The sequence below is a fragment of the Kitasatospora sp. NBC_00039 genome (assembly GCF_045160625.1).
In the GTDB taxonomy this organism is placed as follows: Bacteria; Actinomycetota; Actinomycetes; order Streptomycetales; family Streptomycetaceae; genus Kitasatospora.
In genome coordinates this window covers 6,954,854-7,067,193 of the sequence record NZ_CP108289.1, presented here as the reverse complement: position 1 = coordinate 7,067,193, position 112,340 = coordinate 6,954,854, and the positions used below count along the sequence as shown (strand labels likewise).

Sequence of the window (112,340 nt, the reverse complement as noted above, 5' to 3'; positions counted from 1 at the left end):
GGGGCGGTCATCACGACGATCTGGCGGTGGTACGACGGGTCGGTGAGGGTCTCCTGGTAGCCGGACATGCCGGTGTTGAAGACCGCCTCGCCGAACGTCTCGCCGGTGGCGCCGTAGGCCTGGCCGCGGAAGGTCCGGCCGTCCTCCAGGACGAGCACGGCAGCCTCCCTGTTCGAAAACGGGCGCTCCCGCCGTTGGCGCTGCGTGGTGGGGGCAGGTGCGGTCATGGAGCGGCCTCTTCCGTCTTCGTCTTCGTACGTGTTGCGAGTTGAGCGATCGCCTCGACCCAGGCGGTGTGCTCGTCGGGGTGGTCGGCCCGGAAGCCGGAGTCCAGGGCGATGCCCGTGGGGGTCCCCCCGGCCGAAGGCTGGGGGAGCGTCCAGGTGACGACGAGCAGTCCGGACGGGACGACCTTTCCGGCGATCCCGGAGTCCGTCCGGGCACCGGTCAGGTGCTCGGCCGGGATCCAGAGGTCGACGTCACCGGGGCGCCGCACCAGCAGGCCGTTGTCGCCGAGGGTCAGATCGGCGCGGCTGCGGGTGCCCAGGCCGTGCGCGACGACCCGGTCCAGCCAGTTCCCGGCGGTGGTGGTGCCGTGGTACCGGCCGCTGGTCTCCAGGATGGTCCGCCCGGCACGCTCCGGCACGGCGGGAAGCGCCGGGATGCCGGACTGCAGGGTGCGGCGCCAGTTCCAGCCCTGGCGCATCAGCCAGTAGACCAGGCCGATGACGACCAGCAGGCCGACGGCCCAGCCGATGTATCCGGGCCAGTTGGTGACCCTGGCCTGCTCCTGGGCGAGCAGGGCGACCGAGCTCACGCGAGCCCGCCCTGCTCGACCAGCTCGCCGGCGAGCACGGTGGCGTTGCCGCGCAGGAAGGTGGCGTGCACCCGTCCGGGCAGGTCGAGGCCCCGGTAGGGGGTGTTGCGGGAGCGCGTGGCGAAGCTGTCGGGGTTCACGGCACCACGGTACGCGGGATCGAACAGCACCAGGTTGGCCGGCTCACCGACCGAGACGGGCCGTCCGTGGCCGCGGAGACGGCCGATCCGGGCCGGGCGGTGCGACATCCGGTCGGCGACGCCCTCCCAGTTCAGCAGGCCGGTGTCGACCATCGTCTGCTGGACCACCGAGAGCGCGGTCTCCAGGCCGACCATGCCCATCGCGGCGACGGCCCACTCGCAGTCCTTGTCCTCGGCCGGGTGCGGCGCGTGGTCGGTGGCGACGGCGTCGATGGTGCCGTCGGCGAGCGCCTTGCGCAGCGCCTGCACGTCGGCGGCGGTACGCAGCGGCGGGTTCACCTTGTAGACCGGGTCGTAGGAGCGGACCAGTTCGTCGGTCAGCAGCAGGTGGTGCGGGGTGACCTCGGCGGTGACGTCCCAGCCCTTGGCCTTGGCCCAGCGGATGATCTCGACCGAGCCGGCCGTGGAGACGTGGCAGACGTGCAGGCGGGAGCCGACGTGCGCGGCGAGCAGCACGTCGCGGGCGATGATCGCCTCCTCGGCGACGGCCGGCCAGCCGCCGAGCCCGAGCTCGCCGGAGACCTGGCCCTCGTTCATCTGGGCGCCCTCGGTGAGCCGCGGCTCCTGGGCGTGCTGGGCGACGACCCCGTCGAAGGCCTTCACGTACTCCAGCGCGCGGCGCATGATGACCGCGTCGTCCACGCACTTGCCGTCGTCGGAGAAGACCCGGACGCCGGCCGCGGACTCGTGCATCGCGCCGAGCTCGGCGAGCTTCTTGCCCTCCAGGCCGACGGTGACGGCACCGACCGGCTGCACGTCGCAGTAGCCGGACTCCTGGCCGAGCCGCCAGACCTGCTCGACCACGCCGGCGGTGTCGGCCACCGGGAAGGTGTTGGCCATCGCGTGGACGGCGGTGAAGCCGCCCTTGGCGGCGGCCTGGGTGCCGGTGAGCACCGTCTCGGCGTCCTCGCGGCCGGGCTCGCGCAGGTGGGTGTGCAGGTCGACCAGGCCGGGCAGGACGATCAGGCCGCTGGCGTCGATGTCGATGTCGGCCTCGACGGTGAGGCCGGTGCCGATCTCCTTGATGACGCCGTCGGCGAGGTGGAGGTCCTGCGGGGCGCCGCCGAGGAGCTGGGCGTTGCGGATCAGGTAGGTGGTCACTGAGCGGTCTCCACGGAGTCGGTGCGGGGGGCGGCTTCGGCGGGGCCGTCGGCGAAGACGGCACCGCCGAGCAGCAGGTAGAGGACGGCCATCCGGACGGAGACGCCGTTGGCGACCTGCTCGACCACGGTGCAGCGCGGCGAGTCGGCGACGTCGGCGGTGATCTCCATGCCGCGGACCATCGGGCCGGGGTGCATCACGATGGCGTGCTCGGGCAGCTGGGCCATCCGGCTGCCGTCCAGGCCGTAGCGGCGGCTGTACTCGCGCTCGGTCGGGAAGAAGGCGGCGTTCATCCGCTCGCGCTGGACCCTGAGCATCATCAGCGCGTCCGTCTTGGGGAGCACGCTCTCCAGGTCGTAGCTGATCTCGCAGGGCCAGTTCTCGATGCCGATCGGCAGCAGCGTCGGCGGGGCGACGAAGGTGACGTGGGCGCCGAGGGTGGTGAGCAGGTGCACGTTGGAGCGGGCGACCCGGCTGTGCAGGATGTCGCCGACGATGGTCACCCGGCGGCCCGCGAGATCGTGGCCGGCGCCGGGGTTGAGGTGGCGGCGCATGGTGAAGGCGTCGAGCAGCGCCTGGGTGGGGTGCTCGTGGGTGCCGTCACCGGCGTTGATGACGCTGCCGCGCAGCCAGTCGGACTGGGCGAGCCTGGCCGGCGCACCCGAGGCGTGGTGCCGGATGACGACCGCGTCGGCGCCCATGGCCTGCAGGGTGAGCGCGGTGTCCTTGAGGCTCTCGCCCTTGGAGACCGAGGAGCCCTTGGCCGAGAAGTTGATGACGTCGGCGGAGAGCCGCTTCTCGGCGACCTCGAAGGAGGTCTTGGTGCGGGTCGAGTCCTCGAAGAAGAGGTTGACGACGGTTCGGCCACGGAGCGTGGGCAGCTTCTTGACGGCCCGTCCGGAGAGCTGGGCCAGCTCCTCGGCGGTGTCCAGGATCAGCAGCGCGTCGTCGCGGGTGAGGTCGGCGGCGGAGACGAGGTGGCGCTTCACGCGGGTTACTCCGGGAGGTGCGGTTCGGACGGCCGGGAGGCCAGGGCCTGCGAGGAGCGGGCCGCGTAGTCGCGGTCGCCGACCAGCACGGCGTCCACGCCGTCGGTGTCGGCGAGTCGGACCTGCACGGCCTCGCGCAGCGAGGTGGGGAGGTTCTTGCCCACGTAGTCGGCCCGGATCGGCAGCTCGCGGTGGCCGCGGTCGACCAGGACGGCGAGCTGCACAGCGCGTGGGCGGCCGATGTCGCTGAGCGCGTCGAGCGCGGCGCGGATGGTGCGGCCGGAGAAGAGCACGTCGTCGACGAGGATCACCAGCCGGCCGTCGATGCCGTCACCCGGGATCTCGGTGTGCTCCAGCGCGCGGGCGGGCTTGAGCCGCAGGTCGTCCCGGTACATGGTGATGTCCAGGGTGCCGAGCGGGATGTCGCGGCCGGTGATCTGGGCCAGCCTGGCGTGCAGGCGGCGGGCCAGGTGGACGCCCCTGGTGTGGATGCCGAGCAGCACGACGTCCTCCGCGCCCTTGGCGCGCTCGACGATCTCGTGCGCTATCCGGGTGATCACCCGGGCGATGTCCGTGCCGTCCAGCACCTGGTGCGGCGGCCGCGGCGTGGTTTCGTGGTCTGCGGTCATGCCGAAGCGGACCTCCTTCCCCGCCTCACGGGACGGGCCTTAAAGGATGTCTGGGATGGCCCCCGCCGACGTGGCGCGGGCTCCGGCCATCGTACCAGCGCGGCCACCGGCAAACGGACCGACACCATTCCGCTTCATCGGGTTAACGCCCCGGACGTTCCGCCGATGCGGGCCATTCGCACGACTGCCCCATTCGGCTTGACGCAACTACCTCACTCTACGTAACCTCACAGTGAGTTACGAGACGGGCGTCGAACCCACCGGTAACGACGTCGGCGATCGCCCGTGACCCACCACTGAACGCGAAGCAATCTCGTCCGGGGAGACCAATGTCCAGCGACTACGCGAAGCAACTCGGAGGCAAGCTCCGAGCGATCCGCACTCAGCAGGGGCTCTCCCTGCACGGTGTCGAGGAGAAGTCCCAGGGGCGCTGGAAGGCAGTCGTCGTCGGCTCGTACGAGCGCGGCGACCGTGCGGTCACCGTGCAGCGGCTGGCCGAGCTGGCCGAGTTCTACGGCGTGCCGGTGCAGGAGCTGCTGCCCGGCGGTACGCCCGGTGGTGCGGCCGAGCCGCCGCCGCGCCTGGTGCTGGACCTCGAAAGACTGACCCAGGTCCCGTCCGAGAAGGCCGGCCCGCTGCAGCGCTACGCGGCCACCATCCAGAGCCAGCGCGGCGACTACAACGGCAAGGTGCTCTCGATCCGCCAGGACGACCTGCGCACGCTGGCCGTGATCTACGACCAGTCGCCGTCGATCCTCACCGAGCAGCTGATCTCCTGGGGTGTGCTCAACCCCGACGCGCGCCGTGCGGTGCGCGAGGAGGAGGCGAGCTGACCGCTCGCCACACCGGCTCCGCCCCGCCCTCACCTGCAGAAACGGGCGGAGCTCAGCAGAAACGTCACGGCGCGGCGCCCCGGACCGGGGCCCGCGCCGTCGCGCGTCCGTGCGCCACGGGCCCGCACCGCGGCACCGCCGTACGGCCACGGACCCCGGCACCGCCGTACGGCCACGGGCCCCCACCGGGCCCCGCCGACGGCTCAGCAGACCGTGCCGAGCGAGTAGCCCGGCTCCGCCGCCACCCCGTCCAGCCGCACCGCGCCCTCGGCCGGGGCCCAGTCCTGCCCACCGCTGACCCAGGCCCACGCCGTCTGCCGGTACTCCCCGCAGGAGGCCGCCGAGCCCTGCGCGCCGTGCAGCACCGCCAGGCCCGGAAGCTCCCGCGCCAGCCCGGCGCAGAGCACCGCGCAGAGCAGCTCCAGGTCCTCGTCGTTGATCCGCACGACGCCGTCCTCCCACTGCAGCACCCGGGCCGCCGCCGTGAGCCGCCCGCCGGGCGCGTCCACCGCGAGCCGCAGCTCGTACACCCCGGCACCGGCGCCCACCAGCATCCGGCGGAACACCTCGGCACCGCGCTGGTACGCCTCCCGCACCGCGCGGCCACGCCCCTCGTACAGCCCGCCGTCCAGCAGCAGGTCGGCGTGGCGCAGGGTCAGCCCGTTCTCCCGGGCCCGGACCAGCCGGGGCACGAAGTCGCCGGCCAGCTCCTCGCCCTGGTAGGCGAGCAGCTGGGTCTGCAGCGGCGGGTTGACGAGGTAGCGGTCGCGGGCGCCCGGCTCGGCCGGGTCGAGACCGTTCAGCAGGCAGAACTCCTCGAAGTCCTGGGGGTGGAACATCCGTGCCCGGACGGTGTCGAAGCCGCGCTGGGCCTCCGTCAGCAGCTCGGCGGTGTCCCGCAGGTAGGACGCGTAGTCGGGCGCGTCGGAGAGGCGCCAGGCGCGGGCGCGCTCGAAGTCGGCGGCGCTGGTCAGGACACCGATGACGAAGGCCTGGTCGCCGCCGGCCGGGCGCCGCTCGGCCCGCTCGTGCCGCGACCGCGCGCGGGGGCGCGGGCCGGCGGCGGTGCAGTCGGGGGTGCGGCGGGCGCGGCCGTTGCGACTCATCGTGGGCTCCTGGGGCGGACGGGCGGATCAAGGTCAGCGGCGGGTAGTACCGCTGACCGTTGTCCTCCCCAACCCCGCGTGTCGCACACGTACGGCGTGTCACAGGAATGTAACCGAACGTGAGGCGGGTGTTTCGGCCCGCCCCGGCCACACCGCCGCGCCCGTCACGCGTCACACCGGGCGCGGCACCCGGGCCAGCTGGCGGGACTGCGCGACCAGCCGGCCGGCCTCGTCCCAGACCTCGGCGTCCTCCTCGAAGTAGCCGCCGGCCACGTTGCGGGTGGCGTGGGTGACGCGCAGCCAGCCGGGCACCGGCCGGGCCCGCAGGTGGACGGTCAGCTCGATGGTGGGCGCCCAGCCGGGCAGGCCGAGGTCGAAGGTGACCGGCGGCAGCGCGTCGGCGACCAGCAGGAGCAGCAGCGGGTCGGGCTCGCGGCCGTCGGCGAGCCGGAACCAGCCCTGGATCCGCCCGTTGCCGGAGGGCTGCCCGAGCGCCCAGCCGATGGTGGCCGGGTCGAGCCGCAGGTCGAACCGCTCCAGCAGGGCGGCCTGCGCGATCAGCTCCTTGGGGGCGTGCTCGACGCCGATGCACTGGTCCGGCGGCGGCAGCTGCGGCGGCTGCGCGGTGGTACGCACCTCGCCGTCGGCGGCGGCGAGGTCGCCGTGGCTGGCGACTACCCGGAGCCGCTCGACACCGTCCTGGCTCAGCGAGGCGGTGCCGGTGGAGAGCGAGCGGCCGGCGCGGAGCACCTCGGTGCGGACGGTGGCCGGGCCGGGGGTGGAGGCGGAGAGGTAGTAGCCGCTGATCGAGACCGGGTCGGCGTGGCCGCCCGGCTCCTGCGCGCCGTGCTCCAGGGAGAGCGCGTGGCCGGCCATGGCGAGCAGCAGCCCGCCGTTGACTCCGCCGCCGATCTGCCAGCCGGAGCCCAGTTCGCCGTCGTAGCGGCCGGGTTCGTCCGGGTGGCGGGTCAGGGCGATGCCCTGGTCGAACTCGCTGCGGATCGCCGTGGTCATGGGGGTGGCCTGCCCTTCGCTGCGGGGTCGCCGGCGAGCGGGGCCGCCGGCGCACCAGGTTACTGGCGAGTAGGGTTCCACGTCAGGCCACCCGGGCGCAACGCACGACGGCCGCCGGATCCCTTCGATGGGGGATCCGGCGGCCGTACGTCGGGTGCTGCTACCGGCGGATGCTCGGCTTCAGCTCCAGGAAGCGGGCGAGCAGGCCGTTGACGAAGGCCGGGGAGTCGTCCGTGGAGAACTCCTTGGCGATCTCGACGGCCTCGTCCAGGACGACCGCGTCCGGGACGCCGTCCTCCCAGATCAGCTCGTACGCGCCGAGCCGCAGGACGTTGCGGTCCACGATCGGCATCCGGTCGAGCGTCCAGCCCACCGCGTACTCCGAGATCAGGTCGTCGATCCGGCGGGCGTGCTGGACATAACCCTCGACCAGCTCCATCGTGTACTCGCCGACCTGCGGGGTGCCCTCGTCCGGCTTGGGATCCCGGGCACGGGCCACCCAGTCCGCGAGGACGGTCAGCGGGTCGACGTTGCGGTGGTCGGCCTCGAAGAGGATCTGGAAGGCCCTGGTACGGGCCTTGCTGCGTGCGGCCGACACGGACTTACTTCACCCGGCCGAGGTAGCTGCCGTCGCGGGTGTCGACCTTGATCTTCTCGCCGGTCACGATGAACAGCGGGACGGCGATCTCGGCGCCGGTCTCCAGGGTGGCCGGCTTGGAGCCACCGGTGGAGCGGTCGCCCTGCACACCCGGCTCGGTGTGGGAGATGGTCAGCTCGACCGAGGCCGGGAGCTCGATGTACAGCGGGGCGCCCTCGTACATGGCGACCAGGGCCTCGAAGCCCTCCAGCAGGTACTTGGCGGCGTCGCCGACGACGGCCGGCTCGACCGTGGTCTGGTCGTAGGTGTCCGTGTCCATGAACACGAAGTTCTCGCCGTCCTTGTACGAGAACTGCATGCCGCGCTTGTCGACGTTGGCGGTCTCGACCTTGGTGCCGGCGTTGAAGGTCTTGTCGACGACCTTGCCCGTCAGGACCTCCTTGAGCTTGGTCCGCACGAAGGCCGGGCCCTTGCCGGGCTTGACGTGCTGGAACTCGACGACGGACCAGAGCTTGCCGCCCTCCAGCTTGAGGACCATGCCGTTCTTGAGATCGTTCGTGGAAGCCACGGGCGCACTTACTCCTGGATATAGCTGTCAAGGAACCAAGGGGTGCGTCCTGCCGCCTGCGGCAGCCTCCCGGGCAGCCGCGGGTCACAGGGCGAGGAGCTCCTTGGTGGTGATGGTGAGCAGCTCGGGTCCGCCCTCTTCGAGGGGGCGCACGACGAGCGTGTCCTCGATCCGGACCCCGCCCTTGCCAGGGAGGTGGACCCCCGGGCCGACGGTGACCGGTACGCGGCTGTCCAGTTTACCCATGTCCGACGGACCGAGGCGCGGCGCCTCCCGGATCTCCAGCCCGATACCGTGGCCGACCGGGTGCGGCGAGCTCTCGGTGTGCCCGGCCGCCTGGAGGATCTCCCGCGCCGCCTGGTCGGGTACGTACTGCTCGACCCCGGGCCCGAGCGCCTCCCGCCCGGCCCGCTGCGCCCGGAAGACCAGCCGGTGCAGCTCGACCTGCCAGGGCGCGGGGGCGGCACCGATCACGAAGGTCCGCGCCGTGGAGACCCCGTACCCCCGGTACTGCGCGCCGAGCACCACGGTGAGGAAGTCGCCCTCCTCCACCCGCCGGTCGGTCGGCTGGTGCGCCTGCTGGCCCGAGTGGCTGCCGGTGCCGACCGAGACCGGGAAGGCCGCCCGGTCCGCGCCGTGGTCGATCATCCGGCGCTCCAGCTCCATCGCCAGATGCCGCTCGGTCCGGCCGACCAGGATCGACTCCAGCAGCTCGCCGAGCGCCTGGTCGGCGATCTCGGCCGCGATCCGCAGGTCGGCGATCTCGTGCTCGTCCTTGACCACCCGCAGCCGCTCGACCGCCTGCGCGAGATCCGCCAGCCGGACCCCCTCGGCCAGGCCCGCCACCGCCCGGTGCCGGCTCACGGTCAGATCGTGCTCCTCCACCGCGAGGTCCGACACCCGCAGCCGCGCCGCAGCCGCGGCGGCCGCCAGCGCGGTGTCCGCCCCCGCCGCCACGGGCACCTGGGTCACGTCCTCCGCGATCAGGTGCTCCCCGGTGTCGTCCGGCGGCAGGTCGTCCGGCAGCGCCAGCAGCACCCGCTCCCGGGTCAGCAGCAGCGTCGCCCCGCACGGCGGGCACCCGGTCAGGTACCGCACGTTCGCCGCCCGGGTGATCAGCGCCGCATCGGCCCCGGTCGCACTGCAGTGCTCCCTCAGCCGCTCCCGCCGGCCCGCGTACGCATCAGACATGCGTCGAGCCTACGGAGCCCCACCCCGATCCGCCCGCCGAGCACCCCCACCCGAGCACATGTCGCCCCGGGGGTCGGCAACGGGCCGCGGCGGGGGCCGGGAATGGGCAGGGGGGAAGCCGTGTTGGACCACATGAAAATGACTCCCATTGCGGAGTGCGGTTCGGGCCGACGCGAACCGCCCGAGAACCCACCAGGAGGACAGTCATGGCCCGCAGCGAACTTCGCCCGATCATCAAGCTCAGGTCCACGGCGGGGACGGGCTACACGTACGTGAGCCGCAAGAACCGCCGCAACGATCCGGACCGCATGGTGCTGCGCAAGTACGACCCGGCCGCCCGACAGCACGTCGACTTCCGCGAAGAGCGCTGACCCCGGACCCCGCCCGCACTCCCGAGAGGAGCCCCGCCATGAAGCCCGGCATCCACCCCGCCTACCGCCCGGTCGTCTTCCGCGACAAGGCCGGCGGCCTGGTGTTCCTGACCCGCTCGACCCTGACCCGCACGACCCCGGCCGGCGACCGGACGGTCGAGTGGGAGGACGGCAACGCCTACCCGGTGGTCGACGTCGAGATCTCCTCGGCGAGCCACCCGTTCCACACCGGCCAGTCCCGCGTGATGGACACCGCCGGCCGCGTCGAGCGGTTCCGCCGGCGGTACGGCGACCGGCACAGCTGAGCCCGTCCGCGCGAAACGCCGAAGCGGCGCCCGACCGACCCCCCTGAGGGCCGGTCGGGCGCCGCTTCACGTCCACGCTTCACGTCCACGGGCGGCTCAGCGCGGCGGCGGGACGGAGACCACCATGGTCAGCCGTACGGCGGCGGTCCCCGCGTTGCGGTAGGCGTGGGCGTAGGAGGCGTCGAAGGAGGCGGTGCTGCCGGCCGGCACCAGGTGCTCGCGCTCGCCGTGGACGAGGGTCAGCTCGCCCTCCTCGACCCGGATGATCTCCACCGTGCCCGCCGGGTGCGGCTCCGAGCCGTAGCCCTCGCCCGGCTCCAGCCGCCAGGCCCACAGTTCCAGCGGTCCGGGCGCCTCGACACCGTTGAGCAGTGTGCCGGTGCCACCGGACGGCCCGGTCCAGAGCGGGACGGCCTGGTCACCCGGGACGATCCGGACGCCCGCGCCCTCGTCGTAGTCGAGCAACCGGGCGATCGAGACGCCGAGCGCGTCGGCGAGCCGGACCACGGTGGCCACGCTCGGGTTGGTGCGGTCCTGCTCGATCTGGACGATCATGCCCCGGCTGACGCCGGAGCGGGCGGCGAGCGCGTCGAGAGTGTGGCCGCGCTCGGCGCGTACACGCTTGAGGTTCCGGGCGAGGGCCTGGGAGACGAGGTCGGGGTCGGGCACGCGGTCAGTCCAGTTCAGTATATTGATTCGAATAGTTCAGTTGAGTGGACTAAGCTGCCCACTCGGCAACGAGTCCATTCGACTGTACTGCGGGGTACATTGTGCTGTCCTACGTTCTGCGGGCCCTCCGGGTCGTCTCATGAGCGCCCTGCTTGCCCTCTCCGCCAGCCTGCTCTGGGGCCTGGCCGACTTCGGCGGCGGCGCGCTGACCCGCCGGCTGCCGGCGCTGGCCGTGGTGGTCGCCTCCCAGCTGACCGCCACCGTGCTGCTGCTCGCCGCCGTCCTGGCCACCGGCGGCTGGACGGACGTCTCCCCCGCCCTCTGGTACGCCGTCGCCGCCGGGGTGATCGGCCCGTTCGCCATGCTCGCCTTCTACCGGGCGCTCGCGCTCGGCCCGATGGGCGTGGTCTCGCCGCTGGCCACCATAGGCGTGGCGGTACCGGTCGGCGTCGGTCTGGCGTTGGGCGAGCGCCCCGGGCTCGGCCAGGCCGCCGGGATCGCGGTCGCCGTGGTCGGCGTCGTGCTGGCCGGCGGGCCGGAGCGGGGCGGACCGGCCGCTGCCCGGCGGGTGCTGGCGCTCACCCTCGCCGCCGCCTTCGGCTTCGGCGCGGTGATGGCCCTGATCGCGCACGCCTCCGCCGGCGGTGGGCTGCTGCTGGTGCTCTGCGTCCAGCGGCTCTGCAACGTCGCCGTCGGCGGCGGTGCGCTGCTGCTCAGCCTGCGCGGCAGCAAGGGCGGGGGCCGCAGCGGAGGCGGGCGCGACAGCGAAGGCGGGCGCGGCGGCCGGCTCCTGCCCGGCCTGCGGGACAGGCTCCCCGCGCTCACCGCGGTCGGCGTGGCCGACGTCGCCGCCAACGGCACGTACGCGATGGCCTCGCACAGCGGCTCGGCCGCGGTGGCCGCCGTGCTGGCCTCGCTCTATCCGGTGGTCACCGCGCTGATGGCCCGCGGGGTGCTGAAGGAGCGGCTGCGTCCCGTCCAGGTGGTCGGCGCCGGGCTCGCCGTGGCCGGGACACTCCTGCTCGCGGCGGCCTGACGGCCGCCGGCTGGTTCACGGGCTACTTCGCCGCCTCCGAGGCGGCCGGCTCCGCGCCCGGCGTCACCACCTGGGGGCTCCAGCGCTGCTCGACCCCCGCGACCCGCCAGTAGGCGATCGCCGCCGCCCAGACCACCACGAACAGCCCGACGATCGCGTAGCCGACGTTGTCCAGCGAGATGTCCGCGATCCAGCCGCTGACCGGGTCGGTGAGGTCCAGCTTCTCGTGCAGGACCCCGACCAGCTCGATGGTGCCGATGATGAACGCCACCGCGATCGACAGCCCGGTGATGGTCAGGTTGTAGTACACCTTGCGCACCGGGTTGGAGAACGCCCACTGGTACGCGAAGTTCATGAACGTCCCGTCCAGCGTGTCGAACAGGCTCATCCCCGCCGCGAACAGCAGCGGCAGGCAGACGATCGCGTACCAGGGCAGCCCGGAGGCCGCGCCCGAGCCGGCCATCACCATCAGGGTCACCTCGGTCGCGGTGTCGAAGCCGAGGCCGAGCACCATGCCGACCGGGAACATCTGGCCCGGCCGGGTGATCGAGCGGGTCGCCCGGTTCAGCACCCGGGCCAGGAAGCCACGCGAGTTGAGGTGCTCCTCCAGCTCGGCTTCGTCGAACTGCCCGGCGCGCATCGAGCGGAACACCTTCAGGATGCCGAACAGGGCGGCCAGGTTGAGCGCGCCGATCAGGTAGAGGAAGGCGCCGGAGGCGGAGGTGCCGACCACGCCGAGCCACTGGTGGGTGGCCGACTCGTCGTCCATCAGCGTGTTGGCCAGCTGCGCGCCGCCCGCCACCAGGGCGGCCATGATGACCACCATCGAGGAGTGGCCGAGGGCGAACCAGAAACCCACCGAGACCGGGCGCTTGCCGTCCGCCATCAGCTTGCGGGTGGTGTTGTCGATCACCGCGATGTGGTCGGCGTCGAAGGCGTGCCGCATCCCGAGGGTGTACGCGGTGATGCCCAGGCCCACCCCGAAGACCTGGGTGCCGACCTCGTACTTCTCCGGGGCGACCAGGAATATGAGCGTCCCGAACGCCACCACGTGCATGGCCAGGATCACACCGATCAACCCGGCCGTGCGGACGGTGTCCTCCCGCCTCCAGCGGAAAGTGGGCAGGACGGACGGCGCCGCCGGAGCAGCGGCGGTTTCGGGCACGGTCATCTGCGGATCACGCTCCAGCACCTCGTGGAAAGTCGTTCGTGAGATGCCGTGGCCGGTCTCCTGGCTGACGGGGCTTCCGTACCCGCCTTCCCAGGCGCGCGAGGCGCCCAGTGGCGTCGTGGGTACGGACGACTCCCCCGATCACAGTGGCGAGGGCCGCTCCGGACTTGAACCCCTGAGGGTTCGTCACCGGTCTTCCCGAGCACCACGGCGGGCAACACGGTAGGGCTCCCCGCATCACCCTTGCAAGGCTGCGCACCTGCGCAGGTGTCCAGGATCACAGGCCGGGGCCTGCGAGAATGTCCGCATGCATCTCGTACCGGCCGACCGCGCGGGTCAGCGCACCATCGACGGGCACCGGGTCTGCGAGGCCATCGCCGCCATCGGCGACACCGCGCACGTCCGGTCCTGGGCCGAGCGGTTCTCACTGCTCGCCGACCCGGGGCGGCTCTCCCTGCTGCTCGCCCTGCACCGCGCCGGTCCGCTCGCCGTCACCGACCTCGCCGTCGCCACCGGTATGCGCGACCCCGCCGTCTCACAGGCGCTGCGACTGCTCCGCACGGCCGGCGTGGTCACCGGAGACAAGGACGGACGCGTGGTGCGCTACCGGCTCGTGGATGATGCCATGCGCCCCCTGCTGGACGAATGCGCCGCCGCCGAGCACCACGAGCCGGCGCCCGACACCCCCGACGGCTCCGCGACCGACCGGCACGGGCCCACCGCCGCGGCCGGCTGACCCACCCGTCGCGGCTGACCCACCTGTCGGCCGACCCGCCCGGAAACCACCCCGGGCGAGGCCACCGGCCGCTCCGGGTGTGTCCGGCCGGCGGGGGCTCCTGAGCCGGCATCAACCGTTCCGGGCGACCGGGGCCACCCCTCCCGCGACCGGGGTCACCCCTCCCGCACCAGCCGCTCGAAGCGGCGGAGCGAGCGCCGGGCCAGCGGGTCGGTGGCGGGCCGCAGGGCGCGGGTGACCAGGCCGGCGGCGGGGAGACGGAAGGCACCGAGGAAGGCGAACCGGGTGCCGTCCGGCTCGGGGCGGGCGGCCATGCCGCCGAGCAGGAAGCGGCTGCGCATCAGGCACCAGCCGGGCGTCAGCTCGACGTCGAAACGGGCCCGCAGCCGGCTGTGGCCCACCACCAGGGCCTCGGTGCGGCCGCCCGCCGGGCCCGCGGTGAGGCGGACGGAGCGGAGGTCCGGCAGCCAGCGCGGCAGCCCGTCCTCCAGGTCCGCCGCGACGGCCCAGACCTGGTCGAACGGCGCGTCGATCACCGTCTCGCGGACGTCGGCGCCAGGGGTGACGGCGGCGATGACGTGCAGTCGGCGCACCGGGTCGAAGGCCGCCACCGGCCAGGGGTTCTGCGCGCTCACTGCTGCCACGCCCTTCGGAAGCTGAGTCGGGCCCGGGAGAGCCGGGACTTCACGGTGCCGGCCGCCACGCCCAGCAGGTCGGCGGTGGACCCCTCGTCCAGGCCCTCCAGGTCTCGCAGTACCAGGACGGCACGGTGCTCGGGACTGAGCCGGGCGAGGACGTCCTCGATGTCGGTGGCCAGCTGCGGATCACCGGGGCGGGGCAGTTCGGAGAGGTCGGCCGGGACGCAGCGGGCGACCCGCTTCACATGCCGGACGGCCTCCCGGACGGCGATCGAGCGGACCCAGCCGAACAGCGCGGCCGGGTCCTGGAGCTGGCCCAGCTTGCGGAAGACGGCGATCAGCGCCTCCTGGGTCGCGTCGGGGCCGTCGTCCAGGGCGATCGGGCCGCAGAGCCGGCGGACATAGGGCGTGACCAGCTCCAGCAGTCCGCTCACCGCCAGCTGGTCGCCGCGCTGGGCGGCGCGGACCAGGGCGGCGAGGTCGCTCGCGGTTCGGGTGTCGGGACCATCCACATCCGCATCAGAGGCGGCGGGAGGCCCGGACGTTCCCTCGCCCGGGCGACTTCCCGGTGTGACGCTCGTCACGGGAACGTCCGGCGGGCGGGGCCGCTCCTGCGGGTGACACACCGTCGCATCCCCTGGGGGACCACCGTGAACCGCCGCCGTACCGCCGCCCTCGCCGTCGCCACCGTGCTTGCCACCGACGGCCTGCTGCACCTCTACTGGGCCACCGGCAGCACCTGGCCGGCGGCCGGGCGGGCGTCGCTCTCCCAGGCCGTGCTCAACGCCGACGTGCCGTTCACCCCACCGGTCGTCCTCCCGCTCGCCGCGGCGCTGTTCACGGGGGCGGCCCTGGTCCTCGCCCGGGGCGGGGTACTGGACGGCCTGGCCCGCCGGGTGCCCGCGGTGGCGCTGCGCTGGGGCCCTCACGCGGTGGCCGGCGGGATGCTCGCCCGCGGGCTGGCGGGGCTGGTCTGGGCGGCCGGGATCGGAGCCGACACCGGCTCGGTCTTCTACGTGCTCAACCTGGCGCTCTACACGCCGCTCTGCCTGGCCGGCGCAGCCGCCGCCTGGTCGGTCGCCCGCGAGAGGGCGGACGGCTGACACGGCTTTTGCGGCTGACGGCTGACGGCTCCTGCCCGGCTCGGCTCAGCCGACCCACCGACCCACCGACCCACCGACCCACCAAGCCTCAGGCCGGGTCGGTTCGGATCGCGTAGGTTCGGAGTGGCGCGGCCGGGGGACCGCCCGGACCTGGTCGGCCCGCCGACCGGGCGGTCCTCAGGCCTGCTGGCAGGCCGGGCACCAGAAGAGGTTCCGGGCGGCGTGCTCCTCGGTCCGGACGTCGGTGCCGCAGACCAGGCAGGGCATAGCCGCGCGGCGGTACACGTAGACCTCGCCGCCGTGGTCGTCCACCCGGGGCGGACGGCCCATCGCCTCGGGCGTGTGCTCGGGGCGGACGGTGTCGATCCGGCCCGCGCCGACGCCCTCGTGCATCAGGGCGACGAGGTCGACCCAGATCGCGTCCCACTCGGCGCGGGTGAGGTCGCGACCGGCCCGGTGCGGGTTGATGCCGTGCCGGAACAGCACCTCGGCACGGTAGACGTTGCCCACGCCGGCCAGCACCTTCTGGTCCATCAGCAGCGCGGCGACCGTCGTCCGGCTGCCGGATATCCGCCGCCAGGCCGGCTCCGGGTCGGCGTCCGCGCGCAGCGGGTCGGGCCCGAGCCGGTCCGCGACGGCGGCCTTCTCAGCGCCGGTGATCAGCGCGCAGGTGTTGGGGCCGCGCAGGTCCGCGTAGGAGTCGTCGTTCTCCAGGCGCAGCCGGACCAGGCCGACCGGCTCGGGCGCCGGGCCCTCGCCGAAGGTGAACCCGCCGTACAGGCCGAGGTGGATGTGCACCCAGGAGCCGCCCTCGAAGCCGAGGAAGAGGTGCTTGCCGGTGGCCTCGGCACCCGTCAGCACCTGGCCGTCGACCAGCTCGGCGCTGTCGGCGAACCGGCCCTGCGGGCTGCTGGCCCGGACGGGGCGGCCGCCGAAGGCCCTGGCGTTCTCGGCGGCGAGGCGGTGGATGATGTGGCCTTCCGGCACGGGCGTCAGCTCCCCCGGGTGGTTCGACAGGACGCGTCCATCATCGCAGCCGACACCGACAGACCGGCCTGGCGCGGGCCCGGGGCCAGGCGGCTCAGCGGACCGGGATGCCCATCAGCCGTGCCAGGATCACCCGGTCCAGCTCGGCGGCGGTGGCGGCGACGTCCAGGTGCGAGTTGTCGATGATCGGCAGCCCGGAGTTGTACCAGCCGGCCATCCGCCCGTGGATCCGGGCCACCTCCTCGTCGCTGAGCCGCCGGTTGCCGCTGCGCCGTGCGTTGCGGCTGAGCACCGAGTCCAGGCTGGGCAGCAGCACGACCGGGATCATGCCGGGCCCGATGTGGCGTTTCCAGCCGCCGAGGCCGATCGCCGGGCGGTCCGGGAAGACGGCGTCGTCGATGATGCACGAGATGCCGTTGGCGAGGTAGTTGCGGCAGGCGAAGCCGCAGGTGCGGCGGGCCAGCCGGTACTGCGCCTCGGAGGCGTTGTTCCAGCCGGACTGCGGGTTGGCGAAGCCGGACTGCACCCACTCGCGGACGTCGTCCAGGCTGATGTGCGCGGTCGGCGTGGGCCGGCGCTCGGCCCAGTGCCGGGCGACGGTCGTCTTGCCGGCCCCGGCGGGGCCGATCAGCAGCACGGCGAGCGGCCCGGTGGGCGCGTGCGGCTGCGGGTGCGCCGGGAGCTGGACGGGCGCGCCGGAGGGCAGCAGGAAGTGCCCGGTGGACCCGGCGGGCACGGGCGCCGGGGGCTGAGCGGCGGAATGAGCAGGGGCTGCGGGGACGACCGGTGCCGCGGGTGCCATCGGACCGGGCGGCGGCACGGGCGCGCCCGGCGGCACCGGCGCCGGACCGGTCGGCGGGACGGCCGGGTGCCCACCGTACGGGGGCCGGCCCGCGGCCTGCGGTGCGACCGGCACGGGCACCACCGGCTGCGGGGCCACCGGCGAAGACTGCACCGCGGCCGGCGAAGGGTGCGCAGCCACCGGCGGAGGCTGCGGAGCCACCGATGGTGCAGAGACGGCCTGGGGCGCGCCCTGCGCCACCGCGCCTGTCGGCTGCGGCGGGGCCGGCGACGCCGCGGCGGTCGCGGTGCCGGGGTACGGCGGGACCGGTGGGGCGACGGGACGTGGGGGGACGTGCCCACCCCCGGCGTACTGCGTCACGGCCACCTCCCGACTTCCTCCAGCGGGACACTACACGTCGGCCCGGCAGCGGGCACAGTCCGCCGCCGGGCCGCTGACGAGGGCGGCCGCCCCCGCCTCAACGTGTGGTGAGCTGCTCCGCGAGCGCGCGCAGCGCCAGTTCGTACGAGCCGAGGCCGAACCCGGCGATCGTCCCGGAGGCGACCGCGGCGATCACCGAGGTGTGCCGGAAGGTCTCCCGGGCGTACGGGTTGGAGATGTGCACCTCGATCAGCGGGGCGGTCCGCTGGGCGGCGGCGTCGCGCATCGCGTACGAGTAGTGGGTGAAGGCACCCGGGTTGATGACCACGGGCACCCGGCCGTCGGCCGCCTCGTGCAGCCACTCCACCATCTGCTGCTCGGAGTTGGTCTCGTGGACTTCGACCTCGAAGCCGAACTCCTTGCCGAGCACGGTGCAGCGCTCGACCAGCCCGGCGTACGAGGTGGCGCCGTAGACGTCCGGTTCGCGGCTGCCGAGCCGGCCGAGGTTGGGGCCGTTGAGCACCATCACCCGGGTCACGAGGAGACCTCCGCGTAGGCGGCGGCCAGCAGCGACGGGTCGGGGCCCTCCAGGACGGAGGTCTTGCCGAGACCGTCCAGGACGATGAAGCGGATCAGGTCGCCGCGCGACTTCTTGTCGATCTTCATGGCGTCCAGCAGCTTCGGCCAGGCGTCCGCGCGGTAGCTCAGCGGCAGGCCGACCGAGGCCAGCACGGTGCGGTGACGGTCGGCCGTCTCGTCGTCCAGTCGGCCGGCCAGGCGGCCGAGTTCGGCGGCGAAGACCATGCCGATGGAGATCGCGGCGCCGTGCCGCCACTTGTACCGCTCGTTGCGCTCGATGGCGTGGCCGAGGGTGTGGCCGTAGTTGAGGATCTCGCGCTTGCCGGCCTCCTTGAGGTCCCCGGAGACCACGTCGGCCTTGACCTGGATGGCGCGGCGGATCAGCTCGACGGTGTGCGGCCCGGCCGGGGTCTTGGCGCCCTCCGGGTCGGCCTCGATCAGGTCGAGGATGGCCGGGTCGGCGATGAAGCCGCACTTGACGACCTCGGCGAGGCCGGAGACGTAGTCGTGCTTCGGCACCGTCTCCAGGGTGTCGAGGTCGGCCAGCACGCCCACCGGCGGGTGGAAGGCGCCGACCATGTTCTTGCCCTCGGCGATGTTGATGCCGGTCTTGCCGCCGACGGCCGCGTCGACCATGCCGAGCAGCGTGGTGGGCATCGAGATCCAGCGGACCCCGCGCAGCCAGGTCGCGGCCACGAAGCCGGCCAGGTCGGTGGTGGCGCCGCCGCCGAGGCCGACGATCACGTCGCTGCGGGTGAACCCGGTCTGGCCCAGCACCGACCAGCAGTACGCGGCGACCTCGACGCTCTTCGCGTCCTCGGCGTTGGGCACCTGCAGGACGATCGCCTCGTAGCCCTCGCCGAGCAGGTCCTCGCGGATCGCGTCGGCAGTGGCGGCCAGCGCCTCCGGGTGGATGAGCGCGACCCGCTTGGCCCCCCTTGTCCCGATACCGGGGGGTCCGATCAGCGGCGCCAGCTCGCCCAGCAGCTGGTGCCCGACCAGCACGTCGTACGGGTCGTGGCCGGCGCTGCCGCCGACGTGGATCGTGACGGTGTCACTCATGAGGGGTCTTCAGCTCCAGTGCTTCCAGTACGGCGTCCGCGACCTGTCCGGGCGTACGGCCGGCGGTGTCGACGACGGCGGTGGCCACCTCCAGGTAGAGGGGGCGGCGGGCCTCCATCAGCTCGCGCCAGCGGGCCCGCGGGTTGACGGCCAGCAGCGGGCGGGGGGCGTCCAGGCCGACCCGCTTGACCGCGTCGGCCAGCGGGACCTCCAGGAAGACCACCGGCAGCTCGTGCAGGAGCGCGCGGGTGGCCTCGGCCATGACGGCGCCGCCGCCGAGCGCGAGCACACCGTCGTGGGTCCCGGTGGCGGCGCGCACGGCGCCCGCCTCCAGCTCGCGGAAGTGCGGCTCGCCCTCGTCGATGAAGATCTCCGGGATCGGCTTGCCGGCCAGCTGCTCGATGTCGGCGTCGGTGTCCCGGAACCCGACGCCCAGGCGCTCGGCGAGCGCCCGCCCGACCGTGGACTTGCCACTGCCGGGCGGGCCGACCAGCACCACCAGTGGCGTGGTCATCGGACGATCAGGTTGTCCAGGTACCCCTGGACGTTGCGGCGGGTCTCGGAGACGTGGTCGCCGCCGAACTTCTCGCTCACCGCGTCGGCCAGCACCAGGGCGACCATCGCCTCGGCGACGATGCCCGCGGCCGGCACGGCACAGACGTCGGAGCGCTGGTGGTGGGCCTTGGCCGGCTCGCCGGTGCGCACGTCCAGGGTCTGCAGGGCGCGCGGGACGGTCGCGATCGGCTTCATCGCGGCGCGCACGCGCAGCAGCTCGCCGGTGGTGAGGCCGCCCTCGGTGCCGCCCGAACGGCCGGAGGTGCGCTTGATGCCGTCGGCGGTCGGCACGATCTCGTCGTGGGCCTGGGAGCCCGGCACCCGGGCCAGGTCGAAGCCGTCGCCGACCTCGACGCCCTTGATCGCCTGGATGCCCATCAGCGCGGCGGCGAGGCGGGCGTCCAGCCGGCGGTCCCAGTGCACGTGCGAGCCGAGGCCGACCGGCACGCCGTAGGCCAGCACCTCGACCACACCGCCCAGGGTGTCGCCGTCCTTGTGGGCCTGGTCGATCTCGGCGACCATCGCCTTCGACGCGTCGGCGTCCAGGCAGCGCACCGGGTCCTCGTCGAGGCGCGCCTCGTCGGAGGGCAGCGGCAGCACGCCGGCCGGGGCCTTGGCGGCGGCCAGCTCGACCACGTGGCTGACGATCTCGATGCCGCAGGTCTCCTTGAGGTACGCACGGGCGACGGCGCCGAGCGCGACCCGGGCGGCCGTCTCACGGGCGCTGGCGCGCTCCAGGATCGGGCGGGCCTCGTCGATCGAGTACTTCTGCATGCCGGCGAGGTCGGCGTGACCGGGGCGCGGGCGGGTCAGCGCCTCGTTGCGGGCGAGGCCGGCCAGCACCTCGGGGTCGACCGGGTCGGCCGACATGACCTGCTCCCACTTCGGCCACTCGGTGTTGCCGACCATGATCGCCACCGGGCTGCCCATGGTCTCGCCGTGCCGGACACCGCCGAGGAAGGTGACCTCGTCCTGCTCGAACTTCATCCGTGCGCCGCGACCGTAGCCGAGCCGGCGGCGCGCCAGCGCGTCGGCCACCACGGCGGTGGTGACCGGTACACCGGCGGGCAGGCCCTCCAGCGTCGCGACGAGTGCGGGGCCGTGCGACTCCCCCGCCGTCAGCCAGCGCAACGTACCCAACGGAGCTCCTTCATCAGCGGACCGGCCACGGGTGCAGCCGTGACCCGCCCGGGCGTGCCTTTGTCCCTGAATCCTTTCATGCCCCGGGCGCACCCGGGAGCAGAGTCCGGGTGACGGACAGCAACCGGCCAACCGACGGACGCAACGACCCGCGACCGGTGGCAGGACCTGCCGCAGTGGCACAAAATGCCACACCTGCATCCCGCGCCACGGCACGTCGTGCCGGCGCGGCAGGGCGCGCCGCAGCAGCACCCGCCGGACCACCCCGCCCGCGTCAGCGCCCTCCCGGGACCACCCCGCCCCCAGCAGCACCCGCCGGACCACCCCGCCCGCGTCAGCGCGCGGCGAGCGCCGCCTCGCCCGCCGCCCGGACGGCGGCCAGCGGGCCCGGCGTCCGGCCGGTGAAGCGCTCGCTCTGCAACACCGCCTGGTGCACCAGCAGGTCCAGCCCGCCCAGCACGGTCGCACCGCGCTCGGCACAGGCGGCGGCCAGCGCCGTCGGCCATGGGTGGTACAGCACGTCGAACAGCGCACCGGGCGCGGCCGGCAGCCCGGCGGCGAAGGCGTCGGTCGCGCCGACCGGCGTGGTGGAGACGGTGAGCGGCTGTGCCAGCGCCTCGGCGCCGCGCTCCCAGCCGGCCGTCCGGACGGCGACGCCCAGCCGCTCGCCCAGCTCGGCCATCTCCCGCGCCCGCTCGGGGGTGCGCACGTAGACGGTCACCTCACCGGTGCAGATCTGGGCCAGTGCCGCCAGCGCCGAGGAGGCGGTCGCCCCGGCCCCGAGCACCGCCGCACCCGGCACCTCGGTGATGCCGCGCTCGCGCAGCGCGTTGACCAGCCCGGGAATGTCGGTGTTGTCCCCGGTGCGCCGCCCGTCGGCGGTGAACACCACCGTGTTCACCGCCTCGACCGAGCGGGCCGTCGCGCTCACCTCGTCGAGCAGCGGGATGACCGCCCGCTTCAGCGGCATGGTGAGCGACAGGCCCGTCCACTGCGCCTCGTCCAGCCCGGCGAGGAAGCCGGGCAGCCCGGCCTCGTCCACCTCGAACCGGTCGTAGCGCCAGCCGTCCAGCCCGAGCGCCGCGAAGGCGGCCCGGTGCAGGTCCGGCGAGAGCGAGTGGGCGATCGGCGAGCCGAGGACGGCCGCCCGGTGCTTGCTGGTCAACGCTGCTTCTCCGTAGGCGAGTTACCCGCGCGGGCTACTTGGCGGTGGTGCAGTGGACGCGCACCTTGTCGAAGCCCTGGCCGGCCGCCTTGCAGTACTGCTCGACGTTGGCCGCGTGCTCCTTGTCCGTCTCCGCGAAGAGGGTGTGCGTCGGGTCCATCGCGATGAAGTACAGCCACTTCCCGTCCGCCGGGTGGGTCACCGCGTTGATCGCGGCCTCGCCGGGGTTGGAGATCGGCCCGGGCGGCAGACCCGGGTTGATGTAGGTGTTGTACTTGTTGGACGCGTCGTCGATGTCCTTCTTGTCGAGCACCTTGCGGCCGAGCGAGTACTGGAGCGTGGTGTCCATGCCCAGGCGGTGCTTGATCTCGCCGTCGGCCGCGAGGCGGTTCTGGATGGTCCTGGCCATCTTCGCGAAGTCGGGCGCATTGTTGCCCTCGCGCTGCAGGATGCTCGCCTCGATGACCACCTCGTAGCCGTTCTTCAGCCCCGCGGCGGCGGCCTGGGCGTCCAGGCCCTGATACTTCTCGGTGGCGTTCTTCACCATCTGCTTGAGGAGGTCCTCGGGCTTCATGCCCTCGGCGATGTTGTACCGGGTCGGCCAGAGGAAGCCCTCGATGTTGCCGTTCGCGTACGCCGGCAGGCCGAGGCCGGCCACCTGCGCCTTGGCGACGTCCGCCGTGGTGCCCTTCGGCAGCTTCAGCTTGTCGTCGATCTTGGCGTAGACCTCGGTGGAGTTCAGGCCCTCGGGCAGCACCAGCGCGGCGCCGCCGTTCTGCTCGACCAGGGCCTTGAGGGCGGCCGAGGCCGACATCTCCTTCTTCAGGGCGTAGAAGCCGTACTGGATGTTCCCGCACTTGGGCTCTTTGTCGCAGGCCTGGGTGTACGCCTCGACGCTCTTGACCACGCCGGCGGCCTTCAGGGTCATGCCCATCTGACCACCGGTCGCGCCCTGCTTGATCTCGACCTGCACGCTGGTGGTGCCCTCGCCCTGGAAGTCCGGGGGCGGGCCGAAGTGGTCCTGGTAGAAGCCGTATCCCCACCAGCCGGCACCGCCGGCCACGCCGAGCAGCACCAGCGCGACCACCAGGCAGGCGCCGCCGTTGCGACGGCCGGACTTCTTGCCCTTCTCCTTGCGCTTCTTCTTGCCCTCGCGGGTGTTGTCCTCCTCGCCGAGGAAGCCGGCGTGTTCGTCCTCGCCGCCCTCGGCGTAGTCGTCCCGGTGGTCGTCCCACTCGTCCTCGGCGGGCTCGGGCTCGGCCTCCGCCGGGTGGCCGCCTGCCTCCAGCGCGGCGGCCTCCGCCTCCCAGTCGATGCCGTCGGCACCGGGGCCGGCCGGAGCCGCGGCCTGCTGCTGCCGCCGGGCCGCGCGCCCACCCGGCTGCGGCGCCGCACCGGGCTGATCCGCACCGGGCTGCCCCGCACCGGGCCCGCTGACACCGGGCCCGCCGACGCCGGGCTGACCGGGCTGACCGGCGCCGGGCTGACCGGGCATCTGCTGCTGGGGCATGCCCTGCTGGCCCGCCCCCGGCTGGGGCACCTGCTGCGGGTAGCCCTGCTGCTGGCCCTGGAACCCCTGGGGGTTCTGCTGCTGGCCCGGGAATCCCTGCTGACCCTGCTGCCCTGGGAATCCCTGCTGACCCTGCTGGCCCCCGTGGCCCGGGAATCCCTGCTGACCCTGGTACCCGTGCTGGTCCTGGTAACCCTGCTGGTCCTGGTAGCCCTGCGGCCCGGGGAAGCCCTGGCCACCGCCCGGCACCTGGCCGCCCTGCTGCGGGTAGCCCTGCTGGCCGCCGCCGTACTGCGGCTGCTGCTGCCCCTGCGGGAACTGCTGCCCGCCGTACTGCTGCGGCTGCTGCTGCGCGTACTCGGCCGGGTAGCCCTGCTGCGGGTACCCCTGCTGAGCCGGCTGCTGCATCTGCTGCGGGTAGCCCTGCTGGCCACCGCCGTACTGCTGGGGCTGCTGAGCCTGCGGCTGCTGCTGCCACTGGCCGTCCTGCTGGCCGGGGACCGGCTGCTGGCCTCCGTACGCGGGATCACCGGGGTGCCACGGCTCGGAGCCCTGGGGGCCGTAGCCCCGACCCAGATCGGTCATTGATCCCCTTACACCGACGGAGACGGCCGGAGGATCGGACCGGCCGTCCCGGGACGGCGTCCCGGTTGTTTCTCGAACCGGCGTGCTACTGCATCGCCTGGAGGGAGACGTTACCGTACCGCAGACCGGTCACCGGCAGGGTCGACGCCTCGGTCAGTGCCCGCCCGGCGCAGCCGGCGAGGCCTCCGCAGAACCACTCCCCGATGCCCCCGAAGCCTCCGCAGACGCGCTCCCCGGGGAAGCCGACGCAGACGCCGACCCGCTCGCCTTGGCCGCGTTGTTGGCATTGAACTCCGCCACGTTCCGCTGCTGCACCTCGAAGCTGTCGGTGAACCGGGTGTCCCCCGGCTTCACGGTGACGAAGTAGAGCCAGTCCCCCTGCGCCGGGTCGACGGCCGCCATGATCGCCTGCCGCCCCGGGTTGCCGATCGGCGTCGGCGGCAGGCCGGCGTGCAGGTAGGTGTTGTACGGCGAGTCCAGCTTGGTCTCGCCGACCGTGGTGTTCAGGGTCGAGCGGCCGAGCGCGTAGTTGATCGTGGAGTCCAGCTGCAGCGGCATGTTCTTGGCCAGCCGGTTGTAGATGACCCGGGCCACCTTGGCCATGTCCTCGGTGTTGTCGGCCTCGCCCTGGACCATGCTGGCGATGGTGACCAGCCCGTACAGGCTCTGCCCGAGGTTCTGCGCGACGACGTCCGCGTCGTCCCTGGCGAACTCCTTGCCGGCCCGCTCGACCATCTGTTTCAGCAGGTCCACCGCGGTGGTGCCGTCGGTCACGCTGTAGGTCGCGGGGAAGAGGTACCCCTCGGGGCTGCCCTTGACGAACTCCGGCAGGCCCAGCTCGCCGGCCTGCTCCTGGGCCGCCTTCTGGGCGGTGCCCGCGGGCAGGTCCAGCTTCTTGTCGATCGCCGCGTAGATCTGGTTGCCGCGCCACCCCTCGGGGATGGTCAGGCCGTTGGCGTTGGCGGGGTCGACCAGGATCGCCAGTGCCGCGGCCGCCGACATCTTCTGCTTCAGCGTGTACGTGCCCGGCTGGATCCGCCCAGCGGCGGCCGCGCTCCCCTTCGCCGCCCGGGTGAAGGCGAGCGAGCTGGCCACCACGCCGTTGCGCACCAGCGCGGAGGCGATCTGGGAGAGCCCGGCCCCCTCGGGCACCGAGACCTGGACCTGGCCGCTGCCCGCCCCCGCGAAGTCGGCGGCGGCCGGCGGCTTCTGCTGCCCCCGCAGCCAGGTGTAACCGGTCAGGCCGATCCCGCCGAAGACGGCGACGAGGGCGAGCGCGGTCAGCCCGCAGGCCAGGCCGTTGCGCCGGCGGTGTGGATCGGGTGCATCGGGGTGGGGCCGGGGCGTGCCCGGCGCGCGGCCCTCCGGTTCCATCACCGGCGCACCGAGGTGGCCGGGCGTGAGCCCCGGGGTGAAGTCCTGGTCGGTCATTGCGCCCCCTCGGCGGTCCCGGAAACGGAGTGAGGGGCCCGTGCGGACGCGTCCGCACGGGCCCCTCACCGGGACGTTAGACCAGACCGATCAGCCGACCGCCTCGACGCTCTCGCCCGGCGGCCGCCCGCTCACCCGTTCGGACTCAAGGGCGGTCTGCAGGATCACCACCGCGGCGGCCTGGTCGACCACCGAGCGGCCCTTCTTCGCCTTGACCCCGGAGGCCCGCAGGCCGTGGGTCGCGGTGACGGTGGACATCCGCTCGTCGACCAGCCGCACCGGCACCGGGTAGAGCCGGTTGGCCAGCCGGGTGGCGTAGGCCCGGACCTTCTCGGCCGCCGGGCCCTCCTTGCCGCTGAGCGAGCGCGGCAATCCGACGATCACCTCGATCGCGTCGTACTCCTCGGCGATCGCGGCGATCCTGGCCTGCGACTTCACCCCGGCGGGGACGGTCTCCACCGGCGTGGCGAGCACCCCGTCGGGGTCGCAGGACGCGACCCCGATCCGGGCGTCACCGACGTCGACGGCGATCCGCCGCCCCCGCCGGAAGGGGGGCCGTTCAGCCTGGGGTTCCTCGACCATCAGTTGGCGCGCTCCGCGACCAGGCCGCGCACCGCGGCGATGGCCTCGCCGACCGCGCCCGGGTTGGAGCCGCCGCCCTGGGCGACGTCGTCCTTGCCACCACCGCCGCCGCCGAGGGTCTTGGCGGCGACCCGGACCAGCTCGCCGGCCTTGATGCCGCGCCCGCGGGCGTCCTCGTTGGTGGCGATCACGGTCAGCGGGCGGTCGTTGGCCACGGTGAAGGCGGCGACGACGGCCGGGCGCGCGCCGAGGCGGCCGCGCACGTCCAGGACCAGCTTGCGCAGCTCGTCCGCGCCGGTGCCGTCGGCGACCTGGGCGGCCACCACGGCGATGCCCTGCACGTCCTCGGCTGCGTCGGCCAGGCCCGCCGCGGCGGCCAGGACCTTCTCGGCACGGAAGCGCTCGATCTCCTTCTCGGCGTCCTTGAGCTTGGCGAGCATGCCCGAGATCTTCTCCGGCAGCTCCTCCGGGCGGCCCTTGACCAGCTCGGTCAGCTGGGAGACCACGGTGTGCTCGCGGGCCAGGAACTTGTACGCGTCCACGCCGACCAGCGCCTCGACACGGCGCACGCCGGAGCCGATCGAGGACTCGCCGAGCAGCTTCACCAGGCCCAGCTGGGCGGTGTTGCCGACGTGCGTGCCGCCGCAGAGCTCCTTGGAGAAGTCGCCGATGGTGACGACCCGGACCTCGTCGCCGTACTTCTCGCCGAACATGGCGATGGCGCCGGCCTTGCGGGCCTGGTCCATCGTCATGACCTCGGCGGTGACGTCCAGCTCGCGGGTGAGCACGTCGTTGATCTTCTGCTCGACGTCGACCAGCACGGTGCCGGGCACGGCGGCGGGCGAGCCGAAGTCGAAGCGGAAGCGGCCGGGTGCGTTCTCGGAGCCGGCCTGGGCGGCCGTCGGGCCGAGCGCGTCGCGCAGCGCCTGGTGGGTCAGGTGGGTGGCCGAGTGGGCGCGGGCGATCGCCCGGCGGCGGTCCACGTCGATGGTGGCGTACGCGGAGGCGCCGAGCACGACCTCGCCGAACAGCACGCCGCCGGAGTGCACGATGACGCCCGGAACGGGCTGCTGCACGTCGCGGATCTCCACCACGGCGCCGGAGTCCAGCCGGATCCGGCCGTGGTCGGCGAGCTGGCCGCCGCCCTCGGCGTAGAACGGGGTGCGGTCGAGGATGATCTCGACCTCGTCGCCCTCGCTCGCGGCCGGCGCCGGGAGGCCGTCCACCAGCAGGCCGACGACGGTGGCCTCGCCCTCGGTGAGCTTGTAGCCGGTGAAGACGCTGGCGCCGGACTTGTCGGCGACCTCGCGGTACGCGGCGACGTCGGCGTGGCCCATCTTCTTGGCCTTGGCGTCCGCCTTGGCGCGGTCCCGCTGCTCCTGCATGAGGCGGCGGAAGCCGGCCTCGTCCACCTGGAGGCCCTGCTCCTCGGCCATCTCCAGGGTGAGGTCGATCGGGAAGCCGTAGGTGTCGTGCAGCTTGAACGCCTGCTCGCCGGAGAGCACCGCGCCGCCGGCCTGCTTGGTCTCGGTGACGGCGGTGTCCAGCAGGCTGGTGCCGGCCTTCAGGGTCTGCAGGAAGGCCGCCTCCTCGCCGGCGACGACCGTCTCGATCCGCTTGCGGTCGGTCTCCAGCTCCGGGTACTGCGGGGCCATCGCCTTGATGGCGGTGTCCGTGAGGTCCTTGGCGACCACGCCGGTGGCGCCCAGCAGGCGCATGTTGCGGATGGCGCGGCGCAGGATGCGGCGCAGCACGTAGCCGCGGCCCTCGTTGCCGGGGGTGACGCCGTCGCCGATGAGCATCAGCGCGGTGCGGATGTGGTCGGTGACCACGCGCAGCGAGACGTCCGACTTGTGGTCGGCGCCGTAGGTGTGGCCGGTCAGCTCGGCGGCGCGGTCGAGGATCATCCGGCTGGTGTCGATCTCGAAGAGGTTGTCGACGCCCTGAAGGATGGCGGCGAGGCGCTCCAGGCCGAGGCCGGTGTCGATGTTCTTGCTCGGCAGGTCGCCGAGGATCTCGAAACCGTCCTTGCCGTCACCGTGGCCGCGCTCGTACTGCATGAAGACCAGGTTCCAGATCTCCAGGTAGCGCTCGCCGTTGACGGCCGGGCCGCCCTCCTCGCCGTACGCGGGGCCGCGGTCGTAGTTGATCTCCGAGCACGGGCCGCACGGGCCGGGGACGCCCATCGACCAGAAGTTGTCCTTCATGCCGAGGCGCTGGATGCGCTCGGACGGCACGCCGATGACGTCCCGCCAGATCTGCTCGGCCTCGTCGTCGTCCTTGTAGACGGTGATCCAGAGCTTCTCCTTCTCCAGGCCGTAGCCACCGTCCGCGATGGGGGTGGTGAGCAGCTCCCAGGCGAACTTGATGGCTCCTTCCTTGAAGTAGTCACCGAAGGAGAAGTTGCCGCACATCTGGAAGAAGGAGCCGTGCCGGGTGGTCTTCCCGACCTCCTCGATGTCCAGGGTGCGCACGCACTTCTGGACGCTGGTGGCGCGCGAGAACTGCGGCTTGACCTCGCCCAGGAAGTACGGCTTGAAGGGCACCATGCCGGCGTTGACCAGCAGCAGGGTGGGGTCGTCGGCGACCAGGGACGCCGACGGAACGACGGTGTGGCCGCGCTCCTCGAAGAAGCGCAGCCAGCGGCGGCGGATCTCTGCCGACTCCATTAGTGGTCCTTCCGGTTCGGGGTACCGCCCGGCTGCGGCAGCGCGCGGCGGGGCGTCTTTTCGATGGCTTCGGGGGTGGTGCGGGCACTGCTGGACGGAGGCAGGGCGGCGGCCGGGCTGCCGGGCGCCGCCGAGATAGCTCGGTACTGGGGCTCGCGCGAGGGGGGCAGCCCGGAGCGCTTCCCGGGAAGCCCGGCGGCCCCGCGGCGGCGGGGCTCGACGACGGCGGTGCCGTCCAGTCCGAGGTCCTCGCGCAGCTGCTCCTCGCGCTCGGCCATGCCGGCCTTCACGTCCTGCGCGAAGCGCTTCGCCGCGTCGCCCAGGTGCAGCGCACCGCGCGCGGCGGTGCCGGAGAGGCTGTCCGGGGTGAGCCGGTGGACGGCCTCGTTGGCCTTGTTCATGGCCCAGACGGTGGCGCCGGCGCCGACCGCCATCCAGAAGATGCGTCGCACCATGCCGTCAGCCCCTCACCGCACGCCGGACCCGGGCGAGCAGGCCGCTCCTGGGCGCCGTCGCGGCGCGCACCTCGGCCCGGATCAGCCGGGCCAGCTCCTCGCGCTCGCCCGGCTGGGTGGGCAGCGTCAGGGTGCCGTTCTGCTTGGCGACGGCCTTGCGGACGCCGTAGCTGAAGGCCGCGACCTTGACCAGCGGCCCGCCCAGGGTGGCCGCGACGGTGGAGGAGAGCGCATTGGCGTTGGCGGCGGCGTCCTGCACGTTGGCGGTGATCTCGTCCACCCGCTCCAGCTGCTCGTTGGCGCTGCGCACGGCGGCGCCCGCGTCGGTCAGCAGCGGCACGGCCTGTTCGGTGACGGCGGAGACCAGGACGGTGGCCTCCTTGAGCACCCGCGAGAGCCGGACGAGGACGACGGCGAGCAGGGTGACCAGGACCGCCCAGAAGACGGCGACGAGCAACCCGGCCAGCTCTCCCACGGACACCTTGTGCGCTCCCTCGCCTTGCTGTTCTCCGAGGGAACCCTATCGCGCCGACGCCGGGTTTCCCGACCGGGTTGTCGCCCGTCGGGCTCCCGCGATCCGGTCGGGTGTGCGAGCCGTGCGCGTAACCTCCGGCTGGTCACCTCGTTCCACCGGGCGGGCCGTCGCCGGGGCGGTCCGAGCGACGTCCGGGCCGTGAGGGTCCGGGCCCGGACCCGGGAGCAGCGGTTGGCCGGCGACTCGACAGCGGAGCCGAGAGGGACGGCGGCGCGGCGGACACCGGCGCCCGGCCGGCTGCCCGCGGAGGTGACCAGTTTCGTCGGGCGGCAGGAGGAGCTGACCGCCCTGGCCGGGCTGCTGGCCGCCTCCCGGCTGGTGACGGTGACCGGGCCGGGCGGGGTGGGCAAGAGCCGGCTGGCGGTGCGCGCGGCGGCCCGGGCGGCCGACGCCTTCCCGGACGGCACCTGGCTGGTGGAGGTGGCCCCGGTGCAGGACCCGCTGCTGCTCGGCCACGCAATGCTGGAGGCACTGGGGCTGACCGACGGCACCGCCCGGGCGCCCCTGGACGTCCTGACCGAGCAGCTGGCCGGGCGCCGGCTGCTGATCGTGCTGGACGGCTGCGAGCACCTGGTGCAGCCCTGCGCCGAGCTGGCCGACACGCTGCTGCGGGCGGTGCCGGGCCTGCGGGTGCTGGCCACCAGCCGGGAGGCGTTGCGCACCTCGGGCGAGCACCTGCTGACGCTGGCGCCGCTGCCGGTCGGCGCCGTCCGCCCCGGCGTGCTGCCGGACGCGGTGCGGCTGTTCGCCGACCGGGCGCGGGCGGTGCTGCCGTCCTTCGAGATCACCCCGGCCACCGCCGAGGGGATCGCCCAGCTCTGCCGCCGGCTGGACGGCATCCCGCTGGCCGTGGAGCTGGCGGCCGGCCGGCTGCGCGCGCTGTCGGTGGAGCAGATCAGCGCCCGGCTGGACGACCGCTTCCGGCTGCTCACCGGCGGGTCCAGAACGGCGCTGCCGCGCCATCAGACGCTGCGGACGACGATCGGCTGGAGCCACGAGCTCTGCACCGTGCAGGAACGTTTACTCTGGGCCCGCCTCTCGGTCTTCGCCGGCAGCTTCGACCTGGAGGCCGCCGAGTACGTCTGCGCCGGCGAGGGCCTCGAACCGGACGGGCTGCTCGACCTGCTGACCGAGCTGATCAACAAGTCGGTGGTCATGCGGCTGGAGGCACCTCCCGGCCGGACCGGCGCGGAGAGCGCCGTCGGCGTCCGCTTCCGGCTGCTGGACACGCTGCGCGAGTACGGCGGGCACTGGCTGCGCGCCGCCGGCGAGGAGCAGCGGCTGCTGCGCCGCCACCGCGACTGGTACCTGGGCGTGGCCACCTGGGGCGAGGTCGAGTGGTTCGGCCCCCGGCAGGCCGAAACCGCCGAGCGAACCGGGCTCGCCCACCCCAACCTCCGTGCGGCGCTGGAGTTCTGCCTCGCCGAACCGGGCGAGGAGCAGCTCGCCCTCCTGCTGGCCGGCACGCTCTGGTTCTACTGGGTCGGCTGCGGCCACCTCGGCGAGGGCCGGCACTGGCTGGACCGCGCGCTCGCCCTCGACCCCCAGCCGACCGAGGCCCGCGCCAAGGCGCTCTGGGTCACCGGCTACATGGCCACCCTCCAGGGCGACCTGGTCTCCGCCCGCCCCGCCCTGGAGGAGTGCCGCCGGCAGGCGCTGGACACCGGCGACGACCGGGCGCTCGCCTACGCCGTCCACCGGCAGGGCTGTGCGGCGCTGATCGGCGACGAGCCGGCCCGCGCCGCCGAGCTGTTCGAGGAGGCGCTCTGGCACTACCGGACCATCGGCGAGCTGAACAGCAACGTCCTGATGGCCATGTTCGAGCTGGGCATCGCCTACCTCTTCCAGGGCGACCAGGAGAGCGGCGACCTCTGGCTCGGCCAGGTCCGCGAGCACTGCGAAGAGCACGGCGAGCAGTGGGCGTACGCGTACGGGCTGTACGCGCTGGCGTACTCGCACTGGCTGAACGGCGACATCCGGCCGGCCCGCGCGCAGGCCCGGAAGAGCGTCCGGCTCAGCCACCTCTTCCGCGACCTGCTCGGCATCGTGCTGGCGATCGACCTGCTGGCACTGTTGGAGACCGCGCCGGCCGGCCCGGGTGAGCCGGGCGACCTCCGCGAGGCCCGGGTGCTGCAGGGCGCCGCGCACCGCATCTGGCAGGCCGTGGGCAAGCCGTTCTTCGGCTCGCGCACGTTCAACGGCCCGCACCGGGAGTGCGAGGAGCGGGCCAGGGCCGGCCTGACCGGGCAGGAGTTCACCGACTGGTTCGACTGCGGCACCCGGCTGGACCTCGACGCCGCCGTCCACCGCGCCCTCGGCGGCGACGGCCGGGCGGACGGCCCGGGGCCGCTGCCCGGCCCCTTCCCGGTGCCGCCGGCGCCCCGCCCGTCACCGGTCAGGAATAGTTGAAACTTGTCCATTGCTCAACCGGGCAGCACCACTCGGCGCCGTCGCACCGGTACCGGCCGCCGAGCAGACCCGGAAGGAGCAGCCGTGGCCATCCACACCGCCGCCGACGAGTACCGCCTCGCCAAGTTCCACTTCGAGTCCAAGGCCTACTCCGACGCCGCCCGCATGCTGGAGGGCGTCCTCACCGAGGAGCCGGCCAACCTCGCGGTCCGGCTGCTGCTGGCCCGCAGCTACTACCACTCGGCCCAGCTCTCCCGGGCCGAGGCGGAGCTGCGCCGCATCCTCGACGCCGCCCCGGCCGAGGACTACGCCCGGCTGATGCTCGGCCGGACGCTGGAGCGCCAGGGCCGTCCCGAGGAGGCCCGCCCGCACCTGCGGCTGACCGCCGCGATGACCGGCGAGGACATCTGAGAGGGCATCCGAGCGGCCCGGTCCCGCCCCGAGCCGAAGGACGCACCGGTGCCGAAAGCGAGAGACCGATGAAGCGACCGACGCAGGAGGGAGCGATGAGCGTCGGCGCCGGGTCCGAGCACCCGGAGACGAGCAGCAAAGGGGCGAGCCCCCGCCGCCTCGAAAGGCGGCGGGGGCTCGCTGGGTACGGCAGGCGTACCGCTCGCGGGTCAGCGCGAGTAGTACTCGACGACGAGCTGCTCGTCACAGATCACCGGGACCTCCTTGCGCTGCGGCGCACGGTCCAGGCGGAAGGCCAGGGCCTTCAGGTTGACCTCGAGGTACTTCGGGGTCTGGCCCTCGCCCGCGTAGCCACCCTCACGGGCGACCTGGAACGGGACCTTCTCCTTGCTGCGCTCGCGCACAGTCACCACGAAGCCCGGCTTCATCTGGTACGACGGCTTGTTGACCTTGCCGCCGTTGACCTCGATGTGGCCGTGGACGACCATCTGGCGGGCCTGGTAGATGGTGCGGGCAATGCCCGAACGCAGCACCAGGGAGTCCAGACGGGTCTCCAGCTCGGCGACGAGCGCCTCACCGGTCTTGCCCTCGGCCTTCTTGGCGCGGTCGAACGCGCGCGCCATCTGCTTCTCGCTCAGGTCGTACTGGGCGCGCAGACGCTGCTTCTCGAGCAGACGGACCTTGTAGTCCGAGTTCTGCTTGCGGCCACGGCCGTGCTGGCCGGGCGGGTACGGGCGGGCCTCGAAGTACTTGACGGACTTCGGGGTCAGCGGCACGCCGAGCGCACGCGCGATCTTGACCTTGGGACGCTTCTGGTTCGCCATGAACCAAACCTTCCTTGCTTACGAATACGGCTTCACCAGGTGTTGACGGAGGTCGCTCGTCGCGGTCCGGAGGAAAACCGCACCGCCCACGGGCAGTGTGGTCAGCCGTTCTCCGAGGCCGGGCACGGAAGTGCTTGCACACGAGTGGCCCACCGAACCGGGGTTGGTGGGCTGCACGCGACACCGAAACGGTGCGCGACGCTCCTGAAGACCCCGCGAGGGGTCTACCGCCGGTGCCCCGCTGGTGCGGCCGGTCGGTCAGGGTCTCCCCTGCCGCCGTCCCGGGACACGGCACTCCGCACGAGTATACCCGCAGCTTTCGCGGCGGGTTCCCCGCCCGTCACTCGCCCCTGAGCCGGCCCCTGGTCCACTCCACGATGTCCGCGTACCGGGCCTCCCCGCCGTGCCGGGTCGGCTGGTAGTACGCCTTGCCGTGCACCGCGTCCGGCGCGTACTGCTGCGCCGCGATGCCCTCCGGAAGATCGTGCGGGTACTGGTAGCCCTGGCCGTGCCCGAGCTTGCCGGCGCCGCCGTAGTGCGCGTCCCGCAGGTGCGGCGGCACCGCGCCGGCCAGGCCCTGCCGGACGTCCGTCAGCGCCGCGTCGATCGCCAGGTAGGCCGCGTTGGACTTGGGCGCCAGTGCCAGCGCGATCGCCGCCTGGGAGAGGATGATCCGCGCCTCCGGGAAGCCGATCAGCGCCACCGCCTGGGCCGCCGCCACCGCCGTGGTCAGCGCGGTCGGGTCGGCCAGGCCGACGTCCTCGCTGGCCGAGATCATCAGCCGCCGGGCGATGAACCTCGGGTCCTCCCCCGCCTCGATCATCCGGGCCAGGTAGTGCAGGGTGGCGTCGACATCGCTGCCCCGGATCGACTTGATCAGCGCGCTGGCGACGTCGTAGTGCTGGTCGCCGTCCTTGTCGTACCGGACGGCCGCCTGGTTGACCGCCGTCTCGGTGGTCGCCAGGGTGATGGTCGCCTCGCCCTTCTCCAGCGCCGCCCCGGCCGCCGCCTCCAGCGTGGTCAGCGCCCGCCGGGCGTCCCCGCCGGCCAGGCGGACGAGGTGGTCCTCCGCCTCCCCGGACAGCTCCAGCGCGCCCCCCAGGCCACGCTCGTCGGCCACCGCGCGGCGCAGCAGGGCGCGGATGTCCTCGTCGGTCAGCGACTCCAGAGTGAGCAGCAGCGAGCGCGACAGCAGCGGGGAGATCACCGAGAAGTACGGGTTCTCGGTGGTCGCGGCGATCAGGGTGACCCAGCGGTTCTCCACCGCGGGCAGCAGCGAGTCCTGCTGGGCCTTGGAGAAGCGGTGGATCTCGTCCAGGAAGAGCACCGTCTCCTTGCCGCTCATGCCGACCGCCCGGCGGGCGCCGTCGATGACCGCGCGGACCTCCTTGACGCCCGCGGTGATCGCCGACAGCTCGACGAAACGCCCCTCGACGGCCTGGCTGATCACGTGCGCGAGCGTGGTCTTGCCGGTGCCGGGCGGGCCCCAGAGGATCACCGAGCTGGTGGCCGCCGGCCCGCGCGAGCCGGCCACGAGGCGGCGCAGCGGCGAGCCGGGCTTCAGCAGCTGCCGCTGCCCGGCCACCTCGTCCAGGGTGCGCGGACGCATCCGTACGGCGAGCGGGGCCCGGCCCGGCTCCTTGGCCTGGCGTTCCTCGGCGGCGGCGGTGAAGAGGTCCGGTTCGTCCACACCGGAAGCCTATGCGAGGGCGCCGACAGCCCCGCCCGGCCGGGACCGCTACGGCTGCTGCGGAAGGTCCAGCAGGATGACCTCGAACTCCTCCAGCGACTGCAGGACGGCGCCGCCGGCGGCCACGGCCCGCGTCCGGGCCTCCGCGACCGGGCCGCGGGAGGCCACCAGGGCGGCCTTGTCGGCGAAGAGAAGACCGACCGCACCGCGCTCGTCCTCGGAGTTGATCAGCATGGAGCCGCCGAGGAACCCGTCGATGCGCTGCATCGCGGGCAGCGCCCCCTCGCGGAACGCGGCGGCCACCCGGTCGGCCTGCGCCCGGCCGAGGTCGAACTTGGTCAGCCGGAACCAGGAGCCCGGGCCGGCCTGGGCGGGCCGGGCGGCGACCACGGCCTCCCAGCGCTCCTGGGTGGCCGTCCCCCCGAACGGCGCCAGCAGCTCCGCGCGCCGCCCGCGCAGCTGCGCGTCGCTGTCCCGTTCCGCCTGTTCGCTCTCCCACCAGGAGCCCATGGTGATGATGCCGAGTTCCCGGTTGGCGAAGAGGCCGTAGCCCCGGTAGCCGGGCTGCGCGGACAGCAGGCCGACTGCCTCGGCGCGCAGCCCCTCGAGGGTCCGGTCGAGCCTGGCCGGGTCACCGGTCGCGTAGACGGTGCGAACGAACATGGGCGGGTCTCCTGACGTCCGGCGGGCGCCGCGGCGGGCGTCCGCGCGTTCACGGGCACGTCCATCGCACGCTCCGGCACCGCCGACGGCAACGCCGCGGGGCCGTTCGGAGGAGGCGCTATCCGATCCCCGCCGCGTGGTCCGGCACGTACTTCTGCAGGTCGCGCGGCGGCCGCTGGTAGCCCCGGGGGCGCGGGCGGAGCGGCAGCTCGATCCGGGGCGGGGTCACCTCGCGGTACGGGAGGGTGGAGAGCAGGTGGGCGATCATGTTGATCCGGGCCCGCCGCTTGTCGTCGCTCTCCACCACGTTCCACGGCGAGTCCGGGATGTCGGTGTGGATGAACATCTCGTCCTTGGCCCGCGAGTAGTCCTCCCAGCGGGTGATCGACTCGACGTCCATCGGCGAGAGCTTCCAGCGCTTCATCGGGTCCTCCAGCCGGCCCCGGAAGCGCAGCTGCTGCTCCGTGTCGCTGACCGAGAACCAGTACTTGCGCAGCAGGATGCCGGCCTCGGTCAGCATCCGCTCGAACATCGGGCACTGGTGCAGGAACTGCCAGTACTCCTCATCCGTGCAGAAGCCCATCACCCGCTCGACCCCGGCCCGGTTGTACCAGCTGCGGTCGAACAGCACGATCTCCCCGGCGGCGGGCAGCTGCTCGACGTACCGCTGGAAGTACCACTGGCCGCGCTGGCGTTCGGTGGGGGCGGGCAGCGCCACGACCCGGGCGATGCGCGGGTTCAGATACTCCGTCACCCGCTTGATCGCGCTGCCCTTGCCGGCCGCGTCGCGCCCCTCGAAGACGACCACCAGCCGGGCGCCTTCGGCGCGCACCCACTCCTGGAGCTTCACGAGTTCGTTCTGGAGCCGCAGCAGCTCCCGCTCGTACGGCCTCCTCGGCAGTCGCTCCGGAGGGCGGGCTCGGTCACGCTCGGGCCTGACTGCCACCTGGGTGCCTCCGTCCGGAGAGTGCTGATGACCACTCACCGTAGGCGCTGCGCCTCGTGCCCGCAGGCCGGGGGGCAAAGCGGCAGCGGCGGCCCCCTGAACCGCCGCTGCCGGACTCCCCCGTGGGCCGGCCCGAGGGCCGAGTGATCAACCTTGTCGCAGACCTGCCGGGCCGGTCCAATATCCCGTTCCATAACCTTGGGGCATGGATGTGGACACCCGACTGCTGCGCAGCTTCGCCGCGGTCTGCGAGGAGGGGCAGCTGACCGCCGCCGCGGCCCGGCTGTTCGTCTCCCAGCCGACGCTGACCAAGCAGATCCGTCAGCTGGAGGCGCTGCTCGGGGTGGAGCTGTTCGAGCGATCCCGCCGGGGCATGGCACCGACCCCGGCGGGCCGGGCCCTGGCCGAGCACGCCGGCCCGATGCTGGCGGACTGGGACGACGCGCTGCGCGCCACCAGGGCGGCGGCGGCCGAGCAGGGCTCGACGCTGCGGGTGGGCTTCGAGGGCGGCACGATCAACGTGATGACCCGGAGCACCGTGGCGGACTTCACCCGGCGGATGCCCGGCTGGCAGGTGGAGCTGCGGCAGAACAACTGGTTCGACCCCACCTCGGGGCTGGCCACCGGGGAGATCGACCTGACGCTCTGGCACGCCCCGCCGTCGATGTCCGAGCACTACAACGTCGCGGTGCTGGGCGAGGAGCCGCGGTGCGCGGCGCTGCCGGCCGGACACCGGCTGGCCGGGCGTGCGGTGATCGACTTCGAGGACCTGCTGGACGAGCCCTTCGTGGCGATACCGCACGAGGCCGGGCACTGGCGCGACTACTGGCTGGCGGTCCGGGAGCGGGACGGGCGGCCGGTGCGGATCGGCGCGGTGGCGCACAACACCGACGAGTGGCTGGCCGCGGTGGTGTGCGGCCAGGGCATCGGCTTCGCCCCGGAGACGATGAGCCGGCTGGCGGCGCGGGAGGATGTCGCGTACCGGCCGGTGCGGGGGCTGAGCCCCAGCCTGGTCGGGCTGTACTGGCCGAAGGAGCGGGAGCTGACCCAGGCGATGGCCGCGTTCGTGCAGAGCTGCCGGGCGACGGTCGGCCCCCCGCCGGGCGGGAGTCCCGCCTGCAGGAACGGCGCCGACCGGGCGCCCTAGACGGCCTCGAACGGCTCCGGGTAGCGGCAGAGCCCGCGCGGACCGCCGTCGTACGCGGGCAGGGCGAGCGCCTGGAAGTAGGCCTCCGGCACCTCGAACGGGCCGGCGACCTCGTGCTGCCGGGCCGGCAGGAAGCCGAACCGGCCGTAGTAGCCCGGGTCGCCGAGCACCACGACGAGCTTCTCGCCCGCCACCTCGGCGGCGTCCAGCGCGGCCCGGACGACCAGCTCGCCGACGCCCTTGCGCTGCCACTCCGGCGCGACCGCGACCGGCGCGAGCGCCAGGCCCTGGCCGTCGCCGACCCGCAGCCGGGTGAGCAGCGCATGGCCGACGACCAGGCCGGCCTCTTCCACCGCGACCAGCGACAGGCCGGGCAGCCAGGCGGGGTCGCGGCGCAGCGCGTCCACCAGGTCGGCCTCGTCGGGGCCGGGGAACGCGGCCATGTGGACCCGTCTGGTGGCGGGCGCGTCGTCCGGACACTCGACTCTGGTGCTGACCTTCATGGGGGGAAGCCTCTCTCCGTCGCACACCGTTGTGGACCGGCCCCGGACGGCAGGTGCGCCGTCCGGGGCCGTGAAAGGTTAGCCGACTGGACGTCAGGCCTTGGGCTGGGCCTCGGACTTGGCGTCGGCCTTCGCGTCCTCGCGGACCTTCGGCTGGGCGTCGACGCCGGCCTCGCGGCGCTGCGCCGGAGTGATCGGCGTGGGGGCGCCGGTCAGCGGGTCGCCGCCGGTGGACGTCTTCGGGAACGCGATGACGTCCCGGATGGTGTCGTACCCGCCGAGCAGCGTGACGATCCGGTCGAGACCGAAGGCGACGCCACCGTGCGGCGGCGGGCCGTAGTTGAAGGCGTCCAGCAGGAAGCCGAACTGCGAGGCCGCCTCCTCCTCGGAGAGGCCGATCGCGTCGAACGCCCGCTTCTGCACGTCCCGCTGGTGGATACGGATCGAACCGCCGCCCAGCTCCGAGCCGTTGAGGACCAGGTCGTAGGCGTTGGAGAGCGCCGAGCCCGGGTCGGTGTCGAAGGTGGCGAGCGACTCGGCGGTCGGGGCGGTGAAGGGGTGGTGCACCGCGTGCCAGCCCTGGAACTCGCCCTTGTCGTCCTCGATCGGCTCGAACATCGGGAAGTCGACGACCCAGAGGAAGGCCCACTGGGACTCGTCGATCAGCTCGCAGCGGCGGCCGATCTCCAGGCGGGCGGCGCCGAGCAGCTCCTGCGAGGGGCGCTGCTTGCCGGCCGCGAAGAAGATCGCGTCACCGTTCTTGGCGCCGGCGGCGGCGGCCAGGCCGGCCAGGTGCTCGGCGGAGAGGTTCTTGGCGACGGGGCCGCGCAGCTCGCCGGTCTCGGCGTCGATGACGACGTAGGCGAGGCCGCGGGCGCCGCGCGCCTTGGCCCAGTCCTGCCAGGCGTCGAGCGCCTTGCGCGGCTGGGAGGCGCCGCCGGGCATGACCACGGCGCCGACGTACGGGGCCTGGAAGACGCGGAACTCGGTGCCCTTGAAGTACTCGGTGAGGTCGGTGAGTTCCTGGCCGAAGCGGACGTCCGGCTTGTCGGAGCCGTAGCGGGCCATGGCGTCCGCGTAGGTCATCCGGGGCAGCGGGTTCGGGATCTCGTACCCGTGCACCTCGCGCCAGATCGAGCCGACGATCTTCTCGCCGAGGGCCAGGACGTCCTCCTGGTCGACGAACGAGGCCTCGATGTCCAGCTGGGTGAACTCCGGCTGCCGGTCGGCGCGGAAGTCCTCGTCGCGGAAGCAGCGGGCGATCTGGTAGTACCGCTCCATGCCGGCCACCATCAGCAGCTGCTTGAACAGCTGGGGCGACTGCGGCAGCGCGTACCAGTGGCCGGGCTGGAGGCGGACCGGGACGAGGAAGTCGCGGGCGCCCTCGGGGGTGGAGCGGGTGAGGTACGGCGTCTCGATGTCGAGGTAGTCGTTCTCCTCCATCACCCGGCGGATGATGTTGTTGACCTTCGAGCGCAGCCGCAGGCCCTTGGCCGGGCCCTCACGGCGCAGGTCCAGGTAGCGGTAGCGGAGCCGGACCTCCTCGTTGACCGTGCCGGGCTCGTACTCGGCGACCGGGAAGGGCAGCGGGGCGGCCTCGGAGAGCACCTCGATCTCGGTGACGACGACCTCGACGGCGCCGGTCGGGATGTCCGGGTTCTCGTTGCCCTCGGGGCGCACCCGGACGTCGCCGACGACCTTGACGCAGTACTCGGCGCGCAGGCCGTGCACCGAGTCGAGGTCGCGGACCACGATCTGCACGGTGCCGGAGGCGTCGCGCAGGTCGATGAAGGCCACGCCGCCGTGGTCGCGGCGGCGGGCGACCCAGCCGGCCAGGGTGACGGTGGTGCCTGCGTGCTCCGGGCGGAGCGTGCCCGCGTCGTGCGTGCGGATCACAGCTGCTTCTCCTTCAGGGTGGTGACGAGTGCGTCGAGGGCGACGGGGTTCTGCTCGCCGGTGGTCAGGTCCTTGAGCTGGACGACGCCGTCGGCGAGGTCCCGGTCACCGGCGAGCACGGCGAAGCGGGCGCCGGAACGGTCCGCGGACTTCATCGCGTTCTTGATGCCCTTGACGCCGAAGGCGAGGTCGGTGGCGACGCCCTCGCGGCGCAGCTCGACCACCTTGGCGAAGAGGACGTTCTTCGCTTCGTCGCTCAGGGCGACGGCGTAGACGGAGGTGGTGGAGGGCAGGTCGAGGACGACGCCCTCGGCCTCCATCGCCAGGTAGGTGCGGTCGACGCCCAGGCCCCAGCCGACGGACGGCAGCGCCGGGCCGCCGAGCATCTCGGAGAGGCCGTCGTAGCGGCCGCCGCCGCCGATCGCGGACTGCGCACCGAGGCCGTTGTGCACGAACTCGAAGGTGGTGCGGGTGTAGTAGTCCAGCCCGCGGACCAGCTTGGGGTCGTCGGTGAAGGGCACGCCGGCGGCGGTGAGCAGCTCGCGGACCCTCTCGTCGTAGGCCTTGCACTCCTCGCAGAGGTAGTCGCGCAGCCTGGGGGCGTCGGTCAGCTGGGCCTGGACGGAGTCGCGCTTGTCGTCCAGCACCCGCAGCGGGTTGATCTCGGCGCGGCGGCGGGTGTCCTCGTCGAGGTCCAGGCCGGCCAGGAACTCGATCAGCGCGGCGCGGTAGAGCGGCCGGCACTGCTTGTCCCCGAGGCTGTTGATCAGCAGCGAGTAGTCGGCGAGGCCCAGCGAGCGGAAGGCGTCGTCGGCCAGGATGATCAGCTCGGCGTCCAGCGCCGGGTCCTCCGCGCCGATCGCCTCGGCGCCGACCTGGGCGAACTGGCGGTAGCGGCCGGCCTGCGGGCGCTCGTAGCGGTAGAAGGAGCCGGAGTACCAGAGCTTGACCGGCAGGTTGCCCAGCTTGTGCAGGTTGGCCTGCAGGGCGGCGCGGACCACCGACGCGGTGCCCTCGGGGCGGAGCGCGAGGTCCTCCCTGCCGCGCTTGGTGAGCGAGAACATCTCCTTGGTGACGATGTCCGTCGACTCGCCGACACCGCGGGAGAACAGCTTGACGTCCTCGAAGACCGGGGTCTCGATGTAGCCGTAGCCGGCCCGGCGCAGCGGCGCGCTGAGGCGCTCGCGGATCGCCAGGAAGGTCGCGGAGCTGGGGGGCAGCAGGTCGTAGGTGCCCTTGGGGGCGGTGAAGGTGCTCAACTTCTCTTCCGTCACATTCCTCGTCGCGGGAAGGCCGGAGCGCCCTGCGCTCCCGCCGCCTGCCTGAGGTAGGGGTTGGTGGCGCGCTCACGGCCGATGGTGGTCTGTCCGCCGTGGCCGGAGAGGACCACGGTCGCGTCGTCGAGGGGCAGGCACACCCGGGCCAGCGACTGCATGATCGCCTCGCTGTCCCCGCCCGGGAGGTCCGTACGCCCGATGGAGCCGGCGAAGAGCAGATCGCCCGAGAAGAGCACCGGGGGCAGATCCTCGGCGCCGGGCGTCCGGAACGTCACCGACCCCTTGGTATGGCCGGGCGCGTGGTCGACGGTGAGCTTCAGGCCGGCCAGGTCGAGCACGCTGCCGTCGGTGAGCTCGCGCACGTCGTCGGGCTCGCCGACGGTGAGCTCGCCCATCAGCTGGGTGCCGAGCGAGCGGCCGAGCGCCCTCTCCGGGTCGGCCATCATGTAGCGGTCCTCGGGGTGGATCCACGCCGGGACGCCCTTGGCGCCGCAGACCGGGACGACCGAGGCGATGTGGTCGATGTGGCCGTGGGTGAGCACGACCGCGACGGGCTTGAGCCGGTGCTCGCGGATCAGCTCGTCGACGCCGTGGGCGGCCTGGTGGCCGGGGTCGACGATGACGCACTCCTCGCCCGGCGCCGGAGCGACCAGGTAGCAGTTGGTGCCCCAGGCTCCAGCGGGGAATCCGGCGATGAACACGCGCGTCCTTCGTGACTCGGTCGGCAGTGGCGGCTACGGGATGCGGCTACACGAGGTGGTGTAAGCGCAGCCTACCGGCGGTCCGGGTCCGGTTGCGAACCAGATAGGGGTGACAGGACCACTCGTCCTGACAGGTTCACCGCGTTCTTACAGCCGCGGTACCTACACTTGGCCATCGATGGATGCGATGATCCGCTCCAGCATCCGTACACAAGTCCAGCGCATATGTAGGAGACACGGCCTGTGGTCACCAGCGAACAGCGGCGGCGGCAGCTCGCCCGCGAGAAGTACGAGCGCCAGGCGCAGCGCCGGGCCGAGGCCCACGCCGCGCGCAGGCGCCGCAACACCATCATCGGGGCCTCGCTCGCCGTGGTGGTGCTGGCGGGCGGCGGCGCACTGGTGGGCACGGGTGCGTTCGACTCCGAGGACAAGAAGGACTCGTCCTCCACCGCGCAGGCCGCGCCGACCGCCACCGGGGAGCCCACCGCCCCGACCCGCAAGCCGGTCGAGGGCTGCACCGACCCGGCGCCGGGCGCGCCGAACGGCAAGCAGTGGCAGACCGAGCCGGCGATGAGCATCGACGCCACCGGCACCTACACGTCGACCCTGGACACCAACTGCGGCAAGGTGACGCTCACCCTGGACGCGGCCAAGGCGCCGCACACGGTCAACTCCTTCGCCTTCCTCTCGGGCCAGCAGTTCTTCGACCACACCAAGTGCCACCGGCTGACCACGGGCGGCATCTTCGTGCTGCAGTGCGGCGACCCGACGGCCAGCGCCACCGCCCCGGGCGGCACCGGCGGCCCGGGCTACAAGTTCGCCGACGAGAACCTGACCGGCGCGACGTACCCGGCGGGCACGGTGGCGATGGCCAACTCCGGCCCGGGCACCAACGGCAGCCAGTTCTTCCTGGTCTACAAGGACACCAAGCTGGACCCGAACTACACCCCGTTCGGCAAGATCACCGGCGGTCTGGACGTGCTTCAGAAGATCGCCGCGGCGGGAACCCTGGAGGGTGGGGCGGACGGCCACCCGATGGCCGACGTCACCCTCAACTCGGTCACCACCGCGAAGGGTTGACCCGTACCGGGGCCGCGCCGCGCACGCCCGGGAGGCGTGCGGGCGCGGCCCCGGCCCGAAATCGCCCGGCCCGGATGCGGACAGCACCGGGCCTGGTCGCCTATGTTGGCGTTGTGTAGGGTGCCCAGACCCGCCGGCCGTCACCCTCGGCAGCAAGACACGGCGGACGGGACGGCGGACTCATCGGTCCGCCGCACATCAACTGTGGACGACGTACGCGTACCGCCCCGGCGCGGGCGCGACGTCATGTGGAGGACGCGCTATGAGCAGCGACCCGTGGGGCCGTGTCGACGAGCAGGGCACGGTCTACGTCAGGACGGCCGACGGCGAACGCGTCGTGGGTTCCTGGCAGGCCGGCTCGCCCGAAGAGGCTCTCGCCTACTTCGAGCGCAAGTACCAGGGCATCGAGGTGGAGATCGGCCTGCTGGAGAAGCGGGTGCGCACCACCGACCTGGCCGCCAAGGACGCCCAGACGGCGCTGGAGCACCTGCGCGCGCAGGTGGCCGAGGGGCACGCGGTCGGCGACCTGGACGCGCTGGCCAAGCGGCTGGACACGCTCGCCGGTGAGATCGAGAGCCGCCGCGAGCAGCGCAAGGCGGCCCGCGCCAAGGCCCAGGACGAGACCCGGACGGCCAAGGAGGAGCTGGTCGCCGAGGCCGAGCGGCTCGCCGAGTCGACCCAGTGGCGGGAGGCCGGCGACCGGCTGCGCGCCCTGGTGGACATCTGGAAGGGCCTGCCGCGGCTGGACCGCAAGAGCGACGACGAGCTGTGGCACCGCTTCTCGCACGCCCGCTCGGTCTTCTCCAAGCACCGCAAGGCGCACTTCGCCACCCTCGACGCCGAGCGCGACCAGGCCCGGGCGGTCAAGGAGCGCCTGGTCACCGAGGCGGAGGCGCTCTCCTCGTCCACCGAGTGGGGCGACACCGCGGCCCGCTACCGGGACCTGATGGCGCGCTGGAAGGCCGCCGGGCGCGCCCAGCGCGACATCGAGGACGAGCTGTGGGCGCGGTTCCGCGGTGCCCAGGACGTCTTCTTCCAGGCCCGGTCCGCCGTGTTCAGCGAGCGCGACGCCGAGCAGGTCGCCAACCAGAAGCTCAAGGAGGCGCTGGCGGCCGAGGCCGAGACGATCCTGCCGATCACCGACCTCAAGGCCGCCAAGGCGGCGCTGCGCGACATCAACGAGCGCTGGGAGGCGATCGGGCACGTGCCGCGCGACGTCCGGCCGAAGCTGGACGGCCGGCTGAACACGGTCGAGCGGGCGATCCGCGAGGCCGAGGACGCCGAGTGGAAGCGCTCCAACCCGGAGGCCAAGGCCCGTGCGGCCGGCATGGTCGGCCTCTTCGAGGCCAAGGCCGAGAAGATCCAGGCCGACCTGGACAAGGCCCGCGCGGCCGGCAACGCGAGCCGCGTCGCCAAGCTGGAGTCCGAGCTGGCCGGCGTCCAGACCCTGCTGGAGCAGGCGCACAAGAGCCAGGACGAGTTCAGCGGCTGAGTCCCCCGCCGCAGGACACGACGAAGGGCCCCGGGCGAACCCGGGGCCCTTCGTCGTGTCTGCCGTCCGCTACTTGCGGGCCGAGGTGACCCGGTAGACGTCGTACACGCCCTCGACGCCGCGGACCGCCTTGAGCACGTGCCCGAGGTGCTTCGGGTCGCCCATCTCGAAGGTGAAGCGGCTCATCGCCACCCGGTCGCGGGAGGTCTGCACCGCCGCCGACAGGATGTTGACGTGCTGGTCGGAGAGGACCCGGGTGACGTCCGAGAGCAGCCGGGAGCGGTCCAGCGCCTCGACCTGGATGGCGACCAGGAAGACGGACGACTGGGTGGCCGCCCACTCGACGTCGATCATCCGCTCGGGCTGCTGGCTGAGCGCCTCCACGTTGACGCAGTCGGCGCGGTGCACCGAGACGCCGTTGCCTCGGGTGACGAAGCCGACGATCGGGTCGCCCGGCACCGGCGTGCAGCAGCGCGACAGCTTGACCCAGACGTCCTCGACGCCCTTGACGATGACGCCGGGGTCGCCCTTGGCCCGGCGGCGCACGGCACGGCGGGTGTCGTGGGTCGGGGTGGCCGTCTCGGCGAGGTCCTCGGTGGCACCCTCCTCGCCGCCGAGCGCCTGCACCAGCTTCTGCACGATGTTCTGCGCGGCGACGTGGCCCTCGCCGATCGCGGCGTACAGCGAGGAGATGTCGGGGTAGCGCATCTCGTGGGCCAGGGTGACCAGCGAGTCGCCGGTCAGGATCCGCTGGATCGGCAGGCCCTGCTTGCGCATCGCCCGGGCGATGGCCTCCTTGCCGTGCTCGATCGCCTCCTCGCGGCGCTCCTTGGAGAACCAGGCGCGGATCTTGTTGCGGGCGCGCGGGGACTTGACGAAGCCCAGCCAGTCCCGGGAGGGGCCGGCGTTCTCCGCCTTGGAGGTGAAGACCTCGACGCTGTCGCCGTTCTCCAGGGTCGACTCCAGCGGCACCAGCCGCCCGTTGACCCGGGCCCCTATGCAGCGGTACCCGACCTCGGTGTGGACGGCGAAGGCGAAGTCCACCGGGGTGGCGGCGGCCGGCAGCGCTATCACGTCGCCCTTGGGCGTGAAGACGAAGACCTCGTTGTTGGAGAGGTCGAAGCGCAGCGACTCCAGGAACTCGCTCGGGTCCTCGGTCTCCTTCTGCCAGTCCAGCAGCTGCCGCAGCCAGGCCATCTCGTTGACGGCGCCCGCCTTGTCGTCCTTGCGGGCCTGGGTGGGGGTGTCGGTGCGGACCTTGGAGGCGCCGGCCACCGCGCGCTGCTTGTACTTCCAGTGCGCGGCGATGCCGTACTCGGCCCGGCGGTGCATGTCGAAGGTGCGGATCTGGAGTTCGACGGGCTTGCCGCCGGGGCCGATCACCGTCGTGTGCAGCGACTGGTACATGTTGAACTTGGGCATCGCGATGTAGTCCTTGAACCGCCCCGGCACCGGGTTCCACCGTGCGTGGATGGTACCCAGCGCCGCGTAGCAGTCGCGGACGGTGTCGACCAGGACCCGGATGCCCACCAGGTCGTAGATCTCGGCGAAGTCCCGGCCCCGGACGATCATCTTCTGGTAGACCGAGTAGTAGTGCTTCGGCCGGCCGGTGACGGACGCGGTGATCCGGGCGCCGCGCAGGTCGCCCTGGACCTGGTCGATCACGGTAGCCAGGTACTCGTCCCGCTTGGGCGCGCGCTCGGCGACCAGGCGGACGATCTCGTCGTACATCTTGGGGTAGAGGATCGCGAAGGCGAGGTCCTCCAGCTCCCACTTGATGGTGTTCATGCCCAGCCGGTGCGCCAGCGGGGCGTAGATCTCCAGCGTCTCGCGGGCCTTCTTCTCCTGCTTCTCCCGCTTGAGGTAGCGCATGGTGCGCATGTTGTGCAGGCGGTCGGCCAGCTTGATCACCAGGACGCGCGGGTCCTTGGCCATCGCGACGACCATCTTGCGGACGGTCTCGGCCTGCGCGGCCTCGCCGAACTTCACCCGGTCCAGCTTGGTGACACCGTCGACCAGCAGGGCCACCGAGTCGCCGAAGTCCCTGCGCAGGGTCTCCAGGCCGTAGTCGGTGTCCTCGACGGTGTCGTGCAGCAGCCCGGCCATCAGGGTCGGGGCGTCCATGCCCAGCTCGGCCAGGATGGTCGCGACCGCGAGCGGGTGGGTGATGTACGGGTCGCCGCTCTTGCGCTTCTGCCCGCGGTGCCACTTCTCGGCGACCGCGTACGCCTTCTCGATGTCCCGCAGCAGCGCCGGGTCGGCCTTGGGGTCGTTGGCCCGGATCGAGCGGAACAGCGGCTCCAGAACGGGGTTGAGCACGCTGGAGCGCTGGCCGCCGAGGCGGGCCAGGCGGGCGCGCATGCCGCCGGTGGAGGACGGGCGGCTCGCGGGAGCCACCGGACGCGAGGAGGTCGGCGCCGGACGTGCCGGGGTGGCCCCCGAGGGCGTGGGACGGTCTTCGGGGGCGGCCGCTGCGGCCGTGGGCACAACCTCGTCGGGCAAGGACACTCCTCGGGGCACCGGGCCGACCTCCCGTACGGCTGCCACCAACACGGACAACCGGGAGGGGATGAATCTTCATGGTACCGAGCCGGGCGCTCCGGTGTTCAGCCGCCCGGGCCCGGACACGCTCCGGGCACGTGAAGGGCGGCGGTCGGATGATCCGACCGCCGCCCTCGTCCGTGCCTCGGCCCGTCTCCCGGACCGGTTCCCGGACCGTTCCCCGGCCCGTTCTCCGGACCGCTTCTCAGACCGTGACCAGTGTCTCCAGCGGGGCGGTGCCCAGGTGCCCGGAGAGCCGCTCGCGGCCGTCCAGGAAGCCCAGCTCCATCAGCACCACGACGCCCGCCAGCTCGGCGCCGGCCTCCTTCACCAGGTCCAGCGAGGCCCCGATGGTCCCGCCCGTGGCCAGCACGTCGTCCACCACCAGCACCCGCTCACCGGGCGCGAAGGCGTCGCACTGCACCTCCAGCGTCGCCTGGCCGTACTCCAGCTCGTACGAGCGGCGGAACACCTCGCCGGGCAGCTTGCCCTGCTTGCGGATCGGCACGAAGCCGAGCCCGGCCGCGAAGGCCGCCGGGGCCGCCAGCACGAAGCCGCGCGCCTCCAGGCCCACCACCTTGGTCGCACCGAGGGCCGTCGCCCGCTCCGCCAGCGCCCGGGTGAGGGCCGCGAAGGCCTCGGCGTCGGCGAGCAGCGGCGCGATGTCCTTGAACAGCACACCCGGCTTCGGGTAGTCCGGGACAGCCCGGATCCGGCTGTTCAGCAGCTCGGCCAGTGCGGTGTCGGCGGTGGTCACGAAGTGTCCTTACGATCGGTCGGAGGTCAGCGCTTGGTGGACGGACGGCCCTTGGCACGGGCGCCGCCCGCCCGGCCGCGCTGACCGACCATACCCGCCGACAGGTCGCCGTCGGCGAACTCCTCGCCCTCCAGCGTTCCGTCCCGGCCCTCGGCCGCGGCCTTGGCGTCCGCGGCGCGCCGCTGGGCGACCCGCTTGGCCAGCGCCTTCATGTCGGACTGCTCCTCCTTGAGCTGCGCCAGCAGCGGGGTGGCGACGCAGATCGAGGAGTAGGCACCGGCGGCGAGGCCGATGAACAGCGCGAGCGAGATGTCGTTCAGCGTGCCGGCGCCCAGGATGCCGCCACCGATGAACAGCAGCGCCGCCACCGGGAGCAGGGCGACCACCGTGGTGTTGAGCGAGCGCACCAGGGTCTGGTTGAGGCCCGCGTTGGCCGCCTCGCTGTAGGTGAGCTTGTTCTGCTTGGTGAGCCCCTTGGTGTTCTCCTTCACGGTGTCGAAGACGACGACCGTGTCGTAGAGCGAGTACCCGAGGATGGTCAGGAAGCCGATCACCGTACCGGGGGTGACCTCGAAGCCCACCAGGGCGTAGACCCCGATGGTGATCAGGAGGTCGTGGATGAGGGCGACCAGGGCCGCCGCCGCCATCCGCCACTCGAAGGCGATCGCCAGGTAGACCGTCACCAGGACCATGAAGATGATCAGGCCGGTGAGGGCCTTGCTGGAGATCTGCTCACCCCAGCTGGGACCGATCACCTGGGTGTCGATCTCCTGGAGCGGAACGCCGAGCTCCTTGGACAGCTTGTCGGTGAAGACCGACGAGCTGACGTTCTCCTCGGAGGAGACCTGGATGCGGAACTTCTTGCCGTTGTCCACGGACTGCACCAGCGGGTGCGAGTGGACGATCTTGTCCACCGCCTCCTGCGTCTGCGAGATGCTCAGCCCGGGCTTGGAGACGGTGTAAACCGAACCGCCCTTGAACTCGATGCCCAGTTTCAGGCCCAGGGCCAGACCGACCGCCGCGACCAGCACGATCACGCCGGAGATGCTGTACCAGAGCTTGCGGCGACCGACGAAGTCGAAGCTGACCTCGCCCTGGTAGAGCCGGTGGCCCAGATTGGAGAAGCGTGACACGGTGTCAGGCCCCCTTCACGGCGGCGGACGAGGGGGTACGGCGACGGCTGCTGCGCAGCGGCGGGCGGGCGCCCAGGCGCTTCGGGTCCAGACCGGACCACGGGTGGCCGTCGGAGAAGAACTTCCGGCGGGCCAGCAGCGTGATCAGCGGCTTGGTGAAGAGGAAGATCACGACGACGTCGAGCGCGGTGGTCAGGCCCAGCGTGAACGCGAAGCCCTGCACCTTGCCGACCGAGACCAGGTAGAGCACCGCGGCACAGAGGAAGGACACGAAGTCCGACACCAGGATGGTGCGCCGGGCACGCGGCCAGGCCCGCTGGACCGCCGGGCGCAGCAGGGCGCCCTCGCGGACCTCGTCGCGGATGCGCTCGAAGTACACGATGAAGGAGTCCGCGGTGATACCGATCGCGACGATCGCACCACAGACGGCCGGCAGGTTCAGCGCGAAGCCGATCCCCGCGCCGAGCAGGCTCATGATCGAGTAGGTCAGGATCGCCGAGACGATCAGACCGGCGATGGAGACCAGGCCGAGGCCGCGGTAGTACACCAGCGAGTAGAGGACCACCAGCAGCATGCCGATGGCGCCGGCGATCAGACCGGCCTGCAGCTGGTCACCGCCGAGCTGCGGGGAGACGGTGGTGACGTCGTCCGTGGTGAACTCCAGCGGCAGGGCGCCGAAGCTCAGCACGTTGGCGAGGTTCTGCGCCTCGGCCTGGGTGAAGTTGCCCGAGATCACGCCCGAGCCGCCGGGGATGGCGCCGCGCACGTACGGGTGGGAGACGACCTGGCCGTCCAGCACGATGGCGAACTGGTTGGCCGGCGTGGCCTGGGGCGCCAGCTGGCCGGTGATCTTGGTGAAGGCGTCGGTGCCGGCACCGTTGAACTGCAGCTGGACCTGCCAGCCGCCGCCCTGCTGGGTGTCGATGCTGGCCTGCGCCTTGGAGATGTCGGAGCCCTTCACCGCGACCGGGCCGAGGGCCAGCTTGTAGTAGACGCCGTCCTCGTCCTTCTGGGTGCAGGCGACGGCCGACTGTTCCTCGGACTTCTGCAGGTTCTGGCGCTGCTCCGGCTTGGAGCAGTCCAGGGCGGCGAACTGGGCGGCCAGCTCCGGCGGCACGGTGCCCTGCGTCATCGCGGCGGAGAGGTCCGGCGTGGTCGGGGCGGTCGCGGCGGCGCTCGGGGTCGCGGCGGGCGAACCGGAGGCGGCGGCGCTCGGGGCGGCGCTCGGGGCGGCGCTCGCGCTGCCGGTGGCGGCCGCGGACGGGCTGGCGTCGGCGGCGAGGGCCTCACCGACGGCGCGGCCCTGCTTGGTGGGGCTGGCGCTGCCGGTCGCGGCACCCGCCGAGGCGGAGGCCGACGCCGAGGGGCTCGCGCTCGGGGCGGCACTGCCGCTCGCCGAGGGGGCCGCACTCGGGGTCTGCGCCTGGACGCCGGTCGGGGCGAGGGCGAGGACCGGGCGGAAGTACAGCTTCGCGGTGGTGCCGACCTGGTCGGCCGCGTTCTGCTTGTCACCGCCCTTGGGGATGTTGACGATGATGTTCCGGTCGCCCTGGGTCTGGACCTCCGCCTCGGAGACACCCATCCCGTTGACGCGCTGCTCGATGATCCCGGTGGCGATGTCCATGTTGGACTTGTTGATCGCCTTGGGATCGGTCGACTTCGCGCTCAGCGTGATACTGGTGCCGCCTGCGAGGTCGATCCCCAGGCGGGGCTTGGTGTTGCCCGTCCCGAACATGAGGGCGACCAGTCCGACGGTGACCACCAGGATGAGGGCCAGCGCCCGCCCCGGGTAACCGTCGCGCGGGCGCGACTTGGGTGTTGCCACCTTGCTCGTTTCTCCCTGTCCATGCCACCTCCCCTACCGGACCCCCGTCCGGCTCGTGGCTGGACGGGGGCGTGGCGGATCTGCGGCCCTGAGATCCTGTGGACTCGCGGCACTGCGCCGCGCGACCGGGCGGGTGCCCGGCCGTACTACTTGCTCGCGGGAGCCCCGCCCTCGGCCTCGCCCTTGACGGCGCCGTCCTTGGTGAGCGTCAGCGGCTTCTCGTCGACCGGCTCGGCGTCGGCGTCCTCGGCCTCCGGCTCCGGAAGCTCGTCGTCGGCCGGGCGGCCGTTGATGATCGCGTCGTACTCCGCCGGCTCCAGGACCGCCGCGATCGCACTCTTGGTGAAGTGGGTCACCACGCCCGGCGCGATCTCGAGCTCGATGGTCTCGTCGTTCACCGCCTTCACCTGGGCGTACAGGCCGCCGATGGTACGCACTCCAGCCCCGGGCTCCAGCGCGGTCTGCATCTGCTGCATCTGCGACTGGCGCTTCTTCTGCGACCGGAACATGAGCACGATCGCGATGATCGGGAGGAGAAGGATGATGAGGTTCACTGCAGCCAGGGTCCTTTACGGGCCGCCGGCCGGCGGCCTGTGTGGTATTGGTCGGCCCGTCAGGTGAGAGGGGCGGTCCGGCGGAGTCTAGGCGACCCCGAACTGATCGGACAACGCCAAGCATCGCATCCTGCTGCCGAAAGTGGCGAGCCTCGGCCTGCACAGTTTCCCCGGGCTTCTCCCCCGGCTTCTCCCCGCGGACCTGCGCCGGGCCCTGGTACGCCCCTATCGTCCCGGTGTCACCCGTTCAGCCCTCGTCGGCCGGGAAGAGCTCCGACTGGGCCGGCAGCACGCCCCGAGTGGTCTGGACCGGAGGGGTCTGGAACGGCGGGGTCTGGAACGGCGGAGTCAGGCCGAGGTGCTGCCACGCGGCGGCGGTGGCGATCCGGCCCCGCGGCGTGCGGGCGAGCAGGCCCTCGCGGACCAGGAACGGCTCGGCGACCTCCTCGACCGTCTCGGACTCCTCCCCCACCGCGACCGCCAGGGTGGACAGGCCGACCGGGCCGCCGCCGAACAGCCGCAGCAGCGCGTCCAGCACCGCGCGGTCCAGCCGGTCCAGCCCGCGGGCGTCCACCTCGTAGACGTCCAGCGCCTGGGCGGCGATCTCCGGCGTCACCACGCCGTCATGCCGGACCTGCGCGAAGTCGCGGACCCGGCGCAACAGCCGGTTGGCGATTCGGGGCGTGCCGCGGGAGCGCCCGGCGATCTCCGCCGCGCCGGCCGGGTCGATCTCGACGTCCAGCAGCGCGGCCGAGCGGTGCACCACCCGCTGGAGCTCGGCGGGCGCGTAGAACTCCATGTGGCCGGTGAAGCCGAAGCGGTCGCGCAGCGGCGGCGGCAGCAGGCCGGCCCGGGTGGTCGCGCCGACCAGGGTGAACGGCGGCAGCTCCAGTGGGATGGCGGTGGCACCCGGGCCCTTGCCGACGATCACGTCGACCCGGAAGTCCTCCATCGCCATGTAGAGCATCTCCTCGGCGGGCCGGGACATCCGGTGGATCTCGTCGAGGAAGAGCACCTCACCCTCGGTGAGCGAGGAGAGGATCGCCGCCAGATCGCCCGCGTGCTGGATCGCGGGGCCCGAGGTGATCCGGATCGGGGCGCCCAGCTCGGCCGCGATGATCATCGAGAGGGTGGTCTTGCCGAGCCCGGGCGGGCCGCTGAGCAGCACGTGGTCGGGTGCGGTGCCGCGCTTGCGGGCCGCCTGGAGCACCAGGGACAGCTGCTCGCGGACCCGCTCCTGGCCGATGAACTCGTCCAGCTGCTTGGGGCGCAGCGCCGCCTCGACCGCCTGGTCCTCGCCGTCGGCGGCGGCCGTGACCAGCCGGTCGGCCGGGTCGGAGTCGTAGGAGCTCATGCCCCCTCCTCGCTTCGCTCGTCGGCGGCTTCGCCGGCGCCCCGCATCATGGTTTCCTCGCTGCGCTCGGCCACGGCCCCCTCCTCGCTTCGTCCGCTCACTGCTGCGGGCTCCAATGTCGACAAGATGACAGGTGGTCAGATCGGTAAAGAGGTGCTCAGCGGGCCCGGTTGAGAGTCCGCAGGGCCGCCTTGAGCAGGGCGCCGACGTCGGTCACGGTCTGCGCCTCGGCCTCCGGAGTGACGGCGGTGACCGCCTCGTCCGCCTCGCGCGGCGCATAGCCGAGGCCCACCAGTGCCGCGTGAAGCTGGTCGCTCCACGGCGCCGGGCCGGCCGCGATCGGCTTCTGGGCAGGGACACTGCCGTGCGGGGCGCCCAGCTTGTCCTTGTACTCCAGCAGCAGCTTGGCGGCCTTGGCCTTGCCGATGCCGGGGACGGCGATCAGAGCCTTCTCGTTCCCCGCGGCGACGGCGGCGCGCAGCTCGTCCGGGCGGTGCACCCCGAGCATCGCCTGGGCGAGGCGCGGGCCGACCCCGGGCGCGGCCTGGAGGATCTCGAAGACCGCCCGCTCGTCGTCGTCGGCGAAGCCGTACAGGGTGAGCGAGTCCTCCCGGACGACGAGCGAGGTGGCCAGCCGGACGGGCTCGCCGAGGCGCAGGCCGGCCGCGGTGTTCGGGGTGCACTGGACGGCCATCCCGACGCCGCCGACCTCGACGACGACGGTGCCGCCGGAGACGGCGGCCACCGGGCCCTGGACGAAGGCGATCATCGGGCGGCTCCTCGGGGGGCTCGATAGGAGGACGGACGGGCGGACGGACGGACGGGCGCTGCCTTGGCCACGGCGGCGGCGATCCGGTCCGTCGCGCCGCCGCGCCAGATGTGGCAGATGGCCAGCGCCAGCGCGTCGGCGGCGTCGGCCGGCTTGGGCGGGGCGTCCAGCCGCAGCAGCCGCTGCACCATGGCGGTGACCTGGGCCTTGTCGGCCCGGCCGGAGCCGGTGACGGCGGCCTTGACCTCGCTGGGGGTGTGCAGGGTGACGGGGATGCCGCGCCGGGTGGCGCAGAGCATCGCGACCGCGCTGGCCTGCGCGGTGCCCATCACGGTGCGGACGTTGTGCTGGGCGAAGACCCGCTCGACGGCGACGAGGTCCGGCCGGTGCTCGTCGAGCCAGCTCTCCACGCCCTGCTCGACCAGCAGCAGCCGGGGCCCGATCTCCGCGTCGGCGGGGGTGCGCACCACACCGACCCCGACCATCTTCAGCGGCCGGCCCGGCGCACCGTCCACCACGCCGATCCCGCACCTGGTCAGACCCGGGTCCACACCCAGTACCCGCACGTCGTGCCCCGCCTCTCCTGATTCGCCGCTCGCCTCCGGGCGCCCGGACCCGATGCCGACACGACTCGCGCCGGCGCTCCTGCGGCACCTGTCGCCCGTCGCTCGCGGCATCGGCGCACCCTTGGGCTCGCGGCCGGCCGCCCGCTCGCCGAGCGACCTGCGAAGGCTACCGCCCGGGTACGACAGACCCACCGACGACACCGGCCCGGTGGTCCCAGGGACCACCGGGCCGGACAGTGGGAACGATCACTCGGCGTCGAGCTGCGCACCGACCTCGTCGCTGATGTCGAAGTTGGCGAAGACGTTCTGCACGTCGTCGCTGTCCTCCAGGGCGTCGATCAGCTTGAGGATCTTGCGGGCGCCGTCGACGTCCAGCTCGACCTGCATGCTCGGGAGGAAGTTGGCCTCGGCCGAGTCGTAGTCGATGCCGGCGTCCACCAGGGCGGTGCGGACGTCGACCATCTTGGAGGCCTCGGAGACGATCTCGAAGGACTCGCCGAGGTCGTTGATCTCCTCGGGCTCCTGGTCGAGGACGACCTCGAAGAGCTTGTCCTCGTCCACGCCGTCGGCCTTGGGGACGATCACGACGCCCTTGCGGTTGAACAGGTACGAGACCGAGCCCGGGTCGGCCATCGAGCCGCCGTTGCGGGTCATCGCGACGCGCACGTCCGAGGCGGCGCGGTTGCGGTTGTCGGTGAGGCACTCGATGAGCACCGCGACACCGTTCGGACCGTAGCCCTCGTACATGATCGTCGAGTAGTCGGCCCCGCCGGCCTCGGCGCCCGAGCCGCGCTTGACGGCGCGGTTGATGTTGTCGATCGGGACCGAGCTCTTCTTCGCCTTCTGGATGGCGTCGTAGAGGGTCGGGTTGCCGGCCGGGTCGCCGCCTCCGGTGCGCGCCGCCACCTCGATGTTCTTGATCATCTTGGCGAAGAGCTTGCCGCGCTTGGCGTCGATCACGGCCTTCTTGTGCTTGGTGGTAGCCCACTTAGAGTGGCCGGACATCGCCAGCTCCTTTTCGTCGCCAAAGGGAAATGAACAGAAGAGATCTTACCGGTGCCGCCACCGGTGGACAGCACACGGTCAGCATGCGGCGGCGAGGCGCTACCGCGCGGTGCCGGCGGGCCGCTACCGCGCGGCCGCGGCGAGATGCTCCTCGACCATCCGCACGAAGTAGCCGTGGACCCGGTGGTCGCCGGTCAGCTCGGGGTGGAACGACGTGGCCAGCAGGTTCCCCTGGCGGACGGCGACGATCCGGCTCTCCGGGCCGTCGGCCGCCGGCAGCTCGGCCAGCACCTCGACGCCCGCGCCGACCGCCTCGACCCAGGGGGCGCGGATGAAGACGCCGTGCACCGGCGCGTCGCCGAGGCCCTCGAAGGCGATACCGGACTCGAAGGACTCGTTCTGGCGGCCGAAGGCGTTGCGGCGCACCGTCATGTCGATGCCGCCGACCGTCTCCTGGTCGTCGCGGCCGTCCAGGATCTTGTCGGCCAGCATGATCATGCCGGCGCAGGTGCCGTACACCGGCATCCCGGCGGCGACGCGCTCGCGGAGCGGGTCCATCACGCCGAACAGCAGCGCCAGCTTGGACATGGTGGTGGACTCCCCGCCGGGGATCACCAGCGCGTCGACCTCGGCCAGCTCCTCGACGCGGCGCACCGGGCGGGCCAGCGCGTCGGCCTCGGCCAGCGCGACGAGGTGCTCGCGGACGTCGCCCTGCAGGGCGAGGACGCCGATGACTGGAGTGCTCACGGTCTCAAACCTTCTTCGATCGGTACTTCGTGTGATCGCTGCCCCGGGCGGACGTTGCTCCGCTCCGGGCGATCGTCTTCTTCGGGCCGTCGTCGTCCGGGGGCCCGGCGCGGCGCGGCCCGCCGCGCGCCGAGGCGCTGCGGCGGGCCGACACCGGACGCGGGGTTGGACTACCAGCCGCGGTTGGCGTAGCGCTCGGTCTCGGGGAGGGTGTCGCAGTTGATGCCGACCATGGCCTCGCCCAGGTTGCGGGAGGCGTCCGCGATGATCTTCGGGTCGTCGAAGAAGGTGGTGGCCTTGACGATCGCGGCGGCACGCTTGGCCGGGTCGCCCGACTTGAAGATGCCGGAGCCGACGAAGACGCCCTCGGCGCCCAGCTGGCGCATCAGCGCGGCGTCGGCCGGGGTGGCCACGCCACCGGCGGAGAACAGCACGACCGGCAGCTTGCCGAGCTCGGCGACCTCCTTGACCAGCTCGTACGGGGCGCGGAGCTCCTTGGCGGCGGCGTACAGCTCGTTGTTGTCGAAGCCGCGCAGCTTGGCGATCTCGTTCTTGATCTGACGCAGGTGGCGCACGGCCTCGACCACGTTGCCGGTGCCGGCCTCGCCCTTGGAGCGGATCATGGCCGCGCCCTCGGCGATGCGGCGCAGGGCCTCGCCCAGGTTGGTGGCACCGCAGACGAAGGGGGTGGTGAACGCCCACTTGTCGGAGTGGTTGACCTCGTCGGCCGGGGTCAGCACCTCGGACTCGTCGATGTAGTCGACACCGAGCGACTGCAGGACCTGGGCCTCGACGAAGTGGCCGATGCGGGACTTCGCCATGACCGGGATCGAGACCGCCGCGATGATCTCCTCGATCATGTTCGGGTCCGACATGCGCGCGACGCCGCCGTCCTTGCGGATGTCGGCCGGAACCCGCTCCAGCGCCATGACGGCGACAGCGCCGGCGTCCTCGGCGATCTTGGCCTGCTCGGCGTTGACCACGTCCATGATCACACCGCCCTTGAGCTGCTCGGCCATGCCGCGCTTCACCCGGGCGGTGCCGATCTGCGGCTGGTCTGCGGTGGTGGGGGTGGTGGACACGTGAGACCTCACTCGAAGATGAACCAGTGCTATCGCCCTATGGTAGGCGGAAGAAACCGTCACTCCATGCGCCATCAAGTCCAGGCGGGCCGACGGGATACGACAAACAGGCCGGATCCGGACCGTCCCGCCGCACCCCGCGGGAGAAGCGGTCCGGGGCCGGGCGCCGACCGTTCGCACACCGAAAGCAGGCCGTGCGCCACCCGGCTCAGGCCGGAGCGCCCTCGGGGGTCAGCGCCGGCGGCGGCGCGTCGTCCATCTCGAACGCCATCGGGAACGGCGCCCGTCCGGCCAGCCGGAAGTAACGCACCAGCCGGTGCTCCCGCACCGCCCTGGCCGCCCGCACCGCGTCGTTGTGGAACCGCCGGGCCATCGGTACCCGGCGCACCGCGGCGGTGAGCTCCTTCACCGCCTCCTCGCCGCCCGGTTCGGCCACCAGCACGGCGACCTGCTCCGGCTCGGCCAGCACCGCCCGCAGCGCCATGCTGAGCTGGCTCTCCGCCACCTCGCGCTGCTCGTCGTCGGCCTGCCGGGCCACGTGCGCGGCGTCCAGCAGCAGCAGCGAGGCCGCCGGGTCCAGCAGCGAGGAGGTGGCCAGCTCGATCGCGACCGACGCCCGGCGGACCAGCTGCGCGTCCAGCGCCGCGCGGGCGGCGTCGATGCGGGCGTGCAACCGGTCCAGCCGGCCGGCCGTCCAACTCAGGTACATGCCGAACAGCACCACGGCCACGCCGGCCCAGATCCAGGTAGTCACGGGGCGCTACGCTACCGGGTGCCCGCGGCCCGGCCGCGCCACCGGGTGGACGCGGCTCAGCCGCCGACGGTCGCGCTGCGGTAGCTGTCCCGGTCGATGTCCGAGATGTTCACCGCCGTGAACAGCCGGGTGCCGGCCGCCGGGACGACCCGCTCCGCCAGCAGCGCCAGCACGGCGTCGCTGAGCGCCGCCTTCGCCTCCGCGGTGCGCCCGGGGAAGATCTGGAACTCCACGTACACCTGGGCGTCCGGGCCCTCGCTCTCGCCCACCACGAAGCCCTGCACCTCGCGGAAGACGGTCTTGCAGGCCTCCGGGGCCGCGTTGATGGTCTTCACGGCGAGCCGGTTGATGGCCAGGCCCAGCTCACGGCGGTCGAACGCGCCGGCCAGCTCGGGCGAGTAGTCGACGGAGATCTGCGGCATCGGTGCCTCCAGGGGTCACGGTGATCACTACGGTCCGGCAGACCTCAACCACCGCGGCCCGCGGTTGCTTCCCGCGCCGGCGGGATCAGTCCCGGGCCAGCCCGAACCGGCCGCGCCGGCCGCCGCGCTCGTCCTCCTCGACCACGGCCGCCGCACCCGCCGCCACCGTCTCGTACACCGCCAGGATGTCCGCGGCCACCGTCGACCAGTCGAACCGCCGGACGTACCGGGACGCCGCCTTGCTCAGCTCCGCCAGCCGGCCCGGGTCCCCCAGCAGCCGCAGTGCCGACCGGGCCAGCGCGTCCGCGTCCTCCACCGGGAACATCTCGCCCGCGTCCCCGCCGTCCAGCACCTGCTTGAACGCGTCCAGGTCACTCGCCAGCACCGGCGCACCCGCCGACATCGCCTCGACCAGGATGATCCCGAAGCTCTCGCCACCGGTGTTCGGCGCCACGTACAGGTCGACGCTGCTCAGCAGCCGGGCCTTCTCCCGGTCGCTGACCATACCGAGGAACTCCACCTGCTTGCGGACCTCCGGTGCCAGCCCGGCGACCGCCTCCTCCTCGTCGCCCTTGCCCGCCACCAGCAGCCGCACGCCCGGCCGCTCGGCCAGGATCTTCGGCAGTGCGGCCAGCAGGGTCGGCAGGCCCTTGCGCGGCTCGTTGATCCGCCCGACGAACCCGATCGTGCCGGGCTCGCCCGCCGCCGCGCCGCCCGTCCAGCGCGCGTCCGGCTCGGCCTCGGCGAAGAAGCCGACGTCCACGCCGTTGGGGATCACCACCGGGTCCCCACCCAGGTGCTCGACCAGGGTGCGGCGGGCGTACTCGCTCACCGCGATCCGGGCCCGGATCTTCTCCAGGCCCGGCTGCAGGATCGGCGAAGCAGCGATCATGAAGCGCGACCGCGGGTTGGAGGTGTGGAAGGTGCCGACCATCGGCCCCGTCGCCGACCAGGCGGCCAGTATCGACAGGCTCGGTGCGACAGGCTCGTGGACGTGCAGGATGTCGAACGCGCCGTCGTGCAGCCACCGCCGCACCCGGGCCGCGGACAGCGGGCCGAAGCTCAGCCGCGCCACCGACCCGTTGTACGGAACGGCCACCGACCGCCCGGCCGAGACCACGTACGGCGGCAGCGCCTCGTCGTCCTCGGCGGGCGCCAGCACCGACACCTCGTGGCCGAGGCCGATCAGGTGCTCCGCCAGGTCCCGGATGTGGAACTGCACCCCGCCGGGGACGTCCCAGTCGTACGGGCAGACGATGCCGATCTTCACTGATTCCTCGTGTTCCTCTAGGTTCGCCGTCAGGGCCCGGAGGCCTCGGCGGCGGGCTCACCGGCCGGCTCCGCGACGGGCTGGACGGCCGGGCCGACCGCGGGTTCCTCCACCGTCGCACGGACCGGGAGGTCGGCCAGCCAGAACCGCTGCAGCATGTGCCAGTCCTCGGGGTGCTCGCGGATCGCCTGCTCCCAGACCTCCGCCATCGCCTGCACCATCAGCCGGGTCTTCTCCTGGCGGTCCCCCTGCGCCGGCACGGGCACCTCGGGGTGGATCCGCGCCCGCATCACCGGGCCGTCGTACCAGAGCGACACCGGCAGCAGCGCCGCCCCCGTCCGCTGGCAGAGCGCCGCCGGCCCGGCCGGCATCCTGGTCGCCTCGCCGAAGAAGGACACCCCTATGCCGGCCTCCGAGAGGTCCCGGTCACCGACCAGGCAGACCAGCCGCCCCTCGCGCAGCCTCCGGGCCAGCGTGCCGATCACATTGCCCCCGCCGCCGGTCAGCGCGAGGACCTCCATGCCCAGGCTCTCCCGGAACGCCACGAAGCGGTCGAACAGCTTCTCCGGCTTCAGCCGCTCCGCGACCGTCGTGAACGGGTACCCCTCCAGCGCCACCCACGCGCCCGCGAGGTCCCAGTTGCCCATGTGCGGCAGCGCTATCACGGCGCCGCGCCCGGACTCCATCGCCTCCCGCAGCTGCTCGAAGCCCTCGACCTGCACGTCCCGCGCCACCCGCTGCCGGCTCCACACCGGCAGCCGGAAGGACTCCATCCAGTACCGCATGTACGAGCGCATGCCGGCCCGCGACAGCTCCCGCAGCCCGGCCTCGTCCAGCCCCGGGCGCACCCGCCGCAGGTTGGCCTCCAGCTGCAGCACCCGCTTGCCGCGCTTGCGCCACGCGAAATCGGCCAGCCCGTCGAACAGGCCGGACGCGGCCCGCTCGGGCAGGTGCTTGAGCACCGCCCAGCCCAGCGCGTACGCCGAGTACACCAGTCGGTCCTTCACCGCAGGCCCGCTCCCCTTCAGCTCCCGGCCGCCACTCGGTCGGCCTCGAACGCCTCCCGGCGCACCGTCAGCATCCGCTGGAACACCGTCACCAGGCTGCCCGCCGCCACCAGCCACAACGCCACCGGCAGCAGCCACTCCACGTACGGCACACCGAACGTGTGCAGACCCGCGATCCCGGCCCCGACCAGGCTGATCACCAGCCGCTCGGCCCGCTCCACCAGCCCCGACACGTCACACGGCAGCCCCTGGCTCTCCGCCCGGGCCTTGGTGTACGACACCACCAGACCGCTCGCCAGCGAGAAGATCGCCACCGCGCAGAGCAGATTGTTGTCGCCCTTGCCTGCGTACCACATGGCCAGGCCGCCGAAGATCGCCGAATCCGCCACCCGGTCCAGCGTGGAGTCCAGGAACGCCCCCCACTTGCTGGTCCGGCCCAGCTGCCGGGCCATGTTCCCGTCCACCAGGTCCGAGAAGATGAACAGCGTGATCGTGATGGTGCCCCAGAAGAACTCCCCGCGCGGGAAGAACACCAGCGCACCGGCCACCGAACCGGCGGTACCGATCAGCGTCACGGCGTCCGGGCTCACACCCAGCCGGATCAGGAACGCGGCGAACGGGGTCAGGACACGTGTGAAGAAGGCACGCGCGTATTTGTTGAGCATGGCCTTCCCGACCGCTCCGATCTCCCTGGTACCCGCCTGCGGCAGAGTGCGCGGCAGACGGCCGGACGGATCAGCCCATCCGGCGCACCCATCGTAGCCACGCCGACGACACCCTCCGGCGCACGCCACCGTCCTCCCAGCCCCACACCCCGCCGGCCCGTCACCCCCGGTGCGCGGTCCCACACGAAAGGTCACCGCGGGCGCGCGCATGCGGCGCGGATCGCCGGACCCGCACCTAGACTTTCAACGACAGTCTCGGCGCGACGGGAGGAGACCCCGATGCCCGACCGCAGCACCGCACGAGCCGGCCAGGCGCCCACCGTCGCCGGCCCAGGCCACCTGCGCAACGTCGTCCTCATCGGCTGCAGCGGCGTGGGCAAGACCACCCTCGCCGAATCCCTCGCCCTCGCCGCCGGCGCCGTCAACCGCGCCGGCCGCGTCACCGACGGCAACACCGTCTCCGACCACGAGGAGATCGAGCACCAGCAGCAACGCTCCGTCCAGCTCTCCGTGCTCCCCCTCGAGTGGCACGGCATCAAGGTCAACCTGCTCGACCCGCCCGGCCACCCCGACTTCACCGCCGACCTGCGCGCCGCCCTGCACGCCGCCGACGGGGCCGTCTTCGTCGTCTCCGCCACCGACCCCGTCACCGCCCCCACCCGCGCACTCTGGCGCGAGTGCGCCGCCGAAGGCATCCCGCGCGCCATCGCCGTCGCCAAACTCGACGTCGCCCGCAGCGGCTTCGACGAGATCCTCGCCGCCTGCCACGACGCCTTCGGCCTCGGACCGGACACCCTGCGCCCGCTCTTCCTCCCCGTCCGGCACGACGGCCGCCCCGACGGCAGCGTCGACCTGCTCACCGGGCACACCTACGGCCAGGCCGACCCGCTCCCCGACACCGGCCCCGCCCGGGACAGCCTCGTCGAGGCCATCTCCGGCCAGGACGACACCCTCATGGAGCGCTACCTCGCCGGCGAACCCCTCGACACCGACGCCCTCGAAGCCGGCCTGCGCCGCGAGATCCTCGCCTGCACCCTCCACCCCGCCGTCCCCACCGACGACAGCGGCCTCGGCGCCACCGAACTCCTCGACCTCATCACCACCTCCTTCCCCGACCCCACCGAACGCACCCGCCCCGGACCCGAGTGCGACCCCGAAGCCCCGCTCGCCGCCCAGGTCGTCCGCGTCACCGGCGACGCCTACGTCGGCCGGATCAGCCTGCTGCGCATCTACGCCGGCACCCTGCGCCCCGACACCCGGATCCACCTCGCCGGCCCCGACCACCCCGCCGACCAGGACGGCGACGAACGCGTCACCGGCCTCACCAGCCCCTTCGGCAAACTCCAGCGCCCCGTCCCGCACGCCGTCGCCGGCGACCTCGTCTGCGCCGCCAAACTCACCACCGCCCGCGCCGGCGACACCGTCCACGAACCCGGCCACCCGGTGAAGCTCGACGGCTGGACCGTGCCCGAAGCGCTGCTGCCCATCGCCATCGAGGCCCACAGCAAGGCCGACGACGACAAGCTCTCCCAGGCCCTCGCCCGGCTCGTCGCCGAAGACCCGGCCCTGCGCCTGGAACAGAACCCCGACACCCACCAGCTGGTCCTCTGGTGCACCGGCGAGGCGCACGCCGAGGTCGTCCTCGACCGCCTCCGGGGCCGGCACGGCGTCCACGTCGACACCGTCGAACCCAGGGTCGCCCTGCGCGAGACCTTCGGCACCGCCGCCGCCGGCCACGGCCGCCTGGTCAAGCAGTCCGGCGGGCACGGCCAGTACGCCATCTGCGACCTGGAGGTCGAACCCCTCCCGGCCGGCGCGGGCTTCGAATTCCAGGAGCACGTCGTCGGCGGCGCCGTCCCCCGGCACTTCATCCCCTCCGTCGAGAAGGGCATCCGCGCCCAGCTCGCCAAGGGCGTCTCCACCGGCTACCCGCTCGTCGACGTCCGGGTCACCCTCACCGACGGCAAGGCGCACTCCGTCGACTCCTCCGACTCGGCCTTCCAGACCGCCGCCGCCCTCGCCCTGCGCGACGCCGCCGAACACGCCGTCATCCGGCTGCTCGAACCCGTCGCCGCCGTCAGCGTCCTGCTGCCCGACGACTACCTCGGCGCCGTCCTCACCGACCTCGGCGCCCGGCGCGGCCGCGTCCTCGGCACCGAGACCGGCGGCCCCGCGCTCACCCTGCTGCGGGCCGAAGTCCCCGAACTCGAACTCGTCCGCTACCCCGTCGACCTGCGCTCACTCACCCACGGAACGGCCGAGTTCTCCCGCGCCCACCTGCGCCACGAACCCATGCCCGCCGCCCTCGCCGCCCGCCACACCGGGGAGAAGTCCTAGGTCGGACCCCGCCTAGCGCTGCGGCAGCGCGCAGGCCGGCGTGCCGCCGGGCATCCGGTGCCGGTTCTTCGCCACCCAGCAATACACCACGGCCGCGAGCGGCCGCACCGGCGCCAGCGCCAGCAACCCGCCCAGGTACGCCCACGCCCCGCCCGAACGCATCAGGAGCCGCGCCACCGCCTGCGCGCCGCCGTACACCCGGCCCGCCGGCGTCACCCAGAGCACCTCGCGCTCGGCCCGCTCCCAGGAAACCTCGCCGTGCCCGCCGGCCAGCGCGTCCAGCTCCGCCAGGTCCGCGAACTGGAACGGCGCCGCCTCCCAGCCCCCCGAGGCCAGCGTCTGCCGCAGATACCGCTCGGCCCACCCCTTGCACGTCGTGCAGAAGGCACAGTCGCCGTCGAAGACCAGCACCGGATCCTTCACCGCAGCTCCCTCGGGTCGCTCCATGCGCCCATCGTGCCCCATTACGCCCCCCCGGCCGCGACCGGGGGCGTCGCGGCCCCCGAAGATGGGCATCATGCCCGACAGGCCCGGTGTGGCCCGAACGTGACGGCACTTCAGACGATCATCCGCGCACCGGTACCGGGGCACGGTAACCTGCCGCTGACAAGGGGAGGAGGGGACGCCACCGTGACCACACTCGACATGACCCCGGGTGCGCAGATACCCCGGACGGACGCCGGCCCGCAGACCGCCGTCACCCAGGCGCTCTCCTCGACCGCCTACCGCGACGGCGAGGTCCACGAATTCGTCGCGGCGGTCACCGACGCCACCGCGAAGAAGGGCCGCTTCGCGCTCTTCCGCCCCAACCTCGGCGAGGCCTTCAGCCGCGCCGTCATCGGGCGCGCCCTCGGCGGGGACCGCAAGCCGCTCGTCCCGTCGTTCGGCATCGACACCCGCCAGATCGTCGAGCACTGCCTCGCCGCCGACGACCTCCGGGCCGTCCGCGACCGCAGGCTCACCGGCGTCACCGTCGTCACCGGCGTCCTCTTCCTGCCCGGCACCCTGCTCTGGCTCGGTGCCTTCCAGCTCCGCGCCTGGCTCAAACGGGACAACCCCAAGAACGCCGCGGTCTACGGCGGCGTCGTCCTCGCCGCCGCGGTCGCCGTCGCCCTGCTCCTCGCGATCAAGCCGCCCACCGGCGGCCTGCTCGGCATCTACCTGCGCCTGGTCATGCTCGCCCCGATCGTCGGCTGGTACCTCGCCAAGCGCATCGTGCTCAGCTCCGCCCTGGACCTGCGCGCCCGCTGGCAGGCCCTCGTCGAGGGCAACGCCGTCGCCGCCACCGTCCCCAAGGCCGTCCCCCGCGACGACCTGGACAAGAAGGCCGCCGACCTGCGCGCCAAACTCGGCCGGCTGGAGTCCGAGCAGGAGACCAACATCCAGCACTACGCCGGCCGCAAGGGCATCCTCGGCGTCGGAAAGCGCTGGGGCGAGTGGCGCCTCGTGGACAACCTCCGCCCGGCCGAGGGCCACCTCGACTACCGCGCCTTCCACCCCTGGGACCTCGTTCGCAAGATCTCCGGCCACCTCAAGGCGCTCGGCATCAGCGACGTCGCCAACAGCGGGATCCCCGGCGTCGCCGTGAAGCAGTGGGTGGTACTGGAGGTCGGCGAGGGCGCCGACGAGATCAGCCGCCCGGGCGGCGCCGACATGGACGGCGACCGGATGCGCGAGTTCGCGATCCAGACCATCGCCGACAAGCAGACCTTCCCTGGGGGCCCCCGGCACTACCTCGCCACCCAGTTCGTGACGCACGACGGCAAGCTGGTCATCACCTTCACCGTCACCGTCGTCCTGCTCGCCCACACCATGAACATCACGGTGGCCGGCTACGCGCTCGGACCGGTCAACGGCCTCTTCTTCGACAAGCCCAAGGACAAGGAGAAGACGGTCTCGAAGACCGTGAAGTTCTGGGAGGAGCAGACCGTCAAGCTCCCCCTGATCGACAACGACGAGGTGGTCCGCCAGGCCGTCCGCGCGCCCTTCTACCGGATCCCGGGCCTGCTCGCCTGGCTCGGCGGCGGCCTCGGCCTGCCCGAGCCGTTCGGCTTCCGGCACGCCTGGGCCGCGCCGCCGTGGAACACCCGGTCGATGACCGACAACGCGCTCAACGTCGCCGCCCCGGTGCTCAGCGCGGTCCACGCGGCCACGCTGGAGTTCCTGGAGGAGCACGACCTCGACACCGAGCGCTTCTTCAAAAACCGCGCCTCGATCATCAAGTCCGAGGTGCAGGGCAGCCGCCCGTACAAGGTCGACCAGTTGGACGCCGGCTGAGCGCACACGCCACGCGCAGGGGCCCGTCGCCGATTCCCGGCGACGGGCCCCTGCGCGTGTCCGGGCTCAGTCCTGCGGCCAGGCCTCGGCCAGCATCTTCCGGGTGTCCGCCAGCAGCTGCGGCAGCACCTTGGTGTGGCCGACCACCGGCATGAAGTTGGTGTCCCCGCCCCAGCGCGGCACCACGTGCTGGTGCAGGTGCGCCGCGATCCCGGCGCCGGCCGCCGCGCCCTGGTTCATCCCGATGTTGAAGCCGTGCGCCCCCGAGGCCGCCCGCAGCGCCGTCATCGCCTTCTTGGTGAACACCGCCAGCTCGGCGGTCTCCACCTCGTCCAGCTCGGTGTAGTCGGCGACGTGCCGGTACGGGACGACCATCAGGTGCCCGCCGTTGTAGGGGTACAGGTTGAGCACCGCGAACACCGCGCTCCCGCGCATGACGACCAGCCCGTCCTCGTCGCTCAGCGACGGGATCGAGCAGAACGGACAACCGTCGTCCGGGGCCGGGCCGGTGGGCTTGTTCTCTCCCTGGATGTACGCCATCCGATGGGGGGTCCACAGGCGGCGGAAGCCGTCCGGCTCGCCGACGCCCCGCTGCAGTTCCGGCTCAGTCGTCATGCTGATCAGCATATTCGCCCGGCCGGGCTTGCCAAGCAGAGTGGGGCAGACTCCCGAGAAGCCTGCCCCACGCCTACCGCCGTCCATGGCGTCACACCTGGATGCGGCGCTCCACGGCGTCCACGATCTCGGCGACCGCGTCGGCCACCGGCACGCCGTTCTTCTGCTCGCCGTTGCGGTAGCGGAAGGAGACCGCGCCGGCCTCGACGTCGTCGTTGCCCGCGATCAGCATGAACGGGACCTTGCTGCGCTGAGCGTTGCGGATCTTCTTCTGCATCCGGTCGTCCGAGGTGTCCACCTCGACCCGGATCCCGCGCTTCTTCAGCTCGGCCGCGACCTCCAGCAGGTACGGCACGTGCTCGTCGGTGATCGGGATGCCGGTCACGGTGACCGGGGCCAGCCACGGCGGCATGGCGCCGGCGTAGTGCTCCAGCAGCACCGCGAAGAAGCGCTCGATCGAGCCGAACAGCGCACGGTGGATCATGACCGGCCGCTGGCGCGAGCCGTCCGCCGCCGTGTACTCCAGGTCGAAGCGCTCCGGCAGGTTGAAGTCGAGCTGGATGGTGCTCATCTGCCAGGTACGGCCGATGGCGTCACGCGCCTGGACGGAGATCTTGGGGCCGTAGAAGGCCGCGCCGCCCGGGTCCGGGACCAGCGGCAGCCCCTGCTTCTCGGCCACGGCCGCGAGGACCGCGGTGGCCTCCTCCCAGGTCTCGTCCGAACCGACGTACTTCTCCGGGTCCTTGGTGGAGAGCTCCAGGTAGAAGTCGGTCAGGCCGTAGTCCCGCAGCAGGTTGAGCACGAAGGTCAGCGTCGAGTCGAGCTCCTCCGCCATCTGCTCGCGGGTGCAGTAGATGTGCGCGTCGTCCTGGGTGAAGCCGCGGGCACGGGTCAGACCGTGCACCACACCCGACTTCTCGTACCGGTACACCGTTCCGAACTCGAAGAGACGCAGCGGCAGTTCACGGTACGAGCGGCCGCGCGCGTCGAAGATCAGGTTGTGCATCGGGCAGTTCATGGGCTTCAGGTAGTAGTCCACGCCCTCGTCGAGCTGCATGGGCGGGTACATACCGTCGGCGTACCAGTCCAGGTGGCCGCTCTTCTCGAAGAGCTTCCCCTTGGTGGCGTGCGGGGTGTAGACGAACTCGTAGCCCTCCTCCTCGTGCCGCTTGCGCGAGTAGTCCTCCATGGCGCGGCGGATGATGCCGCCCCTGGGGTGGAAGACGGCGAGGCCGGAGCCGATCTCCTCGGGGATGGAGAAGAGGTCGAGCTCGTTGCCGAGCTTGCGGTGGTCACGCTTCTCGGCCTCGACCAGGAAGTCGAGGTGCGCCTTCAGCTCGTCCTTGGTCGGCCAGGCGGTGCCGTAGATGCGCTGGAGCATCGGGTTCTTCTCGCTGCCGCGCCAATAGGCGGCCGCGTTGCGCATCAGCTTGAACGCCGGGATGTGCCGGGTGGACGGCAGGTGCGGGCCGCGGCAGAGGTCGCCCCAGCAGAGCTCGCCGGACTTGGCGTCCAGGTTGTCGTAGATGGTCAGCTCGCCGGCGCCGACCTCGACGTCGGCGCCCTCGCCGGCGGTGGCAGCGGAGCCCTTGAGGCCGATCAGCTCCAGCTTGTACGGCTCGGCGGTCAGCTCCTCGCGGGCCGCCTCGTCGGTGACCACACGGCGGGAGAACTTCTGCCCGCGCTTGATGATCTCCTGCATCTTCTTCTCGATGGCCTTGAGGTCATCGGGGTGGAACGGCTTCTCGACGTCGAAGTCGTAGTAGAAGCCGTCCTTGACCGGCGGGCCGATGCCGAGCTTGGCCTCCGGGAAGAGCTGCTGCACGGCCTGCGCCATGACGTGCGCGGTGGAGTGGCGCAGGATGTCCAGGCCGTCCTTGCTGCCGATCGCGACCGGCTCGGCCTCGTCGCCGTCCTGCAGGACGTACGCGAGGTCCTTGAGCTGGCCACCGACGCGGGCGGCGATGATCGAGCGGTCGTCGGCGAAGAGCTCGGCGGCCGTAGTGCCCGTGGTCACCACGCGCTCTTCCCGATCGGGTTCGCGGTTGATGATTACCCGGACGTCCGTCACCGGTCTCTCCTGACGTGCTGGATTCATAGGACGCAACACTTCGCTGCGCGTGACGATGGTACCGAGAGCACCACCCCCGCCGTGCACCTACGCCCCCTGTCCCGCCTCCCCCAGCGTCTTCAGCAGCCGTTGCCGCTCGGCCTCCTCCAGGCCGCACAGTTCCAGGCCCCGCGGGTGGGTGAGCCGGCGGAACCCGCCACGCCGCTCCAGCCTGCCGCTGACCCGCACCGGAGCGCCCGCGAGGTGGGCCTCGGCGGCCAGCCGGTACGCCGGGTCCGCGAGCCGGAGCCGCACCTCGCTGACCTCGGCGCCGCCGAGTACGCGCAGCCGCACGGTGCCGGGGCCGGCCGGGTCGGCGCGCTTGAGCCGCACCACCATGCCGACGACGGTGACGGCGACCGCCGGTTCGATCCGCTCCAGCAGAGCGGCGGCCTCTTCGAGGGCGGGCAGGTCCCCGGGCGAGAACTCCAGGGCGATCCGCCGGTCGCCGAAGCCGCCGGGCGTCCCGGCGGCGGCCGACCACGCGACGGAGAGCCGGCCGGCGGTCGCGCCGCGCACCAGCTCCTCGACGGACTGCACCAGTTCGCGGCTGACCCCGGCCTGGACGGCGTTCTCGAAGGCCTCCGGCCCGCCGCTCACCCGCCGGTAGTCGACGGCGTCCCGCAGCGCCTCCAGCGCGCGGACCAGGGTGGTCACGGCGGCCCGGCCCTCGGGCGCGGGGGTGTAGGCGGTGAGCCCGCCGCCGTTGTCCACCACGAGGCCCTGCTCGACCACCAGGACGTGTTCGAGGAAGTCCCCGGCCCAGGCATCGAGCCGGGCACCGAAGTAGGCGGCCCTGGTCCGCCCGGCCTTGGCTCCGGCCGCGAGCATCGCGCGCGCGGCCCGCTGGAGGCGCTCGGCGTCGTCCCAGGGCGCGGTACCGGCCGGTCCGGGCAGCTCGCGCCGCCACTGCAGCTCGTCGCCGGGCACGGTGAGCGCCAGCAGGATGGAGCGGGCGGACGGGCTGCGGGAGTGCGACAGCGCGGTGACAGCGTCGGCGAGCAGCTCGACGGCGTCGTCGAAGCCGTCCCCGGCGGGCACCAGCAGGCTGGTGCCCGGGTCGGCGTCGTCCGGCGGAGTCCAGCGCCCGTACCGGGCGGACGGTCCGCCGCGGCGGACCCAGCCGTGCCGGGCGAGCAGCGTGGCGAGCACCGCCGGGTCGACGGAGGCCGGGTCGGGCAGCGGCGGGGCGCCGTCCTGCGGCCCGTGTGGCAGCGTCATGGTCCTGCTCCTCCCCGCCGGGGGCCGGGCCGTCACGGGCTGCCGCCCGCACCGACCCGCGCCATGATGTCGCACAGTGCGCGGTCGTCGAAGACCTTCGCGGTGGGCACCCGGACGTTGGTCCGGCGCTGCCCGGTGACCGGGTGGCCGGCCAGGTTGACCCAGTAGCAGCAGTGCCTCAGCTCCAGTGCGTCCGGCCGGGCCTCCAGCCAGTGGTCGACCCGTCGCGGCAGCAGCATCACGACCAGGATCCGGGGCACCGCGACCCGGGCCCGCGCGAGCTTGCGCAGGTGGTCGTTGTCCAGGGTGAAGCTGAAGAACGGCCCGCGCGGTCCGGGCGCGATCTGCTGGGTGGCCTTGAGCTGGATCTTGATGGTGACCTCGTCGTCCACCTCGTGCGCCCGGGAGCCGTGGCTGACCTGCCAGTCGATGCCGTTGTCCGGGAACGGCTGGGAGAGCGAGCAGCCGGCCGCCGCGGCGACCGCGTGCAGGTAGCCGACCTGCAGCGTCTCCATGCAGGCCGTCACCGCCAGATTTCCCCGCAGGACGGCCGCAGCCCCCTCGGGCTGCGGGTGTGTCAGCGCCATCGCCCCGTTGCCTCCCCCGGCACCCGGGCCCGTCCGGATTCGAACAGGACACCTGAACGCAGGGTGCCCGGCCGGGCCGCGGCCAAACGGTTGAGCGGGCGTCAGGAGCGGTATCACCCTCTCGGGAACGCAGTCCTGAGGGGCAGTCATGCAGCAGCACTGGTACACCGGCCCGCTCGCCTCCTTCGACACCGAGACCACCGGCGTGGACGTCGAGACCGACCGGATCGTCTCGGCCGCCCTGGTCGTCCAGCCCGCCCCGGGCGCGCCCGCGCGGACCGCCACCTGGCTGGCCGACCCGGGCGTCCCGATACCCGACGGCGCCCGTGCGGTGCACGGCATCACCGACGAGCGGGTGCGCGCGTTCGGCCGCCCGGCCCGGACGGTGGTGGCGGAGGTCGCCCGCGCCCTGGCCGAGCAGGCCCGCGCCGACCGCCCGGTGGTGGTGATGAACGCGCCGTACGACCTGACGCTGCTGGACCGGGAGTTGCGCCGGCACTGGTCAGTGTCGCTGGCGGACGGCCTCGGCCCGGCGGGTCTGCTGGTGCTCGACCCGCGGGTGCTGGACAAGCACGTGGACCGCTACCGCAAGGGCCGGCGCACCCTGACCGACCTGTGCGCGCACTACGGGGTGGAGCTGGCCGGGGCCCACGACGCGGCGGCGGACGCGACGGCGGCGCTGGAACTGGTCCGGGCGATCGGCGCGCGCTACCCGGCGGCGCTGGGCGGGCTGTCGGCGGCCGAGCTGCACCTGCGGCAGGCGGTCTGGCACGCGGCGCAGGCACGGGGGCTGCAGAACTGGTTCGACCGCTCGGGGACGCCGGAGCGGGTGGACTTCTCCTGGCCGCTGCGGCCGGCCCGGTGCGGCTGCGGCCGGCGGCTCTCGCCGCAGCACAGCTGTGAGGTGGCGGCGTAGCGGCCCGGCCGGGACACGGTTGGTCCGCGAACGCCGCAGGCCCTGACCGGTCTTCCGATCAGGGCCTGCGTGCTGTCCGGTGGGCGATACTGGGATCGAACCAGTGACCCCTTCGGTGTGAACGAAGTGCTCTCCCGCTGAGCTAATCGCCCGGGCAACGAGAAGAACAGTAGCACCATTCGGGGGGTGTCGTACAACTCGGATCCCCCGGCGACCACCTGGCACATCCGCAGAACTCGCACTCCGCACGGAAGGTGACTGCGCCTCAGCCCGATTCCGGGGCAACTCCCGAGCAGTTGTCCACGACATTGTGGAAATACACGTGAGGCCCAGCCGATAATCGGCTGGGCCTCACGTATCACAATGCATTCCGGTGGGCGATACTGGGATCGAACCAGTGACCCCTTCGGTGTGAACGAAGTGCTCTCCCGCTGAGCTAATCGCCCGGGTGCAGGGAAAACATTACCGCATCCCGCGGGGTGGTCCGAACACCCCTCGTGCCGGCCCCCGGCCCGTCCCGCTGCCCGTCGCCCGGCTCGTCCCCCGGACGGGTGCCACCCGTTGCGGCCGCCCGGGGTCAGCTGTCCTTGATCTTCCAGGGCATGACCAGCCCGTACCTCCACAGGTACCAGCCACCGATCCCGGCGATCACCGCCAGGCCGATCGCGACGAGCGTGATGTTGCGCCGCCGCACCCTCGGGTCCATCGCCTTCTGGGCCGCCTCGGCCACCTTGCGACGCGTCCAGCGCAGGGCCAGCTGGGCCCAGACGAACTCGGTCGCCCAGATGCCCATGCCCAGGAAGATGACCACCCAGCCCGGTCCGGGCAGCGGCAGCATGATCACGCCGGCCACCACCACCGCGAGGCCGACCAGGAAGACCGCCACCTGCCAGCTCAGGTGCAGCGGCCGGGAGCGCCGGATGAACAGCGGCGCACGCGAGCCCAGCGGCCGCCCGCCGTCCGTCTCCTCCGGCTCCCGGCCGTCCCCTCCCGCCGCCGACCGCGACCCCGTCTCGTCCGGCACGACCGCCTCCCCCGCTCTCGTGTTCCCGGCCGCGTTCGCGCCCGCCTTGTCGCTTCGCACAGTCATGCCAGGAAACTAACCGAGAAGTGGCTCGGTAATGCCCGCGGCAGGCGCTCTGTGCCGATTCCGCAATGCGCCGTAAGGGGTACGACTCGCCCCCGAATCGGGACAGAGGGGTTTACATCGGTCTTGGAGGTGGGATGGTCCGTTCGCCGACGTGCGATTCCCCGAGCGCACACTGAGCGAAAGGCCATGGCGCTTATGAACACCACGGTCAGCTGCGAGCTGCACCTGCGCCTCATCGTGTCCAGCGAGTCCTCACTGCCCGTCCCCGCGGGCCTGCGCTACGACACCGCCGACCCCTATGCCGTGCACGCCACGTTCCACACCGGCGCCGACGAGACCGTGGAGTGGGTGTTCGCCCGAGATCTCCTTGCGGAGGGGCTGCACCGACCCACAGGCACCGGCGACGTCCGGGTGTGGCCCTCGCGCAGCCACGGGCAAGGGGTGGTCTGCATCGCGCTGAGCTCTCCGGAAGGAGAAGCCCTGCTGGAGGCCCCGGCCCGCGCGCTTGAGTCGTTCCTCAAGCGGACGGACGCCGCCGTGCCCCCCGGCACCGAACACCGTCACTTCGACCTCGACCGGGAGCTGTCCCACATCCTCGCCGAAAGCTGACCCCGTCCGGGAGGCGGTCAAGCCCCGCAGTCAGCGGGGCCGCACCCCCTGCCGTCACCGCAGCCGTCCTACTCGGGGGCACGGCAGCAGACTCAGCCGCGCACGACGCGGTCTCGGGGCCGGTGACACGGTCCGCTCCCACCCGGAGCGGGCCACCGCACCGCAGGCGCCCGGCACCGGAGCCGGCCACCCAGTACGGGTGGCCGGCTCCGGTGCCGGGCGCCACCTGTTTCCGGGCGCCCGTCCTTCCGGGGCGCCTGCCTACTCCGGTGCCTGTTCGTCCGGGCGCCTGCTTCCTCCGGGGGCCTGGGTGACCCGGCGGCGTCACGCATCCCTTCGACATCCGTACGGCCCTTCGGGAGAAGCTTCCGCCCTGTGCGGCGGAGCCCGGTAAGGTCTGGGGTTGACCGTAGACGCGGGGTGCCGACGGCCCCCTCCGCGCGAGGAGCCCCCACGTGCTGATCACCCACGACACCGAGTGCGCGCTGAGCATCCTCGTCGAGCTGCTCAACACCGCGCCCGAGGTGTGCGGCACCGAGCTGCTGCCCGACGTGGCCGCGCTGGACGCCTTCGTGATCCGGCAGGAGATCAGCGAGATCGACTCGCTGACCGAGAACGACCTACGCAGCGTGCACGAGCTGCGCACCCGGCTGCGGGAGGTGTTCGGCACCGAGGGCACCGCGGAGGCCGCCGAGCTGGTCAACGCCCTGGTCGCGGACGCCGGCACCACGCCACGGCTGACCAACCACGACCACCATGGGTGGCACATCCACTACTTCGCGCCGCACGCCGCCCTGCACGACCACCTGGCGGCCGAGCTGGGCATGGCGCTGGCGTTCATCCTGACCGCGGGTGAGCGCGAGCGGCTGCGCCGGTGCGAGGCACCGGACTGCGCGCGCGTCTTCGTCGACCTCTCGCGCAACCGCTCCCGGCGCTACTGCGACAGCCGGACCTGCGGCAACCGGCTGCACGTCGCCGCCTACCGGGCGCGGCAGCGCTCGGCGGAGGCCGTGCCCTCGGCCTGAGGGCCGTCGGCCCCCCGCCGGCTTCAGATGCCGCGGCGGCGGAGGATCTCCTCGATGTCGGCGAAGTCGTCGCCGGGGCCCTCGTCCCGCTTGCCGGCCTTCGGAGGCTTCGTGGCGCCGCTCCTCGGGGCGCCCGCCGGTGGCTGTGCGGGCGCCCCGGTGACGGCGGGCCGCGCCGGGGCCGGTCCGGTCGCCTCCGGTCGGGCCCCGGCGGCATCCACGCCGCGGCGGCCGACCCAGCGGGTGGTGACCAGCAGACCCGCCGACACCGCGAGCAGCACGATGCCCGTCCAGACCCGCGGGTCGAAGACCAGCTTGGTCGCCCAGTCGGCCAGCTCGGTGCCGATCGTCCGCGCCACCGGGAAGAGCCCGGTCAGGTAGAGCCCGGCCGGCAGCAGCGCCACGGCGAACCAGCGGGTCGCGGAGAGGAAGCGCCGGCGGTACGCGCGCAGGCCGGCCACGGCCACCCCGCCCGCCGTGAGCGCGAAACTCACCGCCGCCGTCAGCACGGCCTCACCCCGCTCGCGCCGGTGACTCTGCTCACCCTGGTCGTTCCGGTCATCGGACCTCCCCGTCACTCGGGCCGGCATCCGGGCACACCGCCGGGACTGGGGCGGGGCCCATTAGTGGAACACTGGGGACATGATCGAAGGTTCCCTCCCCCGCCTCGAGTTCTGGTGCGAGCTCCAGTGCCCGGACTGCCGCACCGCCCTGGACGACGTACGGGCGCTGCGTGCCACGTACGGCGACGCGCTCGCGATCGAGCTGCGGCACTTCCCGTTGGAGAAGCACAAGTATGCGTACGCCGCGGCGCAGGCCACCGAGGAGGCGTTCGCGCAGGGGCTTGGGTGGCCCTACGTCGAGGCGCTGCTGGCCCGGGTCGAGGAGCTGGACGCGCGCGGCGAGGAGGTACTGCTGGAGGTGGCCCGCGAGGTGGGGGTGGACGCCGAGGAGGTCGACACCGCACTGGTCGACGGCCGGCACACGCTGATCGTGGACGCCGACCAGGCGGAGGGCAAGGCGATCGGGGTCAGCGGCACCCCGACGTACGTGATCGCCGGCCAGCGGCTGGACGGCGGGCAGAGCCAGGACGGCCTGCGGGACCGGATCACGGCCGTCATCGAGGCAGCCAAGGCATCCTGACCATCCGTCAACCCGCCCGTCAGATCAGCGCCTTGCCGTAGATCCGGTTGGTGACCCGGTAGCCGAGCGACTCGTACAAACGGATCGCGACCCGGTTGCTGCTGAAGACGTTCAGCCCGAGGTCGCGAACGCCTGCGGCCAGGCACTCGCGCTCGGCGAGCAGCATCAGTGAACGGCCGTGTCCGTGCCCCCGGTGCGCCTCGGCCACCTCCACCACCATCACCCAGGCCAACGGACCGCCGTCGGGCAGGTCGCGGACCCGCAGGGCCAGCCAGAGGGCGCCCAGCGGGTCCGCCCCGTCCCCGTAGAGGCGGCGCAGTGCCACGCCGGGGGTGTCGGCGCCCTGCGGGAGCAGGTACACGTGGTCGGCGTCCGACTTGGCGCGCGCCTGCTCCTCGCTGAGGCCGGAGGAGAGCAGGTCGCCGATGTAGCCCTCCTTGGCCTCGGCGAGCCAGCCGGGGAACTCCTCGGGGCCGATCCGGCGCGCCTCGACGCCCGCCGGCAGGACGGGCGGGGCGGCCAGCCGCTTGGCCATGTTCCGCATCCGCTCGCTGTAGCCGAGGGCCGCGGCGAGGCCGCGCGCAGGCTGCGCCGACTCCGGGATGTCGGCGTCCACCCGGGAGCAGCCCCAGCCGCGCAGCACCTCCTCGGCGGCCAGCGCGCCGAACGTCCCGCGGCCCCGGCCGCGACCCTCATTCACCTCCAACTCGGATATCTCACCCCAGAGTTGCGGGCCACGCGGGACCGTGGTGGTGCGCAGTGCGCCGACCGGGCGGCCGTTGGCGCAGATCTGCCAGCGTCTGGTGCGGCCGCCCGCGGCGGTGGGTGACTCCGGCCCCTCGGGGCGCAGCGTGGTGGTCATGTCGGGGTCCCTTCCCCTCCGCGCGGGTGTTCTATCCGCCGGCGACGCCTCGGGGATTCGACCGGCTCGCCGGGGTCGGCCCCGGCCGGGGCGTCACGGGCCCGGCAGGGGTTACGGGCCGGGCTGTGGCACCGGGCCTCGCCCGGTCACGGGTCGAGGTCGTCGCCGCTGCGCTCGGTGAAGACCGCCATGGCCTTGGCGGTGACCGGCCCGGGGCCGGGGAGTTCGCGGTCGTCGACGCGGGTGACGGCCTGGACGTCGCGCAGGGTGGAGGTCAGGAAGATCTCCTCCGCCTCCTGGAGCGCGTCGAACGGCAGGTCGGTCTCCTCCGCGCCGCACCACTCGATGACGAGCCGGCGGGTGATGCCGGCCAGGCAGCCCGACGCGAGGGTGGGCGTGAGCAGCCGGCCACCGAGGACGACGAAGACGTTGGAGCCGGTGCCCTCGCAGAGCCGGCCGGCCGTGTTGGCGAACAGGGCCTCGGAGGCGCGGGCACGGTGGGCGGCGGCGAGCGCGACCACGTTCTCGGCGTACGAGGTGGTCTTGAGGCCGGCGACGGCGCTGTGCTCGTTGCGGCGCCACGGGACGGTCGCGACGGCGGTGGTGTCGGAGCGGTGGGTGGCGGCGCCGAGGGAGACGACCAGGGTGGGGGTGTCGTTGCCGCGTTCCGAGCCGAGCGGGGAGGCGCCGCCGGTGTAGGTGAGGCGCAGGCGGCCGAGCGGCATCGGGTTGGCGGCGAGGACCTGGGCGCAGGCCTCGCGGACCATGTCGTGGTCGGGGTCGGGCAGGCCGAGACCGCGGGCGGAGCGGGTGAGCCGGTCGAGGTGGCGGGTGACGGCGAAGGCTCGGCCGTCCACGGCCTTCATGGTCTCGAAGACCCCGTCACCGGTGGTGAGCCCGTGGTCGAGGACGGAGACGGCGGCATCGGCGGAGTCGACGAGTGAGCCGTTGACCCAGCTCTTGGTCGGGTGTTGCATCGAGGGCTGCTCCTCAAGGCGGTGGTGCGTGGGGGGTGTGCCCGGGCCGATGGCCGGCCCGGCGGTGTTCGTCCCGGTTCAGGCGGCTTGTCGCCGTCAGTCGGTCTCGGTGCCCGACGCTATCGCGACCAGGCGGGCGGCCTTCAGTTCGGTTTCCGCCCACTCACGCTCGGGGTCGGAGCCCCAGGTGATGCCGGCGCCCGTGCCGAAGCGCAGGAGAGGTGCGCCGGGGTCGGCGCGGTCGATCCAGAACGTGCGGATCCCGACGGCGAGTTCACCCTCGCCGCGGTCGGCGTCCACCCAGCCGACGGCGCCGCAGTAGGGGCCGCGGGGGGCGGTCTCCAGGGCGTCGATGATCCGCAGTGCGCTGGACTTGGGGGCGCCGGTGACGGAGCCGGGCGGGAAGGTCGCGCCCAGCAGTTCGGGCCAGCCGGCGTCCGCGCGCAGGGTGCCCTGGACGGTGGAGACCAGGTGGACCAGGCCCGGGTGCTTCTCGACGGCGCAGAGGTCGGGGACGGTGACCGTGCCGGTCCCGCAGACCCGGCCGAGGTCGTTGCGGACGAGGTCCACGATCATCACGTTCTCGGCGTGGTCCTTCTCCAGGAGGTCCGCCTCGGTGCGGCCGGTGCCCTTGATCGGGCCGGAGGAGACGGTGCGGCCGTCGCGGCGCAGATAGAGCTCGGGCGAGGCGGTGGCGATCTCGACGCCGTGGCGCGGCAGGCGGATCGTTCCGGCATAGGGAGCCGGGTTGCCGTGGGCGAGCAGGCCGGTGAGGGCGTCGATGTCCGTCCGGGACGGGTCGGGCAGCGGCGCGGTGAGCACGCGGCACAGGTTGGCCTGGTAGACCTCGCCGGCCGCGATGTGCTCGCGGATGCGGCGCACGCCCGCGGTGTAGGCGGCGCGGTCGAGGGAGCTGTGCCAGCCGTCGGCGGCCGGTCCGAGCCAGCCGGCGCCGGACGGGGGTGCGGGTGCGGGGCGGAGGTCGTCGAAGCGGGCGCAGGTGAGCCGGCCCTCGAAGTCGTAGGCGACGGCCCAGAAGCCGGAGGAGTCGAGCGCGGCCGGGTCCGAGGTGACGTCGCGCAGCCCGGTGGCGAGGCGGCCGCCGAAGCGGGCGAGCGGGCTGTGGGGATCGGGGTGGCCGGACACGGTTCTCCTGCACGGGGTGGCTGGGCTGCGGTGCCTGAAGTGTAGGTCGGGGGTCCCTGCTGTGGCCTGGGGTGTTTCGGCGGCCCGGCCGCGCCCGGCGTGGTGGGCCGGCCGCGCCCGGAGGCGCGGAGGGGCGCGAGCAGGTGGTGGGTGCACCTCCAGGCCGCCAGGCTGGGGAGCGTCGTGCGGGTGTGCGCCGGGTGGCCCGCGGATGATCGTCCGGGAGCGCCGCTGGTGGGGGCCGGTGACCCGGCGGAACGGCCGACGGGACGACTCCCCGCGGGCATCCCCTCGGCACCCTGCGGGAACGGATTTTTAGCTGGCCCAGGAATCCGCTAGAGTTCAACACGTCGCCAGGGAGCGCAGCCGAAGAAAAGCGGTGAAGATCCCGGGAGACAGGCGGACGTGGCTCAGTTGGTAGAGCATCACCTTGCCAAGGTGAGGGTCGCGAGTTCGAATCTCGTCGTCCGCTCGATGGAGAACAGTGTAAGATCGTTCTTCGTGTGTTGCCTGGTGGAGTGGCCGAGAGGCGAGGCAACGGCCTGCAAAGCCGTCTACACGGGTTCAAATCCCGTCTCCACCTCCGAGAGGACGCCCGGTTCTGCCGGGTGACCTCCTCGCGCGATTAGCTCAGCGGGAGAGCACTACCTTGACACGGTAGGGGTCACTGGTTCAATCCCAGTATCGCGCACGTCGGACCCTTCGGGGTCTACTGCAGGACCGCCTCACCAGGCGCGATTAGCTCAGCGGGAGAGCACTACCTTGACACGGTAGGGGTCACTGGTTCAATCCCAGTATCGCGCACGTCGGACCCTTCGGGGTCTGCTGCAGGACCGCCTCACCAGGCGCGATTAGCTCAGCGGGAGAGCACTACCTTGACACGGTAGGGGTCACTGGTTCAATCCCAGTATCGCGCACAGTAAGGGCCGGGGCCGTGATCCGCGAGGGTCACGGCCCCGGCCCTTTTGCATGCCCTGGCTGTCCCCGGTCCGCCCGGTTCCCCGGCGGCGGCAGGCTCACCGGGTTCCCCGAACTGCTGGGCCCCGCTTGATGTGGGAAGTGGATGCGGAAGAAGAAGAGCCGCGTACGGTCGCCCTCACCGACGTCCGTACGCGGCATCTTCGCCTGCCGGGGTGCTCCAGCGCACCGCTCTCGCCCGTCCGCGAGTCGTCGCGGGCGCGGGCCTTCCCCGGCGGCACTGGCTCCCCGTCCCCAGGGGATTCAGTGCCCGTTCAGTGGCCGGCTGTTATCAGCCGGACGGTCCTCGCTGGTCTGCGCTCGGTCCGTGTGCCGCCCCGGCGGCCCGAGCGGGCTCCGTCGCCTCGGCGGTCGGGCGTCAGCGGGTGATCAGGTCGGCGACGGCCTGGGCCTGGCTCGCCATCTGCTCCCAGCCGCCGAAGAGCATGACCAGCAGCACGGCGCAGGGCAGCGCCATGGCGAGCGCTACCGCCGGGTGCCTGGTCGGCTCCGCGGACCGGCGCCGAGTGAAGGCCGGCCGACGGCGGCGGGGGGATCCCGTGAGCTGCTGTGCCATGCCCCTACTCCTGATTCGTGTGCTGCCCGTACCCGTCGATCCGGTCGTACGGCCGGTCGAGGTGGACGCGGTGGACGGCTTACCTCGGGGGACGAGCTCCCCGTCCACCGCTGAGGACAACGCTATGGCGCGAGGGGGCAGTCGGACGTCATGCCGTCGTACTGTTCTGCGGGCATCCCGGAGGATGACGCTCCGACTCGGGGACTACTACCGCAGGGGGAGACGGTCTCGACCGCGCCCCCGGGGGAACCCTGAGAGACGACCCCGAGAAGCGGCTCGGCACCCCCCTGACCTGCCCGGCAGTGCAAGATCGGACAATCGCACGGAGGGTTGAGGTGTTGCGTATCAGCACACCGCAGCGGGCAGTCCGTAAGCTGTGCCAGACAGGAACTGACGATGCCCCAACCGACGGGGCCTCACCCACAGGCTGACGGGGAACGAAGATGGCGATGATGCGGCTGAGGCGTGAGGACCCCCGCATCGTCGGGCCGTACCGCCTGCACCGGCGGCTGGGGGCCGGCGGCATGGGCGTCGTCTATCTCGGCTCCGACCGCCGCGGACAGCGGGTCGCACTCAAGCTGATCCGCGCCGAACTCGCCGAGGACATGGAGTTCCGCATCCGCTTCGCCCGGGAGATCGCCGCCGCCTCCCGGATCCGCGGCGGCTGCACGGCGCGCGTGGTGGGCTCCGACATCGAGGCCGACCGCCCGTGGCTGGCCACCGCGTACGTCCCCGGCCCGTCGCTGTACAAGCGGGTCGGCGACGAGGGCCCGCTGAGCTGGCCGGAGGCGGCCCGGATCGGCGCCGCGCTGGCCGACGGGCTGGTCAAGGTGCACGAGGCCGGCGTCGTCCACCGGGACCTCAAGCCGTCCAACATCCTGCTGTCGCCGCGCGGGCCGCGGATCATCGACTTCGGCATCGCCTGGTCGCGCGGCGCCAGCACGCTCACCCACGTCGGCACGGCGGTCGGCTCCCCCGGCTTCCTTGCGCCCGAGCAGGTCCGCGGCGCCGCGGTGAACCCCGCGACGGACGTCTTCGCGTTCGGCGCCACGCTCGCATACGCGCTCACCGGCGACACCCCGTTCGGCTCGGGGGCCTCGTCCGAAGTGATGCTGTACCGGGTCGTGCACGAGGAGCCCGACCTGTCGGCCGTACCGCCGCAGCTGGCGCCGCTGATCGGGGCCTGCCTGGCGAAGGAGCCCGCGGAGCGGCCCGGCGCGGCCGCCCTCCACGAGCGGCTCAGCGAACTGGCGGCCCGGGGCACGGCCGCGCCCGACGGCGCGGGCCCGGACCGGCCGGAGCGTGCGGCGGGCGGGCGGCCGCCCGGTGCGGCGCCCGGCCGCCCCGGCGTGCCGGGGCGCGGCGCGGCAGCCCCGATGCCACCGGCCGGCGGCGGGCGCGGAGTGCCCGCGCCCGGGCGGGCCCCCGACCCGGCGGGCGCCGCGCGCGCCCGAGCGGCGGCGGGCAGCCGGCCGGGCGGGCCGCACGGCGGCGGGCAGGGTGTCCAGGCCGGTGGAGCCGGTGGGCACGCGGGCGGGCCGCAGGGCGGGTACCCGGGCGTTCGCCCCGGTGCTCGGGCCGGCGTCCACCCGGGCTCGCGGCCCGGTGTCGCGCAGCGGCGGCCGCAGGGCCAGCCGGCCACCACGCCGATGCCGCGGCCCGAGTCCGCCCCGACCACCCGGCCGATGGGCGAGCGCCAGCAGACCCCGCCGCCCGGGCGGACCGGCGGTCCCGGCGGGCCGGCGGGAGCGCGCGAGCGGGAACAGCAGCGGGCGGACCGGCCGCGCCCGCGGGCTCGGGACCGGCAACACACGCCCGCCCCCGGCGGACGTCCCGGCGGCTCGCGCCGGCGGCTGATGCGGCAGCGACTGATCGTCTTCGTCACCGTCACGCTCGGCGTGGCCCTGGCGATCGCGGCGGCACAGGGCTGCGAGAACCGCAGCAACCAGGGTCACGGCCCACTCGGCGCCGGCGGGACGACCATGAGCGCCGCCCCCGTGCCGGCCGGCCAGGCGGGCACCGCCGCGCCCACCGCTCAGCCGGCCGGGGCCGGGCAGTCGGTGGACGGCGTGGCGCCGTCGGCCGCGCCCACCCCGCCGGCGGCGGCCCACGGCGGTGCCGCGGGCGGCGACGGGGCGCTGGGCCCCGCGCAGGGCGCGGGGCCGACGGTCGACTGGCCGAACCGCAGCTACCCCGATCCGGCGGGCGGTCCGGCCGTCGCGCTGCGGGACGGACGGTCGGCGGGGGCCGGGCCGCAGGTCGCGCTGAGCGCGGTCCTCCCGGCCCGCTACAAGGGTGCGCCGGCCACCCTGGTGGTGCTGCGGCGGGCGGAGGGCTCGGTACCGGTCGACCTGGTCCAGCTCTTCTCGTTCAACGGGGACAGGCCCGTCCCGCTCACGTCCCGTTCCTCGGCCGCCGACCCGCAGGCGACGGCCACCTGGCGGCTCGACAACGGCGCGCTGGTCCGCGAGGAACGCAACGGCCAGACCGGCGCGACCGCCTCCACCCGCTACTCGGTGCGGGCCGACGGGACCCTTGAGGAGTCCTGGCCCGGCGCCCCCACCCTCACCGTCACCCCGCCTCCCGCCGCAGCCCCCGCGCCGCCCACCTCCCCCACCGGCTGAAGCCCTCACGCAGCGGGGTCGGCCGGAGCCGGCATCGTCTCGGCCGCCGCCTTCATGGCACGGGAGGTCGGACCGGACTTCGCACTCCGCGAGCATCGCCACGAGGCCGGGAGGCCTGGGGCGCCGGTCGGGGGCTGTTTGCCGGTGGGCTTGGGCGACGGTGCGGCCTGGGACGACGGTGCGGCCTGGGACGACGGCGGGCCGGGCTGGCGCGAGGCCGCAGGACGGGCTCGGAGAGCAGCCCCGTGCACAGGAAGTCGGCCCGGCCGACTTCCTGTGTCAGGCGGTGGCGGTGACGGCGTAGAAAGCCACCGCTGCGGCGGCGCCGACGTTGAGGGAGTCGATGCCGTGGGCCATGGGGATCCGGACGGGGTGGTCGGCCGCGGCGATGGCCCGGCGGGTGAGGCCGTCGCCTTCTGCGCCGAGCATGAGGGCGGCCTTGGGGAGGCTGTGCGGGGCCAGGGCGGCGAGGTCGACGGCGCTGTCGGCGGGGGTGAGGGCGAGCAGGCTGAAGCCGGCGGCGCGGACCCTGTCCAGGGCATCCGGCCAGGGGTCGAGCCGGGCGTAGGGGACGGCGAAGACCGCGCCCATAGAGACCTTCACGGCGCGCCGGTACAGCGGGTCCGCGCAGTCGGGCGAGAGCAGGACCGCGTCCATGCCGAGCGCGGCGGCACTGCGGAAGATCGCGCCCAGGTTGGTGTGGTCGACCAGCCCCTCCAGCACCGCCACCCGGCGGGCGCCGGCCAGCACCGCGGCGGCGTCCGGCAGCGGCTTGCGCTCCATCGAGGCGAGTGCGCCGCGGTGGACGTGGTAGCCGGTGACGGCCTCGGCGAGGGCGGGCTCGACGACGTGGACGGGGGCGTCGGCGTCGGCGATCACGTCGGCCATCACGTCCAGCCACTTGGCCGTGAGCAGCATCGACCGCATCCGGTAGCCGGCGGCGAGGGCGCGGCGGATGACCTTCTCGCCCTCGGCGATGAACAGGCCCTCGGCGGGCTCGCGCCGACGGCGAAGTTCGACGTCGGTCAGACCGGTGTAGTCGGCGAGTCGCGGGTCGGCGGGATCGGTGATGGTGCTGGGTTCGGACACCCTGCGATCTTGCCAAGTCGGGGTGGAGAAGGCCAAACCCCCAAGGGTCGGAGATGGCTGCCCTTGGCCCGTTGGCACGCAGAGTGCAAATATGACGTATGGCCCGTTTTCCGGGCCGATCCTGGGCTCCGTCGGCCTCTGGTGCTTCTGGCTCCTCCGTCGCCTCCCGTGCCACTGGTACCGCCGGCTCTTCCGGTGGGCGCCCACACGGTCGGCAACAGCAGCCACGAGCGGCGCGGCCGAAGCCGGTGAAGCGCCGGTCGGTGGCTGGGCAGGTGTTCGCGCTGCAGGTGGTGGTGGTGCTGCTGCTGGTGGCGTCCGCCGTGGTGGCGCTGGTGGTGCAGTCCCGCAACGACGCCCGGGAGGAGGCGCGCAGCCGGTCGGTGGCGGTCGCCCAGACCTTCGCCAACTCGCCTGGCATCGTGGAGGCGCTGCGCTCCCCCGACCCGACCGCGATCCTCCAGCCGAAGGCACAGGCCGCCGCGGTCAACGCCGGCGTGGACTTCATCGTCGTACTCGACACCAACGGCATCCGCTACACCCACCCCAACCCGGCCCGGATCGGCCAGAAGTTCGTCGGGAACTACCAGCCCGCCTTGCAGGGGGAGGTGGTGACCGAGGAGGTCAACGGCACGATCGGACCGCTGGTCCAGGCGATCGTTCCGGTGCACGCGCCGGACAGCCAGGTGGTCGGTTTGGTGTCGGCAGGCATCACGATCGCCAACGTGAGCAGTGCGAGCGAGCGGCAGCTGCCCGTCGTGCTGGGCGCCGCGGCGATCGCGCTGGGGCTGGCGACCTGCGGGACGGCGCTGATCAGCCGGCGGCTGCGGCGGCAGACGCACGGGCTCGGCCCGGCCGAGATGACACGGATGTACGAGCACCATGCGGCGGTGCTGCACGCGGTGCGCGAGGGGGTGCTGATCGTCGCGGGTGACGGCCAGCTGCTGCTCTGCAACGACGAGGCGCGCCGGCTGCTGGACCTGCCCGCCGACGCCGAGGGGCGGATGGTGCCGGAGCTGGGTCTGGACCCGGCACCTGAGGAGCTGCTGACCGCCAACCGGGCGGTCACCGACGAGGTGGTGCTGGCCGGCGAGCGGCTGCTGGCGGTGAACGTCCGGCTGACCGACCGGGACGGCGGCCCGCCCGGCTGTGTCGCCACGCTGCGTGACTCCACCGAGCTGCTGGCGCTGTCCGGGCGGGCCGAGGTGGCGCAGCGGCGGCTGCGGCTGCTGTACGACGCGGGTGTCACGGTGGGCAGTTCGCTGGATGTGACGCGGACGGCCGAGGAGCTGGTGCAGGTGACGGTGCCGCGGTTCGCGGACTTCGCCAGCATCGACCTGGCCGAACCGGTGCTGGAGGGTGAGGAGCCGCCGCAGGGCCTCGCACTGGGGCGGATGCGCAGGGCGGCGTTCCGCGGGGTCCGGGCGGACTCGCCGTTCTACCCCGTCGGCACCGTGGTGGAGGTGGTGCCGTCGACGCCGCTGGCGGGGTCGCTGGACAGCGGGCTGCCGGGGGTGGAGCCGAGGCTGGCGGAGACGTCGGCCTGGCGGGAGCAGGATCCGGAGCGGTCGGCGCAGGTGCTGGCCTACGGGGTGCACTCGCTGGTGCGGGTGCCGCTGCGGGCGCGCGGGGTGCTGCTGGGGGTGGCGCGGTTCTGGCGGGCGGACCGGGAGGAGCCGTTCGAGGAGGAGGACCTGGCGCTCGCCGAGGAGCTGGTCGCGCATGCCGCGGTCTGCATCGACAACGCGCGGCGGTACACCCGGGAACACACGATGGCGGTGACCTTGCAGCACAGTCTGCTGCCGCGCAGCCTGCCGGAGCAGAACGCGCTGGAAGTGGCGCACCGGTACCTGCCGGCGCAGGCGGGGGTCGGCGGCGACTGGTTCGACGTGATCCCGCTGCCGGGCGCGAGGGTGGCGCTGGTGGTCGGGGACGTGGTGGGGCACGGACTGCACGCGGCGGCCACGATGGGGCGGCTGCGGACGGCGATCCACAACTTCTCGACGCTCGACCTGCCGCCGGACGAGCTGCTGGGGCACCTGGACGACCTGGTGAACCGGATAGACCAGGAGGAGTCGGCGACCGGCGGTGCGGCGGCGGTGACCGGTGCGACCTGCCTGTACGCGATCTACGACCCGGTGTCGCGGCGTTGCACGCTGGCCAGTGCGGGACATCCGCCGCCGGCGCTGGTCGATCCGGAGGGTCGGGTGGTGTTCCCAGAGCTGCCGACCGGGCCGCCGCTGGGGCTGGCGGTGCTGCCGTTCGAGACGGTGGAGCTGGAGGTGGCCGAGGACAGCCGGCTGGTGCTCTACACGGACGGTTTGGTGGAGGACCGCGAGCGGGACATCGACGAGGGGCTGGAGCTGCTGCGGACGGCGCTGTCCGGGCCGCCGCGGACGCCGGAGCAGACGTGTGCGGACGTCCTGGGAGCGATGCTGCCGGCACATCCGCAGGACGACATCGCGCTGCTGGTGGCGCGGACGCGGATGCTGGCGCCGGAGCAGGTGGCGCAGTGGGAGGTGCCGTCCGACCCGGCCGCGGTGGGCGAGGTGCGGGCGGCGGTGTCGGAGAAGCTGGCGCTGTGGGGGCTGGACGAGGCGGCGTTCGTCACCGAGCTGATCCTCAGCGAGCTGGTGACCAATGCGATCCGGTACGGGTCGGGGCCCATCCGGGTGCGGCTGCTCCGCGACCGGACATTGATCTGCGAGGTGTCGGACGGCAGCAGTACGTCGCCGCATCTGAGGTACGCGGCCACCACGGACGAGGGCGGACGCGGGCTCTTCCTGGTCGCCCAGTTCGCGGACCGGTGGGGCACGCGGTACACGGCCACCGGGAAGGTGATCTGGACGGAGCAGCCGTTGGAGTGAACGTGGCTGCGTGGGGATTGGAGTGGGAAGTCGGCGGGGCCGACTTCCCACTCCGTGCTGTTTGCAAAGGCTGCGCTTTGCAAACAGCACGGGCGAGCCCGAGGGCCGGCCACGGAGGTGTCCGGTGCGGGGTCATCCCCCGGGCCCCCGGGGGTCGGCCCGGGCCCCGCGCTTTGCAAAGTCACCTTTGCAAAGCGCGGGTGCGTCAGGAGTGGAGAGCGGGGGCGAGGACGTTGACGACGTCGCCGATCACGATCACGGCCGGGGGCTTGATCTGCTCGGCCTGGACGACGGCCGCGACGGTGGCGAGGGTGGCGTCCACGCGGCGCTGGGCGGCGGTGGTGCCCTCCTGGACGACGGCGACCGGGGTGTCGGTTGGGCGGCCGCACTCGACCAGCTTGGCCGCGATCGCCCCGATCTTGTCCACGGCCATCAGCAGCACCAGGGTGCCGCTCATCCGCCCGACGGCCTCCCAGTTGGTCAGCGAGCGCTCGTCGTCCGGGCCGACGTGACCGGAGATCACCGTGAACTCGTGGGTCATCCCGCGGTGGGTGACCGGCACGCCGACCGAGGCCGGGACGCTGATCGAGCTGGAGATGCCCGGGACCACGGTGACCGGCAGCCCGGCCTCCGCGCAGGCCAGCAGTTCCTCGCCGCCACGCCCGAAGACGTACGGGTCGCCACCCTTGAGCCGGACCACGAACTTGCCGGCCTTGGCGTGCTCGATGAGCGTCCGGTTGATCGCCTCCTGGGCCATGAACCGCCCGTACGGGATCTTCGACGCGTCGATCACCTCGACGTGCTCCGGCAGCTCGGCCAGCAGCTCGCGCGGCGCCAGCCGGTCGGCAACCACCACGTCCGCGTCGGCCAGCAGCCGGCGGCCGCGGACGGTGATGAGGTCCGGGTCGCCCGGGCCGCCGCCGACCAGGGCGACGCTCCCCCGGCCCGACGGCTGGGAGGTTCCCCCGACACCGTGCGCACGGTACTGGCGGGCGGCCAGCGAGCCGTCCCGCAGGCCGTCCACGATGGCGTCGCGCAGGGCGGCGGAGTGCCGCGGGTCGCCGGTGAGGACGGCGACGGTGGCGCCCCCGTCGCGGCCGCTGGCCGGCGTCCAGGCGCTGGCCGCGGCCGCGTCGTCGCTGCGCGCGCAGAACACCCGCTCCCGCTCGGCCTCGGCGCTGACCGCCGCGTTGACCGCCGGGTCATCGGTGGCGACCAGCGCGTACCAGGTGCCGGCGAGGTCGCCGTCCTGGTAGCGGCGCTCGTGCCAGGTCAGCTCACCGGCGTCGGCCATGGCTTGGACGGCGGGCGTGGTGGCCGGGGATATCAGGTGCAGGTCCGCACCGGTGGCGATCAGGGCGGGCAGCCGGCGCTGGGCGACGTGGCCGCCGCCGACCACGACGACGCGACGGCCGGCGAGCAGCAGGCCGACCGGGTACGGGGTGCGGCCCTCGGTACCGGGGTGGGGGTTGGGCGCGGTCATGGGCGGAGCTCCTGGATCGGGGTGAGGGTGGTGGGGGTACAGCACCGCTCCGCGTGCCGGCGCGCCCTCGGGCCGGTACACGGAGCGGTGCGGGCGGACGTCAGGACTTCTCGGTGACCCCGGCGGAGTCGAACGTGGCTACATCGTGCATTGCGCGGGCCGCACTCTGCACCAGCGGCAAGGCCAGCAGGGCACCGGTGCCCTCGCCGAGCCGCAGGTCGAGGTCGATCAGCGGACGCAGGCCGAGCTTGGCCAGCGCGGCCTGGTGACCGGGTTCGGCGGAGCGGTGGCCGGCGATGCAGGCAGCCAGCACCTCGGGGGCGATCGCCTTGGCGGCCAGCGCGGCCGAACCGGCGATGACGCCGTCCAGGATGACCGGGGTGCGCAGCGAGGCGGCGCCGAGCAGGAAGCCGGCGATGGCGGCGTGCTCCAGGCCGCCGACGGCGGCGAGGACGCCGATCGGGTCGGCCGGGTCCGGCTGGTGCAGGGTGAGGGCGGCGCGGATGACGTCGACCTTGCGGGCGTGGGTCTCGTCGTCGATGCCGGTGCCGCGGCCGGTGACCTCGGCCGGGTCCAGGCCGGTGAAGACCGAGATCAGGGCGGCGGAGGCGGTGGTGTTGGCGATGCCCATGTCGCCGGTGATCAGTGCCCTGTTGCCGGCGGCGACGAGGTCGCGGGCGGTCTCGATGCCGATCTCGAGGGCCTTGAGGGCCTCCTCGCGGGTCATCGCCGGGCCCTGGGTCATGTCGCCGGTGCCGGGGCGGACCTTGCGCGGCAGCAGGCCGGTGGTGCGGCCCTGCTGGATCGCGTCGGGCAGCTCGGCGGCGACGCCGACGTCCACCACGCAGACCTCGGTGCCGATCTGCTTGGCGAAGGCGTTGACCACCGCTCCCCCGGCCAGGAAGTTGCCGACCATCTGGGCGGTGACCTCCTGCGGCCAGGGGCTGACGCCCTGGGCGTGGACGCCGTGGTCGCCCGCGAAGATCGCCACGCAGGCGGGCTCCGGGAGCGGCGGCGGGCACTTGCGGGAGAGGCCGGACAGCTGTGCGGAGATGATCTCCAGCATGCCGAGCGAGCCGGCCGGCTTGGTCATCCGCTTCTGGCGGTCCCAGGCCTCGCCGAGCGCCTTGGCGTCGAGCGGGCGGATGCCGCGCAGGGTCTCGGAGAGCACGCTGTGCGGCTCCTCGCCGGGCAGCGCGCGGTTGCCGTACTGCTCCTCGTGGACGACCCAGGAGAGCGGGCGCTTCTTGGCCCAGCCCTGCTGCTGGAGCTCGGGCTCGTCCGGGAAGGCGTCGACGTAGCCGACGCAGAGGTAGGCGACGACCTCCAGGTGCTCGGGCAGGCCGAGCTCGCGGACCATCTCCTCCTCGTCGAAGAAGCTCACCCAGCCGACGCCGAGGCCCTCGGCGCGGGCGGCCAGCCAGAGGTTCTCGACGGCGAGGGCGGCCGAGTACGGGGCCATCTGGGGCTGGGTGTGGCGGCCCAGGGTGTGCCGGCCGCCACGGGTGCGGTCGGCGGTGACGACGATGTTGACGGGCGTCTCGAGGATCGCCTCGATCTTGATTTCCTTGAACTGCTTGGCCCGGCCCTTGGGGAGCGAGTCCGCGAACGCCTCGCGCTGGCGCTCGGCCAGTTCGTGCATCTTGCGGCGGGTCTTGGCCGAGCGGATCACCACGAAGTCCCACGGCTGCGAGTAGCCGACGCTGGGCGCGGTGTGGGCGGCCTCCAGGACGCGGATCAGCACCTCGTGCGGGATCGCGTCCGGGCGGAAGCCGTTGCGGATGTCGCGGCGCTCGCGGATGACCTGGTGGACGACCTCGCGGCCGGCGTCGTCGTAGCCGGGGGCGGCCGGGCCGCGCGGCTCGGCGGGCTCCTCGGGGGCGGCTTCCTCGGCGGCCGGCTCGGCACCGGTCTCGGGGGCAGGCTCGGTCCCGGGGGCGGGCTCCTCGGCGGGCTGCTCGGCGGAGGCGTCGGCGGCGGGCTCCGCAACGGCCTCGGGGGCCGGGTCGGCGACAGCCTCGGCTGCGGCCTCGGCTTCGGCCGGAGCGGCCTGGGCCGGCTCGGGCCGGGCATCGGCCTCGGCGGCTCCCTCGGGCTCTCCGGTCGGTGCTGCGGGCTCGGCGGCGGCCGGCTCGACAGAGGTGGGCTCGACGGCGGCGGCCTCGACGGGTGCCACGGCGTCGGGGGCCACGGCCTCGGGTGCCACGGCGTCGGGGGCGGTGTCCGCGGCCGGCGCGGCCTCCTGCGGCTGCTCGGCGTCCGGCGCGACGACGGCCTGGCCGGACGGCATCTCGCCGGTGCCGACAGCCGTCTCGGCAGCCGCGGGCTGGGCGCCGGCCTCGGCGGCGACGACCGCCTCGGCCTCGACCGGTGCCTCGGGCTGCTCGGCGGGCGCTATGGGCACGGCCTGCTGAGCCTCGCCGTCCGCGACGGCCGCGGCCTGCTCGGTCGCCTCGACCTGCGGGAGGCCGTGCGGGGCGGGCGCGGCGAGGAAGGCGGAGATCCGGCGGGGCTGGTTGGCCGGGGCGCCCTGGGTGGCAGGCTCGGCCGGCTGCTCCTCGACGGCGGCCGGGGCGGACGCCTCGGCAACGGGCGCGGCCTCGGCGGGAACCTCAGCGGTGGCCGGCTCGACAGAGGCGGGCTCGGCGGCGGGCTCGACGGAGACCTCCGGGGCCTCGACCGACGCAGCCTCGACGGGCGCGGCCTCGACGGGCGGCTCGACCGGCTGCCCGGCGAGGGCCTCCGCGGCCGGAGCGACGGCCTGGTCGGCCGGCTGCCCGGCCGTGGCCTCGGCGGCCTGCTCCGCCACGGGCCCGGCGACGGCCGCGTCCACGGCGGGCACCTGCGCGACGACCGCCTCCACGACAACCGCTTCCGTGGCAGCCGGCTCGACCGCCACCGCTGCCTCGACGACCTGCGGGGCCGCCGGGACCGGCTGGATGCCCGGTGCCTGCTGGGGCACCGGCTGGGCCTGCGGTGGCGCGACGGCCTGCGGCGGCTCCGGCTGGCCGACGACGACCGGGATGCCGTGGGCGGGCGTGCCGCCCTGCGAGGGGCCGCGGTCGGCGAGGGAGCGGACCGGCACCTGGCCGGTCATCAGCGACGGGTCCGGGATCGGCGGGCCGGCGTGCAGCGGGCGGCGCTGCTGCTGAGCCGCCGTCAGCGCCTCCTGGCCCTGTGCCTGGAGAGGAAGCTGGACGGGCTGGCCCTGCAGCGGCTGCGGCTGGACCGGGGTCTGCTGCGCGGCCGGGTCGGCGGCGCCGAGCACCGGCGGCTCCAGCGGCGGCCAGGACGGATCGACCGGGGTACCGGGTGCGCCCTGCTGGTCGGCGGCCGGCTCGGCGGGGACGGCCGCGAGCGGCTCGCCCCAGGAGCCCTGCGGGCCGGGCATCAGCAGCACGTCGTCCTCGTCGTCGAGCGGGTCCGGCTGGTCGGGCTGGTCGAGGAAGTGGAAGGCGGGACGCGGGACACCCGGGTCGACGGCCCAGCCCTCGCCCGGCACACCGGGGACGGGCATCCCGGAGACCGGCACCCCGGCGAGGTGGGCTCCGGCGACAGGGGCACCCGGAACCGGGGCCCCGGGCACACCGGCGCCCGGCACGCCGTAACCGGGCGCGGCGAGCGGCTGGCCCTGGCCGGGCACGCCCTGCGGCGGCAGCGTGACCGCCCCCGGCGGCACCGCGCCGGGCAGGCCGTTCCCCGGCATTGCGGCGTTCGGCATCGCGGCGTTCGGCATCGCGGCGTTCGGGATCACGCCACCGTCCATCGCGACGCCCTGCACGGGTGCGACGCCCTGTACGGGTGCGACAGCCGCGACGCCCTCCGGGCCGCCGATCGGGTCGGGCCCGGCGAGCAGGTGCTCCGGCAGTCCCTCGTTCGGGACGTGGCCGCCATCGGTCATGTCAAAGCTCCTTCCAGGCCGCTGCCGCGCCCTTGGCGACGCGATCACCGACCGCAGCGCCCATCCGCACGGGCCGGGCCAGCACCGGCCCGCCCCTCAACCACACACGGCCGCCGCGCCGAGGCGCTGCGGCCGAAGTCCTTCCGGCGCGCTGCGGCACCCCGGCCCGCACACCACCCGGGAGGGGCGGCGTGCCATCTGAAACAACGACAAGCCGGGGCAACCGGCACGATCGCACCGGACCCTACGGCATTCTCCAGGTCCGGCATGCGGCCCGTCGAATTGCCCACACTCCGAGCCGTAGCGGGTTGCATCGCGTCAAAAAGGCGACAAACCGACCGGATCGGGCGGGCCATCGGACGCCGCAGCCGTCCCGGACGCCACACTACCGGCCCGGCGCCGCCGCCTCTCGAATCGGTGTCCGGATGCGACCTGGATCACCGCCCGGGCGTGCCCGCCGCGCGACCTCGTCACCCCGTCAGGACCCGGAGCCGTGCCGGAACCCTCACCGGATGTGCCACCGGGGTCACCGCCGGAGGCACTTCGTCTTCACACGATCTGCTCACCCCAGAGAAGGAGCACGCCCGGCTCCCCCGTGCCGAGCCGCAGCGCACCCGTCCCGTCCGCCTGCAGCGGCGTGGCCTGCAGCAGCGCGCCGTCCGGCCGGTAGCCGGCCTCGGCGATGGCGCGGCGGATCTCGTCCGCCTCGGCGAGGCCGTGGGCGACGGCCACGAACCGCTCGGGCCGGCGGGCCAGGACGGCGCGCACCACCACGGTGCCGCCGGCCTCGACGACGGCGGCGTCCGGCTCCGGCAGGCCGCCGAGCACCTCGGGGCCGCTGCCGTGGACGGTCTCCACCTCGACGCCGTAGCGGCGGGCGTTGACTGTGAGCCGGGCGCAGGCCGAGCGGTCGGCCTCGATCGCGACCACGGCGGCGCCGAAGCGGGCGGCCTCGACGGCGAGGGCGCCGTGGCCCGCGCCGACCGACCAGACGAGGTCCCCCGGGCGGGCACCCAGACGGGCCAGCACCAGGGCGCGCACGTGCGCCGGGAGCGTCCCGGATGCGCCGGGCGCGTCCTCCGCGCTCCCGGCGCTCGCGTAGGAGTCGCCGGGGAGCGCCCAGCCGCGGTCCGGGCCGGGGAAGCCGACCGGGCGTCCGGCCAGCCAGCCGGCCGCCTGGCCGACCGTGCCCGCCTGCGGGCCGCTGCCGTTGCCGCCGATGACCAGCACGACGTTGGGGTCGCGCCAGATGTGGTCGGCGACCCGGTCGGAGGTGAGGACGGTGACGTCCTCCTCGGGGGTGCCGAGGGCCTCGCAGACCACGAAGGTCCGGTGCACCCCGCGCAGCATCAGGGCGAGTTCGCTCGGCCCGGCGCCGGGCGCGGTGAGGACGGCGACCTTGGGGTTGGCCCGGCAGATGTTGGCGGCGCGGCGCAGCCGTCCGCCGTGTGCGCTGACCACCTGGGCGTCCTCCCAGGGCATGCCGGCCCGGGCGAAGGCGGCGGCGACCGAGGAGACGGCGGGCAGGACTTCGAGTTCGAGGCCGTACTCGGGGCGGCGCAGGGTGCGGACGACGCCGAAGAAGCCGGGGTCGCCCTCGGCCACGACGACCGCGGCGCCGCGGTGTTCGGCGATCCGGCGGGCGGCGAGCTGGACGTTGCCGAGGGCGAGCCGTTCGGCGCCGGGCGGCACCGGGAGGGCGTTGAGCTGGTAGGGGGCGCCGGCCACCAGGGTCGCCGCGGCGAGGGCCGCGCCGGCGGCCTCGGTCAGCGGGGTGCCGTCCCACCCGATGACCGTGATCCGGTCAGCCATCTGCGGCTGTTCTCCCTCGCCTCGGTGCGCCGACAGGCGGCGCCCGTGTGCGGCGCCGGTCAGAGGTTACCGGGTGCCATCCCATCGGCGCGGACATCTCGCACACATGTCCGTCGCGCGCGGGGCCGGCGGGGCGCGGGTGCGGGGGGGGTGGCGAGGGGCGGCGCGGGTGCGGGGGCGCGAGGGGCGGCGAGGGGCGCGGGTGGAGGCGGAGGAGCCGGGGCCGGAAGGGGTGCGCCGGGGCCGGGGGGGGTTACGAGGTGACTCAGTCGCGCAGGACGTAGCGGTCGCCGGGCCGGCCCGTCCCGTGGTCGGCCGGGTTCTCCATGTCCTCGGGCAGCAGGCTCCACAGGATGAGGTCGCTGCGACTCTCTCCCCCGGCCTGGCGGCCGGGAGCCGCCCCCACGGTGACCTCGCCGGACTCGCCGCGCACTATCCAGGCGCTGCGCAGCACGCCCTCGCTGATGGAGCCGATCTTCTGGGCGACCTGCTGGGCGGCGGTGTTGCCGGCGGCGGTGCGCATTTCCAGGCGCAGGAAGCCGCGGTCCTCGAAAAGCCACTGGGCGACGCCGAGGACGGCCTCGGGCGCGTAGCCCTCGCCGCGTGCCCAGGGGGCGGTGACGTAGGAGATCTCGGTGGAGCGCAGCCGCCAGTCGGTGTTGCGCAGTTCGACCAGGCCGACTAGGCGCTGGGTGAGGTGTTCGGTGACGGCGAAGACGATGCCGCGGCCGGCCGCGCGGTGGGCGGGGGCGAGGGTGCGGGCGAGTTCGGCGGCGTAGGTCTCGGTGAAGGGGTGCGGGGCGTCGGTCCAGGCCAGGACGAGTTCGTCGGCCATCATCTCGGCGAGGCCGGGGGCGTCGTCCTCCGCAAGGGGGCGCAGCAGCAGCCGTTCGGTGCTGATGGCGGTCTCGGGGAAGCTCGCTGCCATGCCGTCTCTCCTCGCCGGGTCGTGGACACACCGTACGCCTCGCCGGTGCCCCCGGTGCCGTGCGGTGCACGGACCGGACGACGGTACGTCAGAACGCGGTCTGTCAGGGCGTCACTGGTGCATACTGCCCGACCGGGCCCCCGCCGAGGTGCGGCGGGGGCCCGGTCGTGGGAGTGCGTGGCCGTGGTACCGGGCCGGGGTCGGTCAGAAGGCCGGGATGACGGAGCCCTGGAAGGTGTCGTCGATGTACTTCTTGACCTCGGGCGAGTGGAGCAGCTCGGCGAGCTTCTTGACCCGCGGGTCGTTCTCCTTGCCCTGCTTGACGGCGAGGATGTTGGCGTAGGGGTTGCCCTCGGCCTTCTCCAGGATCAGGGAGTCGCCGGCGGGCTTGAGGCCCGCGTCGAGGGCGTAGTTGCCGTTGATGACGGCGGCGTCGAGGTCGTCGATGGAGCGGGGCAGCTGGGCGGCCTCCAGCTCCTTCCACTTGAGGTTCTTCGGGTTGCCGGTGACGTCGGCGGGGGTGGCGGCGGTGCCTGCGCCGGCCTTGAGGGTGATCAGGTTGTTGTCGGCGAGCAGCTTGAGCGCGCGGCCCTCGTTGGTGGCGTCGTTGGGCAGGCCGACGGTGGCGCCGTCCTTGAGGTCGCCGATGGCCTTGACCTTCTTCGAGTACACGCCCAGCGGCTCCAGGTGGACCGGCTCGACGGAGACGATCTGGGTGCCGTGCTTCTTGTTGAAGTCCTCCAGGTACGGGACGTGCTGGAAGTAGTTGGCGTCGGCCGAGCCGTCCTGCACCGCGGTGTTGGGGGTCACGTAGTCGGTGACCTCCTTGATGTTGAGCTTGAGGCCGGCCTTGTCCGCCAGGTTGTCCTTGACGTACTTGAGGATCTGGCCGTGCGGGGTGGGGCTGGCGACGACGGTCAGCGGGGCGTTCGGGTCGGAGGACCCGGACGAGCCGGAGCTGCCGCAGGCGGCGAGGGAGAGGGCGATGCCGGCGGTGGCGAGGACGCTGGTGAACTTCAGGGCGTTGCGCACGAAAAGTGCCTTTCTGCGTGATGCGGGGAGCCGCGTCCGGTGCGGACGGCGGGTGGTCAGGGGGCGACGAGGTCCTCGTCGGGGGCGGCCGGGGCGGCAGGGGTGCCGCCGCGCGGGCCGAGCAGACGGGTCCGGCCGCCGGTGCGTCCGCGGTTGGCGAGGCTGCGGACGGCCCAGTCGCCGAGCAGCTGGACGACGGTGACGATGATCACCAGCTCCGCGACGATGATCCACATGAAGGCGGTCTCGAAGCGGAAGTAGCCGTAGTTGATGGCGAGGGTGCCGAGGCCGCCGCCGCCGACCACGCCGGCCATCGCGGAGTAGCTGATCAGCGTGATGATCGTGGTGGTGACGGAGGCGACGAGGGCGGGCAGTGCCTCGGGCAGCAGCGTCTTGCGCACGATGGTCCAGGTGGAGCCGCCCATGGCCTGGACGGCCTCGACCAGGCCGCGGTCGACCTCGCGGACGGAGGTCTCGACCAGCCGGGCGAAGAAGGGGATCGCGCCGATGGTGAGCGGCACGGTCGCGGCCTCCCAGCCGATGGAGGTGCCGACCAGCCAGCGGGTGAAGGAGATCAGGGCGATCATCAGGATGATGAACGGCACCGAGCGGGCGACGTTCACGACGGCGCCGAGCACCTTGTTGACCGGCCGGTTCTGCAGCAGGCCGCCCTTGTCGGTGACGACGAGGAGGACGCCCAGCGGCAGCCCGAACAGGATGGTGCCGACGGTGGCGACGCCGACCATCTGGAGGGTCTCCCAGGTGGCGGGCCACATCAGTTCCTGCATCTGGTCCCAGGTCATGCCACCGCTCCGTTCGCCGCGTCGATCACGTCCACCTGCAGGCCCTGTTCGCGCAGGAAGCCGATGGGCACCACGTTGTCCGTGCGGCTGCCGGGCAGTTCGACCCGCATCCGGCCGACCATGCGGCCGGCGATGGTCTCGACGGCGGCGCCGAGGATGTTGATGTCGATCTGGTAGGTGCGGGCGAGCTGGGAGACGAAGGGCCGGGCGGAGGTGTCGCCCTGGAAGGTGATCTCCAGCACGGTGCTGCCGGGGTGGCCGGTGCCGAACTCGCTGAGCGGGAAGAGCTCGCGGGCGAGCTCGGAGCCGGGCTGGGCGAGCAGGTCGGTCAGTTCGCCGGACTCGACCACCTTGCCGCCGCGCATCAGGGCGGCGGAGTCGCAGACGGACTTGATGACGTCCATCTCGTGCGTGATCAGCAGGACGGTGAGGCCGAGCTGCTGGTTGAGGTCGCGCAGCAGCTTGAGGATGGAGCGGGTGGTCTCGGGGTCGAGCGCCGAGGTGGCCTCGTCGGAGAGCAGCACCTTGGGGTCTCCGGCGAGGGCGCGGGCGATGCCGACGCGCTGCTTCTGGCCGCCGGAGAGCTGACCGGGGTAGCTGCGGGCCTTGTCGGCGAGGCCGACCAGGTCGAGGAGTTCGGCGGCCTTGCGGCGGCGCCGGGTGCGGTCCAGGCCGATGATCTCCAGCGGGAGCTCGACGTTCTGCTGGACGGTGCGCGAGGCCAGCAGGTTGAAGTGCTGGAAGACCATGCCGATCCGGCGGCGGGCCTCGCGCAGCTCCTTGCCGGCCCGGTTCTCGCCGCCGGCGAGCGCGGTGAGCTCGACGCCGTCCACGGTGACCGTTCCGGAGCTGGGGCGTTCCAGCATGTTGACGCAGCGGATGAGGGTGGACTTGCCGGCGCCGCTGGTGCCGACGACTCCGTAGACCTCACCCGGGCGCACGTGCAGGTCGACGCCGGCGAGGGCGGTCACCTCGCGGCCGCGGGAGCGGTAGACCTTCGTGAGGTCCGTGGTGGTGATCACAGCTGCTTCCGTGGGTCGGGGGCGGACGGCGTGCGGACGCCGGACCGGGTTGCGGTCGGCGGCATGGACGGCGTGACGCCAGGGGGATCCGGACCTGCCACCCCTTGATCGTCCCCGGTGGGCGGCCGGGCCGCGCGACGGCGTGGCCCTTACGAGTCATCAGGGACTGCCACCCGCCCGGACGTGGGCAGGCGGATGGAGGGGACTGCTCTGCGGCAGGCAGGGCGCGCTCACTCAGGACGGGAGCGGCCGGTTCTCGCTTCGGGGCGCGAGGTGGGGGGCACCCCCGGGCGGAGCCTGGGGGGCGGGAACGGTGGCCCTCAGCGGTGACACATTCGACGGCACATGGCACGCTCACCTGCCGGCAGGGTGCCGGTGGGGGTCCATTTCGTCGTCGCAGTCATGTGAGCCAGTAAATCAGATGGTCGGACTTGGTCCCAATTATTTGGATCAGCCGTCCGCAATGCGGACGCCTATCGCTGTGACCAGCAGTGATATGACCCGGCGCTGCCTCCGGAACGTCCGAATGGTGGCGGCGCCGGGCCGGGTGGTGCCGAGTGGGGCCCGGGGAGGGCTCAGGCGGTGGCGGCGAGCTCGACCGCGGCGGGCTTCTCCAGGTGGATCAGGCTGAGCCGGCCGTTGACCTGCTCGACGGTGGTCTGACGGTAGCCCTGGCGGGCGTAGAGGCGCAGGTTGCCGAGGCTGCGGTGGCCGGTGAACAGGCGGTAGGCGGTCACCGGGCGGCCCTCCTCCGCGAGGCGGCGCTCCAGCGCCTCCAGCAGCCGGCCGCCGAGGCCGTGCCGCTGCATCCGGGGGTGGACGACCAGACGCCCTATCCGGGCGATGCCGTCGGGGCCGGTCCGGCCGCGGACGGTGCCGACCACCTCGTCGCCGAGGCGGGCCACCAGGAAGTGCTGTTCGGTCAGTTCGCCACGCAGGCTCTCCAGGGTCTGCGTCAGCGGCTCCAGGGTCCAGTCTCCGTACAGCTCGGCCTCGCTCTGGTAGCCGAGGTACTGGAGCTTGAGGATCTGCTCCGCGTCCTCGGCGTCCGCCGCCGAGATGATCACGCTCATGCCCATGTGCTGGGGCCTCCCCAATGTCGTGCCCGGCGCGCAAACGTGAGGGTGTCGCACCGGATGCCCTGCCGGAGATGTCCCGGCCGGGGATCCGCCCTGACCGGGGGTGGCGCACGAACGTACCGACCGCGGGGCCCGGGGTGGGCCCGCGCCGTGGCGCGTTCACGCTCAGTATCCGAGCGATTGCGCGGCCGTCAAGAGCTACGTTCGCCAGCGCTCTACCCGCGTGTCAGTTGCTCTCAACCTCCCGGCCGCCGGACGTGGTGAGGGTCACGTCCGGACGGAGGGCCGGGGGCGGACGGGGAACGGGCCCGCGCGGGACGGGGGATCCGTGCGGGAGGGGAACGGGCCCGCTCGGCGGGCGAAGGCGCAGGGCCGACACGCCGGAGTCACGCCCGGCGGCGGGGCGCAGGGCCCGGCCCGGGTCACGCCCGGCGGCGGACGGGTGGTCAGGCGTAGCGCTCGCCGTGGAGGCGGGCGCGGAGGCAGGCCAGGCAGCGGGAGCGGGTGGGGCCGATGGAGCCGCGGGGCATGCCGAGGCGTTCGGAGAGTTCGCGGTAGCTGGGTGGCGGGTCCTCGGCGAGGGCCGCGACCAGCTGGGGGCAGCGGCCGGGCAGGGCGGCCACCGCCTCGCGGACGAGGCGGCGCCGGAGCGCGGCGAACACCACGGCCTCGGCGGAGGGGACGGACGGAAGGTTGGCGCACATACCGTTCATGACCGGGCACAGGCGGGCCCGGTTACGGGCAGCCGGTCGCGTGCACGCGAAAGGGGCGCGGCGGTCGCCCCGCCACGCCCCTGCCGTCGGCTCGCGGGCGTCAGCCCTGGACCCACTCCGCCTGCCGCGCCAGGTCGGCCTTGACCTCGGCGAGCTGGACGGCGACCGCCGAGGGGGCGGTGCCGCCGCGTCCGCTGCGCGAGGCGATCGCGCCGTGGACGCTGAGCACCGAGCGCACCTCGGGCGTCAGGTGCCCGGAGATGGCGGCGAACTGCTCGTCGGTCAGGTCGCCCAGCTCGATGCCCTGCTGCTCGCAGACCTTGACGCAGGAGCCGGCCACCTCGTGCGCGACCCGGAACGGCACGCCCTGCTTGACCAGCCATTCGGCGATGTCGGTGGCGAGCGAGAAGCCGGCCGGGGCCAGCTCCTCCAGCCGCTCCCGGTGCACGGTGAGGGTGGCCATCATGCCGGTGAAGGCGGGGAGCAGCACCTCCAGCGTGTCGCAGGAGTCGAAGACGGGCTCCTTGTCCTCCTGGAGGTCCCGGTTGTAGGCGAGCGGCAGCGCCTTGAGGGTGGCGAGCAGGCCGGTGAGGTTGCCGATCAGGCGGCCGGACTTGCCGCGGGCCAGCTCGGCGATGTCCGGGTTCTTCTTCTGCGGCATGATCGAGGAGCCGGTGGAGAAGGCGTCGTGGAGCGTGATGAAGCCGAACTCCTTGGTGTTCCAGATGATCACCTCCTCGGCGATCCGGGAGAGGTTGATCCCGATCATCGCGGTGACGAAGGCGAACTCGGCGACGAAGTCGCGCGAGGCGGTGCCGTCGATGGAGTTGCCGACCGAGCCGCGTTCGAAGCCGAGGTCGGCGGCGACCGCCTGCGGGTCGAGGCCGAGCGAGGAGCCGGCCAGCGCGCCGGAGCCGTACGGGGAGACGGCGGTGCGGGTGTCCCACTGGCGCAGCCGCTCGGCGTCCCGGCCGAGGGCCTGCACGTGCGCGAGGACGTGGTGGGCGAAGAGCACGGGCTGGGCGTGCTGGAGGTGGGTGCGGCCCGGCATGGCGGTGTCCGGGTGCTCCTCGGCCAGGCCGACCAGGGCGTGCTGGAGGTCGAGGACCAGGCCACCGATGATCTTCGCGTGGTCCCGGAGGTACATCCGGAAGAGCGTGGCGATCTGGTCGTTGCGCGAGCGGCCGGCCCGCAGCTTGCCGCCGAGTTCGGCGCCGAGGCGCTCCAGCAGGCCGCGTTCCAGCGCGGTGTGGACGTCCTCGTCGGCGACGGTGCCGGTGAAGGTGCCGGCCTCGACGTCGGCGAGGAGCCGGTCGAGCCCGGCCAGCATGGCGTCGAGTTCGGCGTCGCCGAGCAGGCCGGCCTTGTGCAGGACGCGGGCGTGGGCCTTGGAGCCGGCGATGTCGTACGACGCGAGGCGCCAGTCGAAGTGCACGGAGGCGGAGAGCCTGGCCAGCGCCTCGGACGGGCCGTCGGCGAAGCGCGCGCCCCAGAGGCGCAGCTCAGGACCGTTACTGGCGGCGTTCTGGTCGGCAGGCATCGCTAGGGCTCCTTACACAGGGCTACGGGAGAGGGGGGAGGTCCCGCCGTGGGGGCGGCCGGACCCGGGGGGGTGATTCAGGCGAGTACGACGCGCTCGGTCACGGCCCTCCCCTTCACAGCTGGGTGAACAGGTTTACGGTGGTAGGCATAAGTATGCACTACGCCGTATGAAACTCACAACCCCGGACGGGACGTGGGGAAGGACCGCCGGCGGGACCGGCCACCGGCCCGGTCCAGGCCCACCCGGGCCGGGAAGTACTGCGGAGCCCGGAGGTAGGGCCGGACCCGAGAGGGCCGCCGGGCCCGGAACCGGCCGTGGGCCCGGATCACCGGGCCCACGGGAGCGGGACGTGCCTACTGCGCCTTGGCCTGGGCCAGTTGCATCAGGTGGTCGGCCAGGGCCTGGCCGCCGGCCGGGTCCCGGCTGATCAGCAGGACGGTGTCGTCGCCGGCGATGGTCCCGATGATCTCGAAGACCTCGGCCTGGTCGATCGCGGAGGCCAGGAACTGGGCGGCGCCCGGCGGGGTGCGCAGCACGACGAGGTTGCCGGAGGCGGTGGCGGAGACCATGAGTTCGCCGGCCAGCCGGGCCATCCGGCCCTCGCTGGCCGACTCCCCCATCGGTGCGCGCGGCGTGCGGTCGCCGCCCTCGGCCGGGACTGCGTAGATGAGCGCGCCGTCCCGGTTGCGGATCTTCACCGCGCCCAGCTCGTCCAGGTCCCGGGAGAGGGTGGCCTGGGTGACCACCAGTCCGTCGTCGGCGAGCAGCTTGGCGAGCTGGCTCTGCGAGCGCACGGGCTGGCGGGTGAGCAGGTCCACGATCCGCCGGTGGCGCGCGGTCCGGGTCTGCGGGACCTGCGGCGACGGGCCGGCGGCGGGTTGGCCGGAGTTGGGTGCGGTCATGTGATTATTCTCCCGGACTACGCTCGGCTCGCATCGGCCGGGGCGTTCTCCCGCACCGTCCGGAGGATCTCCGGCAGGGCGGCCAGGAAGGCGTCCGCCTCCTGCTCGGTGAGCACCAGCGGCGGCGCCAGCCGGACGGCGTCCGGGACGGCCGCGTTCACCAGGAAGCCGGCCTCCTGGGCGGCGGCCTGGACCTTGGCGGACACCGGTTCGGTGAGCACGATGCCGAGCAGCAGGCCGGCCCCGCGCACGTGCGAGACCAGCGGGTCGCCGATCGCCTCGATGCCCTCCCGCAGCCGCTCGCCGAGCTTGCGCACATGCTCCAGCAGGCCTTCGGACTCGATGGTGTCGAGCACCGCGAGCGCCGCCGCCGCGACCACCGGATTGCCGCCGAAGGTGGTGCCGTGCTGGCCCGGGGTGAGCAGTCCGGCGGCGTCCCCGAAGGCGAGGACGGCGCCGATCGGCAGACCGCCGCCGAGCGCCTTGGCGAGGGTGACGACGTCCGGCTCGACGCCGTCGAAGGCCTGGTGGGCGTACCAGTGGCCGGTGCGGCCGATGCCGGTCTGGATCTCGTCCAGGATCAGCAGGGTGCCGGTGGCGCGGGTGATCTCGCGGGCGGCGGCCAGGTAGCCGTCGGGCAGCGGGACGGCGCCGTTCTCGCCCTGGACCGGCTCCAGGAAGACGGCGGCGGTCTCGGTGGTGACGGCCGCCCGCAGCGCCTCGATGTCGCCGAACGGCACGTGCGTGACGTCGCCGGGCAGCGGCAGGAACGGCGCCTGCTTGGCGGGCTGTCCGGTGAGCGCGAGGGCGCCCATGGTCCGGCCGTGGAAGCCGCCTTCGAGCGCCACGATGTGGGTGCGGCCGGTCCGCCGGCTGATCTTGAAGGCAGCCTCGTTGGCCTCGGCGCCGGAGTTGCAGAAGAAGACCCGGCCGCCCGCCCGGCCGTCCAGCTTCAGCAGCCGCTCGGCGAGGGCGATGGTCGGCTCGGCCATGAAGAGGTTGGAGACGTGGCCGAGGGTGCCGATCTGCCGGGTGACCGCCTCGACGACGGCCGGGTGGGCGGTGCCGAGCGCGTTGACGGCGATCCCGCCGAGCAGGTCGGTGTACTCCTTGCCGTCCGCGTCCCACAGCCTGGCGCCCTCGCCGCGGACCAGCGGGATCCGCGGGGTGCCGTAGTTGTCGGTGAACGCGTGCTGCCACCGGTCGGTGAGCTGTGCGCTGCCGCTCGGCTGCGCCTCGTCGGTCGTCATGCCAGTCCCCCGGTCACGGTCGCTTCGTCGTCCGGCACGACCATCGTGCCGATGCCCTCGTCGGTGAAGATCTCCAGCAGCAGGCTGTGCTGCACCCGGCCGTCCAGGACGCGGGCGGTGCCCACGCCGGAGCGGACGGCCCGCAGGCAGCCCTCCATCTTGGGGAGCATGCCGCTGGCGAGCCCGGGCAGCAGTTCCTCCAGCTCGCCCGCGTTGAGCTGGCTGATCACGTCGTCGGACTCGGGCCAGTCCTTGTAGAGGCCCTCGACGTCGGTGAGGACGACGAGCATCTCGGCGCCGAGCGCGACCGCGAGGGCGGAGGCCGCGGTGTCGGCGTTGATGTTGTAGACGTGGCCGTCCGCGCCGCGGGCGATCGAGGAGATCACCGGGATGCGGCCGTCGGCGATGAGCGCCTTCACGGCGCCGGCCTCGATGTTGACGATGTCCCCGACCAGGCCGATGTCGACCTGCTCGCCGTCCACCACCGCGTACCGCTTGACCGCGGTCATGGTGTGCGCGTCCTCGCCGGTCATGCCGACGGCGAACGGGCCGTGGCCGTTGAGCAGCCCGACCAGCTCGCGCTGGACCTGGCCGGCCAGCACCATCCGGACCACGTCCATGGTCTCCGGGGTGGTGACCCGAAGACCGTTGGTGAAGGAGGACTCCAGGCCGAGCCTGTCCAACTGGGCGCTGATCTGCGGGCCACCGCCGTGCACCACCACGGGGTGCAGGCCGGCGTAGCGCAGGAAGACCACGTCCTGGGCGAAGGCCGCCTTGAGGCTCTCGTCCACCATGGCGTTGCCGCCGAACTTGATCACGACGGTCTTGCCGTGGAAGCGCTCCAGCCAGGGCAGCGCCTCGATCAGCGTCATGGCCTTGGGCAACGCCGTGTTGTTGCGGGCCTGTTCGCCCTTGGGTGCGATCTGCACTGTTGTCGTCCCCGGCTCAGGTGTCAGGTGGAGTAGGCGCTGTTCTCGTGCACGTAGTCGGCGGTGAGGTCGTTGGTCCACAGGGTGGCGGCGGCCTCGCCGGCGTTCAGGCGGGCGGTGATCACGACCTCGCGGCCGGTCATGTCGACCAGGTCGCGGTCCTCGCCCACGCTGCCGTCCCGGCAGACCCAGACGCCGTTGATGGCGACGTCGAGGCGGTCCGGGTCGAAGGCGGCGGAGGTGGTGCCGATCGCGGCCAGGACGCGGCCCCAGTTCGGGTCCTCGCCGTGGAGGGCGCACTTGAGCAGGTTGTTGCGGCCGATCACGCGGGCGACGTCGACGGCCTCCTCCTCGCTGGCGGCCGCGGTCACGTCGATCCGGATGTCCTTGCTCGCGCCCTCGGCGTCGCCGATCAGCTGGCGGGCGAGGTCGGCGCACACGGTGCGGACGGCCTCGTCGAACTCGGCCTGCCCGGGGGTGACGCCGGAGGCGCCGGAGGCGAGCAGCAGCACGGTGTCGTTGGTCGACATGCACCCGTCGGAGTCGATCCGGTCGAAGGTGGTACGGGTGGCGCCGCGCAGCGAGGCGTCCAGGGCGGCGGCGTCGAGGTCGGCGTCGGTGGTGAGGACGACCAGCATGGTGGCCAGGCCCGGGGCGAGCATGCCGGCGCCCTTGGCCATGCCGCCGACCGTCCAGCCGTCCTTCGTCATCTGGGCGGTCTTGTGGACGGTGTCGGTGGTCTTGATGGCGATCGCGGCGGCCTCGCCGCCGGTCGCGCTGAGCTCCTGGGCGGCGAGGGCGACGCCGGGCAGCAGGATGTCCATCGGGAGGCGGACGCCGATCAGGCCGGTGGAGGCGACGGCGACCTCGCCGGCGTTCACCTTCAGCTCCTCGGCGGCCTTCTCCGCGGTGGCGTGGGTGTCCTGGAAACCGAGCGGGCCGGTACAGGCATTGGCGCCACCGGAGTTGAGGACGACCGCGGAGAGCACGCCGCCCTTGAGGACCTGCTCGGACCAGAGCACGGGGGCGGCCTTGACCCGGTTGGCGGTGAAGACGCCGGCTGCGGCGAGCGAGGGGCCGTCGTTGACGACCAGGGCGAGGTCCGGGGTGCCGGAGGCCTTGATGCCGGCGGTGACGCCGGCGGCGCGGAAGCCCTTGGCGACGGTCACGCCGACGTTGACGTTCTCGGTCACGGTGCGACTCCGTTCAGGGGGAGGCCGAGCTCCTCGGGAAGGCCGAGGGCGATGTTCATGCTCTGCACCGCGCCGCCGGCGGTGCCCTTGACCAGGTTGTCGATCGCGCTGATCGCGATGATCCGCCCGGCGGTCTCGTCCAGGGCGACCTGGACCAGGGCGGCGTTCGAGCCGTAGACGCTGCTGGTCTGGGGCCACTGGCCCTCGGGCAGCAGGCGGACGAAGGGCTCGCCGGCGAACGCCTCGGCGTAGGCGGCGCGCAGGCTCTCGCCCGTCACACCGGGCTTCGCCTTGGCGGAGCAGGTGGCGAGGATGCCGCGCGGCATCGGCACGAGGGTCGGGGTGAAGGAGACGGTGACCGGCTCGCCCGCCACCGGCGTCAGGTTCTGCGACATCTCCGGGGTGTGCCGGTGGACGCCGCCCACGCCGTAGGCGCTGACGTTGCCCATGACCTCGCTGCCGAGCAGGTGGGTCTTGGCCGCCTTGCCGGCGCCGGAGGTGCCCGAGGCGGCGACGATCACGGCCTCGGGCTCGGCGAGCTTCGCCGCGTACGCCGGGAAGAGCGCCAGCGAGACGGCGGTCGGGTAGCAGCCGGGCACGGCGATCCGGTTGCTGCCCTTGAGCGCGGCGCGGTGGCCGGGCAGCTCGGGCAGGCCGTACGGCCAGGTGCCGGCGTGCGCGGAGCCGTAGAACTGCTCCCAGTCGGCCGCGGCCCTGAGCCGGAAGTCGGCTCCGCAGTCGACGACCAGCACGTTGCCGCCGAGCGCCTCGGCGACCGCGGCGGACTGGCCGTGCGGCAGCGCCAGGAACACCACGTCGTGGTCGGCCAGCACCTCGGGGGTGGTGGGCTCCAGGACCCGGTCGGAGAGCGGCAGCAGGTGCGGCTGCAGCGTGCCCAGCCTGGCGCCCGCGTTAGAACCGCCCGTCAGCGCCCCGATCTCCACCTCCGGGTGGCCGAGCAGCAGGCGCAGCACCTCACCGCCCGCGTATCCGCTCGCGCCAGCGACGGCGACTCGCAATGCCATGGCGTTCCCTCCTTCGTCGTGGCATGAATATACGCAGCACGGAACATTCATGCAAGGAGCATCCCGGCGGACCCATCCGGGGCGGTGCGACCGGGCGCTTCGGTCGGCCGATGAGCGGGCGACCGGGCGACTCGAGCGCGTGGCATCGGCCCGGTCGGCGAGCCGGCGTCGTCCGAGGGCCCGATTCGCCCCGGCGCAGCCGTCGGCGGCCCCGCCGGCCAGAGGCTCGTCCCGCCGACCGAAAGCGCTCGGCCACGGCGCGTTCGCGCGTCCAGGTCTCGCACCCGGGGAGTTTCGGCACCGATCGGCCGATTTGTGATCACGGTTCGGCGACCTTCCGTCCACCGAGGCTCCGATCACCCCTCCTGACGTTCGAGCAGCGCTACGTTTCGGGGCAAACACTCTTGATCATCACGGGGGATCCACCATTTCCATTCAGTCCGCCGAGCTGCCCCACGGCGCCGCGCCCACCGAGCCCGTCTCCGCCGCCACGGCCCCGGACCTGCCCGTCCACGGCGAGGGACAACTCAGCTGCCGGCAGTGCGGCTCCGTCCCCGCCGTGGATGCGACCTTCCGCGGGCACCTGGGCCTCATCGTGATCTTGAAGTACCTGAAGCGCCGGGGACCGTACTGTCGCAGCTGCGGCATCGCCACGCACCGCGACATGACCTCCGACAGCCTCTGGCAGGGCTGGTGGGGCATACCCTCGATGATCGTCAACCCCATCGTCATGCTGATCAACATCCCGCAGCGCCTGAAGGTCAACAAGCTGCCGGAGCCGCTGCCCGGCGCGCCCCGGGCGCCGATGAACCCCGGCAGGCCGGTGTACCTGCGGCCCACGATCTTCGGTGTGCTCATCCCGGTGATCCTGGTGTCGCTGATCGTCCTCATGGAGAAGGGCGACCCCGAGTTCGCCAAGGCCGGCGACTGCATCCACAACAACAACACGATCGTCCTGCCCGGTGCCGTCGACAGCAACGCCGACGTCGAGGTGGTCGCCTGCTCCGACCCGAGGGCCGAGGCCCGCGTCGTGGGCCGCGAGGACGACACCAACGACGGCGAGACCGTGTGCCGGAAGTCCTTCCCCGACGCCGACGGCTACTTCACCTACAAGCGGGGCAGCGACCAGTACACCCTCTGTCTGAAGAGCCTGAAGCAGAAGCCGGGCACGGTCTTCGCCCCGTAGTGAGGCACCGGCCGGGCCGTTCTCCCTGTGCTGCCGAGTCGCCGGCCGAAGCGCTCGGCCACCTGCGGGTACCGGCCCGGTCGGCGCTCAGCGCTTGACGGCTCGCAGGACGACGAACTTGGGGTTGCCGGCGACGAGTCGGCAGTTGCCGAAGAGCCGGCGGAGCTTGACGTGGTAGCCGAGATGGCGGTTGCCGACGACCCAGAGTTCGCCGCCGGGGCGCAGGGCGCGGCGGGCGCCGGTGAACATGCGCCAGGCGGTGGCGTCGGTCGTGGCCTGGTGGGAGTGGAACGGCGGGTTGTTGAGGACGAGGTCGACCGAGCCGGGCGGGACGGCCTCGGTGGCGAGGGCGTCGGCGGTGAGGAACGCGGCGGGTGCGTCCGGGCCGAGGTTGGTGCGGAACGTGGCCTCGGCCGAGGCCACGGCCTGGTGCGACTCGTCCACGAAGACCAGCTCGGCGCCGGGGCTCGCCAGCGCCGCGGCGGTGCCGACCACGCCGTTGCCGCAGCCGAGGTCGACGACCCGGGCGCCGGGGGCGGCGGCGGGGAGGTGGCCGAGGAAGAAGCGGGTGCCGATGTCGAGCCGCTCGGCGCAGAAGGTGCCGGCGTGGTTGACCACGGTGCGGCCGGCCGCCGGGCCGATGTCGCCGGGCAACGCGTAGGAGTGCGGCCACGGGTTGGACCCGGGGTCGAGCGCCGGGTCGGGGGTGCAGAAGACCAGCCGGGCCTTGCGGACGGCCAGCGAGGTGCGGGTCGGGCCGAGGATGCGCTCGAAGAGCTGGAGCGTGGAGGTGTGGATCTCGGTGACCATGCCGGTGCCGACCACCACCGTGCCGGGGTGGACGGCCGGGGCCAGGCGGTGCAGCTGGTCCTCCAGCAGCGCGAGGCTCTTCGGGACGCGGACCAGCAGGACGTCGATGCGCCCGGGCGGGGTGTCGCGGGTGGTGAGCAGCCGGGCGGCACCGGGGGCGGCGCCGGCCCGGGCGAGGTTGGCCAGGGTGGCCTGCCGGCCGAGGTGCGAGTCGCTGATCTGGACCGGGGCGTGGGGGGCGAGCGCCGTCGTCAGGGCGCCCCAGCGGTCGCCGAGGACGACGACGGTGCGGCCGGTGAGCTCGGTGGCCCCGCCCTGCGCACTGTCGGCCTTGCCGGCGAGGTGGCGCAGCAGGTACTCGTCGGCGGCGTCCCAGGCGCGCAGCCGCTCGCGCGGGTCCTCCGGGTAGCGAGTGAGGTCGAAGGTGCCCCACGGGGTGGTGAACGGGGTGGCGGCGGCAGGCGTGCTGAGGCGGTTCATCGTGGTCTCAGGCTAGCCGACCGCCGGGCGCGGGCCGCCCGGGCGGCCGATACTGGAGGGGCCCGACCGGAAGGGTCTGACCGGAAGGGGACTTGGGCATGGACTGGAAGCTCGAAGTGGTGGTGGTCCCGGTGTCCGACGTGGACCGGGCCAAGGTCTTCTACGAGGAGCAGGCCGGCTTCACCGTCGACCACGACACCCGGATCCGGGACGGCGTGCGGGTGGTCCAGCTGACGCCGCCGGGCTCGGGCTGCTCGATCGTGCTGGGCACCGGCGTGACGGACGCGCCGCCGGGCTCGCTGAAGGGACTCCAGCTGGTGGTGACGGACATCGACCGTGCGCACGGCCAGCTGGTCGCGCGCGGGGTGGAGGTGAGCCCGGTCCAGCACTTCGAGGCCGGCGCCCGGGTGGACGGGCACGGCGGGGAGTGGAACTCGTTCGTCTTCTTCAGCGATCCGGACGGCAACGGCTGGGCGGTCCAGGAGTCACCGCCTGCCTAGCCCGGGCCGCGGGCGGCCGGCGGGCGGCTTCGTCGGCAGTGGGCCCGGCAGGTCCGGGGCTCGGTCGCTCCGGAAGGGCTCGGTAGGCTCGGAGGATGGTCGAAGACGAGGGAAGCGTCCGGGTGGACAGCTGGATCTGGTCCGTGCGGCTCACCAAGACGCGGGCGCTGGCGGCGGCCGCGTGCCGGGCCGGGCACGTGAAGGTGAACGGGGAGCGGGCCAAGCCCGCGCAGGCGTTGAAGCCCGGGGACGAGGTCCGGGTGCGTCAGGAGGGGTACGAGCGGGTCGTCGTGGTGACGAAGCTGGTCCGCAAGCGGGTCGGGGCGGGTGTCGCGGCCGAGTGCCTGGTGGACAACAGCCCGCCGCGGCCGCCGCGCGAGCATCTCGCGGCGGCCGGCGAGCGGGACCGGGGCGCCGGGCGGCCCACCAAGCGGGACCGGCGCGAGCTGGACGACCTGCGGCGGCGGTAGCGGGCGCCCGGTCGTGGACCCGCCGGCCGGGCGCCGGCTACCGGCCGAGGAAGTCCGGCTGCTCCCGGGGGAGTTCGGCCAGGCCACGACGCAGACCGAGCCGACGGGAAGGCTCTCGGAGCAGCCGACGAAGGACCCTCGGATCTCGCCCAGGGGTTCATGCCACGAAATCCGGCACCGGTCCGACGGGGGGCTGTCGCGCCATCATCCGCCGCAGCGTCCCGCTACCGGACCGGACGGGCGGCCTGGAGGGCGAGCCGGCGCGGGGCGTCCTCGCCGATCCGGGTGAGCAGGTCGTCCAGCTCCAGGAAGACCTCCCAGGGCTCACGGCGGCCGGCGGTCGCGAGCCGGTCGACCACCCGGTCCTCAAGGTCCCGCACCCGGCTGTTCTTCCATGCCTTGTCGGCCAAGCTCACCAGCAGGTCCTCGACGGTGGTGCCCTGCTCGCCCCAGCGTGCGTGGGTGCGGGCGAAGCGGGCCAGCCGCTCGGGGACGCCGTGGGCGAGCAGCAGCTCGTACCCGGCGGGTTCGTGGGCGGAGCCCGGCCCGGAGAGCTCCTCACGGTGGACGGCCTTGCCGATGTCGTGGGTGGCGGCGCCGAACAGCACTGCCTCACGGTCCAGCGCGAGACCGGGGCAGGCGGCGGCGCACCAGTCGGCGAGGGTCTCCGCGACCTCGTGGACCAGGCCGAGGTGGGCTACCAGCCGGGGCGGCGCGCCGGCGGCCTCCAGCAGGCGGGCGGCGGCCGCGGGCAGCGGCGGGATGTCGGTCACGGGCGCAGGGTAACCCGGGCGGGTGAAGACTAGTCGACTGACGGATTGTCAGTGGCGGGCGTTAATGTCCGGGTGGATGGGGACGCGAGTCGGCCCCGGCGCCTGGAGGGGAGGCGCCGGGGCCGGCCCACGGACAGGAGACGCACGCTCACCAGGCGCACGGCCCAACACCCGTACGACTCACCAGGCGTACGGCCGACGAGGCCCGACCCAACGACGCACGGCTCGACGGCCCACGACGCGACGCGGTACCGCTCAGCGCTTGAACGCGACGCCCGCGTACGCCGAGACGTCCTGCCAGCCCTCGGGCAGCTCGCCGGTCGGGACGTGCCCGGCCTCGGGGCGCCAGAGCGGGAGCTGGACGAGGCCGGGGCCGGCGAACTCGAAGTCCCCGAAGAACGGTTCGACGCCGGCGCGCGGGCGCAGCACCAGCGGGGCGCTGGCGCTCTTGTATATCCGGGCGCCCTCGGCGGCACTCTCCCGGGAGGCGAAGTCGGGGCTGCCGTGCGACAGGATCAGCATGCTGCCGGGGGCGAGCACGTCGCGCAGGGTGCGGACGATCGCCTCGGCGCCGTCCTCGTCGCGGATGAAGTGCAGGACGGCGACGAGCATCAGGGCCACCGGCTCGCCGAGGTCGACGGCGGCGTGCAGGCCGGGGTGGTCGAGGATCGTGGCGGGTTCGCGCAGGTCGGCCTCGATCACCGAGGTGGGGCCGACCGGGTGGTTCGCCAGCAGGGCGCGGGCGTGGGTGGCGACGATCGGGTCGTTGTCGACGTACACCACGCGGGCGTCGGGGGCGAACCTCTGGGCGACCTCGCTGGTGGAGCCGACGGCGGGGATGCCGGTGCCGATGTCGAGGAACTGGCGGATGCCCTGGCCGGCCGCGAACTCGACGGCGCGGCCGAGGAATTCGCGGTTGGTGCGGGCCAGCAGCGGCAGCGCCGGGTAGGCGGCGATGGCGGCCTCGGCGGCCTTGCGGTCGGCCTCGAAGTTGTCCTTGCCGCCGAGGTAGTAGTCGTACATCCGGGCGGTGTGCGGAATGCCCGTGTCCAGCTCGGTCGGCGGCTGCCAGTCGTCGGCCCGTGCCCAGTCCCAGTCGGTGCCGACGCCCGTGCCGGTCGTCGCCGCAGCGGTGTCCTCGTCCATCGTGTTCCGCCCCCTATGCCTGACTGCCGGAATGCCTGCCTGTGCGGTGCGTGTACCACCACGCCGTGCGCCGTGATCGTATCCGACGACTCGCCGTGGAAACAGCGTGAGTTCAGGTTTCCGCAGGCCCCTGCGGGTGGTGTGTGCGCACGTCGACGGCGGTTCGGGTGCGGCGTCGAATCGCCCCGGCGATGCGCCGTCCCTATGCTGGCTGCCGATGACTGCCAACCGGATGACCGCCGACCGCCGCACCGTCCTGCGCGCCGCCGCCCGACTGGCCGCCCTCGCCGCCGGAAGTGCGCTGCTCACCGCCTGCGGCAGCACCGGCCCGCGCCGGGCCGACCCGGGGGCGCTCGCCGTCCACCCCGGGACCGTTCACCCGGGCGGCGAGGACCCGGCCGCCGTGGACCCGGCCTGGGCGGGCGGCGAGGGCCCGGCCTCCCCCGCCCCGGCCGCGCCCGCCACCACCACGTCCTCGCCCGACCCGGCGGCGGCCCCGGCCTCGGCCAGTGCGCCGCCGGCCCCGCCGGTGCTGCCGCCGCTCGCGCCCGGCACCCCGGCCGAGGTCGCCTACGGGCCGCGCACCGGCAAGAACGTCGCCCTGACCTTCCACGGCAGCGGCGACCCGAAGCTGGCCACCGCCCTGCTGGAGATCGCCGAGCAGCGCGGCGCCAAGCTGACGGTGATGGCCGTCGGCAGCTGGCTTGACCAGCAGCCGCAGATGGCCCGGCGCATCCTGGACGGCGGCCACGAGCTGGGCAACCACACCCAGAACCACCAGAACATCTCCGCCATGGCCCCCGACCAGGCGCGGGCCGAGATCGCCCAGTGCGCGGAGCGGCTCCAGCGGCTCACCGGCTCGATCGGCCGCTGGTTCCGCCCGTCCGCCGCCCAGTACGCCACTCCGATGGTCCGCGAGCAGGCCCGGGCGGTCGGCTACGAGCACGTGCTCTCCTTCGACGTCGACCCGCGCGACTACAACGACCCGAGCGCCGCCGAGCTGCAGCGCCGGGTGCTCGGCTCGGCCAAGGGCGGCTCGGTGGTCGCCCTGCACATGGGCCACCAGTGCACGGTGGACGCGCTGCCGGGCATCCTGGACGGACTCGCCAAGGCCGGGCTGAAGCCGGTCACCGCCAGCCAGCTCTGCGCCTGACGCCCCGCACCCACACGACGCCCTCCAGCCACGCGGCGGCCCGTGCGATGCTGCGGGCATGCGCTACATCATCATCGGGGCGGGTGCGGTGGGCGGCACGATCGGTGCCCGGCTGCACGAGGGCGGACACGACGTGGTCCTGGTGGCGCGCGGCGCCCATCTGGCGGCGCTGCGCGAGAACGGGCTGCGGTTCGGG

Annotated in this window: 104 protein-coding genes, 7 tRNA genes, 1 pseudogene and 1 riboswitch (2 of these 113 running past the window's edge); of the genes and pseudogenes, 29 read left to right on the top strand and 83 right to left on the bottom strand. The window is 73.2% G+C overall.

Annotation, left to right across the window (positions count from 1 at the left end; genetic code table 11):
- The 5 genes in view from carA to pyrR are tightly spaced (at most 5 nt apart) and all read right to left on the bottom strand, a layout consistent with a single transcriptional unit that may run on beyond the window.
- Positions 1–227: the beginning of a glutamine-hydrolyzing carbamoyl-phosphate synthase small subunit gene (gene carA, locus OG286_RS31575; protein ID WP_396321642.1), read on the bottom strand. The gene continues 979 nt to the left of window position 1, outside the view; only the first 227 of its 1,206 coding nucleotides appear in the window; the start codon lies at positions 225–227; the stop codon falls past the left edge of the window.
- Positions 224–817, bottom strand: coding sequence for a hypothetical protein (locus tag OG286_RS31570; RefSeq protein WP_396321643.1), 594 nt, complete (start codon positions 815–817; stop codon positions 224–226). The genes carA and OG286_RS31570 overlap by 4 nt, the downstream gene beginning before the upstream one ends.
- Positions 814–2,118: a dihydroorotase gene (locus OG286_RS31565; RefSeq protein WP_396321644.1), complete on the bottom strand. Its 1,305-nt coding sequence runs from the start codon at positions 2,116–2,118 to the stop codon at positions 814–816. Before OG286_RS31565 ends, OG286_RS31570 begins: the two co-directional genes overlap by 4 nt.
- Positions 2,115–3,107: an aspartate carbamoyltransferase catalytic subunit gene (locus OG286_RS31560; protein WP_396321645.1), complete on the bottom strand. Its 993-nt coding sequence runs from the start codon at positions 3,105–3,107 to the stop codon at positions 2,115–2,117. Before OG286_RS31560 ends, OG286_RS31565 begins: the two co-directional genes overlap by 4 nt.
- 5 nt (positions 3,108–3,112) lie before the next feature.
- On the bottom strand, positions 3,113–3,736 hold the full coding sequence (pyrR, locus tag OG286_RS31555; RefSeq protein WP_396321646.1) for a bifunctional pyr operon transcriptional regulator/uracil phosphoribosyltransferase PyrR: 624 nt from the start codon (positions 3,734–3,736) through the stop codon (positions 3,113–3,115).
- A 329-nt stretch (positions 3,737–4,065) separates the two neighbouring features.
- Here pyrR and OG286_RS31550 point away from each other — a divergent pair, with 329 nt between their 5' ends.
- Positions 4,066–4,569, top strand: a complete 504-nt coding sequence (locus OG286_RS31550) for a transcriptional regulator (protein WP_031072501.1) — start codon at positions 4,066–4,068, stop codon at positions 4,567–4,569.
- A 203-nt stretch (positions 4,570–4,772) separates the two neighbouring features.
- Here OG286_RS31550 and OG286_RS31545 read toward each other — a convergent pair whose 3' ends face one another.
- From OG286_RS31545 to OG286_RS31525, 5 genes are all read right to left on the bottom strand, one after another.
- Positions 4,773–5,675, bottom strand: coding sequence for a hypothetical protein (locus OG286_RS31545; protein WP_396321647.1), 903 nt, complete (start codon positions 5,673–5,675; stop codon positions 4,773–4,775).
- A 171-nt stretch (positions 5,676–5,846) separates the two neighbouring features.
- The gene (locus OG286_RS31540; RefSeq protein WP_405365935.1) at positions 5,847–6,689 is read right to left on the bottom strand and encodes a thioesterase family protein; all 843 of its coding nucleotides are present in this window, start codon (positions 6,687–6,689) and stop codon (positions 5,847–5,849) included.
- Positions 6,690–6,849: 160 nt separating this feature from the next.
- Entirely contained in the window at positions 6,850–7,287 is a 438-nt protein-coding gene (gene nusB, locus OG286_RS31535) for a transcription antitermination factor NusB (RefSeq protein ID WP_396321649.1), read from the bottom strand.
- 4 nt (positions 7,288–7,291) lie between these two features.
- Positions 7,292–7,855, bottom strand: coding sequence for an elongation factor P (gene efp / locus OG286_RS31530; RefSeq protein ID WP_148647556.1), 564 nt, complete (start codon positions 7,853–7,855; stop codon positions 7,292–7,294).
- 84 nt (positions 7,856–7,939) lie between these two features.
- The gene (locus OG286_RS31525) at positions 7,940–9,046 is read right to left on the bottom strand and encodes a M24 family metallopeptidase (RefSeq protein ID WP_405365934.1); all 1,107 of its coding nucleotides are present in this window, start codon (positions 9,044–9,046) and stop codon (positions 7,940–7,942) included.
- Positions 9,047–9,252: 206 nt separating this feature from the next.
- Here OG286_RS31525 and rpmG point away from each other — a divergent pair, with 206 nt between their 5' ends.
- A complete protein-coding gene (gene rpmG / locus OG286_RS31520) occupies positions 9,253–9,417 on the top strand; it encodes a 50S ribosomal protein L33 (protein ID WP_405365933.1) in 165 nt (54 codons plus the stop codon).
- A 38-nt stretch (positions 9,418–9,455) separates the two neighbouring features.
- On the top strand, positions 9,456–9,722 hold the full coding sequence (locus OG286_RS31515; protein WP_405365932.1) for a type B 50S ribosomal protein L31: 267 nt from the start codon (positions 9,456–9,458) through the stop codon (positions 9,720–9,722).
- Positions 9,723–9,818: 96 nt separating this feature from the next.
- On the opposite strand, the gene OG286_RS31510 is transcribed toward OG286_RS31515, so the two are convergent.
- Positions 9,819–10,391: a helix-turn-helix domain-containing protein gene (locus OG286_RS31510; protein ID WP_396321652.1), complete on the bottom strand. Its 573-nt coding sequence runs from the start codon at positions 10,389–10,391 to the stop codon at positions 9,819–9,821.
- A 139-nt stretch (positions 10,392–10,530) separates the two neighbouring features.
- On the opposite strand from OG286_RS31510, the gene OG286_RS31505 reads away from it, so the two are divergent.
- Entirely contained in the window at positions 10,531–11,427 is an 897-nt protein-coding gene (locus OG286_RS31505; protein ID WP_396321653.1) for an EamA family transporter, read from the top strand.
- A gap of 22 nt (positions 11,428–11,449) precedes the next feature.
- Here the strand turns inward: OG286_RS31505 and OG286_RS31500 are convergent, their stop codons facing one another.
- Positions 11,450–12,598, bottom strand: a complete 1,149-nt coding sequence (locus OG286_RS31500) for a HoxN/HupN/NixA family nickel/cobalt transporter (protein WP_396321654.1) — start codon at positions 12,596–12,598, stop codon at positions 11,450–11,452.
- A gap of 32 nt (positions 12,599–12,630) precedes the next feature.
- Positions 12,631–12,823, bottom strand: a riboswitch (cobalamin riboswitch).
- Positions 12,824–12,905: 82 nt separating this feature from the next.
- On the opposite strand from OG286_RS31500, the gene OG286_RS31495 reads away from it, so the two are divergent.
- Positions 12,906–13,334, top strand: a complete 429-nt coding sequence (locus tag OG286_RS31495; protein WP_396321655.1) for an ArsR/SmtB family transcription factor — start codon at positions 12,906–12,908, stop codon at positions 13,332–13,334.
- A 155-nt stretch (positions 13,335–13,489) separates the two neighbouring features.
- On the opposite strand, the gene OG286_RS31490 is transcribed toward OG286_RS31495, so the two are convergent.
- Positions 13,490–13,969, bottom strand: coding sequence for an SRPBCC family protein (locus tag OG286_RS31490; protein ID WP_396321656.1), 480 nt, complete (start codon positions 13,967–13,969; stop codon positions 13,490–13,492).
- The gene (locus OG286_RS31485) at positions 13,966–14,484 is read right to left on the bottom strand and encodes an RNA polymerase sigma factor (RefSeq protein ID WP_405365931.1); all 519 of its coding nucleotides are present in this window, start codon (positions 14,482–14,484) and stop codon (positions 13,966–13,968) included. Before OG286_RS31485 ends, OG286_RS31490 begins: the two co-directional genes overlap by 4 nt.
- Before the next feature lie 105 nt (positions 14,485–14,589).
- Between OG286_RS31485 and OG286_RS31480 the strand changes: the two genes are divergently transcribed.
- Complete coding sequence (locus OG286_RS31480; RefSeq protein ID WP_405365930.1) at positions 14,590–15,075, top strand: DUF3995 domain-containing protein; 486 nt, start codon at positions 14,590–14,592, stop codon at positions 15,073–15,075.
- 177 nt (positions 15,076–15,252) lie between these two features.
- Here OG286_RS31480 and OG286_RS31475 read toward each other — a convergent pair whose 3' ends face one another.
- The 13 genes from OG286_RS31475 to OG286_RS31415 all read right to left on the bottom strand — a co-directional run bounded on the left by OG286_RS31475 (position 15,253) and on the right by OG286_RS31415 (position 29,438).
- The gene (locus OG286_RS31475; RefSeq protein WP_396321659.1) at positions 15,253–16,062 is read right to left on the bottom strand and encodes an Fpg/Nei family DNA glycosylase; all 810 of its coding nucleotides are present in this window, start codon (positions 16,060–16,062) and stop codon (positions 15,253–15,255) included.
- 94 nt (positions 16,063–16,156) lie between these two features.
- Positions 16,157–17,065 carry an AAA family ATPase gene (locus OG286_RS31470; RefSeq protein WP_396321660.1) on the bottom strand — a complete coding sequence of 303 codons (909 nt, stop codon included), beginning with the start codon at positions 17,063–17,065 and terminating at the stop codon, positions 16,157–16,159.
- A gap of 256 nt (positions 17,066–17,321) precedes the next feature.
- A complete protein-coding gene (aroQ, locus tag OG286_RS31465) occupies positions 17,322–17,750 on the bottom strand; it encodes a type II 3-dehydroquinate dehydratase (protein WP_396321816.1) in 429 nt (142 codons plus the stop codon).
- A gap of 8 nt (positions 17,751–17,758) precedes the next feature.
- The gene (gene aroB, locus OG286_RS31460) at positions 17,759–18,865 is read right to left on the bottom strand and encodes a 3-dehydroquinate synthase (RefSeq protein WP_396321661.1); all 1,107 of its coding nucleotides are present in this window, start codon (positions 18,863–18,865) and stop codon (positions 17,759–17,761) included.
- Complete coding sequence (locus OG286_RS31455; protein ID WP_405359255.1) at positions 18,858–19,379, bottom strand: shikimate kinase; 522 nt, start codon at positions 19,377–19,379, stop codon at positions 18,858–18,860. Before OG286_RS31455 ends, aroB begins: the two co-directional genes overlap by 8 nt.
- Positions 19,376–20,560, bottom strand: a complete 1,185-nt coding sequence (gene aroC / locus OG286_RS31450; RefSeq protein ID WP_396321663.1) for a chorismate synthase — start codon at positions 20,558–20,560, stop codon at positions 19,376–19,378. Before aroC ends, OG286_RS31455 begins: the two co-directional genes overlap by 4 nt.
- A gap of 334 nt (positions 20,561–20,894) precedes the next feature.
- Positions 20,895–21,725, bottom strand: coding sequence for a shikimate dehydrogenase (locus tag OG286_RS31445; RefSeq protein ID WP_396321664.1), 831 nt, complete (start codon positions 21,723–21,725; stop codon positions 20,895–20,897).
- Between the two features lie 34 nt (positions 21,726–21,759).
- On the bottom strand, positions 21,760–23,820 hold the full coding sequence (mltG, locus tag OG286_RS31440; protein ID WP_405365929.1) for an endolytic transglycosylase MltG: 2,061 nt from the start codon (positions 23,818–23,820) through the stop codon (positions 21,760–21,762).
- Positions 23,821–23,973: 153 nt separating this feature from the next.
- A complete protein-coding gene (gene mltG / locus OG286_RS31435; RefSeq protein WP_405365928.1) occupies positions 23,974–25,251 on the bottom strand; it encodes an endolytic transglycosylase MltG in 1,278 nt (425 codons plus the stop codon).
- A gap of 90 nt (positions 25,252–25,341) precedes the next feature.
- Positions 25,342–25,833 carry a Holliday junction resolvase RuvX gene (gene ruvX, locus OG286_RS31430; RefSeq protein ID WP_396321668.1) on the bottom strand — a complete coding sequence of 164 codons (492 nt, stop codon included), beginning with the start codon at positions 25,831–25,833 and terminating at the stop codon, positions 25,342–25,344.
- A complete protein-coding gene (gene alaS / locus OG286_RS31425; RefSeq protein WP_396321669.1) occupies positions 25,833–28,502 on the bottom strand; it encodes an alanine--tRNA ligase in 2,670 nt (889 codons plus the stop codon). Before alaS ends, ruvX begins: the two co-directional genes overlap by 1 nt.
- Positions 28,502–28,957 (bottom strand): DUF6167 family protein, encoded by a 456-nt coding sequence (locus OG286_RS31420; protein WP_396321670.1) that lies wholly within the window; start codon positions 28,955–28,957, stop codon positions 28,502–28,504. Before OG286_RS31420 ends, alaS begins: the two co-directional genes overlap by 1 nt.
- Before the next feature lie 4 nt (positions 28,958–28,961).
- Complete coding sequence (locus OG286_RS31415) at positions 28,962–29,438, bottom strand: DUF948 domain-containing protein (protein ID WP_396321671.1); 477 nt, start codon at positions 29,436–29,438, stop codon at positions 28,962–28,964.
- Positions 29,439–29,741: 303 nt separating this feature from the next.
- Here OG286_RS31415 and OG286_RS31410 point away from each other — a divergent pair, with 303 nt between their 5' ends.
- Both OG286_RS31410 and OG286_RS31405 read left to right on the top strand, forming a co-directional pair.
- Positions 29,742–31,901, top strand: coding sequence for an ATP-binding protein (locus tag OG286_RS31410; RefSeq protein ID WP_396321672.1), 2,160 nt, complete (start codon positions 29,742–29,744; stop codon positions 31,899–31,901).
- A gap of 84 nt (positions 31,902–31,985) precedes the next feature.
- Positions 31,986–32,312, top strand: coding sequence for a tetratricopeptide repeat protein (locus tag OG286_RS31405; protein WP_405365927.1), 327 nt, complete (start codon positions 31,986–31,988; stop codon positions 32,310–32,312).
- A gap of 209 nt (positions 32,313–32,521) precedes the next feature.
- Here OG286_RS31405 and rpsD read toward each other — a convergent pair whose 3' ends face one another.
- The 4 genes from rpsD to ppk2 form a co-directional block, all read right to left on the bottom strand.
- On the bottom strand, positions 32,522–33,136 hold the full coding sequence (gene rpsD, locus OG286_RS31400) for a 30S ribosomal protein S4 (protein ID WP_063346792.1): 615 nt from the start codon (positions 33,134–33,136) through the stop codon (positions 32,522–32,524).
- 340 nt (positions 33,137–33,476) lie between these two features.
- Positions 33,477–34,826 carry a replication-associated recombination protein A gene (locus tag OG286_RS31395; protein ID WP_396321674.1) on the bottom strand — a complete coding sequence of 450 codons (1,350 nt, stop codon included), beginning with the start codon at positions 34,824–34,826 and terminating at the stop codon, positions 33,477–33,479.
- A 48-nt stretch (positions 34,827–34,874) separates the two neighbouring features.
- Positions 34,875–35,489, bottom strand: a complete 615-nt coding sequence (locus tag OG286_RS31390) for an antibiotic biosynthesis monooxygenase (protein WP_396321675.1) — start codon at positions 35,487–35,489, stop codon at positions 34,875–34,877.
- A 118-nt stretch (positions 35,490–35,607) separates the two neighbouring features.
- Positions 35,608–36,435 (bottom strand): polyphosphate kinase 2, encoded by an 828-nt coding sequence (gene ppk2 / locus OG286_RS31385; RefSeq protein WP_396321676.1) that lies wholly within the window; start codon positions 36,433–36,435, stop codon positions 35,608–35,610.
- Between the two features lie 205 nt (positions 36,436–36,640).
- On the opposite strand from ppk2, the gene OG286_RS31380 reads away from it, so the two are divergent.
- Positions 36,641–37,582 carry a LysR family transcriptional regulator gene (locus tag OG286_RS31380; protein WP_396321677.1) on the top strand — a complete coding sequence of 314 codons (942 nt, stop codon included), beginning with the start codon at positions 36,641–36,643 and terminating at the stop codon, positions 37,580–37,582.
- Here OG286_RS31380 and OG286_RS31375 read toward each other — a convergent pair.
- From OG286_RS31375 to OG286_RS31360, 4 genes are all read right to left on the bottom strand, one after another.
- A complete protein-coding gene (locus OG286_RS31375; protein WP_396321678.1) occupies positions 37,579–38,085 on the bottom strand; it encodes a GNAT family N-acetyltransferase in 507 nt (168 codons plus the stop codon). The genes OG286_RS31380 and OG286_RS31375 overlap by 4 nt on opposite strands.
- Positions 38,086–38,178: 93 nt before the next feature.
- On the bottom strand, positions 38,179–39,981 hold the full coding sequence (gene aspS / locus OG286_RS31370) for an aspartate--tRNA ligase (RefSeq protein WP_396321679.1): 1,803 nt from the start codon (positions 39,979–39,981) through the stop codon (positions 38,179–38,181).
- Positions 39,978–41,240, bottom strand: a complete 1,263-nt coding sequence (gene hisS / locus OG286_RS31365) for a histidine--tRNA ligase (protein WP_396321680.1) — start codon at positions 41,238–41,240, stop codon at positions 39,978–39,980. Before hisS ends, aspS begins: the two co-directional genes overlap by 4 nt.
- A gap of 11 nt (positions 41,241–41,251) precedes the next feature.
- Complete coding sequence (locus tag OG286_RS31360; RefSeq protein ID WP_396321681.1) at positions 41,252–41,959, bottom strand: MBL fold metallo-hydrolase; 708 nt, start codon at positions 41,957–41,959, stop codon at positions 41,252–41,254.
- 243 nt (positions 41,960–42,202) lie between these two features.
- On the opposite strand from OG286_RS31360, the gene OG286_RS31355 reads away from it, so the two are divergent.
- Both OG286_RS31355 and OG286_RS31350 read left to right on the top strand, forming a co-directional pair.
- Positions 42,203–43,039, top strand: a complete 837-nt coding sequence (locus tag OG286_RS31355) for a peptidylprolyl isomerase (protein WP_405359263.1) — start codon at positions 42,203–42,205, stop codon at positions 43,037–43,039.
- 262 nt (positions 43,040–43,301) lie between these two features.
- Positions 43,302–44,531: a DUF349 domain-containing protein gene (locus OG286_RS31350; protein WP_396321682.1), complete on the top strand. Its 1,230-nt coding sequence runs from the start codon at positions 43,302–43,304 to the stop codon at positions 44,529–44,531.
- Positions 44,532–44,600: 69 nt separating this feature from the next.
- Here OG286_RS31350 and OG286_RS31345 read toward each other — a convergent pair whose 3' ends face one another.
- The 16 genes from OG286_RS31345 to pgsA form a co-directional block, all read right to left on the bottom strand.
- Positions 44,601–47,033, bottom strand: coding sequence for a RelA/SpoT family protein (locus tag OG286_RS31345; protein WP_396321683.1), 2,433 nt, complete (start codon positions 47,031–47,033; stop codon positions 44,601–44,603).
- A gap of 244 nt (positions 47,034–47,277) precedes the next feature.
- Positions 47,278–47,829 (bottom strand): adenine phosphoribosyltransferase, encoded by a 552-nt coding sequence (locus OG286_RS31340; RefSeq protein ID WP_405365926.1) that lies wholly within the window; start codon positions 47,827–47,829, stop codon positions 47,278–47,280.
- A 26-nt stretch (positions 47,830–47,855) separates the two neighbouring features.
- Positions 47,856–48,962, bottom strand: coding sequence for a protein translocase subunit SecF (gene secF / locus OG286_RS31335; RefSeq protein ID WP_396321685.1), 1,107 nt, complete (start codon positions 48,960–48,962; stop codon positions 47,856–47,858).
- A gap of 4 nt (positions 48,963–48,966) precedes the next feature.
- On the bottom strand, positions 48,967–50,787 hold the full coding sequence (secD, locus tag OG286_RS31330; protein ID WP_396321686.1) for a protein translocase subunit SecD: 1,821 nt from the start codon (positions 50,785–50,787) through the stop codon (positions 48,967–48,969).
- A gap of 146 nt (positions 50,788–50,933) precedes the next feature.
- Positions 50,934–51,341 carry a preprotein translocase subunit YajC gene (gene yajC, locus OG286_RS31325; RefSeq protein WP_396321687.1) on the bottom strand — a complete coding sequence of 136 codons (408 nt, stop codon included), beginning with the start codon at positions 51,339–51,341 and terminating at the stop codon, positions 50,934–50,936.
- A 247-nt stretch (positions 51,342–51,588) separates the two neighbouring features.
- Complete coding sequence (ruvB, locus tag OG286_RS31320; protein WP_405359269.1) at positions 51,589–52,695, bottom strand: Holliday junction branch migration DNA helicase RuvB; 1,107 nt, start codon at positions 52,693–52,695, stop codon at positions 51,589–51,591.
- A 157-nt stretch (positions 52,696–52,852) separates the two neighbouring features.
- Positions 52,853–53,464, bottom strand: coding sequence for a Holliday junction branch migration protein RuvA (gene ruvA, locus OG286_RS31315; RefSeq protein WP_396321689.1), 612 nt, complete (start codon positions 53,462–53,464; stop codon positions 52,853–52,855).
- Complete coding sequence (gene ruvC / locus OG286_RS31310) at positions 53,461–54,030, bottom strand: crossover junction endodeoxyribonuclease RuvC (RefSeq protein ID WP_396321690.1); 570 nt, start codon at positions 54,028–54,030, stop codon at positions 53,461–53,463. The genes ruvA and ruvC overlap by 4 nt, the downstream gene beginning before the upstream one ends.
- A gap of 246 nt (positions 54,031–54,276) precedes the next feature.
- Positions 54,277–55,035, bottom strand: coding sequence for a YebC/PmpR family DNA-binding transcriptional regulator (locus OG286_RS31305; RefSeq protein ID WP_209410139.1), 759 nt, complete (start codon positions 55,033–55,035; stop codon positions 54,277–54,279).
- 123 nt (positions 55,036–55,158) lie between these two features.
- Complete coding sequence (gene pdxT / locus OG286_RS31300; RefSeq protein ID WP_396321691.1) at positions 55,159–55,782, bottom strand: pyridoxal 5'-phosphate synthase glutaminase subunit PdxT; 624 nt, start codon at positions 55,780–55,782, stop codon at positions 55,159–55,161.
- Between the two features lie 170 nt (positions 55,783–55,952).
- On the bottom strand, positions 55,953–56,864 hold the full coding sequence (gene pdxS / locus OG286_RS31295; RefSeq protein ID WP_030258885.1) for a pyridoxal 5'-phosphate synthase lyase subunit PdxS: 912 nt from the start codon (positions 56,862–56,864) through the stop codon (positions 55,953–55,955).
- A 208-nt stretch (positions 56,865–57,072) separates the two neighbouring features.
- Positions 57,073–57,573, bottom strand: coding sequence for a hypothetical protein (locus OG286_RS31290; RefSeq protein WP_396321817.1), 501 nt, complete (start codon positions 57,571–57,573; stop codon positions 57,073–57,075).
- A 101-nt stretch (positions 57,574–57,674) separates the two neighbouring features.
- A complete protein-coding gene (locus OG286_RS31285; protein WP_396321692.1) occupies positions 57,675–58,040 on the bottom strand; it encodes a 5-carboxymethyl-2-hydroxymuconate Delta-isomerase in 366 nt (121 codons plus the stop codon).
- 85 nt (positions 58,041–58,125) lie between these two features.
- Complete coding sequence (locus OG286_RS31280) at positions 58,126–59,310, bottom strand: glycosyltransferase family 4 protein (protein WP_396321693.1); 1,185 nt, start codon at positions 59,308–59,310, stop codon at positions 58,126–58,128.
- Between the two features lie 29 nt (positions 59,311–59,339).
- Positions 59,340–60,317 carry a phosphatidylinositol mannoside acyltransferase gene (locus OG286_RS31275; RefSeq protein WP_396321694.1) on the bottom strand — a complete coding sequence of 326 codons (978 nt, stop codon included), beginning with the start codon at positions 60,315–60,317 and terminating at the stop codon, positions 59,340–59,342.
- Positions 60,318–60,334: 17 nt separating this feature from the next.
- Positions 60,335–60,982, bottom strand: coding sequence for a phosphatidylinositol phosphate synthase (gene pgsA, locus OG286_RS31270; RefSeq protein ID WP_396321695.1), 648 nt, complete (start codon positions 60,980–60,982; stop codon positions 60,335–60,337).
- A gap of 279 nt (positions 60,983–61,261) precedes the next feature.
- Here pgsA and OG286_RS31265 point away from each other — a divergent pair, with 279 nt between their 5' ends.
- Positions 61,262–63,319, top strand: coding sequence for an elongation factor G-like protein EF-G2 (locus OG286_RS31265; protein ID WP_396321696.1), 2,058 nt, complete (start codon positions 61,262–61,264; stop codon positions 63,317–63,319).
- 12 nt (positions 63,320–63,331) lie between these two features.
- Here OG286_RS31265 and OG286_RS31260 read toward each other — a convergent pair whose 3' ends face one another.
- Positions 63,332–63,766, bottom strand: coding sequence for a thiol-disulfide oxidoreductase DCC family protein (locus tag OG286_RS31260; RefSeq protein ID WP_405365925.1), 435 nt, complete (start codon positions 63,764–63,766; stop codon positions 63,332–63,334).
- A 183-nt stretch (positions 63,767–63,949) separates the two neighbouring features.
- On the opposite strand from OG286_RS31260, the gene OG286_RS31255 reads away from it, so the two are divergent.
- Positions 63,950–65,596 (top strand): hypothetical protein, encoded by a 1,647-nt coding sequence (locus OG286_RS31255; protein ID WP_396321698.1) that lies wholly within the window; start codon positions 63,950–63,952, stop codon positions 65,594–65,596.
- Positions 65,597–65,662: 66 nt separating this feature from the next.
- Here OG286_RS31255 and OG286_RS31250 read toward each other — a convergent pair whose 3' ends face one another.
- The 4 genes from OG286_RS31250 to OG286_RS31235 all read right to left on the bottom strand — a co-directional run bounded on the left by OG286_RS31250 (position 65,663) and on the right by OG286_RS31235 (position 70,129).
- The gene (locus OG286_RS31250) at positions 65,663–66,223 is read right to left on the bottom strand and encodes an HIT family protein (protein WP_405365924.1); all 561 of its coding nucleotides are present in this window, start codon (positions 66,221–66,223) and stop codon (positions 65,663–65,665) included.
- Positions 66,224–66,302: 79 nt separating this feature from the next.
- A complete protein-coding gene (gene thrS / locus OG286_RS31245; RefSeq protein WP_396321700.1) occupies positions 66,303–68,282 on the bottom strand; it encodes a threonine--tRNA ligase in 1,980 nt (659 codons plus the stop codon).
- A gap of 87 nt (positions 68,283–68,369) precedes the next feature.
- Positions 68,370–69,542: a hypothetical protein gene (locus OG286_RS31240; protein ID WP_405359273.1), complete on the bottom strand. Its 1,173-nt coding sequence runs from the start codon at positions 69,540–69,542 to the stop codon at positions 68,370–68,372.
- A 32-nt stretch (positions 69,543–69,574) separates the two neighbouring features.
- The gene (locus tag OG286_RS31235) at positions 69,575–70,129 is read right to left on the bottom strand and encodes a DUF4365 domain-containing protein (RefSeq protein WP_396321702.1); all 555 of its coding nucleotides are present in this window, start codon (positions 70,127–70,129) and stop codon (positions 69,575–69,577) included.
- Positions 70,130–70,277: 148 nt separating this feature from the next.
- On the opposite strand from OG286_RS31235, the gene OG286_RS31230 reads away from it, so the two are divergent.
- On the top strand, positions 70,278–71,045 hold the full coding sequence (locus OG286_RS31230) for a 3'-5' exonuclease (RefSeq protein ID WP_396321703.1): 768 nt from the start codon (positions 70,278–70,280) through the stop codon (positions 71,043–71,045).
- Between the two features lie 80 nt (positions 71,046–71,125).
- Here the strand turns inward: OG286_RS31230 and OG286_RS31225 are convergent.
- The 3 genes from OG286_RS31225 to OG286_RS31215 all read right to left on the bottom strand — a co-directional run bounded on the left by OG286_RS31225 (position 71,126) and on the right by OG286_RS31215 (position 72,135).
- Positions 71,126–71,197 (bottom strand) — tRNA-Val (locus OG286_RS31225).
- 222 nt (positions 71,198–71,419) lie between these two features.
- Positions 71,420–71,491, bottom strand: a tRNA-Val gene (locus OG286_RS31220).
- Between the two features lie 131 nt (positions 71,492–71,622).
- Entirely contained in the window at positions 71,623–72,135 is a 513-nt protein-coding gene (locus tag OG286_RS31215) for a TIGR02611 family protein (RefSeq protein WP_396321704.1), read from the bottom strand.
- Positions 72,136–72,330: 195 nt separating this feature from the next.
- Here OG286_RS31215 and OG286_RS31210 point away from each other — a divergent pair, with 195 nt between their 5' ends.
- Positions 72,331–72,744 carry an SsgA family sporulation/cell division regulator gene (locus tag OG286_RS31210; protein ID WP_030056266.1) on the top strand — a complete coding sequence of 138 codons (414 nt, stop codon included), beginning with the start codon at positions 72,331–72,333 and terminating at the stop codon, positions 72,742–72,744.
- Between the two features lie 455 nt (positions 72,745–73,199).
- On the top strand, positions 73,200–73,769 hold the full coding sequence (locus OG286_RS31205) for a CGNR zinc finger domain-containing protein (RefSeq protein ID WP_396321705.1): 570 nt from the start codon (positions 73,200–73,202) through the stop codon (positions 73,767–73,769).
- A gap of 23 nt (positions 73,770–73,792) precedes the next feature.
- Here the strand turns inward: OG286_RS31205 and OG286_RS31200 are convergent, their stop codons facing one another.
- Positions 73,793–74,263 carry a hypothetical protein gene (locus tag OG286_RS31200; protein ID WP_396321706.1) on the bottom strand — a complete coding sequence of 157 codons (471 nt, stop codon included), beginning with the start codon at positions 74,261–74,263 and terminating at the stop codon, positions 73,793–73,795.
- A 148-nt stretch (positions 74,264–74,411) separates the two neighbouring features.
- Between OG286_RS31200 and OG286_RS31195 the strand changes: the two genes are divergently transcribed.
- Positions 74,412–74,912 (top strand): DsbA family protein, encoded by a 501-nt coding sequence (locus tag OG286_RS31195; RefSeq protein ID WP_396321707.1) that lies wholly within the window; start codon positions 74,412–74,414, stop codon positions 74,910–74,912.
- A gap of 19 nt (positions 74,913–74,931) precedes the next feature.
- Here OG286_RS31195 and OG286_RS31190 read toward each other — a convergent pair whose 3' ends face one another.
- From OG286_RS31190 to OG286_RS31180, 3 genes are all read right to left on the bottom strand, one after another.
- Positions 74,932–75,774 carry a GNAT family N-acetyltransferase gene (locus OG286_RS31190; RefSeq protein ID WP_396321708.1) on the bottom strand — a complete coding sequence of 281 codons (843 nt, stop codon included), beginning with the start codon at positions 75,772–75,774 and terminating at the stop codon, positions 74,932–74,934.
- A gap of 146 nt (positions 75,775–75,920) precedes the next feature.
- A complete protein-coding gene (locus OG286_RS31185; protein ID WP_396321709.1) occupies positions 75,921–76,751 on the bottom strand; it encodes an aminotransferase class IV in 831 nt (276 codons plus the stop codon).
- Between the two features lie 96 nt (positions 76,752–76,847).
- Complete coding sequence (locus OG286_RS31180; protein ID WP_405359280.1) at positions 76,848–77,897, bottom strand: chorismate-binding protein; 1,050 nt, start codon at positions 77,895–77,897, stop codon at positions 76,848–76,850.
- A 399-nt stretch (positions 77,898–78,296) separates the two neighbouring features.
- On the opposite strand from OG286_RS31180, the gene OG286_RS31175 reads away from it, so the two are divergent.
- The 5 genes from OG286_RS31175 (at position 78,297) to OG286_RS31155 (ending at position 78,814) form a co-directional block, all read left to right on the top strand.
- Positions 78,297–78,369: transfer RNA gene (locus OG286_RS31175), tRNA-Gly, on the top strand.
- A gap of 40 nt (positions 78,370–78,409) precedes the next feature.
- Positions 78,410–78,480: transfer RNA gene (locus OG286_RS31170), tRNA-Cys, on the top strand.
- Between the two features lie 36 nt (positions 78,481–78,516).
- Positions 78,517–78,588 (top strand) — tRNA-Val (locus OG286_RS31165).
- Positions 78,589–78,629: 41 nt separating this feature from the next.
- Positions 78,630–78,701 (top strand) — tRNA-Val (locus OG286_RS31160).
- Positions 78,702–78,742: 41 nt separating this feature from the next.
- Positions 78,743–78,814 (top strand) — tRNA-Val (locus OG286_RS31155).
- A gap of 419 nt (positions 78,815–79,233) precedes the next feature.
- Here OG286_RS31155 and OG286_RS31150 read toward each other — a convergent pair.
- Positions 79,234–79,431 carry a hypothetical protein gene (locus tag OG286_RS31150; protein ID WP_396321711.1) on the bottom strand — a complete coding sequence of 66 codons (198 nt, stop codon included), beginning with the start codon at positions 79,429–79,431 and terminating at the stop codon, positions 79,234–79,236.
- A 443-nt stretch (positions 79,432–79,874) separates the two neighbouring features.
- Between OG286_RS31150 and OG286_RS31145 the strand changes: the two are divergent.
- Positions 79,875–81,122: pseudogene (locus OG286_RS31145) on the top strand (protein kinase domain-containing protein); the annotation flags it as partial.
- A gap of 1,212 nt (positions 81,123–82,334) precedes the next feature.
- On the opposite strand, the gene OG286_RS31140 reads toward OG286_RS31145, so the two are convergent.
- Positions 82,335–83,144 carry a TrmH family RNA methyltransferase gene (locus OG286_RS31140; protein WP_396321713.1) on the bottom strand — a complete coding sequence of 270 codons (810 nt, stop codon included), beginning with the start codon at positions 83,142–83,144 and terminating at the stop codon, positions 82,335–82,337.
- Between the two features lie 98 nt (positions 83,145–83,242).
- Between OG286_RS31140 and OG286_RS31135 the strand changes: the two genes are divergently transcribed.
- Positions 83,243–86,011, top strand: coding sequence for a SpoIIE family protein phosphatase (locus tag OG286_RS31135; protein WP_396321714.1), 2,769 nt, complete (start codon positions 83,243–83,245; stop codon positions 86,009–86,011).
- Between the two features lie 205 nt (positions 86,012–86,216).
- Here the strand turns inward: OG286_RS31135 and cobA are convergent, their stop codons facing one another.
- From cobA to argC, 15 genes are all read right to left on the bottom strand, one after another.
- Positions 86,217–87,494, bottom strand: a complete 1,278-nt coding sequence (cobA, locus tag OG286_RS31130) for a uroporphyrinogen-III C-methyltransferase (protein ID WP_396321715.1) — start codon at positions 87,492–87,494, stop codon at positions 86,217–86,219.
- A 100-nt stretch (positions 87,495–87,594) separates the two neighbouring features.
- The gene (cobT, locus tag OG286_RS31125) at positions 87,595–91,395 is read right to left on the bottom strand and encodes a nicotinate-nucleotide--dimethylbenzimidazole phosphoribosyltransferase (protein ID WP_405365923.1); all 3,801 of its coding nucleotides are present in this window, start codon (positions 91,393–91,395) and stop codon (positions 87,595–87,597) included.
- A gap of 549 nt (positions 91,396–91,944) precedes the next feature.
- Positions 91,945–93,207: a precorrin-6y C5,15-methyltransferase (decarboxylating) subunit CbiE gene (gene cbiE / locus OG286_RS31120; protein WP_396321717.1), complete on the bottom strand. Its 1,263-nt coding sequence runs from the start codon at positions 93,205–93,207 to the stop codon at positions 91,945–91,947.
- Between the two features lie 265 nt (positions 93,208–93,472).
- Complete coding sequence (locus OG286_RS31115; RefSeq protein ID WP_396321718.1) at positions 93,473–94,135, bottom strand: GNAT family N-acetyltransferase; 663 nt, start codon at positions 94,133–94,135, stop codon at positions 93,473–93,475.
- Positions 94,136–94,339: 204 nt separating this feature from the next.
- Positions 94,340–95,167, bottom strand: a complete 828-nt coding sequence (locus OG286_RS31110; RefSeq protein ID WP_396321719.1) for a MetQ/NlpA family ABC transporter substrate-binding protein — start codon at positions 95,165–95,167, stop codon at positions 94,340–94,342.
- A gap of 56 nt (positions 95,168–95,223) precedes the next feature.
- Positions 95,224–95,970: a methionine ABC transporter permease gene (locus OG286_RS31105; protein WP_396321720.1), complete on the bottom strand. Its 747-nt coding sequence runs from the start codon at positions 95,968–95,970 to the stop codon at positions 95,224–95,226.
- A complete protein-coding gene (locus tag OG286_RS31100; protein WP_396321721.1) occupies positions 95,967–96,992 on the bottom strand; it encodes a methionine ABC transporter ATP-binding protein in 1,026 nt (341 codons plus the stop codon). Before OG286_RS31100 ends, OG286_RS31105 begins: the two co-directional genes overlap by 4 nt.
- 575 nt (positions 96,993–97,567) lie before the next feature.
- A complete protein-coding gene (locus OG286_RS31095; RefSeq protein WP_148647623.1) occupies positions 97,568–98,071 on the bottom strand; it encodes a GNAT family N-acetyltransferase in 504 nt (167 codons plus the stop codon).
- A gap of 446 nt (positions 98,072–98,517) precedes the next feature.
- Positions 98,518–98,775, bottom strand: a complete 258-nt coding sequence (locus OG286_RS31090) for a hypothetical protein (protein WP_396321722.1) — start codon at positions 98,773–98,775, stop codon at positions 98,518–98,520.
- Between the two features lie 109 nt (positions 98,776–98,884).
- Complete coding sequence (argH, locus tag OG286_RS31085; RefSeq protein ID WP_396321723.1) at positions 98,885–100,324, bottom strand: argininosuccinate lyase; 1,440 nt, start codon at positions 100,322–100,324, stop codon at positions 98,885–98,887.
- Between the two features lie 356 nt (positions 100,325–100,680).
- Positions 100,681–101,229: an arginine repressor gene (locus OG286_RS31080; RefSeq protein ID WP_396321724.1), complete on the bottom strand. Its 549-nt coding sequence runs from the start codon at positions 101,227–101,229 to the stop codon at positions 100,681–100,683.
- 17 nt (positions 101,230–101,246) lie between these two features.
- Positions 101,247–102,479, bottom strand: coding sequence for an acetylornithine transaminase (locus tag OG286_RS31075; protein ID WP_396321725.1), 1,233 nt, complete (start codon positions 102,477–102,479; stop codon positions 101,247–101,249).
- The gene (gene argB / locus OG286_RS31070; protein WP_396321818.1) at positions 102,476–103,351 is read right to left on the bottom strand and encodes an acetylglutamate kinase; all 876 of its coding nucleotides are present in this window, start codon (positions 103,349–103,351) and stop codon (positions 102,476–102,478) included. The genes OG286_RS31075 and argB overlap by 4 nt, the downstream gene beginning before the upstream one ends.
- Positions 103,352–103,431: 80 nt before the next feature.
- Positions 103,432–104,601, bottom strand: coding sequence for a bifunctional glutamate N-acetyltransferase/amino-acid acetyltransferase ArgJ (gene argJ, locus OG286_RS31065; protein WP_396321726.1), 1,170 nt, complete (start codon positions 104,599–104,601; stop codon positions 103,432–103,434).
- The gene (gene argC, locus OG286_RS31060) at positions 104,598–105,626 is read right to left on the bottom strand and encodes an N-acetyl-gamma-glutamyl-phosphate reductase (protein WP_396321727.1); all 1,029 of its coding nucleotides are present in this window, start codon (positions 105,624–105,626) and stop codon (positions 104,598–104,600) included. Before argC ends, argJ begins: the two co-directional genes overlap by 4 nt.
- A gap of 664 nt (positions 105,627–106,290) precedes the next feature.
- Here argC and OG286_RS31055 point away from each other — a divergent pair.
- A complete protein-coding gene (locus OG286_RS31055) occupies positions 106,291–106,812 on the top strand; it encodes a hypothetical protein (protein ID WP_396321728.1) in 522 nt (173 codons plus the stop codon).
- Between the two features lie 87 nt (positions 106,813–106,899).
- On the opposite strand, the gene OG286_RS31050 is transcribed toward OG286_RS31055, so the two are convergent.
- Complete coding sequence (locus OG286_RS31050) at positions 106,900–108,102, bottom strand: methyltransferase (protein ID WP_396321729.1); 1,203 nt, start codon at positions 108,100–108,102, stop codon at positions 106,900–106,902.
- A gap of 98 nt (positions 108,103–108,200) precedes the next feature.
- Here OG286_RS31050 and OG286_RS31045 point away from each other — a divergent pair, with 98 nt between their 5' ends.
- Both OG286_RS31045 and OG286_RS31040 read left to right on the top strand, forming a co-directional pair.
- Complete coding sequence (locus OG286_RS31045) at positions 108,201–108,602, top strand: VOC family protein (RefSeq protein WP_396321730.1); 402 nt, start codon at positions 108,201–108,203, stop codon at positions 108,600–108,602.
- 95 nt (positions 108,603–108,697) lie between these two features.
- Entirely contained in the window at positions 108,698–109,072 is a 375-nt protein-coding gene (locus OG286_RS31040) for an RNA-binding S4 domain-containing protein (protein WP_396321731.1), read from the top strand.
- Positions 109,073–109,296: 224 nt separating this feature from the next.
- On the opposite strand, the gene OG286_RS31035 is transcribed toward OG286_RS31040, so the two are convergent.
- Together OG286_RS31035 and OG286_RS31030 are read right to left on the bottom strand one after the other, a co-directional pair.
- On the bottom strand, positions 109,297–109,845 hold the full coding sequence (locus OG286_RS31035) for an HD domain-containing protein (protein ID WP_396321732.1): 549 nt from the start codon (positions 109,843–109,845) through the stop codon (positions 109,297–109,299).
- 255 nt (positions 109,846–110,100) lie between these two features.
- A complete protein-coding gene (locus OG286_RS31030) occupies positions 110,101–110,991 on the bottom strand; it encodes an SAM-dependent methyltransferase (RefSeq protein WP_396321733.1) in 891 nt (296 codons plus the stop codon).
- Between the two features lie 217 nt (positions 110,992–111,208).
- Here OG286_RS31030 and OG286_RS31025 point away from each other — a divergent pair, with 217 nt between their 5' ends.
- Both OG286_RS31025 and OG286_RS31020 read left to right on the top strand, forming a co-directional pair.
- On the top strand, positions 111,209–112,144 hold the full coding sequence (locus OG286_RS31025) for a polysaccharide deacetylase family protein (protein ID WP_396321734.1): 936 nt from the start codon (positions 111,209–111,211) through the stop codon (positions 112,142–112,144).
- 58 nt (positions 112,145–112,202) lie between these two features.
- Positions 112,203–112,340 carry the 5' end (the start) of a ketopantoate reductase family protein gene (locus OG286_RS31020; protein WP_396321735.1) on the top strand. The gene runs 870 nt beyond the window's last position, so only the first 138 of its 1,008 coding nucleotides appear in the window; the start codon lies at positions 112,203–112,205; its stop codon lies beyond the right edge, outside the window.

What these genes read in the sequence shown, in the direction of transcription:
- pyrR (WP_396321646.1), bottom strand. Translation starts at nt 3,736, where the DNA reads ATGACCGCAGACCACGAAACCACGCCGCGGCCGCCGCACCAGGTGCTG.
- OG286_RS31550 (WP_031072501.1), top strand. Translation starts at nt 4,066, where the DNA reads ATGTCCAGCGACTACGCGAAGCAACTCGGAGGCAAGCTCCGAGCGATC.
- OG286_RS31545 (WP_396321647.1), bottom strand. Translation starts at nt 5,675, where the DNA reads ATGAGTCGCAACGGCCGCGCCCGCCGCACCCCCGACTGCACCGCCGCC.
- OG286_RS31540 (WP_405365935.1), bottom strand. Translation starts at nt 6,689, where the DNA reads ATGACCACGGCGATCCGCAGCGAGTTCGACCAGGGCATCGCCCTGACC.
- OG286_RS31525 (WP_405365934.1), bottom strand. Translation starts at nt 9,046, where the DNA reads ATGTCTGATGCGTACGCGGGCCGGCGGGAGCGGCTGAGGGAGCACTGC.
- rpmG (WP_405365933.1), top strand. Translation starts at nt 9,253, where the DNA reads ATGGCCCGCAGCGAACTTCGCCCGATCATCAAGCTCAGGTCCACGGCG.
- OG286_RS31515 (WP_405365932.1), top strand. Translation starts at nt 9,456, where the DNA reads ATGAAGCCCGGCATCCACCCCGCCTACCGCCCGGTCGTCTTCCGCGAC.
- OG286_RS31505 (WP_396321653.1), top strand. Translation starts at nt 10,531, where the DNA reads ATGAGCGCCCTGCTTGCCCTCTCCGCCAGCCTGCTCTGGGGCCTGGCC.
- OG286_RS31500 (WP_396321654.1), bottom strand. Translation starts at nt 12,598, where the DNA reads ATGACCGTGCCCGAAACCGCCGCTGCTCCGGCGGCGCCGTCCGTCCTG.
- OG286_RS31495 (WP_396321655.1), top strand. Translation starts at nt 12,906, where the DNA reads ATGCATCTCGTACCGGCCGACCGCGCGGGTCAGCGCACCATCGACGGG.
- aroQ (WP_396321816.1), bottom strand. Translation starts at nt 17,750, where the DNA reads ATGGTGCTCAACGGCCCCAACCTCGGCCGGCTCGGCAGCCGCGAACCG.
- aroB (WP_396321661.1), bottom strand. Translation starts at nt 18,865, where the DNA reads ATGAGTGACACCGTCACGATCCACGTCGGCGGCAGCGCCGGCCACGAC.
- OG286_RS31455 (WP_405359255.1), bottom strand. Translation starts at nt 19,379, where the DNA reads ATGACCACGCCACTGGTGGTGCTGGTCGGCCCGCCCGGCAGTGGCAAG.
- mltG (WP_405365929.1), bottom strand. Translation starts at nt 23,820, where the DNA reads ATGACCGATCTGGGTCGGGGCTACGGCCCCCAGGGCTCCGAGCCGTGG.
- mltG (WP_405365928.1), bottom strand. Translation starts at nt 25,251, where the DNA reads ATGACCGACCAGGACTTCACCCCGGGGCTCACGCCCGGCCACCTCGGT.
- ruvX (WP_396321668.1), bottom strand. Translation starts at nt 25,833, where the DNA reads ATGGTCGAGGAACCCCAGGCTGAACGGCCCCCCTTCCGGCGGGGGCGG.
- alaS (WP_396321669.1), bottom strand. Translation starts at nt 28,502, where the DNA reads ATGGAGTCGGCAGAGATCCGCCGCCGCTGGCTGCGCTTCTTCGAGGAG.
- OG286_RS31420 (WP_396321670.1), bottom strand. Translation starts at nt 28,957, where the DNA reads ATGGTGCGACGCATCTTCTGGATGGCGGTCGGCGCCGGCGCCACCGTC.
- rpsD (WP_063346792.1), bottom strand. Translation starts at nt 33,136, where the DNA reads ATGGCGAACCAGAAGCGTCCCAAGGTCAAGATCGCGCGTGCGCTCGGC.
- OG286_RS31390 (WP_396321675.1), bottom strand. Translation starts at nt 35,489, where the DNA reads ATGTTCGTTCGCACCGTCTACGCGACCGGTGACCCGGCCAGGCTCGAC.
- OG286_RS31380 (WP_396321677.1), top strand. Translation starts at nt 36,641, where the DNA reads ATGGATGTGGACACCCGACTGCTGCGCAGCTTCGCCGCGGTCTGCGAG.
- OG286_RS31375 (WP_396321678.1), bottom strand. Translation starts at nt 38,085, where the DNA reads ATGAAGGTCAGCACCAGAGTCGAGTGTCCGGACGACGCGCCCGCCACC.
- OG286_RS31350 (WP_396321682.1), top strand. Translation starts at nt 43,302, where the DNA reads ATGAGCAGCGACCCGTGGGGCCGTGTCGACGAGCAGGGCACGGTCTAC.
- ruvB (WP_405359269.1), bottom strand. Translation starts at nt 52,695, where the DNA reads ATGAGCTCCTACGACTCCGACCCGGCCGACCGGCTGGTCACGGCCGCC.
- ruvA (WP_396321689.1), bottom strand. Translation starts at nt 53,464, where the DNA reads ATGATCGCCTTCGTCCAGGGCCCGGTGGCCGCCGTCTCCGGCGGCACC.
- OG286_RS31305 (WP_209410139.1), bottom strand. Translation starts at nt 55,035, where the DNA reads ATGTCCGGCCACTCTAAGTGGGCTACCACCAAGCACAAGAAGGCCGTG.
- OG286_RS31290 (WP_396321817.1), bottom strand. Translation starts at nt 57,573, where the DNA reads ATGTACCTGAGTTGGACGGCCGGCCGGCTGGACCGGTTGCACGCCCGC.
- OG286_RS31285 (WP_396321692.1), bottom strand. Translation starts at nt 58,040, where the DNA reads ATGCCGCAGATCTCCGTCGACTACTCGCCCGAGCTGGCCGGCGCGTTC.
- pgsA (WP_396321695.1), bottom strand. Translation starts at nt 60,982, where the DNA reads ATGCTCAACAAATACGCGCGTGCCTTCTTCACACGTGTCCTGACCCCG.
- OG286_RS31265 (WP_396321696.1), top strand. Translation starts at nt 61,262, where the DNA reads ATGCCCGACCGCAGCACCGCACGAGCCGGCCAGGCGCCCACCGTCGCC.
- OG286_RS31260 (WP_405365925.1), bottom strand. Translation starts at nt 63,766, where the DNA reads ATGGAGCGACCCGAGGGAGCTGCGGTGAAGGATCCGGTGCTGGTCTTC.
- OG286_RS31250 (WP_405365924.1), bottom strand. Translation starts at nt 66,223, where the DNA reads ATGCTGATCAGCATGACGACTGAGCCGGAACTGCAGCGGGGCGTCGGC.
- OG286_RS31240 (WP_405359273.1), bottom strand. Translation starts at nt 69,542, where the DNA reads ATGACGCTGCCACACGGGCCGCAGGACGGCGCCCCGCCGCTGCCCGAC.
- OG286_RS31235 (WP_396321702.1), bottom strand. Translation starts at nt 70,129, where the DNA reads ATGGCGCTGACACACCCGCAGCCCGAGGGGGCTGCGGCCGTCCTGCGG.
- OG286_RS31230 (WP_396321703.1), top strand. Translation starts at nt 70,278, where the DNA reads ATGCAGCAGCACTGGTACACCGGCCCGCTCGCCTCCTTCGACACCGAG.
- OG286_RS31215 (WP_396321704.1), bottom strand. Translation starts at nt 72,135, where the DNA reads ATGACTGTGCGAAGCGACAAGGCGGGCGCGAACGCGGCCGGGAACACG.
- OG286_RS31210 (WP_030056266.1), top strand. Translation starts at nt 72,331, where the DNA reads ATGAACACCACGGTCAGCTGCGAGCTGCACCTGCGCCTCATCGTGTCC.
- OG286_RS31195 (WP_396321707.1), top strand. Translation starts at nt 74,412, where the DNA reads ATGATCGAAGGTTCCCTCCCCCGCCTCGAGTTCTGGTGCGAGCTCCAG.
- OG286_RS31190 (WP_396321708.1), bottom strand. Translation starts at nt 75,774, where the DNA reads ATGACCACCACGCTGCGCCCCGAGGGGCCGGAGTCACCCACCGCCGCG.
- OG286_RS31185 (WP_396321709.1), bottom strand. Translation starts at nt 76,751, where the DNA reads ATGCAACACCCGACCAAGAGCTGGGTCAACGGCTCACTCGTCGACTCC.
- OG286_RS31150 (WP_396321711.1), bottom strand. Translation starts at nt 79,431, where the DNA reads ATGGCACAGCAGCTCACGGGATCCCCCCGCCGCCGTCGGCCGGCCTTC.
- OG286_RS31135 (WP_396321714.1), top strand. Translation starts at nt 83,243, where the DNA reads ATGGCCCGTTTTCCGGGCCGATCCTGGGCTCCGTCGGCCTCTGGTGCT.
- cobA (WP_396321715.1), bottom strand. Translation starts at nt 87,494, where the DNA reads ATGACCGCGCCCAACCCCCACCCCGGTACCGAGGGCCGCACCCCGTAC.
- cobT (WP_405365923.1), bottom strand. Translation starts at nt 91,395, where the DNA reads ATGACCGATGGCGGCCACGTCCCGAACGAGGGACTGCCGGAGCACCTG.
- cbiE (WP_396321717.1), bottom strand. Translation starts at nt 93,207, where the DNA reads ATGGCTGACCGGATCACGGTCATCGGGTGGGACGGCACCCCGCTGACC.
- OG286_RS31115 (WP_396321718.1), bottom strand. Translation starts at nt 94,135, where the DNA reads ATGGCAGCGAGCTTCCCCGAGACCGCCATCAGCACCGAACGGCTGCTG.
- OG286_RS31105 (WP_396321720.1), bottom strand. Translation starts at nt 95,970, where the DNA reads ATGACCTGGGACCAGATGCAGGAACTGATGTGGCCCGCCACCTGGGAG.
- OG286_RS31095 (WP_148647623.1), bottom strand. Translation starts at nt 98,071, where the DNA reads ATGGGCATGAGCGTGATCATCTCGGCGGCGGACGCCGAGGACGCGGAG.
- OG286_RS31090 (WP_396321722.1), bottom strand. Translation starts at nt 98,775, where the DNA reads ATGTGCGCCAACCTTCCGTCCGTCCCCTCCGCCGAGGCCGTGGTGTTC.
- argH (WP_396321723.1), bottom strand. Translation starts at nt 100,324, where the DNA reads ATGCCTGCCGACCAGAACGCCGCCAGTAACGGTCCTGAGCTGCGCCTC.
- OG286_RS31080 (WP_396321724.1), bottom strand. Translation starts at nt 101,229, where the DNA reads ATGACCGCACCCAACTCCGGCCAACCCGCCGCCGGCCCGTCGCCGCAG.
- OG286_RS31075 (WP_396321725.1), bottom strand. Translation starts at nt 102,479, where the DNA reads ATGACGACCGACGAGGCGCAGCCGAGCGGCAGCGCACAGCTCACCGAC.
- argB (WP_396321818.1), bottom strand. Translation starts at nt 103,351, where the DNA reads ATGACGCTGATCGAGGCGCTGCCCTGGCTGGAGCGCTTCCACGGCAAG.
- argC (WP_396321727.1), bottom strand. Translation starts at nt 105,626, where the DNA reads ATGGCATTGCGAGTCGCCGTCGCTGGCGCGAGCGGATACGCGGGCGGT.
- OG286_RS31055 (WP_396321728.1), top strand. Translation starts at nt 106,291, where the DNA reads ATGACCTCCGACAGCCTCTGGCAGGGCTGGTGGGGCATACCCTCGATG.
- OG286_RS31050 (WP_396321729.1), bottom strand. Translation starts at nt 108,102, where the DNA reads ATGAACCGCCTCAGCACGCCTGCCGCCGCCACCCCGTTCACCACCCCG.
- OG286_RS31045 (WP_396321730.1), top strand. Translation starts at nt 108,201, where the DNA reads ATGGACTGGAAGCTCGAAGTGGTGGTGGTCCCGGTGTCCGACGTGGAC.
- OG286_RS31040 (WP_396321731.1), top strand. Translation starts at nt 108,698, where the DNA reads ATGGTCGAAGACGAGGGAAGCGTCCGGGTGGACAGCTGGATCTGGTCC.
- OG286_RS31030 (WP_396321733.1), bottom strand. Translation starts at nt 110,991, where the DNA reads ATGGACGAGGACACCGCTGCGGCGACGACCGGCACGGGCGTCGGCACC.
- OG286_RS31025 (WP_396321734.1), top strand. Translation starts at nt 111,209, where the DNA reads ATGACTGCCAACCGGATGACCGCCGACCGCCGCACCGTCCTGCGCGCC.